The 93,141-nt window shown below is 36.5% G+C and carries 89 protein-coding genes, 2 pseudogenes, 1 riboswitch and 1 other annotated feature; of the genes and pseudogenes, 71 read left to right on the forward strand and 20 right to left on the reverse strand.

Annotated elements, in window-relative coordinates; translation table 11 throughout:
• The first annotated feature begins 550 nt into the window (after positions 1–550).
• The 9 genes and pseudogenes from ltrA (J5J03_RS12885) to J5J03_RS22015 all read left to right on the forward strand — a co-directional run bounded on the left by ltrA (J5J03_RS12885) (position 551) and on the right by J5J03_RS22015 (position 7,716).
• Positions 551–1,810, forward strand: coding sequence for a group II intron reverse transcriptase/maturase (ltrA, locus tag J5J03_RS12885; RefSeq protein ID WP_208585947.1), 1,260 nt, complete (start codon positions 551–553; stop codon positions 1,808–1,810).
• A 345-nt stretch (positions 1,811–2,155) separates the two neighbouring features.
• Positions 2,156–2,590: a YwqH-like family protein gene (locus J5J03_RS12890; RefSeq protein WP_331460490.1), complete on the forward strand. Its 435-nt coding sequence runs from the start codon at positions 2,156–2,158 to the stop codon at positions 2,588–2,590.
• Positions 2,590–2,883: a YwqI/YxiC family protein gene (locus tag J5J03_RS12895; RefSeq protein WP_208590067.1), complete on the forward strand. Its 294-nt coding sequence runs from the start codon at positions 2,590–2,592 to the stop codon at positions 2,881–2,883. Before J5J03_RS12890 ends, J5J03_RS12895 begins: the two co-directional genes overlap by 1 nt.
• Before the next feature lie 24 nt (positions 2,884–2,907).
• A complete protein-coding gene (locus J5J03_RS12900; RefSeq protein ID WP_208590070.1) occupies positions 2,908–4,848 on the forward strand; it encodes a DNA/RNA non-specific endonuclease in 1,941 nt (646 codons plus the stop codon).
• A 4-nt stretch (positions 4,849–4,852) separates the two neighbouring features.
• Positions 4,853–5,263 carry an immunity protein YezG family protein gene (locus J5J03_RS12905; protein WP_208590071.1) on the forward strand — a complete coding sequence of 137 codons (411 nt, stop codon included), beginning with the start codon at positions 4,853–4,855 and terminating at the stop codon, positions 5,261–5,263.
• Between the two features lie 140 nt (positions 5,264–5,403).
• The gene (locus J5J03_RS12910; protein ID WP_208590072.1) at positions 5,404–5,853 is read left to right on the forward strand and encodes a DUF600 domain-containing protein; all 450 of its coding nucleotides are present in this window, start codon (positions 5,404–5,406) and stop codon (positions 5,851–5,853) included.
• Between the two features lie 76 nt (positions 5,854–5,929).
• Positions 5,930–6,169, forward strand: a pseudogene (locus J5J03_RS12915) (DNA/RNA non-specific endonuclease); the annotation flags it as partial.
• A 5-nt stretch (positions 6,170–6,174) separates the two neighbouring features.
• On the forward strand, positions 6,175–6,663 hold the full coding sequence (locus tag J5J03_RS12920) for an immunity protein YezG family protein (RefSeq protein ID WP_208590073.1): 489 nt from the start codon (positions 6,175–6,177) through the stop codon (positions 6,661–6,663).
• 360 nt (positions 6,664–7,023) lie between these two features.
• Entirely contained in the window at positions 7,024–7,716 is a 693-nt protein-coding gene (locus tag J5J03_RS22015; protein ID WP_231710738.1) for a DNA/RNA non-specific endonuclease, read from the forward strand.
• 95 nt (positions 7,717–7,811) lie between these two features.
• Here the strand turns inward: J5J03_RS22015 and J5J03_RS12930 are convergent, their stop codons facing one another.
• Positions 7,812–8,252, reverse strand: coding sequence for a PH domain-containing protein (locus J5J03_RS12930; protein ID WP_208590074.1), 441 nt, complete (start codon positions 8,250–8,252; stop codon positions 7,812–7,814).
• Positions 8,253–8,496: 244 nt separating this feature from the next.
• On the opposite strand from J5J03_RS12930, the gene J5J03_RS12935 reads away from it, so the two are divergent.
• The 10 genes from J5J03_RS12935 (at position 8,497) to greA (ending at position 17,632) form a co-directional block, all read left to right on the forward strand.
• On the forward strand, positions 8,497–8,691 hold the full coding sequence (locus J5J03_RS12935) for a hypothetical protein (RefSeq protein ID WP_018931499.1): 195 nt from the start codon (positions 8,497–8,499) through the stop codon (positions 8,689–8,691).
• The gene (locus J5J03_RS12940) at positions 8,691–9,764 is read left to right on the forward strand and encodes an AI-2E family transporter (protein ID WP_208590075.1); all 1,074 of its coding nucleotides are present in this window, start codon (positions 8,691–8,693) and stop codon (positions 9,762–9,764) included. The genes J5J03_RS12935 and J5J03_RS12940 overlap by 1 nt, the downstream gene beginning before the upstream one ends.
• A gap of 39 nt (positions 9,765–9,803) precedes the next feature.
• Positions 9,804–10,012 (forward strand) — a binding site (T-box leader).
• Positions 10,013–10,074: 62 nt separating this feature from the next.
• Entirely contained in the window at positions 10,075–12,708 is a 2,634-nt protein-coding gene (gene alaS, locus J5J03_RS12945; RefSeq protein ID WP_208590077.1) for an alanine--tRNA ligase, read from the forward strand.
• Between the two features lie 77 nt (positions 12,709–12,785).
• Positions 12,786–13,052, forward strand: a complete 267-nt coding sequence (locus J5J03_RS12950; protein ID WP_018931502.1) for an IreB family regulatory phosphoprotein — start codon at positions 12,786–12,788, stop codon at positions 13,050–13,052.
• Complete coding sequence (gene ruvX / locus J5J03_RS12955) at positions 13,049–13,468, forward strand: Holliday junction resolvase RuvX (RefSeq protein WP_208590079.1); 420 nt, start codon at positions 13,049–13,051, stop codon at positions 13,466–13,468. The genes J5J03_RS12950 and ruvX overlap by 4 nt, the downstream gene beginning before the upstream one ends.
• 13 nt (positions 13,469–13,481) lie before the next feature.
• Positions 13,482–13,766, forward strand: a complete 285-nt coding sequence (locus J5J03_RS12960; RefSeq protein ID WP_018931504.1) for a DUF1292 domain-containing protein — start codon at positions 13,482–13,484, stop codon at positions 13,764–13,766.
• Between the two features lie 564 nt (positions 13,767–14,330).
• A complete protein-coding gene (gene mltG, locus J5J03_RS12965; protein ID WP_208590081.1) occupies positions 14,331–15,482 on the forward strand; it encodes an endolytic transglycosylase MltG in 1,152 nt (383 codons plus the stop codon).
• Positions 15,483–15,541: 59 nt separating this feature from the next.
• Positions 15,542–16,180, forward strand: a complete 639-nt coding sequence (locus J5J03_RS12970; RefSeq protein ID WP_208590083.1) for an O-methyltransferase — start codon at positions 15,542–15,544, stop codon at positions 16,178–16,180.
• Positions 16,181–16,197: 17 nt separating this feature from the next.
• Positions 16,198–16,827 carry a uridine kinase gene (gene udk, locus J5J03_RS12975; RefSeq protein WP_208590084.1) on the forward strand — a complete coding sequence of 210 codons (630 nt, stop codon included), beginning with the start codon at positions 16,198–16,200 and terminating at the stop codon, positions 16,825–16,827.
• Between the two features lie 328 nt (positions 16,828–17,155).
• Positions 17,156–17,632 (forward strand): transcription elongation factor GreA, encoded by a 477-nt coding sequence (greA, locus tag J5J03_RS12980; RefSeq protein ID WP_153791554.1) that lies wholly within the window; start codon positions 17,156–17,158, stop codon positions 17,630–17,632.
• A 100-nt stretch (positions 17,633–17,732) separates the two neighbouring features.
• On the opposite strand, the gene J5J03_RS12985 is transcribed toward greA, so the two are convergent.
• A complete protein-coding gene (locus J5J03_RS12985; RefSeq protein ID WP_208590085.1) occupies positions 17,733–17,960 on the reverse strand; it encodes a KTSC domain-containing protein in 228 nt (75 codons plus the stop codon).
• Between the two features lie 168 nt (positions 17,961–18,128).
• On the opposite strand from J5J03_RS12985, the gene J5J03_RS12990 reads away from it, so the two are divergent.
• A complete protein-coding gene (locus J5J03_RS12990) occupies positions 18,129–18,848 on the forward strand; it encodes a YrrS family protein (RefSeq protein ID WP_208590086.1) in 720 nt (239 codons plus the stop codon).
• 14 nt (positions 18,849–18,862) lie between these two features.
• Positions 18,863–19,561, forward strand: a complete 699-nt coding sequence (mtnN, locus tag J5J03_RS12995) for a 5'-methylthioadenosine/S-adenosylhomocysteine nucleosidase (RefSeq protein ID WP_208590087.1) — start codon at positions 18,863–18,865, stop codon at positions 19,559–19,561.
• 25 nt (positions 19,562–19,586) lie between these two features.
• On the opposite strand, the gene sigK is transcribed toward mtnN, so the two are convergent.
• The 8 genes from sigK to sda form a co-directional block, all read right to left on the reverse strand.
• Positions 19,587–20,285 carry an RNA polymerase sporulation sigma factor SigK gene (gene sigK / locus J5J03_RS13000; RefSeq protein WP_208590088.1) on the reverse strand — a complete coding sequence of 233 codons (699 nt, stop codon included), beginning with the start codon at positions 20,283–20,285 and terminating at the stop codon, positions 19,587–19,589.
• A gap of 185 nt (positions 20,286–20,470) precedes the next feature.
• Positions 20,471–20,839: a monovalent cation/H(+) antiporter subunit G gene (gene mnhG / locus J5J03_RS13005; RefSeq protein ID WP_208590090.1), complete on the reverse strand. Its 369-nt coding sequence runs from the start codon at positions 20,837–20,839 to the stop codon at positions 20,471–20,473.
• Positions 20,820–21,110, reverse strand: coding sequence for a Na(+)/H(+) antiporter subunit F1 (locus J5J03_RS13010; protein WP_208590091.1), 291 nt, complete (start codon positions 21,108–21,110; stop codon positions 20,820–20,822). Before J5J03_RS13010 ends, mnhG begins: the two co-directional genes overlap by 20 nt.
• A complete protein-coding gene (locus J5J03_RS13015) occupies positions 21,107–21,583 on the reverse strand; it encodes a Na+/H+ antiporter subunit E (RefSeq protein ID WP_208590092.1) in 477 nt (158 codons plus the stop codon). Before J5J03_RS13015 ends, J5J03_RS13010 begins: the two co-directional genes overlap by 4 nt.
• A 6-nt stretch (positions 21,584–21,589) precedes the next feature.
• The gene (locus J5J03_RS13020) at positions 21,590–23,071 is read right to left on the reverse strand and encodes a Na+/H+ antiporter subunit D (RefSeq protein ID WP_208590174.1); all 1,482 of its coding nucleotides are present in this window, start codon (positions 23,069–23,071) and stop codon (positions 21,590–21,592) included.
• Entirely contained in the window at positions 23,067–23,405 is a 339-nt protein-coding gene (locus J5J03_RS13025) for a Na(+)/H(+) antiporter subunit C (protein ID WP_208590093.1), read from the reverse strand. Before J5J03_RS13025 ends, J5J03_RS13020 begins: the two co-directional genes overlap by 5 nt.
• Positions 23,406–25,742 carry a Na+/H+ antiporter subunit A gene (locus J5J03_RS13030; RefSeq protein ID WP_208590094.1) on the reverse strand — a complete coding sequence of 779 codons (2,337 nt, stop codon included), beginning with the start codon at positions 25,740–25,742 and terminating at the stop codon, positions 23,406–23,408.
• Between the two features lie 391 nt (positions 25,743–26,133).
• Entirely contained in the window at positions 26,134–26,274 is a 141-nt protein-coding gene (gene sda, locus J5J03_RS13035; protein WP_208590095.1) for a sporulation histidine kinase inhibitor Sda, read from the reverse strand.
• A gap of 375 nt (positions 26,275–26,649) precedes the next feature.
• On the opposite strand from sda, the gene J5J03_RS13040 reads away from it, so the two are divergent.
• The 9 genes from J5J03_RS13040 to J5J03_RS13080 all read left to right on the forward strand — a co-directional run bounded on the left by J5J03_RS13040 (position 26,650) and on the right by J5J03_RS13080 (position 33,191).
• Entirely contained in the window at positions 26,650–27,168 is a 519-nt protein-coding gene (locus tag J5J03_RS13040) for a YqeG family HAD IIIA-type phosphatase (protein ID WP_208590096.1), read from the forward strand.
• On the forward strand, positions 27,168–28,268 hold the full coding sequence (gene yqeH / locus J5J03_RS13045) for a ribosome biogenesis GTPase YqeH (RefSeq protein WP_208590098.1): 1,101 nt from the start codon (positions 27,168–27,170) through the stop codon (positions 28,266–28,268). Before J5J03_RS13040 ends, yqeH begins: the two co-directional genes overlap by 1 nt.
• A 48-nt stretch (positions 28,269–28,316) precedes the next feature.
• Positions 28,317–29,156, forward strand: coding sequence for a shikimate dehydrogenase (aroE, locus tag J5J03_RS13050; RefSeq protein WP_208590100.1), 840 nt, complete (start codon positions 28,317–28,319; stop codon positions 29,154–29,156).
• Between the two features lies 1 nt (position 29,157).
• Complete coding sequence (gene yhbY / locus J5J03_RS13055; RefSeq protein WP_208590102.1) at positions 29,158–29,451, forward strand: ribosome assembly RNA-binding protein YhbY; 294 nt, start codon at positions 29,158–29,160, stop codon at positions 29,449–29,451.
• 15 nt (positions 29,452–29,466) lie between these two features.
• Positions 29,467–30,030: a nicotinate-nucleotide adenylyltransferase gene (locus J5J03_RS13060; RefSeq protein ID WP_208590103.1), complete on the forward strand. Its 564-nt coding sequence runs from the start codon at positions 29,467–29,469 to the stop codon at positions 30,028–30,030.
• A gap of 44 nt (positions 30,031–30,074) precedes the next feature.
• A complete protein-coding gene (gene yqeK / locus J5J03_RS13065; protein WP_208590104.1) occupies positions 30,075–30,647 on the forward strand; it encodes a bis(5'-nucleosyl)-tetraphosphatase (symmetrical) YqeK in 573 nt (190 codons plus the stop codon).
• Positions 30,637–30,981, forward strand: coding sequence for a ribosome silencing factor (rsfS, locus tag J5J03_RS13070; RefSeq protein ID WP_153835071.1), 345 nt, complete (start codon positions 30,637–30,639; stop codon positions 30,979–30,981). The genes yqeK and rsfS overlap by 11 nt, the downstream gene beginning before the upstream one ends.
• A gap of 1 nt (position 30,982) precedes the next feature.
• A complete protein-coding gene (locus J5J03_RS13075; RefSeq protein WP_208590105.1) occupies positions 30,983–31,708 on the forward strand; it encodes a class I SAM-dependent DNA methyltransferase in 726 nt (241 codons plus the stop codon).
• Positions 31,709–32,534: 826 nt separating this feature from the next.
• The gene (locus J5J03_RS13080; protein ID WP_208590106.1) at positions 32,535–33,191 is read left to right on the forward strand and encodes a type 1 glutamine amidotransferase domain-containing protein; all 657 of its coding nucleotides are present in this window, start codon (positions 32,535–32,537) and stop codon (positions 33,189–33,191) included.
• Positions 33,192–34,410: 1,219 nt separating this feature from the next.
• Here the strand turns inward: J5J03_RS13080 and J5J03_RS13090 are convergent.
• Positions 34,411–35,544 (reverse strand): zinc-dependent alcohol dehydrogenase, encoded by a 1,134-nt coding sequence (locus J5J03_RS13090; protein ID WP_208590109.1) that lies wholly within the window; start codon positions 35,542–35,544, stop codon positions 34,411–34,413.
• Positions 35,545–35,780: 236 nt separating this feature from the next.
• On the opposite strand from J5J03_RS13090, the gene J5J03_RS13095 reads away from it, so the two are divergent.
• From J5J03_RS13095 to J5J03_RS13105, 3 genes are all read left to right on the forward strand, one after another.
• Positions 35,781–36,731 (forward strand): helix-turn-helix transcriptional regulator, encoded by a 951-nt coding sequence (locus tag J5J03_RS13095; RefSeq protein ID WP_208590110.1) that lies wholly within the window; start codon positions 35,781–35,783, stop codon positions 36,729–36,731.
• Positions 36,732–37,017: 286 nt separating this feature from the next.
• Entirely contained in the window at positions 37,018–37,434 is a 417-nt protein-coding gene (locus J5J03_RS13100; RefSeq protein ID WP_208590111.1) for a DUF6438 domain-containing protein, read from the forward strand.
• A gap of 429 nt (positions 37,435–37,863) precedes the next feature.
• Positions 37,864–38,016, forward strand: a complete 153-nt coding sequence (locus J5J03_RS13105; RefSeq protein ID WP_208590112.1) for a hypothetical protein — start codon at positions 37,864–37,866, stop codon at positions 38,014–38,016.
• A gap of 296 nt (positions 38,017–38,312) precedes the next feature.
• Here the strand turns inward: J5J03_RS13105 and J5J03_RS13110 are convergent, their stop codons facing one another.
• Positions 38,313–38,990: a DUF421 domain-containing protein gene (locus J5J03_RS13110; RefSeq protein ID WP_208590114.1), complete on the reverse strand. Its 678-nt coding sequence runs from the start codon at positions 38,988–38,990 to the stop codon at positions 38,313–38,315.
• 191 nt (positions 38,991–39,181) lie between these two features.
• On the opposite strand from J5J03_RS13110, the gene J5J03_RS13115 reads away from it, so the two are divergent.
• Positions 39,182–39,550, forward strand: a complete 369-nt coding sequence (locus tag J5J03_RS13115) for a hypothetical protein (RefSeq protein ID WP_208590116.1) — start codon at positions 39,182–39,184, stop codon at positions 39,548–39,550.
• A 309-nt stretch (positions 39,551–39,859) separates the two neighbouring features.
• Here J5J03_RS13115 and J5J03_RS13120 read toward each other — a convergent pair whose 3' ends face one another.
• On the reverse strand, positions 39,860–41,017 hold the full coding sequence (locus J5J03_RS13120) for an MFS transporter (protein WP_208590118.1): 1,158 nt from the start codon (positions 41,015–41,017) through the stop codon (positions 39,860–39,862).
• 419 nt (positions 41,018–41,436) lie between these two features.
• On the opposite strand from J5J03_RS13120, the gene J5J03_RS13125 reads away from it, so the two are divergent.
• Complete coding sequence (locus tag J5J03_RS13125; RefSeq protein ID WP_208590120.1) at positions 41,437–42,291, forward strand: patatin-like phospholipase family protein; 855 nt, start codon at positions 41,437–41,439, stop codon at positions 42,289–42,291.
• 306 nt (positions 42,292–42,597) lie between these two features.
• Here the strand turns inward: J5J03_RS13125 and J5J03_RS13130 are convergent, their stop codons facing one another.
• Positions 42,598–43,008: a VOC family protein gene (locus J5J03_RS13130; RefSeq protein ID WP_231710740.1), complete on the reverse strand. Its 411-nt coding sequence runs from the start codon at positions 43,006–43,008 to the stop codon at positions 42,598–42,600.
• A gap of 269 nt (positions 43,009–43,277) precedes the next feature.
• Between J5J03_RS13130 and J5J03_RS13135 the strand changes: the two genes are divergently transcribed.
• Positions 43,278–43,367 (forward strand): putative holin-like toxin, encoded by a 90-nt coding sequence (locus tag J5J03_RS13135; protein WP_331460492.1) that lies wholly within the window; start codon positions 43,278–43,280, stop codon positions 43,365–43,367.
• Positions 43,368–43,851: 484 nt separating this feature from the next.
• Positions 43,852–45,180 (forward strand): CoA-disulfide reductase, encoded by a 1,329-nt coding sequence (locus J5J03_RS13140; protein ID WP_208590124.1) that lies wholly within the window; start codon positions 43,852–43,854, stop codon positions 45,178–45,180.
• A 406-nt stretch (positions 45,181–45,586) separates the two neighbouring features.
• On the opposite strand, the gene J5J03_RS13145 is transcribed toward J5J03_RS13140, so the two are convergent.
• Together J5J03_RS13145 and J5J03_RS13150 are read right to left on the reverse strand one after the other, a co-directional pair.
• On the reverse strand, positions 45,587–46,675 hold the full coding sequence (locus J5J03_RS13145) for a DUF2515 family protein (protein ID WP_208590177.1): 1,089 nt from the start codon (positions 46,673–46,675) through the stop codon (positions 45,587–45,589).
• Between the two features lie 246 nt (positions 46,676–46,921).
• Positions 46,922–47,125, reverse strand: a complete 204-nt coding sequence (locus J5J03_RS13150) for a zinc ribbon domain-containing protein (RefSeq protein ID WP_208590126.1) — start codon at positions 47,123–47,125, stop codon at positions 46,922–46,924.
• An 880-nt stretch (positions 47,126–48,005) separates the two neighbouring features.
• Here J5J03_RS13150 and J5J03_RS13155 point away from each other — a divergent pair.
• From J5J03_RS13155 to J5J03_RS13190, 8 genes are all read left to right on the forward strand, one after another.
• Positions 48,006–48,848 (forward strand): type II toxin-antitoxin system SpoIISA family toxin, encoded by an 843-nt coding sequence (locus J5J03_RS13155; RefSeq protein WP_231710742.1) that lies wholly within the window; start codon positions 48,006–48,008, stop codon positions 48,846–48,848.
• Between the two features lie 107 nt (positions 48,849–48,955).
• Positions 48,956–49,168, forward strand: coding sequence for a hypothetical protein (locus J5J03_RS13160; protein WP_208590131.1), 213 nt, complete (start codon positions 48,956–48,958; stop codon positions 49,166–49,168).
• A 102-nt stretch (positions 49,169–49,270) separates the two neighbouring features.
• Positions 49,271–49,429, forward strand: coding sequence for a hypothetical protein (locus tag J5J03_RS13165; RefSeq protein ID WP_208590133.1), 159 nt, complete (start codon positions 49,271–49,273; stop codon positions 49,427–49,429).
• A gap of 335 nt (positions 49,430–49,764) precedes the next feature.
• A complete protein-coding gene (locus J5J03_RS13170) occupies positions 49,765–55,644 on the forward strand; it encodes a lamin tail domain-containing protein (protein WP_208590135.1) in 5,880 nt (1,959 codons plus the stop codon).
• Between the two features lie 248 nt (positions 55,645–55,892).
• Positions 55,893–55,981, forward strand: a riboswitch (SAM riboswitch).
• A 101-nt stretch (positions 55,982–56,082) separates the two neighbouring features.
• Positions 56,083–57,189, forward strand: a complete 1,107-nt coding sequence (locus J5J03_RS13175) for a 5-methyltetrahydropteroyltriglutamate--homocysteine S-methyltransferase (protein WP_208590136.1) — start codon at positions 56,083–56,085, stop codon at positions 57,187–57,189.
• Between the two features lie 228 nt (positions 57,190–57,417).
• The gene (locus J5J03_RS13180) at positions 57,418–58,644 is read left to right on the forward strand and encodes a mechanosensitive ion channel (protein ID WP_208590137.1); all 1,227 of its coding nucleotides are present in this window, start codon (positions 57,418–57,420) and stop codon (positions 58,642–58,644) included.
• Between the two features lie 126 nt (positions 58,645–58,770).
• The gene (locus J5J03_RS13185; RefSeq protein WP_208590138.1) at positions 58,771–59,601 is read left to right on the forward strand and encodes a metallophosphoesterase; all 831 of its coding nucleotides are present in this window, start codon (positions 58,771–58,773) and stop codon (positions 59,599–59,601) included.
• Positions 59,598–60,257 carry a CPBP family intramembrane glutamic endopeptidase gene (locus J5J03_RS13190; protein ID WP_208590139.1) on the forward strand — a complete coding sequence of 220 codons (660 nt, stop codon included), beginning with the start codon at positions 59,598–59,600 and terminating at the stop codon, positions 60,255–60,257. Before J5J03_RS13185 ends, J5J03_RS13190 begins: the two co-directional genes overlap by 4 nt.
• A gap of 15 nt (positions 60,258–60,272) precedes the next feature.
• On the opposite strand, the gene ligD is transcribed toward J5J03_RS13190, so the two are convergent.
• A complete protein-coding gene (gene ligD / locus J5J03_RS13195) occupies positions 60,273–62,006 on the reverse strand; it encodes a DNA ligase D (protein WP_208590140.1) in 1,734 nt (577 codons plus the stop codon).
• Between the two features lie 107 nt (positions 62,007–62,113).
• On the opposite strand from ligD, the gene ku reads away from it, so the two are divergent.
• From ku to J5J03_RS13215, 4 genes are all read left to right on the forward strand, one after another.
• Complete coding sequence (ku, locus tag J5J03_RS13200; protein ID WP_208590142.1) at positions 62,114–62,962, forward strand: non-homologous end joining protein Ku; 849 nt, start codon at positions 62,114–62,116, stop codon at positions 62,960–62,962.
• A gap of 353 nt (positions 62,963–63,315) precedes the next feature.
• The gene (locus J5J03_RS13205; RefSeq protein WP_208590144.1) at positions 63,316–63,516 is read left to right on the forward strand and encodes a hypothetical protein; all 201 of its coding nucleotides are present in this window, start codon (positions 63,316–63,318) and stop codon (positions 63,514–63,516) included.
• 55 nt (positions 63,517–63,571) lie between these two features.
• On the forward strand, positions 63,572–63,751 hold the full coding sequence (locus tag J5J03_RS13210; RefSeq protein WP_208590145.1) for an H-type small acid-soluble spore protein: 180 nt from the start codon (positions 63,572–63,574) through the stop codon (positions 63,749–63,751).
• Positions 63,752–63,981: 230 nt separating this feature from the next.
• Positions 63,982–65,529 carry a sensor domain-containing diguanylate cyclase gene (locus tag J5J03_RS13215; protein WP_208590146.1) on the forward strand — a complete coding sequence of 516 codons (1,548 nt, stop codon included), beginning with the start codon at positions 63,982–63,984 and terminating at the stop codon, positions 65,527–65,529.
• Positions 65,530–65,829: 300 nt separating this feature from the next.
• Here the strand turns inward: J5J03_RS13215 and comER are convergent, their stop codons facing one another.
• Positions 65,830–66,648, reverse strand: a complete 819-nt coding sequence (comER, locus tag J5J03_RS13220) for a late competence protein ComER (protein WP_208590147.1) — start codon at positions 66,646–66,648, stop codon at positions 65,830–65,832.
• 77 nt (positions 66,649–66,725) lie between these two features.
• Here comER and J5J03_RS13225 point away from each other — a divergent pair, with 77 nt between their 5' ends.
• The 3 genes and pseudogenes from J5J03_RS13225 to J5J03_RS13235 all read left to right on the forward strand — a co-directional run bounded on the left by J5J03_RS13225 (position 66,726) and on the right by J5J03_RS13235 (position 70,145).
• Positions 66,726–67,319: a helix-hairpin-helix domain-containing protein gene (locus J5J03_RS13225; RefSeq protein ID WP_208590148.1), complete on the forward strand. Its 594-nt coding sequence runs from the start codon at positions 66,726–66,728 to the stop codon at positions 67,317–67,319.
• A gap of 68 nt (positions 67,320–67,387) precedes the next feature.
• Positions 67,388–67,834 (forward strand): annotated as a pseudogene (locus tag J5J03_RS13230) (ComE operon protein 2); the annotation flags it as partial.
• A gap of 40 nt (positions 67,835–67,874) precedes the next feature.
• Positions 67,875–70,145 (forward strand): DNA internalization-related competence protein ComEC/Rec2, encoded by a 2,271-nt coding sequence (locus J5J03_RS13235; RefSeq protein WP_208590149.1) that lies wholly within the window; start codon positions 67,875–67,877, stop codon positions 70,143–70,145.
• Between the two features lie 49 nt (positions 70,146–70,194).
• Here J5J03_RS13235 and J5J03_RS13240 read toward each other — a convergent pair whose 3' ends face one another.
• The gene (locus tag J5J03_RS13240) at positions 70,195–70,329 is read right to left on the reverse strand and encodes a YqzM family protein (protein WP_018931571.1); all 135 of its coding nucleotides are present in this window, start codon (positions 70,327–70,329) and stop codon (positions 70,195–70,197) included.
• A gap of 422 nt (positions 70,330–70,751) precedes the next feature.
• On the opposite strand from J5J03_RS13240, the gene holA reads away from it, so the two are divergent.
• Complete coding sequence (gene holA, locus J5J03_RS13245; RefSeq protein WP_208590151.1) at positions 70,752–71,789, forward strand: DNA polymerase III subunit delta; 1,038 nt, start codon at positions 70,752–70,754, stop codon at positions 71,787–71,789.
• A 269-nt stretch (positions 71,790–72,058) separates the two neighbouring features.
• Here holA and rpsT read toward each other — a convergent pair whose 3' ends face one another.
• Positions 72,059–72,325 carry a 30S ribosomal protein S20 gene (gene rpsT, locus J5J03_RS13250; protein ID WP_018931573.1) on the reverse strand — a complete coding sequence of 89 codons (267 nt, stop codon included), beginning with the start codon at positions 72,323–72,325 and terminating at the stop codon, positions 72,059–72,061.
• 171 nt (positions 72,326–72,496) lie between these two features.
• On the opposite strand from rpsT, the gene gpr reads away from it, so the two are divergent.
• The 18 genes from gpr (at position 72,497) to ltrA (J5J03_RS13340) (ending at position 93,063) form a co-directional block, all read left to right on the forward strand.
• The gene (gpr, locus tag J5J03_RS13255; RefSeq protein WP_208590153.1) at positions 72,497–73,588 is read left to right on the forward strand and encodes a GPR endopeptidase; all 1,092 of its coding nucleotides are present in this window, start codon (positions 72,497–72,499) and stop codon (positions 73,586–73,588) included.
• Positions 73,589–73,662: 74 nt separating this feature from the next.
• Positions 73,663–74,865, forward strand: a complete 1,203-nt coding sequence (spoIIP, locus tag J5J03_RS13260) for a stage II sporulation protein P (RefSeq protein ID WP_208590155.1) — start codon at positions 73,663–73,665, stop codon at positions 74,863–74,865.
• Position 74,866: 1 nt separating this feature from the next.
• Positions 74,867–75,184 carry a hypothetical protein gene (locus J5J03_RS13265; RefSeq protein WP_208590156.1) on the forward strand — a complete coding sequence of 106 codons (318 nt, stop codon included), beginning with the start codon at positions 74,867–74,869 and terminating at the stop codon, positions 75,182–75,184.
• A 209-nt stretch (positions 75,185–75,393) separates the two neighbouring features.
• Positions 75,394–77,214, forward strand: coding sequence for a translation elongation factor 4 (gene lepA / locus J5J03_RS13270; RefSeq protein WP_208590157.1), 1,821 nt, complete (start codon positions 75,394–75,396; stop codon positions 77,212–77,214).
• A 62-nt stretch (positions 77,215–77,276) separates the two neighbouring features.
• Positions 77,277–78,419: a radical SAM family heme chaperone HemW gene (hemW, locus tag J5J03_RS13275; protein WP_208590158.1), complete on the forward strand. Its 1,143-nt coding sequence runs from the start codon at positions 77,277–77,279 to the stop codon at positions 78,417–78,419.
• A gap of 111 nt (positions 78,420–78,530) precedes the next feature.
• A complete protein-coding gene (hrcA, locus tag J5J03_RS13280; protein ID WP_208590159.1) occupies positions 78,531–79,553 on the forward strand; it encodes a heat-inducible transcriptional repressor HrcA in 1,023 nt (340 codons plus the stop codon).
• 116 nt (positions 79,554–79,669) lie between these two features.
• Positions 79,670–80,242, forward strand: a complete 573-nt coding sequence (gene grpE / locus J5J03_RS13285) for a nucleotide exchange factor GrpE (protein WP_208590160.1) — start codon at positions 79,670–79,672, stop codon at positions 80,240–80,242.
• 30 nt (positions 80,243–80,272) lie between these two features.
• Positions 80,273–82,108: a molecular chaperone DnaK gene (gene dnaK / locus J5J03_RS13290; protein WP_208590161.1), complete on the forward strand. Its 1,836-nt coding sequence runs from the start codon at positions 80,273–80,275 to the stop codon at positions 82,106–82,108.
• Between the two features lie 218 nt (positions 82,109–82,326).
• Positions 82,327–83,454 (forward strand): molecular chaperone DnaJ, encoded by a 1,128-nt coding sequence (gene dnaJ / locus J5J03_RS13295; RefSeq protein ID WP_208590163.1) that lies wholly within the window; start codon positions 82,327–82,329, stop codon positions 83,452–83,454.
• A gap of 42 nt (positions 83,455–83,496) precedes the next feature.
• Complete coding sequence (gene prmA, locus J5J03_RS13300) at positions 83,497–84,447, forward strand: 50S ribosomal protein L11 methyltransferase (protein WP_208590165.1); 951 nt, start codon at positions 83,497–83,499, stop codon at positions 84,445–84,447.
• Positions 84,448–84,451: 4 nt separating this feature from the next.
• Positions 84,452–85,204, forward strand: coding sequence for a 16S rRNA (uracil(1498)-N(3))-methyltransferase (locus J5J03_RS13305; protein ID WP_208590167.1), 753 nt, complete (start codon positions 84,452–84,454; stop codon positions 85,202–85,204).
• A gap of 4 nt (positions 85,205–85,208) precedes the next feature.
• Positions 85,209–86,546: a tRNA (N(6)-L-threonylcarbamoyladenosine(37)-C(2))-methylthiotransferase MtaB gene (mtaB, locus tag J5J03_RS13310; RefSeq protein ID WP_208590168.1), complete on the forward strand. Its 1,338-nt coding sequence runs from the start codon at positions 85,209–85,211 to the stop codon at positions 86,544–86,546.
• A gap of 330 nt (positions 86,547–86,876) precedes the next feature.
• Entirely contained in the window at positions 86,877–87,053 is a 177-nt protein-coding gene (gene rpsU / locus J5J03_RS13315; protein ID WP_018931586.1) for a 30S ribosomal protein S21, read from the forward strand.
• An 18-nt stretch (positions 87,054–87,071) separates the two neighbouring features.
• A complete protein-coding gene (locus J5J03_RS13320; protein ID WP_208590169.1) occupies positions 87,072–87,518 on the forward strand; it encodes a GatB/YqeY domain-containing protein in 447 nt (148 codons plus the stop codon).
• Between the two features lie 759 nt (positions 87,519–88,277).
• A complete protein-coding gene (locus J5J03_RS13325; protein ID WP_208590170.1) occupies positions 88,278–89,618 on the forward strand; it encodes an NfeD family protein in 1,341 nt (446 codons plus the stop codon).
• A 19-nt stretch (positions 89,619–89,637) separates the two neighbouring features.
• A complete protein-coding gene (floA, locus tag J5J03_RS13330) occupies positions 89,638–90,636 on the forward strand; it encodes a flotillin-like protein FloA (RefSeq protein WP_208590171.1) in 999 nt (332 codons plus the stop codon).
• A gap of 79 nt (positions 90,637–90,715) precedes the next feature.
• A complete protein-coding gene (locus J5J03_RS13335; protein ID WP_208590172.1) occupies positions 90,716–91,216 on the forward strand; it encodes a hypothetical protein in 501 nt (166 codons plus the stop codon).
• 587 nt (positions 91,217–91,803) lie between these two features.
• On the forward strand, positions 91,804–93,063 hold the full coding sequence (ltrA, locus tag J5J03_RS13340; RefSeq protein WP_208585947.1) for a group II intron reverse transcriptase/maturase: 1,260 nt from the start codon (positions 91,804–91,806) through the stop codon (positions 93,061–93,063).
• The last annotated feature ends 78 nt before the right edge of the window (positions 93,064–93,141 follow it).

Raw genomic sequence — 93,141 nt, forward strand, 5'->3', positions numbered from 1 at the left:
TGGTGTGCCGGGCATGCATCTAAACTCTAGGGTTCAAGTCCCGAACTGGGAAGGCAGTAGTACCAGTTAGCCAAGGACAAGGGTGTCTAGGGCGACCTAGAATCTGAAGGAAGTCGGAGGCAAATTCCCGCCTTGAGGAACACGAACTTCATAGAAGGCTATTTATACTTGGATGAGACTGCCAAACACATCAAAGTCCATACTGCCGAAGGGTATAGGTAGTAAATGAAGCAAGGATATGGGGAGGAAGTGTAGATGCTTACCCCGGGAGGTCTGATAGCAAAGCGGTACACTTACCGTAACCGGATGTGTGAACATTCACTGAACTATCAGAAGTCAGCAGAAGCCATAGTACCTGTTTCTTCTAGAGGAACAGGGAAGGGCGGAATCAGGAAAGGAACATGATCACTTGGGATACGTATGGTTTGATGAAGCAGAAACACAAGTTCCTTCCTCATGGAGGAAACGGTGAATCCCGTGGGGGACATGAGAAGGGTGGAGAACACATACCACATAAAGAGAACGATCATGTACGTAGGAGAGAGAACGAATGTTAAAACAAATACTGTCACGAGAGAATCTACTACAAGCTATATGGCGTGTAGAAAAGAATAAAGGAAGCCACGGAATCGACCAAATGCCCGTACAAAACCTACGAGTGCATTTGAAAGAGAACTGGACAATCCTCAAGCAACAATTGGAAACAGGAACCTATCAACCTCAACCGGTCCGTCGAGTCGAAATCCCGAAACCAGACGGTGGAAAGAGGAAGCTAGGGATTCCAACCGTGACAGATCGCTTTCTACAACAAGCGATCGCACAAGTGTTGACCAAAGTATATGACCCGCAGTTTTCGGACCATAGTTATGGATTTCGTCCCCAAAGGCGAGGTCATGACGCGGTGAGGAAAGCAAGAGGGTATATACAAGAAGGCTGTCGTTGGGTAGTAGATATGGATCTAGAGAAATTCTTTGATAAAGTACATCATGATCGTTTAATGCGCACCCTGAGCAAACGGATTAACGATCCAAGAGTGCTGACATTAATCCGTCGCTATCTACAAGCAGGAGTCATGGAGCAAGGACTTGTTCAGTCGAACACAGAAGGAACACCACAAGGTGGCCCGTTAAGTCCTTTACTCTCTAATATTGTCTTAGATGAATGGGACAAAGAATTGGAGCGCAGAGGACTGCACTTCGTCCGTTATGCGGATGATTGTCAAATCTACGTTCGTTCCAAAAGAGCAGGACAGAGAGTCAGACAAAACATGACGGAATTCCTGGAAGGAAAACTAAAGCTGAAAGTGAATCAACAAAAGAGTGCGATTGATCGTCCATGGAGACGAAAATTTCTAGGATTCTCCTTCACCAGTCACAAGAAGAGACCAAAGGTTCGCATACCAAAAGAGAGTATTAAGAGGCTCAAAGATCGAATCCGTTCCTTAACATCAAGGAAAGAAAACATCAGTATGGAGACCAGAATCGAACGATTAAATCGGTACTTAATCGGTTGGATAGGATATTACCAATTGACCGAGGCACCAAGTGTTCTGAAACAGATAGATAGTTGGATCCAACGTAGACTCCGCATGATTCGATGGAAAGAATGGAAGTTGGTCAAGACAAGGTATCGAGAATTACAAAGGTTCGGTGTGAAGAAGGAGAAAGCGTGGGAATGGGCCAACACAAGGAAAGCCTATTGGCGGATTGCGAACAGCCCCATTTTACACAGAACCCTCGGCAACCGATATTGGGGAAGCCAAGGACTAGAAAGTTTGTTTATTCGTTATCAATTTTCACGTATGACTTGAATGAAATCGCCAAATACGGAACCGTATGTTTGGTGATGTGAGAGGGTCGGAGGTTAGTCACCTCCCCCTATCTCGATTGGAAACTGATTCGAAAGTAATGGAAAATAAAAGGATGATAATTAAATAGGAATATATATCTATTTTTCCAAAAAATACATATATTCCCTGGATTATTCTGCTACTTTTTATTTATAATGATTTATTAGATGAATAGTTTATTATGTGTTAATAGTGCGTAAAACTTCCACTTCAAAGTTCAAGTGAATCGAAGGAGTAAAGCGTGGCTAATCCCCTAATGATCAGTCAGCCACTGATCATAGTCTTACTCTATCATATGTTACGGAGGTGTACAGATTGTCAGATTCTGATTTTTTAAGTAATGCATTTTATATTATTTCTAATCGTTCAGCGGATGTAGAACAAAAGATAGAAAGGTTAAAAGAAGCTAAACGTGACATAGAAGCTGAACAGGATCAAGCATTCATCGAAATTAAACAAATTGAAAAACCTTCTTTAGATCTTTCATGGGAGGGTACAGAAGCCAATAAGTTTGACGAGGATCGCCGTGAAGCTTATCAAGTGATGAAAACGAAGATTAGTAATTATGATCACTACATCAACCGGATAGATTGGGAAATAAGTCAACTAAACCTTCAACAAAATACACTAGATATTGCCAGTTCGATTGCTTACCAGGCGGATCGATTATTGGATCAAGGTGAAGAAGCTGTGGAAGCATTGGGAAGAAAAATTAACGAATTAAAAGGATGGTTGTTCTAATGAACATAAGATTAAGTAGTACTGCTGGTGGTGGAACGGAAATCAAGCTCCATTTTCATTCTGTTATGGCGCAACTTGAAAATGCGAGAAAATGCTTATCCCAATTAGAATTACCAAAGCCTACTGACACTTATGGTAAAAATGAACTAAAATTCACGAATGAATGGTTGGAGCGGGAAGAAATGATTCATGAATTTTTATTACAATATATTGAAACGGTAGAAAAAAACCTAGCAGACACAAGAGAAAGTGTGAAAAAACTAAAAGAACAAGATGAAGCAATTGGAAGGTAGAAAGATGGAAAGGGAGAGGAAGCGATGAGTTCAACTGAAACGTTGGAAACTAAATCGCTAGTCGAGACAGTAGAAGCTAGGGCACAAGAATATAAGGGTTTAAGTGAACAACTAGAAACATTAAGAACTGCTTTTCAGCAAATTGTTGATTTAAATGATTTTACAGGGAAGAGTGCTAATGCAATTAAAGGATTTTATCGTGCGCAAATCGATGTCATTGAAGCTTGGCTTGATTTTATTGATATGCAAATAGCTTTTTTTCAAGGAATAGAAGGAATGGCAGAGGATTTCGAATTAGGTGGGAAAACATTGGTGGAAGTCCCATTTTTGGAAAGAGAACTTGCCAATAGTACTTCAAAGGCATTCAATCTGGTCGATGCCCAGCAATCCAATTTGCAATCGATCTTTTCACGCATCAATGACCTCGTTTCATTAGACGTTTTTTCCAAGAGTGACTTTGAAGAACGGATGGAAGATGCTGAGGACAAACGTAAACAAACCAAACAGAAAGTAAGGGAATTTGATCAGCTCTTATTGGAGCATTATCATCAATCATCTCTCCATGAACAAGTGATTGTCGGTTTAATACAAGAAATGCTTCATGCTTCATCACAGGGTGGAGAAATTTCCCCCGTTCATTTTAATGAAATCATCTATCAGCAAAGTGAAGTCCATCAAGCAAGGCAAGATGCACAGGAGCTTACCTCATCCTATATGCAGTACCAGGAGGAACTACAGGAAAATCGCGAATTACAAGCTAAAATAGAGGAAATGGAAAATCGCCCATGGTACGAAAAAGCGTGGGATACAGTCTGTACGTTTACAGGTGAAATAACCGGTTATTACGATGCCAAGCGTGCATCGACAGGAGTAGATCCGGTTACTGGAGAAAAATTAACGACTGCCGAACGTGTGACGGCAGGATCATTGGCAGCAGCCGGATTTATCCCTGTAGTAGGTTGGGCAGGAAGAGCACTGAAAGGTGGAAAAACAGCTTACACGATGTCGAAAGGTGTAAAAGCCACGGATCATGTATTGGATGCCTATCAAAATGCGAAGGCATTTGATATACTAAAAAAGACAGAGTATGGTATATATGGACTGGCATCCTATAATGGATTCAGCGAATATATTACCGGCAAAGATATGTTCGGCAACGAATTAAGTGAAGAAAAACGAAACCAAAGCTTAACCCAAAGCCTATTTATGTTAGGTGCCGGTGGAGCAAGTGTAGCCGTAGATCGCATCCAGGCTAAAAACAGCCTCTCCACGATCTTCCCAACACCAAAACCACCCGCAACAGTACCTAAAACTCCAAAACCATGGTCGGTAAATTACGCGATGAAATGGTTGAAGGAACAAATACCTGAAGTTCGGATCGTACAGGATTCGATGGGTGGTTCTTATCCGGTGCTTATGAAGAGGAGTGGTGGGGGCGAGAATGTAACTGGGTTAAGGAAATATGGTAATAGTTCGGTTAATAATTCTAAACAGGTGAATTATGGAGAACAATTCACAAAAATAGGTGGTAAAAAAACTTTAAAACCTAATATCGAGTATACAACCAAAGAAGGATATCACTATAAGACTGATAGTGATGGTAGAATTTCCAACGTAGAAGCAAAGCTAGAACTAGGTAAAGCAGATCGTAATCAATATGCGCAAAGAACTGTCGGTGGAAAAGATAGATTATCAAACGATGATGGTGGTCACTTAATTGCTAGCATTTTCAAGGGATCGGGTGATATCGACAATCTGGTTCCGATGAATGCAAACCTAAATAGAAGTGAATATAAGACTTTAGAGAATACTTGGAAGAAGGCTTTGGAAGAGGGGAAAGAAGTTAGGGTTAAATTAAAACCTATATATTTGGGCAATTCGATTAGACCAAGTGAATTTAAAATCAATTATACAATAGATGGGAGAAAGTATTCAGATAGACTAACAAATTATTTAGGAGGTTAGACAGATGGAAACTAAAAAGATGGAACAAACATACCAACAAATTGCTAATACTTTAGTTAATATAGTGCCAGAAGAATGGGAAAGAATCTTATTATATGCTGAATACAGAGAAGGATATAGAAAAATATTTTTTTATTATTATCCCCAAACAGGTATAAAACCAGTATATAGCCTTGATATAATCGATTTTTTTAATATTGAAGAAGAAGAATATGATCAATTGGAAGATGAACTATATGAGTGTTTTACAATGTTATGGGAGGAATTCAAGGAGCAAGGCCAAGAACAGTGGACGAATCTAACTTTCATTTTAGACAACACAGGTAAAATGAAAATTGATTATGGTTATGAGGATATTTCTGAGATTAGTCCAGTAGAGAAACAAGATAGATGGGAAGCTAAATACTTGAAGTAAGTTCATTTAATCTTTGATTTACTTTGTAAATGAGATCTGATGCTTTAAATTCTAAAGGGTAGTTAAACAAACCAAAAGCAAAAGTATTAGCAGTCAAAATCTCGGTTTTTGTTATTATAGTTGAATTAGGAGGTTTTATATTGGCAAAAGAATTTGAAGATTATTTGTCTGAACTACAAACTGACATGGTAGCAATTAGCCTAGAGTATGTAGAAGATAGAGCTGATGATATTTTTATTTATTGTTCATATGAACCAGAAGCTTATTATTTTAATGTTTTTTTTAGACTTCAAGGGAAGCTTGTTTTGAAACATCAGCTAAATGATGTACCTGATGATTTTACTTATGACACTTCAACTGAGAGACAACTAGCTTTACAACGTATTGGTGTTCAAAATTTAGAAGAAATTCATAAAAAATGCAAAGAATATGGAAGAGATATGCCAAGCGAAATAAAATTACATTATAATGTAAAACAAAACTCATTAAAAGCAAAGTATAATTATGATATAGTTTATTCAAATGATGATGAACTATTACCTAAAGATATTTTCATTAGATGGTTAGAAGAAGTAAAAAATAACTTATAAATTAGACCTTGATTGGGTATCGACCCCCGAAAGTTAGAGTGAAAGATCTAACTTTCGGGGGTGTTTTTATGGTCCTCCTGATATTGATAATCTTGTACCACAAAACAGTCAAATTAACAGGAGGGGTGGAGTTTGGTATGATATGGAGACAGAGTGGGCGAATGCATTAAAAGAGGTACCGCCTAAGAAAGTTTCTGTAAACATTGAACCCATGTATTTAAATAATTCTATGCGTCCGAATTCTTTTATGGTTGAGTATGAAATTGAAGGTCAATTTCCAGTGTTTCGTGAGATTGCAAATAAATCAGGAGGTTGATGTAAATGAGTATTGAAATAGAACTAAACAAATTATATAATGAAATTGCTCAACAGATTAATGATATGATCCCAACTGAATGGAATAATTTCTGTTTTAATGGAGAAGTAAAGGATGAAGAAGGAGGAGTATTTTTCTTTTTTAGGCCTAAAGATAAAGAGCAATACGTTTATTCCCATTATATTCCTAGACTATATAATATAGATAAGAGGTCATACTATAAAGAACTGCATACATTATTTGAATTAACCGTTCAACTTCAAAGACTTTTCATTGAAAATGATCAAGAGCCTTGGTTTTCAGTAACATTATTAGTTAATGAAGATGGTAAATTAACTGTACATTTTGATTATATTAATTGGCATGATAGTGAATTTGGTCCGGCTGATAGAATTGAATATTTTGAATATAAATATATAAGTAATGATAAAGGTGACCTAGATTTAATTAAGAGAATGGAAGAATTTGAAAAAAACAATACTACTGTTGAATAAAGTACTTGATGGCTTTCGCAACAGTTCGATTTGTTTAACAGTTTGATATTATGTACTTATACAAAAAATGATAAAAAGGTTTACCATAATCATCAACTAAAATGAGGCTACATAGAATTTGATGGTAAACTTACATTTGTTTATTCAAATAATGATGAATCGGTAACTGGTTCGAGGAAGTAAAAGATAATAATTTATTAAATAAACCTTGATTAGCTAAATGCCCTTCAAGGTTTATTTTTTTGAACATCTGACGTTATAGTATGATTAGTCATCCATGGAGAATACAGAGTATATATTACTGACAAAGATATATTTGGAAAGAAGTTAAGTAAAGAAAAACAAACCCAAAGCCTATTCATGTTAGGTGCCGGTGGAGCACGTGTAGCCGTAGATCGCATGCAGGCTAAAAACAGCCTCTCCACGATCTTCCCAACACCAAAGCCACCCGCAACAGTACCGAAAACACCAAAACCATGGTCGGTAAATTACGCGATGAAATGGTTGAAGGAACAAATACCTGAAGTTCGGATCGTACAGGATTCGATGGGTGGTACCCATATAATGTTTGCGAAAAGAAGTGGTGGAGGAAGCGGTAGAAGGGATACTGTTAATCATTCTAATAGTAAAGGTTTTGATGATAAAAAAAGAAATAGAGTTCATATGAATGAAGATGGAACGTTAAAGCCTAACGTTAAATATCAAACAGGTGAATATAATTACGATTATAAAACAGATGAATTAGGAAGGTTAACTGAATTCAATGCGGACGACTTAAAGTTAACAAAGCGTGATAATAGATTACCTCACAAAACTGATACACCTGGTAAGGAACCAGGAGATCATGCTGGCCATCTAGCAGGAGATCGATTTGGAGGTCCTCCAGAATTAGATAATCTAGTTTCACAATCTAGTAGTGTTAACTTAAGTAAATATAAAAAGTTAGAAAATAAATGGGCTAAAGCAATTGAAGAAGGTAAGCACGTTTCTATGAATGTGAAAATTAATTATGAAAATAATAGTTTAAGGTTGCAGGTGGAGCATGTTGTTTAGCTTTGTTAATGTCTAAACAGTTTCTTCATGATCCTTCCAAACACGAATTCACCCGCAACAATTGAAACCCATGGTTAAAAGGTATGAGTAAAGTTCTATATTTGAATTTGTGCATGAGGACATCGTTTTTTCAGCTCAGTAATGAATTCTTCTTTATCGTTGGGTGAAATTTTTACACTGCCTAACGCGGCTGTTGTATAAAAAATCTCTATTGCATCTCTTGACGACAATATTCTATAGCCTGTAAAAATATCTCTTGTAGGTGAAACTTTTGTAATATTTGTGTATCGAATCTTGCTTTTAAAGGGACCACCTTTTACTAATAAGTAATCTTGATAAAAAACATACTTGACTGAAAAGGTACACCATAAGATAAAGCCTGTCACGATAAAGAATGTTGAAGTCAGTATAAGAATTACAGGTAACTCAGTTGCACCTTCGATGAAAAGTGGAAAAAATGAAGCCAAGGCAATAATAAATATCGTTATCCATATAAAATGAACAAAGAATGCATCGACCCTTGAACGAAAAAACATGATAATCACACCTTCTTTCTATTCATTATACGAGTTTCTTATCATACCGGTTTCAATCTTTTTTATTGTAGAAGATATTTCTTCCATAACATAGATGTTCATGCCAGATTCACCACGCCAAACTCTCCATTGTTCAAACTCTCACTTCATATACAGAAAATATACTTCGAAAACAATGCCGTATTATATGTATAATTCCCTCCAAAAAGGAAAGGATGAAAAATAAAAATGGAAAAGTGAGGGAATGTTAGTGATTTGTCCGAATTGTCGCAGCAAGAATATCGGAATTATCGGTCCTGAGCAATATTATTGCTGGGATTGCTTCATTGAATTATCTGTCCAAAATGATATGCTGCATTTGCATGAAGTAGAAATGGATGGATCGTTAAGCTCATTAGATGATTTATTTTCTGATGAGGAAAGACGTGTAGAAAGGTAATGAAGTCCAATCAAGCCAAAATTCGTCTCGTTCTGCAACTGATTATTCTTTGCTTAGCAGTTCTGTTTCTCTATTTAATGTACATCCTGTTTCCTTTCTATAAGCACGTGCTTATTGTCATTTTACAGGTGTTGGCACCATTTTTAATCGCAGGATTAATCGCATATCTATTACATCCAGTTGTCGAAAAACTTCATCATTTTCGTATTCCAAGGCCATTGGCTATTATTTTCATATATATCCTTTTTTTCGCACTTACTGGGTATGGTATATATATATCCTTTCCAATGTGGATGAAGCAAATACAGGAAATGCAACAGAATATTCCACAATATGTAGATGCTTATCGCACATTTATCTATGATATTTATGATCAAACATCATTTTTGCCAGAGGGATTTCATGATCATTTAGATCAACTCTTTGAAAATATTGAAACAACTTTAGGGGAACAGTTTACCAACCTATTGAAAAATATCCCTTTGTTGTTTGATATTTTTGTTATGATAGCAGTGATCCCCATTTTAGCTTTTTACTTTCTAAAGGATTATCAGAAATTACAGAGAAGCATACTAAGAATGATCCCGCAAAAATATCAAGCTTTCACGAAAAAATTAGCTCATGAAATGGAAGAAAGTCTTGGTCAGTATATTCGCGGTCAAATATTAGTCTGTTTTCTTGTAGGCTTAGTGAGTTACTTTCTGTTAAGATGGGTTGGGATGAATTATGCAGTTGTGTTGGCAACGATTATCGGTTTTACAAATTTTATTCCTTATTTTGGACCGATCATAGGAGCTATCCCTGCTGTGTTAATTGCCTTTACCATGTCAACAAAAATGGTGTTATATGTACTATTGGTCGTGCTAGCAGTCCAAATAACAGAAGGTAATCTACTTTCACCATTTATCGTAGGAAAAAGTATTCACATACACCCTGTGTATTTAATTTTGGCATTATTTATTGCAGCCAAGACTGCAGGAGTGGTTGGGATGATTTTTGCAGTTCCATTCCTAGCTGTTGCTAGAGTAGCTGTGCCTTTAATGATTAGACAAGTGAAAGCAATTGACAGATAGCTTAAAGTTATCTATAATATGCTAGCGAAGTTAAATAAATCAAAAACGATGAAAAACCTGAGTACTGGATTATCGTTTCAAAGAGAGGAATTTCCGTGGCTGAAAGAAATTCTAAATGCTCTGATTCAGGAAGCTAGTTTGAAGTGCAGCGAAATACTGCCGGTTCCATCACCGTTACAGATGTTAAGGTGACAGTCACGTTGGCTGTAATTAGGGTGGTACCGCGGAATATAACTCTCGTCCCTGCTGAATAAGGCAGAGATGGGAGTTTTTTATTGAAAAATAAGCAAATAAATGGAGGCGATTAATCATGAAGCATTTAACATCTGCTCAAGTGCGACAAATGTTTTTAGACTTTTTTAAAGAAAAAGATCATGGTATTGAACCTAGTGCATCATTAGTACCAAAAGATGATCCGACATTATTGTGGATCAATAGTGGTGTGGCTACATTAAAAAAATATTTTGATGGTCGTGTAGTACCAGAGAATCCCCGTATAACCAACGCACAAAAATCAATTCGTACTAATGACATCTCCAATGTCGGTTATACTGCACGACACCATACATTCTTTGAAATGTTAGGAAATTTCTCGATTGGTGACTATTTCAAGGAAGAAGCAATTGACTTCGCCTGGGAATTTCTAACTGGTGACAAATGGATAGGATTTGATCCAGAGAAATTATCGGTTACCGTACACCCAGAAGATGAAGAGGCTTATGAGCTTTGGCGAGATAAAATTGGCTTACCAGAGGAACGTATTATTCGTATAGAAGAAAATTTCTGGGATATTGGGGAAGGACCAAGTGGACCAAATACCGAAATTTTCTATGATCGTGGCGAAGCTTATGGTAATGATCCAAGTGACCCAGAACTATACCCGGGCGGTGAAAATGAACGTTATTTAGAGATTTGGAACCTGGTGTTCTCACAGTTTAATCATAATCCGGATGACACGTATACACCATTACCGAAGAAAAATATTGATACCGGGATGGGACTCGAGCGTCTAGTTAGTGTAATCCAAGATACGAAAACAAATTTTGAAACAGACTTATTTTTACCTATTATTAAAGAAACAGAAAAGTTCGCTAATACTACTTATCAAGCAAAAGAAGAAACAGATGTGGCATTTAAAGTGATTGCTGATCATATTCGTACTGTAACGTTTGCGGTGAGTGATGGCGCATTACCTTCAAATGAAGGTCGTGGCTATGTATTGCGTCGTCTCCTGCGTCGTGCTGTACGCTATGCTAAACAAATTGGAATCGAGAAGCCGTTTATGTATCAGCTAGTTCCGACGGTTGGTATGATTATGGAAGCTTTCTATCCAGAAGTGAAGAATAAAACAGACTTTATTCAAAATGTGATAAAAACAGAAGAAGAACGATTCCATGAAACATTACAAGAAGGCTTACAAATCTTAAACACGATCATTGAACAAGAGAAGACAAAAGGAAATAAAGTATTCCCTGGTGAGGAAGTCTTCCGCCTTTATGACACGTATGGATTTCCAAAAGAGTTAACCGAAGAGTATGCAGGTGAAGCAGGATTTACGCTTGATGAAGCAGGGTTTGAAAAAGAAATGGCTAAGCAACGTGACAGAGCACGTAATGCTCGTCAAAAAGTCGATTCCATGCAAATTCAGGATGGCGTATTAAATGAAATCAACGCGGAAAGCACTTTTGTAGGTTATGAATATTTACAAGCGGAAACAACGGTACTGGAAATAGTCGCTGATAAAGATCGAGTAGAATCTGTTACAGCAGGATGTGAAGCATACGTTATCTTAGCTGAAACACCTTTTTATGCTGAAAGTGGTGGTCAGATTGCTGATAAAGGTACGATCTCCTTTGACGGTGGACATGCAGAAGTACAAGATGTACAGAAAGCTCCTAACGGACAAAACCTTCATCGTATTTTGATTCAGGAAGGTGCGCTAACAAAAGGACAGGCTGTAAAAGCACAGGTTGACAAAACCTCCCGTCAGTACATTATTAAAAATCACACGGCAACCCACCTCTTGCATCAAGCATTAAAGGATGTATTAGGGGAACACGTTAACCAAGCTGGTTCATTAGTAGCGAGTGAGCGTCTCCGTTTTGACTTCTCACATTTTGGTGCGGTAACAGAGCAAGAAATTACCAATATTGAACAGAAAGTCAACGAAAAAATCTGGGCTTCTATTCCGGTTTCGATTAGTAATAAAGGGATTCAGAAAGCGAAAGAAATGGGTGCTATGGCATTATTCGGTGAAAAATACGGCGATATTGTACGTGTAGTCCAAATTGGTGATTATAGTATGGAACTTTGTGGTGGTTGTCACGTTGAGAACTCTGCTGAAATTGGTTTATTTAAGATCGTTTCGGAATCAGGAATCGGCGCAGGTACACGAAGAATCGAAGCAGTCACTGCTAAAAGTGCTTATCAATACGTGAATGGTAAACATCAATTGTTACAAACAGCTGCCAATCAACTGAAAACAAAAGAAGACCAAGTACCTGAGCGTATCGAGCATCTATTTAATGACATGAAAGAACAAAATCGTCAAATCGAATCATTACGAGCCAAGCTTTCCCAATTAGAGGCTTCATCGATCTTAGATGATGTTCAAGAAGTAAATGGAGTAAACGTGTTAGCGAAAAAGGTAGATGTTTCCGACATGAATCAATTACGTCAAATGGTAGATGAAATGAAACAAAAATTAGAATCAGGTATTATTTTGCTTGCTGCGGTCAATAATGACAAGGTACAGTTAGCATCAGGAGTTACCAAAGATTTGGTAACGAAAGGGTATCATGCAGGGAATTTAATTAAAGAGACTGCCAAGATTTGTGGTGGTGGCGGTGGTGGCCGTCCAGATATGGCACAAGCTGGTGGTAAAGATGCGACTAAATTATCAGAAGCTCTTGCTTATGTAGAAAAATATGCGCAAGAGGTATAATAATTTTGGTAATTTTTATTAATAAAAGGTATAATAGATAGATACAAATCGTTGTAATATTATTTGGGGGTGCTTCCATGGATGGAATGGACAAGACAATGAAATTTGATTTTTCTGAAGAGCCCATTGAACAGAATGTGGAAGAAGTGTTGTTGTTAGTGCATAATGCGCTCGAAGAAAAAGGATATCATCCAATCAATCAAATTGTTGGATATTTATTATCAGGTGACCCGGCTTATATTCCACGACATAAGGATGCACGAAATTTAATAAGGAGAATTGAGCGCGATGAAATCATTGAAGAGTTAGTCAAGTATTACATTAGCGCCAATAACAAGAAATGACAAAAGTATTAGGACTGGATGTAGGATCAAAAACGATCGGTGTGGCGATCAGTGATGCATTAGGCTGGACTGCACAAGGTTTAACAACGATTCATTGGCAGGAACCGGATTATAAATCGGTAGAAGATACGTTTAAACAATTGATCGATGAACATACTATAGAAAAAGTCGTCATTGGCTTACCTAAAAATATGGATGGCTCTATCGGCTTTAGAGGTGAAGCATCGCAAGATTTTGCGAAGTTTATAGAAGATACCTTTTCGAAAGAGGTTATTCTTTGGGATGAACGACTCACAACGATGGCTGCTGAGAAGGTGTTGTTAGAAGCGGATATGAGCCGTTCGAAACGCAAGAAAGTAATTGATAAGATGGCAGCCGTCATGATTTTGCAAGGTTACTTGGATAGTCAACCATGAAGGAGGATTACAAATGGCACTAGAAGAAAAAGAACGTATCATCATTCCCGATGAGAACGGAGAAGAACATTTATTTGAAGTTCTGTTTACATTTGATGTTGATCAGACACAAGAATCTTACGTAGCAGTAGTACCCGCAGAACAAAAAGAAGACGAAGAAGTAGAAGTATTCGCCTTCCGTTACGAAGAGAAAGAAAACGACGATGATCTCGCACTATATCACATTGAATCTGACGATGAATGGGATATGGTCGAAGAAGTTCTAAACACAGTAGCTGAAAACGATCTAACAGAATAAGAGAAAAAAACTGACTGGGTTTGCCAGTCAGTTTTTCATTAGTTGAATTCAACTGGTTACAAAGGAATGCTATTTCGCAATAAACGAGAGTAATTTCGCAATAAAGAAGTAGGATTTCGCAATAAACAAGAGCAATTTCGTAATAAACAAGTCCATTTTCGCAATAAACAATTGCAATAATGATAAAAAGGTGAACTTTTTAAAAGAGGTAAGCTAATATATTTAGCATACCTCGAACTATGATAAACTAACTTCTTACGCGGAAAACTGTTCATTTGCATGGACAGATTTCCACGGAGAACTTACAGTTTTATATGGCTGTTTTTCTCGTTTGGAAAGAATATATAAAATTGGTGTATTAACCACACAACCTCCACGCCGGCTGCCCTCTTTCCTTTCCATGGATTATGCACTTCAGCTAACTTTTTTCGAGTTAAAACCATTCGACAAAGTGGACATTCAGGTCAAATCCAATGTAGTGATATTTATTACTCCCTTTATCCCTTATGTTTCCCTTTTGCAAAATTTGTAGTATAATATATCGGGTGAAAGGGGGAGACCTATATGAGTAAAGAACAAGAAGAGAAAAACAACAAGTCTAAAAAGAAACTTACATATAAAGAGATTTCTCAAGAACGGGCAAAAGAAGCTAGTGTTGCACGAAAAATCATTTTAATTGTGTTTATAGTATTAACAGCAATTATCATAATTGGTGGCTTTAGCGGTTATAAATACGTAAAAAAAGGTTTATCACCAGTTGATCCTGACAGTGATGAAACGGTCAATGTTACGATACCATTAGGGTCAACAAGCTCAGATATTGCTAATATACTCGAAGATGAAGGCATTATTGCCAATAGTTTGATATATCGTTTTTACGTTAAGTTTAATAATGCTTCCGATTTCCAAGCAGGGGATTACAGTTTGTCACCTTCTATGACATTAGCAGAGGTGACAGCAGAGCTGGGAACAGGTTCGCTTCAGCAGGAAGCACAATTACGTGTTACAGTACCGGAAGGTAGAAATATTGAAGAAATTGCATCCATCTATCAGGAAAATGCAGGTATCGACAGTGAAGAATTTTTAGAAAAAATGACAGATCAGTCGTATATCGAAGACTTGATCGATCAATATCCAAATATTTTAACGGAAGAGATTTTAGCTGAAGATATTATTTATCCATTAGAAGGATATTTATTCCCGGCAACATATGAATTTTATACGGATGAACCCACTATCGATGATATCATTACCCAAATGCTCAATAAGACCAATGACGTAATTGTTGCATACTATGACCAGATAGCTGCTTTGGACTTCTCTATCCATGAAGTGATTACATTCGCATCTTTAGTAGAGGAAGAAGCACCATCAGAAGAAGATAGAAAAGAAATCGCGGGTGTGTTTAATAATCGATTAGCTGAAGGTATGAAATTACAAACAGATCCAACTGTTAGCTATGCCCATGGTGAGCATATCTCAAGATTAACGTATGATCATTATGAAATAGATTCACCATATAATACGTATCAAGTACAAGGATTACCAGTTGGTCCAATTGCTAATTTTGGGGAAAGCTCTTTAGTTTCAGTCCTTACACCTGAGAAAAATAACTACTTATATTTCTTAGCAGATTCAGATGGGAACGTACATTATTCTACTACGTATGAAGAACATCAAAACTTAGAAGATGAGTATATTCATAATGAGGAATAGTGAAAGCAGGGGGGAGTAGCCCCTGCTTTTTACCCTGTTTTAGAAGGGAATGACAAAAAGTGAACCATACAGATGTTAGCAAATATCTGGATACAATAACTCCAAGCCAAGCTGATTGGATTCAACAATTAGAGCAAGAGGCGGAGCAAAATCATGTACCGATAATGGACAAACAAGGGATTGCTTTAATCCAACAATTAATTCGTCTCCATCAGCCAACCAAAATACTTGAAATTGGTACTGCAATCGGGTACTCTGCTTTAAGAATGTTAGAAGCAAAATCTGATGTCCGAATAGTCTCAATTGAAAGAAACCAGGAAATGTATGATCGGGCGATGAAAAATATACAGAAGCAAAACCAAGAGGAACATATTGATGTCATTTTTGGGGATGCTTTAGAGGTAGATGAAAAAGTCGCAGCAAAAGGGCCATTTCAAATGATTTTTATCGATGCAGCAAAAGGGCAATATCGCCATTTCTTCGAAAAATATGGACAAACAATAACCGATAAAGGCATGATTGTGACTGATAACGTCCTTTTTAAAGGGTGGGTAGTAAATCCGGAGGAAGCACCGAAAAGGTTACAAAAGCTCGCACATAAAATCGATCAGTATAATCAATGGTTATTGCAGCATCCGTCTTATCATACTACTATCTTACCGGTTGGTGACGGTGTGGCAATCAGTGTGAAAAAGTAAAAGTAGAGGTGCACAACATGAGTAAGAAAAAACCAGTTATAATTGGAGTTGCAGGTGGATCGGGATCAGGGAAAACCTCTGTAACAAAAGCTATTCAAAATCGATTTACAGATCAATCTGTGCTAGTAATTGAGCAAGATTATTATTATAAAGATCAGTCAGATATTCCTATGGAAGAAAGACTGCAAACAAATTATGACCATCCTTTAGCTTTTGATAATGACCTTTTGATTGAGCATATTAAGCAGTTATTACATCATCAATCAGTAGAAAAACCGGTATATGATTACACGATCCATACTAGGTCTGACGATGTGATTCCAATTGAACCAAAAGATGTTATTATTATTGAAGGGATTTTAATTCTTGATGATCCTCGGTTAATGGAATTAATGGATATTAAAGTTTTTGTTGATACAGATGCGGATTTACGCATTATTCGTCGCTTATTACGTGATATAAACGAACGAGGGAGATCGATTGATTCTGTGATTAATCAATATATCCAAACAGTACGTCCTGCACATTTACAATTTATTGAACCTACTAAACGATATGCAGACGTCATTATTCCTGAAGGAGGACAGAATGTAGTTGCAATTGATTTATTAGCAACAAAGATCGAAAAGATATTAGAGTTTGAATAGTATAAGCATGCAAGGAAATGAAAACAATTCGTGCATTTGTTAAACTTGAAGAAAATTTTTGGTAGTCGTAGTGGAATTTTGGATGGCTAAATATTAGAAAATAACTAAGGCTTTCTATATTGTTTTGGGATAAGTCGAGTTTTCTTAAATACTACAAATAAAACTATTGAAAAAAATGAAAAAATTTGAGATAGTAGTGGTTAGTAAATAAAGCATTTACATAATGATAAATGCTGTAAAAGAGTGTTCTTTTTTAAGCAGATATCATACAATGTAAAGGATATTTGCAGAACTGATTCAAAGCAGTAGATTGAAGGAGTGTAGGATCATGCCAGAAGAAAAAGAGTTTTACATGACAGAAGATGGTTTAAAAAAATTAGAAGAAGAATTGGAATATTTAAAGACTGAACGAAGACAAGAAGTTGTCGAACGCATCAAGATTGCCAGAGATTTCGGTGATTTATCCGAGAACTCAGAATATGATGCAGCAAAGGATGAACAAGCTTTCGTTGAATCTCGAATTGTACAAGTAGAGAATATGATTCGAAATGCAGTTATTATTAAGGACGAAGATGTAAACCCTGATGTCGTATCATTAGGTCGAACCATTACATTTCAAGAATTGCCTGATGGAGAGGAAGAAAGCTATACTATTGTTGGAAGTGCAGAAGCAGATCCCTTTGAAGGGAAAATTTCCAACGATTCTCCTATCGCCAAAAGTTTATTAGGTCACTCCATTGGAGAAGAAGTCGTGGTACCAACTCCTGCAGGTGATATGAACGTAAAAATAATTAGTGTACAGTAAGTAATAAAAATGGATGTCTGTTTGAAAATAGACATCCATTTTTCATTAATGAATAATATAGTGACATGAAGCTAGTTTCCTGCTCCTAGGTTGACACGCATTAAATTTTAGAAGATATTAATAATGGTTTAAGTTCTTTTTCAATGAAATATTCTTTGTTCTTAGCGAGTATAAATTGAAAGACAAGCTCTTCCGTAACAGAGCAGAATTGCAGCGTGGTGTCATCGAGAAAATGAATAAATAAGACCTGGTTTTCTTTATCATAGCTAATCGATTCAAAGGTAGTTAGTTGCCATAAATTGCGATCAAACGTAGTCGTTCTCAACATAGCACACGCTCCTTACTTTTTCTTTCATTTTATTATATTCCATATCTATGGACAAACTCCTGCAAGTATGACAAAAAAAGAAAAAAATCGATCGATTTTCCTAAAAATAGGGATGGTCATGGTGAAGGAAAATAATTTTTAGTATAATTAAGATTGGGAGGGCGGAAAATGGCGGATGAATTTGGAAGAATAACAAGAAAAGACAGGTTTGAGAAAAAAAGAACAAACACAAAAGCTATTACATGGTTAAGTATTGTCGGTGGAGTCTTAGTTGTTGTGATCATTTCACTTATTGTTTTTGGTGGAGATGATCAAGACGCGCCAGTAGCGAATGATGGTGAAGAAAATAATGATACAGAAGAGATTCAAGATGAGGATCCAGATGAACATACGTTAGCAGAAGACCAGGATGAATTGGAAGTAGAAGAGGAAGAATTGGAAGTAGAAGAGGTTGAAACAGAAGAAGATGAGAAGGAACAAAATAACGAAAGTGTTCAGCTTAATGAAGTAGAATCAGATGATGAAAATGTAAGTTATGCATATGAAGGAAACTGGGAGCCAATTGGAACCGAACAAGAAGAGCCTCATACGACAACATTTGAGGAAGAAACGGTTGACTGGCAGGAAATGATGAAAGCAGTGGAAGTAGCTACAAGTATTCCGACAGATGAACAGATTACCTGGTGGTTTGGCCGAGCTGGAGATCAGAGGGTAGAAGCAACTGTTTCACCTAGATCAAATCAGTCTGAAACTTACCGTGTGACAATGCAATGGGTGGAAGAACAAGGATGGCAACCACTTTTAGTGGAAGAACTAATCGAAAATAAACACAACGACAACTCGAATGATGAAGATGAAACAGATCAAGAAACATCAAGTACAGAGTAGGAGGAGGACGAAACATGATTGGTATCATTGGTGCAATGGATGAAGAAGTAGAACTACTTAAGGAGAAAATGGACATAACAGAGACGGAGAGAATTGCCAATAGTGACTTCTTTGTCGGTAATTTAGAAGGACAAGACGTAGTATTATTAAAATCCGGTATCGGTAAAGTTAATGCTGCGATTGCTACGACTATTTTATTTGAAAGATATCAGCCTGACTATGTGATTAACACTGGATCAGCAGGTGGTTTTCATCATGAATTAGAAGTAGGAGATATTGTCATATCGACTGAGGTAGTACATCATGATGTAGATGTAACTGCATTTGACTATAAGTATGGTCAGGTTCCGGGCTTACCTGCTTTATTTCAAGCAAATCCAATATTAATCGAAAAAGCTATGCTCGCCGCCAAACAATTAGATGGAATAGAAGCAATGAAAGGCTTAATCAGTACGGGAGATGCATTTATGCAAGACGAAAAGAAAGTTCAATTCGTTCGTGAAAAATTCCCAGAAATGATTGCAGCGGAAATGGAAGCAGCAGCGATTGCACAGGTATGTTATCAGTACTCCCGACCATTTGTTATTATTCGAGCACTATCAGATATAGCGGGGAAAAATTCTTCGGTATCATTTGATTCCTTCCTTGAAAAAGCAGCGGCAAATGCAGCGAAGATAATTATCGATGTTGTTAGAAATACGAATAAAGCATGAGAAATAGCTGTCGAAACTTCGACAGCTATTTCAGTTCATTACGGTAATACTCATGAAACACTTTCATCAAAGCTCTTTTTTCAATACGAGACACATAACTGCGCGAGATATTTAACTTTCTGGCAATTTCTCTTTGTGTTAATTCATCAGTCTTTCCTAATCCAAAACGGTCAATTATCACTTCTTTTTCCCGTTTATCTAACACCCGTAAGTATTTTTGAATCTTTTTTAATTCCATATGCAATTGAATTGCTTCCGTAATATCTTCGTTCTCCGCTTCTAAAATATCAATCAGACTGATTTCATTTCCTTCTTTGTCCTGACCAATCGGGTCTTGTAATGATACATCTTTTTTCGTCTTTTTCATTGCTCTTAAATGCATGAGAATTTCGTTTTCTATACATCTTGCGGCATATGTGGCTAATTTAGTCCCTTTACCACTGGAATAGCTCTCTATGCCTTTTATAAGGCCAATGGTGCCAATCGAAATTAAGTCTTCAGCATCTTCTCCGGTATTTTCAAATTTCTTCACAATATGTGCTACTAATCTTAAATTGTGTTCAATTAGTTTGTTGCGAGCATTTTCATCGCCTTCCTGCATTTTTTTAATCATTTCCGCCTCTTCATCTGCAGGTAGTGGTTGTGGAAAGGTATTGTTTTTCACATAGGCAACGAAAAATAAAGCTTCTTTAATAATCGCCAAAATCCCGAACAATATTGACAATATGACACCTCCTAGACAGACAATAGGTATTCGCCCATATTTCATCCTATGCCGAACGTTTGTCCATTGTGTCATATGGTCAAGTTATAATTTAGTTGTTTTTTTATAATGGAAGTTTTTTGGCCATCACAAAATCCACATAAAAAGCCTTGTGATCCACAACGGATTACAAGGCTAAAATATGATCATTCATCTTTGAAAGAATCTGCATAAGCGTCTCTTGTTTTGCCATCATGGGACCATGGCTTTACACCAGTTGTATGGGCTGCTCGACCGATCATATGAGCTGAAACAGGAGCTGTAAGTAAAATGAAAATAATACCTAAAATTAATTTACCACTTACAATCCCGTGCTCAACATATAGAAAGATAAACGCACCAATCATAATTCCGGAAATCCCCAAAGTTGCCGCTTTAGTGGAAGCGTGCAGGCGGGTGTATACATCCGGGAAGCGAATGACACCAATAGAGGCGGATAACACGAAGAATGTTCCGATCACAAGAAACAAGATGATAATGATTTGAATGATGAACTCAATCGTCGTCCCTGTCAATGATAACACCCTTTTCTAAGTATTTTGCTATCGCAATCGTCCCTATGAATAATAAGACGCCAATTAATAATATAACATCATTTAAACGTGTAGTGACAAGCATAATTGCAACTAGACCAGCCATCCCCATCAAGTTAATCCCTATTGCATCCAATGCGACAGCTCTGTCTGGGTTAGTAGGTCCCTTGACCACCCGGTATAATAGTAAGGAAATCGATATGGTGATGACAATCATACAAACGAGTGTAACCAGATAGATGATATCATTCATCTCGTCACCTCCATAATCGCGTTTTCAAATGTTGTTTTAATTGCTTCAATTGCTGTTTCATTATCATCAATATCCATTGCATGAATATAGATGGTATCATTATTTTCTGAAACAGCTACTGAAAGTGTACCTGGAGTAAGTGAAATTAATGATGTTAACATCGTGATTTCCCAGTTGCTTTTTAAATCAGTAGGTAAAGCGAAAATACCAGGCTTATAATCTTTATTTGGCTTGTATACCCATTTTACTATGTCAATATTAGATATCAATAGCTCTTTTATAAAAAGGAACACCAGTTTAATCATTTTCCAGACGCGTTCCAAGTAGAACGCATCTGGAATAAACCTTCTTAACATAAATAACAGTAATGCCCCAATTATATACCCAGTCAGGAATGATACAAATGTATATGTCTCGCCCAAAAACATCCACATGATCGCGATAACTAAATTTAAGATTATTTGAAGAGGCATAGTGATTTACTCCTTTAAAATAGATTCAATATAGTTTTCTGGATTCATCAAGTAGTCCCCAATCGATTCTATACTTGGGTAGAACCATTCTGCACCAACTCCGAGTAGTACCGAGAAAAAGAGCAGAAATGCTACAGGCATAATAAATCCTCTTGCTGCGTTTCTATTAGGGGTAATCGATTCGTCTTTCTCTCCCCAAAATCCACGAATAAAGATTCGTATCACAGATAGCAAAATCAGCAGGCTTGACCCTAGACCAATAATTGCAATGATGATTCTATCAGCTTCCATTGCACCTTGTAATAATACAAGTTTTCCTACAAATCCACTAAAAGGTGGGATTCCTGCTAGTACAAAGGCGGAAATAAAGAACATCCAACCAAGCAATGGGTAATGATGGATTAATCCCCGTATTTTTCTTAAATCACTGGTGCCAGCAAGGTATGCAACAGCCCCAACCAATAAAAATAAGGCTGCTTTAATGATCATATCATGGACTAAATAATATACGGTCCCACTAAATCCAGTACTGTTATATACTCCGATACCGATGAGCATAAACCCGACAGCAGGTATGATATTGTAGGCAACAACGAGCTTAATATTATTGGTAGATAATGCCCCAATCGAACCAAAAATTAAGGTGAGGGCAGCAATCCAAATAAAGAATTCGTGTGTTACGTCACGCTCATGGACAAATATTAATGAAAACACACGTAGAAGTGAATAAATCCCAACCTTAGTTAAAAGAGCACCAAAAAGGGCAGAGATTACTGGATTCGGTGCGATATAGGGTTTTGGTAACCAATAATAAAGCGGGAACAGAGCAGCCTTTGTACCAAATACAAAGAATAATAAGATACCAATCGTAGTCAGAATACCAGTCTGTTCTACTTCTCCAACACGCTCTGCTATTTGAGCCATATTAACTGTTCCGACAACGGAATATAAGAATGCTATCGTTGTAACAAACAGCATCGATGAAAAAAGATTGATCAACACATATTTCATTGATTCCCGTAACTGTACTTTTTCCCCACCTAATACAATCAAACCGTAGGAAGCCATTAATAACACTTCAAAGAACACGAATAGGTTAAATAAATCTCCTGTAATAAACGCACCAGATACACCGGAAATTAATAGGAAGTAAAACGTATAGAAATAAAATTCTTCCTGTTTTTGACTAAGTGATTTAGGTGCATAGAAGATACATGCAATTGCGACAATATTAGTAGTTAATACTAGTGTCATGGATAACATATCTGCGACTAAAACAATCCCAAATGGTGCCATCCAATCCCCAGATTCTAATACAACAGATCCGTTCTGATGAACATAAAATAAAATATACGCAACTACACCCGTATTGATTAATGTAAGTACTTGAGCATATACACGCACTAATTTTAACTTTTTATGAAAGAGTGCGGCAAGTACACCAACAATCAACGGTATGACAATTGGTAAAGCTGCTAAGTTACTAATCATTTTCGTTACCCCTCAATTTTTCCATATTGTCTGTTCCATTCTCTTTAGATGCCCGGTATGCAAGTACTAATAAAAGACTTGTTACACCAAAACTGATAACAATAGAAGTCAGGATCAGTGCTTGTGGCAATGGATCTGTGTAAAGCTCGATGTTATCTTCAAGAATAGGGGGAGCACCAGTCTTTAGTTCTCCCATCGTTAAGATAAATAAGTGTGCACCGTGTGAAATTAGTGCAGTCCCTATAATTATTCGAAGCATTTGTTTCTGTAGCAAGTTATAAACACCTGTTGTAAACAATACGCCTGCAAGAATCGACATGATAATTTCCATTTATTCTGCCTCCTTCTTGTTGCGCAATTTAATTAAACCGTAAATGGCAAAGGCAGCAATACCTAGTACGACAATTTCAAATAAGGTATCAATGCCACGCATATCGACTAAGATAACGTTGACGACGTTATCGCCACCTCCAAGTTTATAAGAGGTTTCTAAGAAATAATCTGAAATTTTATCAAATAACTTTGTACTATGAGCAGAGATTGCTACTACTGTCATCAATGTACCGAAAGCTACAGAGATAACAATATTGATCCATTTTTGTGAAGTTTTTTCTGTTCGTTCACGTAAATTCGGTAGATGATAGAAACATAACAGGAACAACGCTACAGTAATGGTTTCTACCACTAATTGTGTTAACGCCAGGTCTGGTGCCCGGTATATAACAAATAATAAGGCTAAACCGTATCCGACAACACCTAATATTAGAATCGCTGCAATTTTGTTTCTTGTAAAGATCGTACAAATGGCAGCAACAGCCATTGTTAAGGCGATTAATACTTCATGTACTGTGATTTCAGCAAGTCCAGATGTATCGAATGCAAATCCATCTGTAATCCATAGCACACTGAAGCTGCACACTAAAATAGCAATTAGAATTAGTGCCATATATAGACGCAGTGAACCGGTCATATACATATTGGTAATTTTAGCAGATGCCTTCTCAGACTGATCTACTAAAAAATCATAGACTTTGTTGAAGCTTAGTTTTCCTGGAAAGAAGCTGTAAATGCTATTCCAAGATTTTCTAGTGAAAGCAAGCACTACTCCAACACCTACTACAATTAATGACATGTAAAGTGGTGGAATCCAACCATGCCAGAACTGAATATGTTTTGCTTCCATTGGCTGACCATAAATCGCTTCTGCGGTATGAGCTAGAAAAGAGCTATTTACCGAGTTAGGGAAAAGACCAATAATAATAACGCCTAACACTAAGATAATTGGCGAGATAAGCATTCCAAAAGGTGCTTCGTGTGGTTTCTTTTTAAGCTGATCTAACTTCTGTTCACCTGTAAAAGTACCGAAAACAAGATACATCGAATAAACAAATGTAAAAATACTTCCGAATACAGCTAAGTATGGAATGGCTTGTGCCAAGATATTTGCAAAAGGTATTGATGATTCATGGATCTCTAATGTTGCTTCAAAAAACTTCTCTTTACTATAAAACCCGTTTAAGAATGGTAATGGGACACCTGCCATAGAAAAAGTACCAAAAAATGCAAGTGTGGCTGATATTGGCATTAAAGTAGCCAATCCACCTAAACGGCGGATATCACGAGTACCTGTTTCATGATCGACGATACCTGCAATCATAAATAAGCTACCTTTAAATGTAGCGTGGTTTAAAATATGGAATACAGCAGCAAATATTGCTACACTCGTGCCGAATCCAAGCATCGACATAATCATACCCAACTGACTGATCGTAGAAAAAGCAAGTATTCCCTTTAAATCTGTTTGACGAACAGCCATATATGAACCCCAGACAAGCGTCAGGATTCCGATTCCACTGACAAATATGAAAAACCAATCACTTCCTGAAAAGATTGGTGTAAACCGAGCAACAAGGAATATCCCTGCCTTAACCATTGTAGCAGAGTGTAAATACGCACTTACTGGAGTAGGTGCTTCCATTGCATCTGGTAACCAAATGTGAAAAGGGAACTGAGCTGACTTTGTAAAAGCCCCTAATAAAACAAGTGCTAAAATTAAGCCAAAATATTCACTGGATAGAATTACATCTGCTTGTTCCATCATTGCTTGAATACTTGTTGTTTCGGTTATAATAGATAACAGGATAAAACCACCAAGCATACTTAAACCACCAAAAACGGTAATAAGCATGGATTTCAAGGCACCATATCGAGATCCTTCTTTATAATTCCAATAACCGATTAACAGGAATGATGAAATCGAAGTAAGTTCCCAAAATGAGTAGAGAACAAATACGTTATCTGATAGGACAACCCCAAACATGGCTGTCATAAAAATAAGGAGATAAACGTAAAATTGATCCAATCTTTCTGATTTGTGCAAATAAAAAATGGAATAAAATGTGACTAATGTTCCAATCCCGCTAATCAATAAGACGAACAATAAACTTAACCCATCTAGATAAAAATCTAATCCAATATTGAGAGACGGGATCCAGTTGTACGATTGACTAATTGGTGAAAAATCATTCCCTACGTGTGGAATGAAATAAATAAATACTGATAATGGAGCTAAAAGGACAAAATAGCCAGTATGTATTTTTTCCTTCCATTTGCTAAAGAATGGGATAAAAATCGCCAGTAAAACTGGCAAGAATACTGCAAATAACATCTAATGATGATCCCCCTTATGTAAATTTATCACGGACCTAACTGTCCGTAATCCACCATTCAAGCAGGTATGTCTATGAAATTAAGTGGAGAATAACCGGTAGCTAACCTTTTTGAAAAGCTTTGCTAGCCATCAATGGAGGGCAAAATTCCGCTAATGGAAGCATCACTTTATCAATATATAAGTTAATTTTGATGGTATCCTATTATATTTTAATCTAAAAATATCAAAGAATACAAGAGAGGAGTTCTTCTCATCGGTGTTGATAAAGTATTTTTGACGAGAAATATCCTATTTATATTATACCGAAAAAATTTTTTTCTACTAAGGGGATTGAGAAATAAAAAAACACTTAGTCGGAAATACCGCCTAAGTGAGAATCCATTCTTATTTAATTCGGGAATTCGAGATAGTCCATTAAGGAACGACGTCTCATCTCTTCTTCCATTAACTGTATAAATTCATAACTGAGTCTTAGTTCTGTAGCTTTTTTATAGGATTCAATTAGCAATTCATCCGATAAGTTTTCCAAGGCTTGTCCCTCCAATAGATAGGATGTCTGCTACATGTTATAGTTAATGTAGCATGAAATAGGAAAACGGACAACTGTTAACTTATCTACATCAACCTGTTTATAAGTTGTGTATAAATAGTGAGGAAATCTTCTGGAACTTGATAGGATAAGTGTGGATGATGTGAACAAAGTTATCCACAAGAAAAACTTTTGTAAGAAAATGTCGAACGATTTTACGAATACAGTTCAATTTTCCTATAATTATAAGGCATTTTGTCATAATATATGATATACTTTCGACTTTGTAGGAGATATCTTTGAACATAATTAGAAAATTGTTTATGATAGGAAAAGATATGAATATTCTGAAGAAAATAGTAGAGGTGGACCTAATTGCTGAAAAAATTTTTACCAAATGAACATGTGCAACGTGTTTTAGATATAACCCCAGCGAAACTTCGTGATATGGGAATTAAAGGTGTGATCACAGATTTAGATAATACATTAGTTGCATGGAATGTGAAAGATGCAACACCTGAAGTAATTGAGTGGTTTAAAGAGATGAAGGAAAACGATATAAAAGTAACGATTATTTCTAACAATGATGAAGAGCGAGTCAGTGTATTCTCAGAGCCGTTAGAAGCACCATATGTATATAGTGCGAGAAAACCGCTCGTCCGTGCATTTAATCGGACGGCCAAGCAAATGGGATTACCTAAAGAAGAAATTGTCGTAATCGGAGATCAGCTTTTGACCGATGTTCTAGGAGGAAATTTTGCAGGTTATCACACGATATTAGTAGTACCGATTGTCGAGACGGACGGAAAGATAACTAGATTTAACCGAATGATTGAACGTCGAATATTAAACTGGATGCGTAGAAAAGGCATGATCACGTGGGAGGAAAAATGATGGAGAAGGTTTTTTGTGAAGGCTGTGGAGCCGAAATTCAAACGGAAGATAAATCGAAATCAGGCTATGTGCCAATGAGCGCGTTAGAAAATGAACAGATTATTTGTCAGCGTTGCTTCCGTTTGAAGCATTATAATGAAGTGCAAGATGTGGAATATACCGATGATGATTATTTAAGAATGATTAACCAAATAAGTGATACCAATAGTTTAGTTGTTAAAATTGTTGATATTTTCGATTTTAATGGCAGTTTTATTACAGGATTACAGCGTTTGACCGGAAATAATCCAATCATACTTATTGGAAACAAGGTAGACCTTTTGCCAAAATCGACAAATAAAAACAAATTGATTCAATGGATGAAAAAAACTGCCAGCGATTATGGCTTGAAAGTGCAGGATGTCTTTCTTGTGTCAGCGGCTAAAGGGCAAGGCTTTGATAAGGTAGAGGAAGAAATCGAAGCGAGAAGAAACGAAAAAGATGTCTATGTGGTTGGTTGTACGAATGTTGGTAAGTCTACTTTTATTAACCAATTGATTAACCGATCCAGTGGAATAAAAGATGCGATCACTACCTCCTATTTTCCAGGAACTACGTTAGGGTTTATTCAAATACCATTGGATAGAAAATCTTACATGTACGATACACCTGGTGTTGTCAATCGCACACAACTTGTCCACTATGTTACAGATAAAGATTTAAAAGTGATTACACCTAAGAAGGAAATTAAGCCAAAAATATATCAGTTACAAGACAAGCAAACGCTCTTTTTCGGTGGTTTTGCTCGCTTCGATTTTGAAAAGGGACTTAAACAATCCTTTGTTTGTTATTTCTCGAATCAACTGATGATTCACCGCACGAAACTCGAACATGCAGATGATTTTTATGAAAAGCATGTCGGGGATTTATTAGAACCACCTAGTCCAGAGACACTTGAACAGCTGCCACCTTTAGAGAAACAAAGCGTGAAAATTTCAAAAGATAAAACAGATATCGTCATACCAGGTCTTGGTTGGATTACTGTACCTGAAGGAGGTATAACCGTTTCGGTTCATGTACCGAAAGGGGTACAGATCTCATTACGTCCTGCTTTAATTTAAGAGTAAAACTTATCAGGTGTAAGCGATAAAAAGGGAAGGGGAGAAGTCATGTTATATAAACTTGGATTGATCGGCCATCCAATTAGTCATTCACTTTCACCATGGATTCACCAACAATTTTTGGATTTAGCTGAATTAGATGGGGAATATAAATTATATGAAGGAGAACATGAAGCACTGCCAGGGGTATTAAAGCACCTGAAAGAAATCGGAATCGATGGCTTTAATGTGACCGTTCCATATAAACAGATCATAGTAGATTATTTGGATGAAATTGATAAAGATGCAGAAATTCTTCGTGCCGTAAATACGGTCGTTAATATCGATGGAAAGTGGAAAGGCTATAGTACAGATGGAGAAGGATATGTTCGCTCGCTAAAGGAGCCGTATCCTAACCTTTTAAATCATGAGACAACTGTGTTATTATTAGGTGCTGGTGGAGCGACACGTGGTATTTATCGGGCGTTAATGGGGCAGGGTGTGGCCACCATTGATATTGCCAATCGTTCTCAAGATAAAGCGAAAGACCTATTGTCATTACGCCTTGGTGATGTGAATTCTAACGTGTTAAGCTATCAAGAAGCAGAGCAACAGCTTGCGAAATATGATTTAATTGTTCAGACCACCTCTGTTGGAATGAAACCGAATGTAGAAGATCAAGTCATTCAACTTGATCATATAAATAAAGATGCGGTGGTAAGTGATATCGTCTACCAACCGATCACAACACAATTGTTACATGATGCAAGTGAGCGCGGTGCCAATATCCATCATGGGCATGCGATGCTGTTATATCAAGGACAATTAGCATTTGAAAAATGGACAGGAAAAAATCTTGATGTTGCACATTTAGTTGATAAACTGGAAAATAAATTAAGAGGTGAATAATTTGAAACTAACTGGAAAACAGAAGCGCTTTTTACGCGCAGAAGCACACCATTTGAACCCAATCTTTCAGGTAGGAAAAGATGGTGTCAATGACAACATGATTAAACAAATCGGCGAAGCATTGGAAAAACGTGAATTAATTAAAGTCTCCGTTCTGCAAAATTGTATGGAAGATAAAGACGATGTAGCAGAAGCGATTGCAGAAGGTACTGAAGCTTATATTGTGCAAATCATTGGAAATACGATTGTGTTATATAAAGAATCAGAAGAAAATAAAAAGATAAAGTTACCGTAAAAGAAGGTGGGAAGCTTGAAACGAATAGGTTTGTTTGGAGGTACGTTTGATCCACCTCATTATGGACATTTATTAATGGCGGAACAGGTCTATCAGCAATTAGATCTTGATGAGGTCTGGTTCATTCCGTCTTATCAACCGCCACATAAAGAAATGGCCAAAACAACAGCAAAAGAACGTGTCGAAATGACAAAAGCTGCTATTCATGGTCACCCTGCTTTCCAAGTTCAAACGTTGGAAGTGGAAAGGGAAGGTAAATCATATACATTAAATACAATTCAAACATTGAAAGAACAATTTCCTACTTATCAATTTTATTTTATTATTGGTGGCGATATGATCGAATATTTACCAAAGTGGCACCAAATTGAAGAATTGATGGAGTTAGTTACTTTTGTAGGTGTGGATCGTCCAGGCGCAACGACGAATACGTCATATCCTGTAGAAAAGGTTGAAATGCCCTTAATCGACATTTCTTCAACGATGATTCGTAAGTGCATCAGGGAAGGACAGTCGATCCGATATTTAACGACACCAGAAGTGATCGCAATTATTAATAAATACGAGTTATATTCATAAAATGTATTAATCCTTTTTCTAACAAAAAGGGAGAGTGTAGAAAATTGGAAAGAAAAGAAGCACTAAAAATAGTAGAAAGACAACTAACGAAAAAAAGGTACGAGCACACTGTACGTGTAATGGAGATGGCATTGGAACTAGCTAATCATTATGATGTCGACTTAAAGAAGGTGGAGCTTGCAGCTATTTTTCATGATTATGCCAAATATCGTCATCCAGAGGAAATGAAACGATGGATTATTGAAGAGAAATTACCTCAAGATCTTTTGGATTACCACCAAGAATTGTGGCACGGTCCTGTCGGAGCCAAGATGATTGAACGGGAAGTTGGTATTCGTGATCCAGAAATACAAAGTGCGATTTATTGGCATACTACAGGTAAACGGTATATGTCGCGTATAGATCAAGTGATATTTATTGCCGATTATATTGAACCGGGACGTGATTTTCCAGGAGTCGCAGAAGTAAGGGAAATCGTATTCGATGATATTGGTCAGGCATGCTGGATGGCAGCGCGTAATACGATTAGCTTTTTAATGAGTAAAAACCAATCGATTTATCCAGATACATTTCAATTATATAATGAAAAATTAGGGAGGAACATGAATGGAAAGTAAACAATTAGTTGATTTAGTAGCAAAAGCGTGTGATGATAAGCGAGCAGAGGATATTGTTTTATTAGATATGCAGAATGTTTCTTTAATTGCTGATTATTTTCTAATCTGTGAGGGGACCAATGAACGCCAAGTCCAAGCAATCGCACGTGAAGTAAAAGATATTGCGGATGAACAAAACATTGATGTGAAGCGAATGGAAGGATTCGAGCAAGCAAGATGGGTGCTAGTCGACTTGGGAGACCTTGTTTGTCACGTATTTCACCGCGATGAACGCCAATATTATAATATAGAAAAACTTTGGGGAGATGCTCCTCAGCTAGAAGTGAAATTATAAAATGGCATATTCCAAATTAGCATATATTTATGATGTATTGATGGATGATGCCCCATATGATCAATGGCAATCATTTGTCGAACATTTTTGTAAGCAAGGCAAGATGCTTGACCTTGGCTGTGGGACCGGGAGACTAAGTCATCAATTTGCGGATTCAGGTTTTTCCGTTACAGGTGTTGACTATTCAGAAGATATGCTTGCTTTTGCCCAGGCCAATACATCTGGCGTCCAATATATTAAACAAGATATTCGTCTATTACAAGGATTAACTGAATTTGACATCGTCGTGAGCCTCTGCGATGTGGTTAACTATATTACTACTACAGCTGACTTGGGAAAAGTATTTACAAATGTTAGGGAAAGTCTCGTAAACGACGGATTATTTATATTTGATGTCCACAGTTTAAACCATTTTAATGAGAATATGGTCGGACATACATTTGCTGAGATTTATGATGATATTTCATATGTTTGGTTTTGTGAACAAGGCGGAGAAACTGGAAGTGTCGAACATGATCTTACCTTTTTTCTGTTGAATGAAGAGACTGGTCAATACGAACGCTTTGATGAACAACATTATCAACGAACTTTCACTATTGAAACATACAAAGAATTACTTGAAAAAGCGGGTTTTCACTCTGTCACGGTTCATGGAGATTTTTCAGTCGAACAAGCAGAAGATCCCGAAGAGAACCAACGCATCTTTTTTGTATGTAAGAAGAGATAAGCCACATTTGGTTTATCTTTTTTCTTAACGCTAAAGGAATCGAAACGGTCGGCCTTCGCTATAATTTTTTTCTACAACGCATAACAGAAAAAGCATATTGATTTTAATAACCCCTATTAGTGATTTCCTTTACCATACTTTGTACTTTCACAGGGATAATAACCTATGCCACCTAGTCTGGCAAATGTTGTAGCACATGCATATAGCGTAGGTCGCCCACTTCCACTCGAGGCTACCGAAAAACATATTATGGAAATTATATCTCCCACTTTGATGGCTATAAATGCATATTAAAAGGGGAGTATTCTCCACTTTTTTATGCTATTTCCGTTAAAATTTAGGATTACATTTTCAATGTTTAAAAATTAGTGGGGCTTTTCAGTAGGCTCCTTCCACTCCTGTGGGAATCGTTTGGTCTGAAGATCCACTGTTTCGAGCGATTTTTGCTCGAAACAGTTAGCTGAAGGGCAAACCTCATGGAAAGGGAAGTGGGCAGCCGGAGTGGTGGTCAGACAGCCTATATATTTCTTAATGGTCACTAGAGGAGTCAGATCTACTTAGCATATAGTGATAATAACTGAGCGGTTTTTTGCTCAGTTTATCTTATAAGCCAACGGTATCACAGCTTTTAGACAAGAAAGGTAGGAAAAGGTTGATGCAAAGCCGGTGGTCATACTGTCCATATATTTCACCAAAAGCATTCAATCCTCCACTAATTTTGTTGCATCATAGTTCAATCATTTGACGTTTATTACCAATATCCGTTATTTTTACTATGTGCATGAAAGTAAAACATGCCAATTACTTTCTAAAGGAGGAAAAAATAATGTCCAAACATATTTTAATAGTAGTTACAAATCACACAACCATTACAGATGATCATAAAACAGGATTATGGTTAGAAGAATTTGCTGTTCCATATTTAGTATTTAAAGAAAAAGGTTATGACATCACAGTAACCAGTATGGAAGGTGGAGAAGTTGCCTTAGACCCTAACAGTATCGAAGATAAGCCAGAATGGAAAGAAGCAGAGGAAGAATTAAAATCAACAACCAAATTAACTGAAGAACATGCCATTGGTTATGATGCAGTATTCTTGCCAGGTGGTCATGGTACGATGTTCGATTTTCCTGATAATGAAACACTACAATATGTATTACAACAATTCGCTGAAGATGATCGTGTTATCGGCTCTGTCTGCCACGGTCCAGCAGGAATTGTGAATGTTACTTATAAAGATGGTACACCACTAGTGAAAGGTAAGAAAGTTACGGCATTTACAAATAGTGAAGAAATGGAAATGCAATTAGAACAACATATGCCATTCTTATTAGAAAGTAAAATCCGTGAAAAAGGAGCCGAGTTTCAACAGGATGAAAACTGGTCTGACTTTTCTGTACGTGATGGTAACTTAGTTACGGGTCAAAACCCACAATCAAGTCGTAGTACTGCTGAAAAAGTAATTGAGGCACTGGAAGCATAAATTTTAAAAGGGGAGAGTTACTTAACTCTCCCTATTCCTTGTAATTATGTGTAAGTGCTAACGAAATGAATAAGGTGCTACATGAAGTCGATGTCATTAGGGAATCATCGCATTCGAGAAATATGTTACACCAAAAGGGATTGTATGGAAAACAGCAGATTCTGCATTTGAAAACATGGAGTTATTATATGCCTAAACCATTCTTGGACTGACAAACAGTAGATAACAAGAATGGGTACATACAGGTGTTCATGCATTATTTCTGCTTGCTATGGAAAAACTACTCATTTAATCAAGATATTAGGTGATTTTTCAACAGCTAGACGTGGCAGATTCACTTTCTTTCATATCCAGAATCTTTAAGTTTGGTAGATTGAGCATATTTGTCATATATCCCGTACCTTTCATAAATAGTTCATCAGTTTTCAAGAGATCAAACCGATTCAGTTTATTCCTTTTGTTGGGTCTTATCTATAAATAATAATACGTAGAAACCTTGTCCCGTAAGAATAATCAGCCATATGATAGTAATAAATATCCCCGTTTCTTCGTGATAAACCCATATTTTACCTTCCTGAATAGATTGTTTAATACCAGAAAAAAATTGTGGTGAAGATTCCATCCTTATCAACACATTAATAAGGATGTGAGCTATTATAAACAACGTTAAATGTTTAACAAAATCCTTGCGAGTACCCATTTCTTTAGCTAAACTCTAATCCATAAATAAGTCCGATACCTAACACGAAGTAAAAGCCTGCAACTGTTAAAAGATATATAAAAATCCGTAAAGGTGCAAAGTTGGTTTTAGAAAGCAATAAGTAAATGGTAATTACAATTGATGCGAAACTTAGGCTGTCTAAAAGAGCTAATCCAGTTATAACGATCCACATAGTTACTACTTCATGATTATGTCATATAGCTATTTATAACATTAACATTAACGTATAGGTCAAGTGAAAATAAATACAATATAAAAAAATTCATTAAAAAAGTAATACCATGCGACAATTTTGAAATGTTGTTTTAGGATAAGTTTTAAAGAAAGATTTCTTAGTGAGGCATTTGTGAAAGATTAAGTGAATTCCACACTATTATCCGATTTTCAATAAGATAAACTTTATCTATTTATTTGGAGGGGTCTACACGATAATCCGAATACCTGAAATTATAAACTAAATAATCCAGCTCTTTCCGTAAAGGCCAGAGCTGGATTTCATTATGGATTTAAGACAACCTTTATACAATTATCTTTCTTTTGATTAAAGATTTCGTATCCGTAAGCAGCTTCTTCTAACGCAAGCTCATGTGTTATCATGGTTGTTGGATCAATTTCACCATTAACAATTTGTTTGTAGATTGGTTCCATTAAAGATCTTGCATGAGCTTGTCCCATTTTGAGTTGAACATTTCTTGAAAAAAATGCGCCTAAAGGGAAGAGGTTGTAATTGCCTCCATACACCCCTGTAATTTGGTAGGTTCCACATTTCTTGACAGCCTTTGTCGCGATTTGAATAGGGCCAAGTGTACCACCTTGTAGCTTTAATTTTTGCTCGACAAACTCTAAAGGCGATTTTTTCCCATCCATACCGACACAATCAATTACAACATCGGCACCACCTTTTGTCACTTCTTTTAATGTCTCACCCATATCATCATATTCCGTAAAATTGAATACTTCTGTTTGATGATACTTTTTAGCATGCTCTAATCTGTAAGGAATATAATCAACTGCAATGACACGTTCTGCCCCTTTTTGCCAGGCAAATTGTTGTGTCATCAATCCTACTGGACCACACCCGAGAACAATTACGGTATCGCCAGCTTTTACTTCAGCATTTTCAACACTCCAGCGGGCAGTCGGTAATACGTCAGATAAGAATAAAAGAGAGGAGTCTTCTAATTCACAATCCTCTGGTACCAGAAAGGGAGTATAATTACCATAGGGTACACGTAAATATTCTGCTTGTCCTCCCGGATAATTACCAAACTTCTCAGAGTATCCTAAATATCCTCCAGAGTCATAGTGCGGATTTGCGTTGTCACATTGGCTTTCATGAAGGGATTCACAATAAGGGCATTTACCACAGGCAACGGTAAATGGTATAACTACACGGTCCCCTTTTTTAACTTTTGTTACGTCGGGACCTACCTCTTCAACAATCCCCATTGGTTCGTGTCCAATCTGATAACCGATAGGTAGGGGGAAATTCCCTTGATATAAGTGTAGATCCGAACCACATATAGCTGTCGAAGTAATTCTAACAATAACATCCTCTGGTTGTTGAATATCTGGAAAAGAGACGTCTTTTACTGCTATTGAATATTTCCCTTGGTATGTAACAGCCTTCATTAAACTTCACCGCCTTTGTTAATTATCTTTTAGGATTCCAACACAGATCCAAGTTATACATCAAACCAAAAGAATGACCCTTTACCAATGCATTAAAAATGGGATGTAAACTTAGTAAAACAAATCATGTTGTGTATTACATTATTAAATAATTTGAATTATGACAAAAATAGTGCCTATTATCATGGTAAAATAGTCTTATGAAATTTACATACCAATAAAAAAGGAAGTGCTTTATGGGCAAACTAAGTAATTGTCTCAGTATGATTCAAATTTTAATGGCAAGACCGAAAGTAAAAATTGACGATTTAGCAGCAGAACTTGAAGTGAAACCTCGTATGATTCGCGTCTATCGTGATGAACTCGAGAAAGCAGGTATTTATATCGAAAGTGTACGAGGGGTGAACGGCGGTTATTCACTAGACAGGCGGGCGATTCTACCAATACGGAACTTCAATTCGACAGAGGTACAAGAACTGCAAATCGCAATTAAATCCTATCTTTCCAAACAACCAGATCATGATAGTACGCTCGATAACGCATTAGAAAAAATCAAAGCAGCACAGCGTGATCAATCGTTAAGCAGCAAGCATTTCTATTTTGCCAATGACTATTTAATTAATGCTGAAGTGGGTAATGAATCACAACATTATAAAAGATTGTACCAAGCATTTAATCATCGAAAAAAAGCGATGATTACATATGAAGCGGCATCGACAAATAGTGTAACGAAAAGAATGATACATCCTTATGCCTTTGTCGTTTATGATGAAAATATTTATTGTGTTGCATATTGTGAACAGAAAGAAGCGCTACGTACTTTTAAAATTATTCGTATTCATGAGGTAGTATTAGTGGATCAAAGTTTCTACCTACCTGAGAATTTTGATATAAGAAAACAATTTCCGCACTTGGGATTTATTCATCAGCCGCAAGAAGTGGAATTAATCATTGATACACCTTTCTCTAACCAAGTGAAAGAATCCATTTACAGCACCGATCAAATGATTGAGGAATTACCTGATAATGCGATTCGATTTAAAGCGACTTTAAATGGTGAACAATCGATTAAGAAATGGATTTTAGGGATGGGGACAAAAGCAAGAGTAATAGCACCTGAGCATTTGAAGAAAGAAATTCAGTTAGAAGTTGAACAAATGTTACAGAATTATCAAAAAAATAGTTAGAGTTTAAAACGAATCTGAGACATAACTAAACAGGAAGAATGTGAATCGGAACAAATTTTATCTAGCTTAGGTAAAATACGCAGACTCTGTGCGATCACACATGCTAAAGCCGTATCCACGGTATAGAGGATACACTGTGAAAGCAAAGTGTTTTGTCCAAGCGGTATCTGTACTCAAATATAAATGTTCAAATTTTTCTTCCAACTGACATTCTTATTGCCTCTTTATTCTCTATAATCAAGTTTGTAATTAATCAATACGTTTCAATTAAAGGGGGCGAAGTACTTTGTTTGGGAAAATTATTTTCTCGCGCTCAGCATGTTATGAAAGTTGTCCTGAATTTGATGTGATTGTAAATAGTAATGGTGTGGCCAAATGGTTCGGGAGTATGCACGTATATCATGGTGGTGAGGAAGTGTTCTGTATTGATCAGGGACGCTTAAAGCAATTATTTGAAAAACTACAGTCAATAGATTTTCGTCATTTTATTTATCCATCTGCTACTATAATTGCAACGGATCAACCATACTGTACGATCTGGGTAAAGTATGAGGACGGATTCGTAAAAGAGGTGGAACATTATTTGGGAGATAGTGCAGAGAAAGGTTCGAAAGCAAAACAAGATTTGCACAAACTTGAAAAGTTAGAAAATGAAATCGAGTTGCTTCTTGGTTTGAAAAAGTTTATTGAATGTCCAAGTTAACTAGATTTTGGTGAAAGTTTAGAATCAAGTGGTCACCAATATGGTGGTCTCTTTTTTTGCAAGAATAAAGTATATGACGATAAGCTTATTCTTTCAGATCTCTGAATATCTTAAGACTATTCAGATAATTAGGAATTCATGCTAAAACCAGTTATCATAAAAATATAAACAACCTTGTCTAAGTGAAGGGAAGAAGTGATGTCGGTTTTCGCTATAGATGCATGGAGAGGAGTAATAGGACTTAACAAGTCTGTTTTTCAGTGAATAATAGAAGCTGAAAAAAGGAAATACACTTCCATGAAAAAAACATTTACTTCATGAAACATGGGGAATGAAAATACAATACTTGGTAGAGGGATTAGGTGCTGGTTCAACTGTTAATGATATCTTAAACGAAGATTCCACTTTGCTTCAAGGAGGGCATGCCTTGTGTACGAGGAAGTAGGACGTTGTGCAGAATGTGATGAAACGATTTATTGTAAAGATGGCTTTTTAGATGGTGTTCATCATAATGGTAAAGTTTATTGTTGGCAATGTGATCATATAAGTAATATGCAAAAGTTAGAGAATGAAGAGGAGTAAACCAATAACCATCCGTTCAAATATTTTACACATACTCTTAATATTTATTCGTAAGAAAAAGAGCATTCTCAAGGTGCGGGAATGTTCTCTTTTTGAGAGAAGCCCAATCGAGCATGTACAATTGAAACCTTTGGTAATACGAGTCGTTAGGTGTTATGAAATGAAACAATTTCCTAAAGAGATTCAATTCTGTGACACATGGAGAAGCTATCAAAAAAATGTAGTGGGAAAGGGGGAGCTGATGGTATTTCCTCCTTTCCTAAATGTATGATTTCAGGAGAGTTTTATATGAATCTTTAATATGTATCTTTTTGTTCCGTATAAACTTTTAGCTCATAATCTTTATCTCTGACCGTAGCAAACAGTATCTTCTCAATTTGATCATATCCTTGAGAAGTAAGTTCTTCTCGCAACCAGTCTTCATCTTTATCCATAATGGTTAAATTATTATGTTGTATTTCGCCTTCCATAACGACTATAATTGGTAAGCCTCGATCTTCTGTATTTATTCCTAGGTGATAAGGTGTTAAATATACCTTGTTTTTTTTGGGTAGGATACTAATCTTTCCATTTGGTTCAAGAATCGCGTAATCCACTTCACTAATATCAAAAAATCCAGCGTTACGAATAGTTGCTAGTAGTTCTAATATGGTAAAATGACTTTTTCGTAAACTATCAATATTTATTTTACCATCTCTGACTAAAAAAGTTGGTTCTCCAATAAGAAGTCTATCCAACTTATTCCAAAGACTCAATTTTGAAATAATTAAATATAGTACGATGATTGTAATGCCTCCAACTATACCTTGGGTGATACCATCAACCTTTAATGAACCAAAAAGTATATATGCCAAAAAAAATAATGCTCCAAAATCATGTGGTGTAAGCTGTGCTAATGCAATTTTTCCTAAAATTCGAATAGCGACAACATAAATAATAAATAGGATGATTATCTGACCAATAAATAAAAGCAAAATGAATGACACCCTTTATGTTAAAAATCTTAGATTATTACTTCAATAATAGTGTGTAATAAAATTGGAGACTCATACGTTATATTTCAACATGTAATTTCAAGTCTCACTTTATAATTTTGCCTGTTCTTTGTAACATTAGCAGATAAATTGAATATTTTAGTTATGAATAACATCATAGGAGTGATAGCATGTATCAAGAGAGACCACATCATTATAATAATCCATACCATCAACAACCTTATGGTCAAATGATGGAGCCCCAACAAATGGATTATCATCATTATCAAAAGCAGATGTATGAAATGTGTAAAAACTACCAGCTGTATTTTATGCAATTTCAAACAACAGAAGGGGAAACATTCGAGGGAATTATCGAAGAATTGGATGATGACGGTGTAATCATACTCATTCCAGTTGGAGATACGGAAAGAGGAGATGAAGCAGAACGGCAATACGGTTTTGGTTATGGATATTTTCCTAGAAGATTTCGTAGGTTTAGACGACGTAGACTTCCATTTTTCCTATTACGCAGTTTGTTTTTTCCATATTATTATTAGTTCTTTCTTTATTTTGAACCATTTACAAAAAAAGGATAAGAATGCCTCTGTCATTGTTGATAAGAGGCATTTTTATATTTTAAAACATAATTGAAATAGCAGTACAGCGGATTCGGTTAAAAGTAAAAATGGTACTTATGTTGATAATATATGCAGCTATATTTAATATGAATGGGTGAATGAAGATGGAATAAAGTCTATTTTTATCTGCTACAGACACTAACGTGAGAAATTTGTATGCAAATAAAGGAATACACCTTTATTTATGGTGTTGAGATGAATACTCTCTATGGAAAAGAGAATAGAAAGTTATCTCTGTTTCCATTTCTCCTTTCCCGCAATTATTGCAAAAATAATCAAGAATAGCGCGCTAATTAAATAGAAAAAGCTTACAGATGGTACAGATTGGATAAATAATCCACCGACTGATGGACCTATCAAGCTGCCAAAGCTGAAAAATACACCGCATAACAGGTTACCCGTTGGTAATAATTCTGTTGGTGTTAAGTCTGTCATATAAGTAATTCCTAAAGAAAACATTGATCCAACAAACATTCCAACTAAAAATAAACAAATAAATAAGCCATAGAAAGACTGCTCTAATAATCCCGCTGCGGAAAAACATATAAATCCTAACTGAAGCACTGCTGTTAATACTTTTCTTCGTCCAAATTTGTCACTCAACATCCCGAGGGGCAGTTGAAAGATGATAGCTCCGATTGCAAACGCGAATAACAATGCTGATACATTTTCTACTTCAATACCAATTCGAAGCGCATATACAGGAAAGTTTCCATTTAGTGATGTTTCTAAAAAACCATAAGCAAAAGGTGGCAAAAAAGCAACCCATGCATATTTCCAAGCTTGTGCAAAACGTTTGAACGTATTTTTGAAAGTGCTCATGCGCATATCCTGTTCCGGCAATTCATTTCTAAGTGCAAATAAGAACAACCAGCCAATAAGACTTAATCCAGATGCAAGTACGAATGGCAAGCTTTCGTTAATATTTACTAGGGGGACCATTAATGGTCCGACGGCAAATCCAATCCCGAAAAATAAACCATAGACGGCAATGTTTCTCCCCCGTTTCTGTTCCGGAGAAAATGCGGTGATCCATGTCTGTGCACCGAAATTAAGTGCATGGTCACCGATTCCGATCAATAAACGTAATAAAAACCAAAACCAAAAGGAGTGCCACAAAGGAAACAGTGCTAACGAAACCAGGACGAGCAGTCCACCAGCTATAATTAATGGCTTGTATCCGAATTTTCTTAACGGTTGTTCCATAAATGGGGAAGCTAACAGGATTCCGATATATAATCCCGTTGCATGTAACCCGTTTAAAAAGGAAGACACACCGCTACTTTCAAAAATTACTGCAATTAATGGCAAAAGCATACCTTGACTAAAACCAGAAACAGCGACAATGCAAACTAAAATCCAAAAACGAAATCGATTTTTCAACATAATAATCCAATCACCTTCTTTCTATACAGATAAATATCGTACACTAAATAAAAACATAATAGAAACAATTTGTTTGAAGTATGAACTCCCTACTAACTCTTAGCGAAAGTTATCAAGGTGATTTAGCTTCCGTGTATAAATGGAAGCTTGAAGAGGGGGCTTACAGCCGATTAGCACCGTTATAAATATAAAAAGACTCCCATTCATTTTATTTTTAATTATTACGAATAGTGATTTTCGAATGATTGGGAGATTTTATATGATAAATCCGTTATTTTTAACATCGATATTATATACATTTTGAAGAATGAAAAAAATAAATCTTTCTATAAATTATTCAATATTCAAAACTGGAATTGAATGAAAAGCTGTTGTATCATGTACATATTGTAAATTATAGGAAAGTAAGAGGCGATAGAATGAGAGACGTTGGACTGGTGTTAGAAGGTGGAGGAAGCAGAGGAGTTTATACAGGGGGAGTGCTACAATATTTAATGGAACAGGAGATTTACATACCTTATGTGATCGGCGTTTCAGCGGGAGCTTGTAATGGCTCATCCTATATTTCTCGTCAAAAAGAACGAAATAAAACAGTTAATATAGATTATGTCGGCCACCCTGAATATTTATCATTCCGAAATTGGGTAAAAAAACGGGAAGTATTCGGAATGGATTTTTTGTTTGATACGTTACCTAATGATTTGGTTCCATTTGATTATGAAACATTTAATAAAGCAACGGAAGAATTCGTGGTAGGTGTAACAGATTGTAAAACGGGAGATCCATTATTTTATCATAAATCAGGTTATGCGAATGATATGCTTACACTTCTTCGTGCATCAAGCTCTCTGCCGATGGTAGCACCTATTGTACATTATGATAACCTTGCTTTAATGGATGGTGGTATTTCAGCACCACTTCCTATTAAGCAATCTGAGAAAGATGGAAATAGAAAAAATGTAGTGATTTTAACGAGAAATAGAGGTTACTATAAAAAACCGCAATCATCATTCAGTTGGTACATAAAACGGAAGTACCGTGACTACCCAGGGTTATTGAAAGCCTTGGAAGAAAGACACATAGTATATAATGACACATTAAACTATTTGTATGAAGAAGAGAAAAAGGGAAATGTCTTTATCATTTCTCCGACAGAGAAATTAACTGTCGGCCGCGTTGAAAAGAACAAGAAGAAGTTAATGGATTTATATCAAAAAGGCTATGAAGATGTAAAAAAACTTGGAGAAGATTTAAAAAGATTTTTAGCAAGCTGAAGATTATTCGTTCATTCTCAATATAATACGGAAGAAGATCTTCTTCCTTTTGTGAAAAAAGCACACACATTTTGGCGAAGGATTTCTGCGTAATGCAGTGCAGTCAATAGAAGACTCAGAAGAAATGTAAGAAAAACCGGCAAACCTCGCCGGTCCATCATTAAATGAGAAGTAGATGTCGATTACTTTGTAAGTAACGATGAAATATTTAAACAGCTTGGCCACCACTCCGGCTGCCCTTTTCCCTTACTTATAAAAAAGAGCTGTCGACAAGTCATAAAAACTTGTTGGCAGCTCTTTTGCTAATTATTCTACGTAATCCTCATCCATATAAACAACTTCCCAAATATGACCATCTAAATCCTGAAAGCTCCAACCATACATAAAGCCATGATCTTGTTTTTCATTTGCGTGGCTTCCGCCAGCTTCTATAGCCTTATTCACCATTTCATTTACTTGCTCCGGGCTTTCAGCAGATAAAGCAATTAATACTTCTGTTGCTTTTGTTGCATCAACAATGTCCTTATTAGTAAACGTTTGAAAACGACTTTCTTCTAACAACATCACAAAGATATTATCACTAACAATCATGCATGTTGTTGTCTTATCTGTGAATTGTTGGTTAAACTCAAAACCTAACGTACTAAAGAATTCAACGGACTTTTTTAAATTCTTAATTGGTAAGTTTACGAAAATGTTGCTAGATCTAAAACTCAATTCCTTCACCTCTTTATCATTTGTTTCTTTCATATTACTTTAAATGATAAAAAGATATTTCTTATATTTTGCTGTATTTTGGGCTAAATTGGATTCAGTAAGTAGAAATGACAACTTGTTTCTTTGCCATCAAGATACATAAATCAAATTAGGTATGAAAGGATAAGCATGTATGTTCTTGCTAAGTGCTGTATGGTACAATAAAGTTGGATAATGTTCTTTTAGGGAAGGTCGGCTAATCTCCGGGGAAGGGGGTGATGCCTCTGGGTATGTATGAAAGTTTCATGGTGCTGTTTAGTTTTGGAACTTTCTTGATAGCATTACTCGCTTTGATCGTTTCTATGATCAAACGAAAATAGACCTCCCTATTTACCTTGACAGATGACTAGGTGAGGCCTATCTAACAGATAGCCGAACCCTTCTGGGGGAACCGCTTATCCAAAGCCCACAGTTACCGCTGTGGGCTTTTAGTATGAGTATATGCTTTACCTAATGCAATTATAGCAATATTTTGTTGATTTGTCACTAACTCTGGTAGGATAATAGGCAAATAGGCAGGAGAAAAAATTAGCATAAATAAAAGAGGGAGATGTCATGTCTGAAGATAAACAGAAATTTAACGGTTTTAAGAACTGGAGACATCTTGACGACATTTCTTATGGGTTTGTTTTGTATGGATTGGTCTATTGATTAGTCTTTGTTCTCCTCTTTTTCCTTAGATTATATTTGTCTAGCTTTTAACATAGCTACAAAATAACAGCTGATTAAATGATGGGCTAGGAATAGTGGGGTATAATACTAATAGGCTTCTGAAATTACTATTCAAGAACGGAGAGTTGCTGGATGAAATACGTTATAATCGGTGGAGTAGCGGCAGGGATGAGTGCAGCGATGGAAATTAAGCGAACAGATGATTCCGCTGAGATCACGGTGTTGGAGCGTGGTGAAGATTATTCATATGGGCAGTGTGGACTGCCATATGTAATTAATGGACTTGTACCGTCTACCAAAGATGTAATTGCGAGGACGATTGAAACGTTTAGAGAAAAATATAGTATTGATGCTAAAATACTTACGAAAGTGACAAAAGTAGATCCGGAAAAACAACAGATCATTGGTTTCCATCTAGATTCGAATCAATCTTTTACTTTAAAATATGATCGCTTGTTAATCGCTACAGGCTCTGATCCTATTTTGCCAGAATGGCCAGGAATTAATTTAGAAGGAATTCATACGTTAAAAACTTTACAAGATACAGATGGATTAATGACTGATTTAACAGAAAAAATCAAACATGTCACCATTGTTGGGGCAGGTTATATCGGATTTGAGATGGCAGAGAGTTTTCGATCAATCGGAAAAGAAGTAACGCTGATTCAAAGAGGCGATCAGTTAGCGAAAATTTTCGACGAAGATATGTCAAAGTTAATTGAAAAAGAAGCATTGCATCATCAGGTTGATATTAAGTTAGAGGAAGAAGTAACAGGTTTTTCTGGTAAAGAACGTGTGGAAGCAGTTATAACCAACAAGAGTAGATATTCAACGGATTTAGTTCTGCTAAGTGCAGGAGTAAAACCGAATACGGATTTTCTAAAAAGTAGTGGGATTCAGATGAACAAGGAAGGTGCGATTCGTGTAAATGCCTATATGGAAACCTCGATTCCAAACATATATGCTGCAGGTGATTGTGCCACACATTATCATATGGTCAAACAGTTGGATGACTATATTCCATTAGGTACTACTGCCAACAAGCAAGGTAGAATTGCTGGTGCAAACATGGCTGGAAATGCGATTACGTTTAAAGGGATAGTAGGTACATCCATTATAAAATTCTTTGACTTAGATCTAGGCAGAACCGGAATTACCGAAATAGAAGCAAAAAGGTTGAGCATACCATATCAGATTGAAAAAAGAGAAGACACAAGTCATGCAGGTTATTTTCCAGGAGCAGAAACACTATATATTAAGTTGATTTTTCATCAGAAAACGAGCCAATTGTTAGGTGGTCAGATTATCGGGAGAAAAGGTGTCGACAAACGGATCGACGTATTGGCCACAGCGCTATACAATAAAATGACCATTCAACAATTGCAAGACCTTGACCTTGCATATGCTCCGCCATTCAACAGTGTTTGGGATCCAATTCAAAAGATTTCCCGGAAAACGTAAGATTTATTGAGCGTATAAATAAGAAAAAAACGCCAAACCTCGCCGGTCCATTATTAAATGCTAATTAGATATCGATTACTTTGGTAGTAATGATGAAATATTTGAACAGCTTGACCTCCACTCCGGCTGCCACTTCCCTTCAATGAGTAAAAGACTTCCAATACCGTGGAAGTCTTTTACTTGTATGGAAAGAAAGTATAAAATCAGCGCAATGACCGTGCTATAAAAGCAAGTATAAAAATTAGGCCTTGTCTAGCTCCGAGCACCCAAAAACTAGGCGACTTCACGGATTTCCCTACGATAAGTCATCATCGATTGGAAAACTCACCGTGATTCCTTTATCTCAGTTAATCCTGAAGCCGATACGTTTCTAAACGGGCGCTCTGCGCTTTTCTTATGGTTACACTTATTTGCTTAATGGTTCTTTAGCCAGGATAGCAAGTTCCATCTTTTCCAATGATTCACAATATTCATTTTGAATATCTCCATTTACTTTCGAAGGATCTTTTCGCAAATCATGAATCACTCTCCAATTGGAATACCAGTCGCCTTTTTCTGCTGGTTTCTGTTCAACATTACTCCATGCATTCTCTAATGAAGGACTGTACAAACGGTGTGCTCCAGGTTTTAATTGGCAACCTTCTATACTTGGCTGAAAAGGTTCTTCAGGATTGGATTCGTTGATGTCATTAAACATGTTTGGCCAGTAGTCTTGCCTTGACCCTGTGTGTGGTTGTCGCAGTGCCATATCATAAATGTCTGAGAAGAAATTATCATCAAATAATAATTGATATAATCGTTTACCTAATAGAATCCGCTCTTTTAAAGAAGCAAATTGATGTACAGATTGCCCGACTAATTTAACTTGCTTTCCATCTTTGAAGGGAAACAGTATTTGATTCAGTTGCAATAACTCTTGCATTTTAAATTCTAACGACTCCAACAAGGTAGCATGATATTCTTTGTTCTGAATGACTCTGTCTTCGATATAGTTTTGTTCGTTAATAATAAGTGCGACAGTTATCAGGTAATTATCTTTCTTTTGATAATAATGATCCCACATCACCTTCATAAAATAAGATATACCGAATTGCGGAAGTAAATAGAATAAACTTTTGTTTGCTTTTATACTTTCCTCATATAAAAGTAATTGAGGATATGCATCATGAAAAATGAGCCAATTACTCCTTTCTAAAAATGCAAAAAAATAAGCTTGTTGTTCTTTAGTCATGATCCGTGTTAACAGGCTACCCTTCAAATCGGTCATGTTCCATCCAGCATTTCGGGATACCATATGTGCCAGAAATGCCCATTCGATTTCAGGGTTTCTTTTAAAAAATGCAAGATATGCTTTCGTCCTTATAACGTTATTCGTATTATTTTCCCTTGTCTGCCCTTTGATAAATTGTACCAGTTTTGCTTCATCGTCTGAAAGACCGTCGAAGTCAGTAAAGGAATCTTTCTTTTGCTGTAATGTTTTTTTAATTGACTTCAGCTCAGTGGGTAATCTTTTAAATCGGTTAAATATTCGTGATCCCTCCTTTATTATCTTTATGTTTAGGTTATGTAGCCATACTATTATGTTTACTATATGAAAAGGGATTTATACAATCAGTTGGTAGTGAATGGACTCTAAGCAATATATATTTTATTAACTAGAGTGCTTGTAGGAAATTATGTTTAATAAAAGATGGGGATTATATAAAAAATATAGGGATGAACGTACATCCCTAAAATAAGTTTAGCCAAAAAATAAGTCCAAAATGTTGGAGCCTGTAGTAGATTCTTTATTATAAAATTCGGAATAACCACAGTCCTCACAATACACAACAAGAAACCGATTGTTTTGCACATCAAACATTTTGGAGAGACCTGTTCCAGTCATTGCTACTTCTTTTTGTGCTGCTCTAGTGCTTCCGCATTTAATACAACCTTGATGTCCCACTATGTTCATACCTCCTAAATTGTTAACTGAATACATTTATGAAGTATTCTTTACTAATGTTTACGATTCAGACATCAATATGTTTCATTTTTTCCTGAACAAATCCATCTTCTCATTTTTCATTTACCTGTTAAAATAAGTTGTCGCTCGATCTGTAACATGGATATTTTTAGGTCTTGTCAATAAAGACGAGATTACCTTCACGTAAAAACTTTTGTATTACCTTTCATTGAATTCATTAACATACAAAATACCAATTTCACTACGACATGACAGTGCAAATGTATGAGAAGTCGGTGAATTAACTTTACGAGTGAACAATATAGCTCTTGCAAACTTGCCAGAAGATTTAATTGTGACAAAGAGGTCGCAGAAGAAATATGGGGGTAATAGTTTAATTACAAGCGGATAGGGAGGTTTTATCATCTTTATCCTTTTTGCATTTGATAACACAAAAGGATGTAATGGTATAAGGCGTTAATTTAATTGTCTTACCAGTTGGGGGAATGAAATAAATGTTTAGTATTTCTGTCAGAAGGTAAGCTGGAGCAGAAGATTAAAAAATGATTACTAGATTTAAAGAGTGGAATTAAGGAGTATTTTTTAGAGTAGGTATGGAATACGGTTATAAGACCTATAACGAGTTAGAAAGTGTATGTAGTTTCGTCACTTTTAAACTCGTTTTTTTTTGCTTGATAATCATTTACTCAAGAATGAATTGAATTTATCACGCATATACTATAATAAGCACTTTTGGAAAAATCAGGGCATCCAAGTGACGTGATTATGGAAAAAATCTATCTTCTTTACAGGAGAGAGGGTGTGAATAAAGGTGGAGAAAGAAACTGTTATTATTTCAATTTTGGTAGGGGTTCTCCTGTTGTTCATTTTATTCGTTTACATCCAAAGTTTGAGGAGTTTCCATGATAAAGAGGATAATCGATTTACTGAAAATCTATACCAGTATCGAAAAACATTGTATTTTCTGTTTGTCTTAGCGATTGGAGCTTTGTGGCTAGTTGAAATCGTTTCTATTGACGATTGGAAAAAATTAGTGATATTAGCTGGAATGGCAGTGTTTATCGATATATTTGTATTTTCTACCCCAACAATAAAAAAGATTTGGAAGACAGAATTTCAAAGCTATGATCCATTAAAAACATATATACAAGAGAATAGTTTAATAGAAGAAAAGCAACAAGATAAGTTAAATTATTTCTCCCAATTGCTACAAATCGCTCCATTTATCAAATCCGATATTGATAAGAAACAACTTGATTTTCCGGATTCACTTAATTTATTTCTCAGTTATTATGCCGATACTTTTGGGCTACGCGTTCATCTTTATGAGGTGAAACCGAAAGATTTCGAAACAGAGTACGAACCTATCGAGGTATTTATAAAAACGGTTCAAACCATTAAACAAACACACACGTTGGATTGGGAAAGTATGCCGGACAACTTGGTGGTAGACAACGAGGCTAATATTGAAAGGATTATTATGGAAACATTATGGAACGGAGATATTGTGGCATTGGATCGTGAAGAAAAACATGGAAAGGGTATGGCACACATATGTCCTGTTTTTGTAGGCGAAAATCATATGTTTATTATATTCATAGAGGAAATACATGAAAGAGTTTATGAGATTGATGCCTTATTTATCACCAATCTAGCTTGTCTTTTCTGTTTTCTTGAAGATGAAAATTTAGTGACAAATTAAATAAAAAAGTAATAAATCGGGAGTTATTCCCGTAAAATGATGAAGAGTATCTTAAAATCGAGGTATTTTAAGAACGGTAATGTAAGAAGTTGTGGAGGAGGAGTTTTGTGATTGAGTCAGTGATCGAAGCCAAGATAAAAAAAGATGAAAAGAAGGAACTTAAATCACATAATGCGAATACACTATATCAAGAAACCACTCCCTTAAGTGATATTCTAAGTCGTAAGAAATCGCCAATTACCCAAATAGCGGAGGCATCGAAAACCCGATATACGAAAGATTTGGAGAAATTACGGCAAACAGCATTAAAAAAGTTATGACGGAAAAGCGACCCTTTTCTTTCTAATTAATGTGAGAAGGGAGATGGGGTGTATTTTTTTTTTGTTAAAAAGTAAGAAGATTGATGAGGAGAGATGGAAGACATGACTAAAATCAAAAGGGAAGGCACCAATCTCATCAAACGAAAAAAGTTCCCTAAAGTTACGCAATGGAAAGGAAAGACTAGAGAAGAGAAACGTCATCAAGCTATGTTAAATCAAATAAAGAAATTAAAAAAAGATGATGATAGGACTTATTTATAATTTTACAATGTTGTGATGATTCGGTTTTAAGCGTAAAGGAGTGCTGTCGTGAGACAAGTAAATACCAGAGCGTATTAATGGCACTTGGATAAAATTTTTGATTTTTATCCAAGTGTTTTCTTTTTTTACAATAAGATAACAGTAATATAAGAATTAACCCTATAATTTATCACCCTGATATGATATATGGTCCATCTTACTTTCAGATGTTTTATGAGAAACAGCCCCTCAACATATTACGAACATTTTACATTAGTTTACTAGTAGTTTACCTTGAATTAACACTCAACTTGTATAGTGAAAGAGTATCTAATATGAGGAGGGGATGACGAATAATGAGAAAGAAATGGACAAGCAGATTGTCACTTCTTGTTATCTTTTTGTTAATTTTTACAAATGTATTGGCATATGGTCCAATTGCATATGCCAATACGGATGAAGTGATAGAACAAGAAGAGACTGCAACAGAGCAAAACGAGGAAACAAATTTATCAGAAGAAAGTTTAGCAGGTGAGAAAGTGGAAGGAGATTCATCCTCAACACAAGAAGAACAAATACATAATGAAGAAACAGAGACAGAAAGCCAACAAGATAATGAGAAAGAAGAGGCCGTTAATGAAGAAGAAGCTTCGGAAGAAAATTCTCAAGAAGAAGTAACAAATTCCGATGAAGAGGTTGAGTCTACCCAGGAAGAGGCTACTACTGAGGAGAATTCAGACAAGAAGTTGGAAGCGCAATCCACGATTGATTATCAAACACTCCCACCACTTTTACTAACAGAAATCATGCCTAATAATGATGGTTCAGACAACTTTGAATACTTTGAGGTATATAATAACAGTGACCAAGCTGTTTTATTAGACTATTATACCATCGCACTGCGTTATACGGATGGAAGTGCTACTGACAAAAATTTCGATTTCCCTGAAGTATCCATTCCAGCAGGAGAAACAATTGTTTTTTGGCACAATCCAGAGCAATTAACTGTTGCTGATTTTAATGCACACTACTCAACCGAATTAACAGAAGATCAAATAGTTTCCTATCAGGGAACGAACTTTTATAACAGTGGAAACCGTGGTGTAGTTATTAAAGATGACAATGAGGATATCGTAACTAACAGCTACCTTGAGGAAGATATTGCATCTGGAAAAGTTGTAACATATCAATATCCAACGGAATCAATCGAAATGGAACGATATCAAACAGTGACCGATCCAACTCCTGGAACGGTGGAAGAAGAGCAAATACCTGAAGAAAAAGTAATTGTTGAACAGCTTGATAAGCCTGTAATTGATCATACACCAGTGACAGAAGGAAAAGAGGGTAAAGCGATTACCATAACAGCAGAACTCTCGAGTGAAGGACATAAAGTAACAGGAACATTACACTACCTTTCAGAAGAAGGTTCATTTGAACAAATTGACATGACCTCAGTGGAGAATAATGTATATGAGGCAACCATCAACAGCGAAAATGTTCCATCTGGTGAACTTGAATACTATATTACAGCAACAAATCCGCAACAGCGTGTACGCTTACCTGAGGTAGACAGTGAAACATTCACAATTGATGTAACATCAATAGATGAATCTAAAGAAGATTTTCAGCAATATCCCCACTTACTTATTACAGAAATCTCACCAAACACAGAAGGTGGAGGTACAGATTACTTCGAATACTTTGAACTTTATAATAATACCAACCAGACTTTATCCTTTCATCAGTATGCACATATTTATTACTACACAGATTCTGGACGTGAAGTACAGTTTAAAGTTCCTCCGGTAGACATTGAATCACAGGAAACACTAGTTTTTTGGTATAACAACGGAAATCATTCATTAGAGGATTTTAACAATCATTTTTCTACTAATCTAACAAGTGAGCAAGTAATAGAAGTAACCGATACGACATTTCCTGTCTTTGCAAATGGAGGAAACCGTGCCTTAATTTTAAGGAATGCATCACAAGAAGAAGTTATTTATGCAGATTATGACGGAGCAGATAATGATAATAATGGTGGTGTCATCCAATATAAATACCCATATGAAGGAACACGAATGACTAAATTAGAAACATTGGCAGAACCTACACCAGGGATGATTTCCGATGAGCAAGTTCCTTCAGAAGTGGTAAAAATCGAAGAACCAGAAGAAGATACGACCGCTCCGGTCATAACACATGAATCAGTGACTGAGGCAGAAGCTTTTTCATCTGTCCCAATTGAAGCAGAAGTGACTGATGATTTAGCAATACCCGATGTAACCCTTTTTGTGAAAAATGGAGACTCTGAATATCGTAGCTTATCTATGTCGACAGATCCAGATGAGCCAGGTAAATATAAGGTTGAAATTCCAGGTATTTATGTGAAATCTGACTTGACCTATTATATCGAAGCAACAGATGGTGTTAATACAAAAAGAACAGAAGAATACACTGTTTCCGTTTTACAAGATGAAGTAGATACGCAAAGCTTACCTCCTTTATTAGTAACAGAGATTGTTCCCGATTCTACAAATGTAGGTACTGCTGATGGTTATGAATTTATTGAAATTTATAATAATACAGATCAAGACATCCCTTTTGAACATTACAAAATCCAGTACCGATATGGCAATGATCCTGCAAGTGATGTTGTTTGGCCCTCGATTCCGGATGATGTCGTGATTCCCGCAGGAGAAACATTGGTGTTCTGGATTATTAATGGACAGAATAATGATCAGACTGTAGCAGATTTTAATGCTAATTATGGATCTAATTTGATCGAAAATGAAAATATCGTGAGAATAGAGTCTGCTGGAATGGCAAATGGCAGTATGCGTGGATTAATTGTTGCTTCGAATATTGGCCGTGAATATTCGACTGCTTATTATAATGATTTAGATACAACAGATGATACTGCCCCTAATAAAGGTATTGTCTATAAATATCCATCTGACGATTCGAATATTATGGAGAAAGTAAGTGCTGCAACGATTGATGCAACACCGGGTGCTGTGGAAGACTATCAGGTGCCGACAGAACCTGTTCAGGGAGAAGAAGATCAAACGGCACCAGTTGTGGAAGATATCACGAGTGTTGACACTATTAACCAGACAGATGACTTAGATGTTACAGCGGAAGCAAGTGATCAAGAAGAATTAAAAACGGTTGCGATCTACTACCGTACAAATGCTAATGAAGATTATAAGAAAGCATTGATTGAAGAAGGAGAAGATGAAGGCGAATTTACTTATCGCATTTATGCTCCTGAAATGATTGGAAATACAGAAGTTGAATATTATTTTGTAGCTTCAGACGGTGAAAATACAACAACGACAAATCCAGAGATAGTAACGATTGAAAGTAATTTGGATCATAGTCCTTTACGCTTAAATGTCGAAAAAAGTCAAATATTAAATGGAACATTTGTGCTAAAAGGTACATCCAACTTAGATCAACCTGCAGATATGAATATGCTTATTGATGGAAATCAAGTACCCACAAAATATCAAGCAATAGAACATGAAGCATACTTCGCTTTTGAAGTGAGTGGAATTCATACCTATTTCCAAAATGGTGTAACAATTGGTGACGAGATCATTCATATATTTGATGATTGGATGGCCCAATGGGAGACGATCACAGTACCGATAGATCCTCACTATCTGGAAATCGGAGAAAACACGATAACAATACGTGCCGGAAACAAAGCTACACCATGGGAAGGTGATCCAGGGGAGAATCGTGATGACTACAACTTACGCAATGTACGTCTCGTATTGGCTGATGGTACGATTCTAACAGATCCTAATCATCCAGATCCTGAAAATGTATTAGACATGGGTGATGATGGAACAAACCGGATTGCGGAGGATTTTACGTTTACTATTTCAGAAGACCACGCACAGTCCATTGCTTATGAGTGGGATACAACAGAAGTAACAGATGGTGAGCACACAATAGAAGTAACCGATTCTAAAGAGACCATTCAAGAACAAGTACTTGTAGATAACACAGCTCCAAATATTGAAGCTACAGTTGCAAATGAAGAAACATACAAAGGTACCTTTATAATTGATGCAGAGATTGATGATAATGTTGCTGGCGTGGATAGTTATCAAGCAAAACTTGATGGAGAGGAGATAGATTTGCCTCTTGAAACTTCATCAGGTGAGCTTACAAATGGTGAGCATACATTAACCATTACAGCTACAGATCAAGTTGGAAACAAAGCTACAAAAGAAATTACTTTTTATACAGTTGAAGAGAATCCAGAGGCACCAGAGAATCTATCAAACATCCAAGACGGTGATCCAACTTTAAAGGTACTTGTTGATGACCCAATGGGAGACAAGATGGATGTTGGTTTCTATCAAGGATTCCAGTACAAACCTTCTGATACAGATGCCGTGGTATCTTATCAAGGTGCTTCAGCTGTGGAACCACCAAATACAAATGAAGTAGATGGCTCAACATTACTAGAAGAAGAGGATATATCACTGGTAGCCGAAAAAGATGGCGAATATTTGGTGAATGATGCAACAACAGAATTTCCATATCACCGCTTTGACGTAACACTTGATGATACAGTCAATGAAGATGATTTGGTTGAATTGGAATGGAGTGGTAATTCTCTAGAAGGTAGAAAAGTAACAATGTATGCATGGAATGTTGAGTCATCTAAGTGGGATATCGTGGATTATCAGATTGCCGGCGAAGAGGATTTTATACTGAAAGGCGATGTCGAAGTTGCTTCATATAGTAAAGATCATCAAATTCAGGTTATGATTCAAGATGAAATACCTGCTAATCGGGATGAATATGACTATACGTTTGTCTGGATGTCAGATACACAATATTATTCTGAGAGCTATCCCCACATTTTTGATCGCCAAACGGAATGGATTAAAGAACAGCAAGAAGAAATGAAGATTGAGTATGTTTTTCATAGTGGAGATTTAGTAGATGAAGCAGATCAACCCAATCAATGGGAATATGCTGACGAGTATATGAGAACATTAGATGATGCAGAAATTCCATATGGTGTTCTAGCTGGAAACCATGACGTATTACAAAAAACAGAAGACTATGCCGAATATTATAAATATTTCGGAGAAGATCGTTTTAACGATAAGCCTTATTATGGAGGTTCATATCTAAATAATCGAGGTCATTATGACTTAATTTCTGTTGATGGCAACGACTATATTATGCTTTATTTAGGATGGGGGATTGATGATGAAGGTATCGCTTGGATGAACGAAGTATTAAGACAACATCCAGACCGTACTGCAATCTTAACGTTCCACGAATATTTGCAGGCCACTGGTACACGCCATCCATTAGGTGAAAAGCTATACCAGGAAGTAGTGCTTCCAAATGAAAATGTAGTAGCTGTTTTATCCGGTCATTATCATGAAGCACAAACGTTAGTGGATGAAATCGATGATGATGGGGATGGTAATCCTGATCGTAAAGTTTATCAAATGTTAGCAGATTATCAAGCAGGCCCTGAAGGTGGTCAAGGCTATATGCGTCTGTTACATTTTGACACAGACAATAATCAAATATTTGTCAACACATATTCACCATATGTGGATGATTATAATTACTATAATAAGGATGAATACCCTAATAAGGATGAATTCACTATTGATCTGGATTTAACAGCAAAAGAAAAACGAGTTGCGACGGACAGTTTTGTAGTGAATGTTTATACAGATCATGAAATAGGTAAGGTAGAAAATGTCGCGAGCGGAGATACGGCAGAAGTAACATGGGAAGGTCTTACAGAGGGAGAACAGTATTTTTGGTATGCTACATTGACTGATAACTATACAGGTGAGAGTCGCTCACCTATCTGGTCTTTTGTCAAAGGTGAAGATGATACATCAGGAAATGACAAAGATAAGGACAAAGACAACGAAACCGATAAAAATAAACCAGAGAAGCATCCGGATTCTAATACTGACTTAGATTCTGGTTCTGGTTTAAATAAAGAAGACAACGATAATAATCAAAGTGCAAAAAGTGATGACGTACAAGAAACGGAAGACGCAAGTAGTAAACAAGAAGACGAGAATAGTGATAGACAATCACCAACAGCAAGTAATGATCATTTTAATCTGCCAAGTACAGCAACGAACACCTTTCAAAATATAGCGCTAAGTATCATATTGCTAATCATTGGAACGATATTGTATGTCAGATATAGAAAACAGTTAAATTAAATGATTTAGAAGGGATGCGATTATGTTGCATCTCTTTTTTTTGCATTAACTATAAATTTTATCACGCTTCTAAGCGTATGTAAGCCCCCTCTGATCATAGTCTCACTTTATGTCCAAAATGTAAGAAGTTAGGAAGCTTATTCGTTTAAATATGATTAACAATTGACCTAAACATTTCCAAAAAAATAATAGGGTTGTATTTTTGGATAGAATATTGTATGATGTATTTATGGTAAAAATTGCATATATTCTTATCCAGAGAGACGGAGGGATTTGGCCTTATGATGTCTCAGCAACCAGTCATATCTGACACGGTGCTAATTCCAATAGATAAGAAGATTGACTTTCGTTTATGGTAAAGGCCTTCTTCTTAGAAGGTCTTTTTTTACTGGGTAAGATATGCTGACCAAATTCATTTTTATGTTAAGGAGAGGTAATATGACAACAAAAACAGTAACAGCACCATTTCGAGCAGATCATGTCGGGAGCTTATTACGCCCGGAGAATTTACTGAAAGCGAGAAAGGATTTCGAGGAAGGTAATATTACGAGTGCACAGTTACGTAATGTGGAAAACAAAGAAATAGCTCATATCATTGATAAGCAGATTGAAGTAGGATTGAGTCTTGTTTCAGACGGAGAATTCCGCCGTCGTTTCTGGCATACAGACTTTTTAGAGCATTTAAATGGCATTGAAGGATATGTACCAGAAGTAGGATATATATTTCATGGGAATGAAGAAACAGAACGTTATAATATTCGGAATACAGGTAAAATTTCATTTAATCCTGATCATCCGTTTATCCAAGATTTTAAAGAATTTAATGCACTAGTAGATGGTCGAGCAGTTGCAAAACAAACCATTCCAAGTCCTAATCAGCTTTTCAACGAAGGAATTCGTGATGTTAGCATCTACCCGGATATTGAAGATTATGCCAACGATGTGATTCAAGCTTACCGTGATGCAGTAGCAGCATTTTATAATGCTGGTGTGCGTTATTTACAGTTTGATGACGTTTATATAGCAGGGTTGTCATCACCTGATATTCCATTTAATGATGGTGAGTTTTCACGAGAATTTTTAATTGATCTGGCATTAAGAGTAGTTAATGGTGTGTTAGAAGATAAACCAAGTGATCTTGTTGTCACTACCCATTTATGCCGAGGAAACTATCGCTCCAATTGGGCTTTTGAAGGAAGCTATGATTTAATTGCTCCAACCCTATTCGCTAAGGAAAAAGTAGACGGTTTTTTCCTTGAATATGATGATGAACGCTCAGGTGGATTCAAGCCATTGGAACATATCCCAAATGATGGAGCGCGTGTGGTGCTTGGATTAGTTACATCAAAGAACGGCGAGCTGGAAGACAAAGAACAAATTAAAGCACGAGTGGAAGAAGCAGCAAAATATGTACCACTTGAGCAATTATGTCTAAGTCCTCAATGTGGTTTTGCATCTACTCACCATGGAAACAAATTAACCGAACAAGACCAGTGGAACAAACTCCAACACATTGTACAAATTACAAAAGAAATCTGGGGTTAAGGAATTATCTTTTCTTATCGGTTGAATTCAATTGAATTATAAAGAACAGAACCTTTGTTGCATTAATGGCAATGAAGGTTCTTTTTTGTCTATAAGTCCCTTAACAAAAAATTAATGTCGCCATATACAGATAAACATAGAAAAATGTTGAAATTAGTAGTTTATTTTTTCTGTAACAGGTTATTAGATTTATGTAAAAAAAAAATAGATAGAAAGGAAGTTGCACAAATGTCAGATTTTATGAATCCATTTAACAACATGCTCAACGAATTGATCCATGCGGTCCCTAATGTTATTGGCGCACTTTTATTACTTGTATTAGCATGGGGTGTGGCAGCAATCGCAAAAGGAATTGTAGAAAAAGTTTTTGTGAAATTAAGGGTACACAAAGGGCTGATAAAAACAAAAGTCGTAAATGATGAAGAACATGGGAAAAGTATACTTGCGGGAGCTGGGAAAGTTATCTACTTATTAGTATTTATTCTCTTCCTACCAGCCATATTAGATGCTCTCGAAATGAACTCCGTTTCATCTCCGATTTCCAATATGATGAATAAATTATTAGGATTTATTCCGAATATCATAGCAGCAGCTATTATACTTATTATTGGTTACATTATTGCCAAATTAGTGAAGGACCTATTAGAGAAATTTTTGGTAAGTTTAAATATTGACAGATGGTTTCAAAAAGTAAAACCGGAGGGTAAGCAACCTGGTTCTGACTCCATCACAATATCTTCTGTTTTAGCTAATATTGTGTTTATTCTTATTGTAATACCAATTGTCACTATTGCATTAGATACATTGGAAATGCAAGCTATTGCTAATCCAATTACATCGGTGCTAAACCAAGTGCTAACCATTATTCCAAATCTGTTTGTAGCAATTATATTAATAATTGCAGGTTACTATCTTGCTAATTTACTTGGCAATTTATTAACTAATCTGTTGAAAGGGGCAGGAATTAATAATATCTATTCAATCTTAAACCTGAAAACAGATGACAAAGGTATATCTTTTGACTTATCCAAAGTGTTAGGTACAGCTGTAAAAGTATTGATTCTATTATTCTTTACTGTAGAGGCGTTAAATCTGTTACATCTAGATGTATTGAATAAGATTGGCACAGCAGTCATTACTTATATACCTTTTCTTGTTAGTGGCTTACTAATTTTAGGAGGAGGATTATTATTAGGTCACTTCTTAGCGAACGTGATCAAGAAGTATACTAATAGTGGTTTATCAGCTTCTATTGTAAAATATATTGTGATCGTGTTCGCAGTATTTATGACATTAGATCAATTACAGTTTGCGACATCCATCGTAAATTTAGCATTTGTCTTAATATTAGGTGGTTTAATGGTAGCATTTGCGATTTCATTCGGCATTGGCGGACGAGATTTTGCGCGCAATCAACTAGCAAAATTAAATGCTAAGATGAATAATGAAGATTAAGGTGAAAAGCCATTAGCCTAGTGCTGATGGCTTTTTGTTTGGATTAACTGAGGCGACTACACGATTACATTTCTATCCAGTTATGTTAGAATGAGAATACATTATCCATATAAAAGAGGTTGTAAGATGAGGCGTGGTCGTATGTTTTTATTTATATTTATGCTAGTTGTTGTTTTAAGTGGGGGTGCAAAAATATATCATGATACAAATTTATTTAAGGTTGAAAACTTGGAGATAACTACATCAAAGTTAGATAGGGATCAATCTTTTACTGTGTTGCAATTAACGGATTTACATAATAAACAGTTTGGTGATAATAATGCGAAATTATTGAATAAAATAGAACAGTTAGATGCTGATGTTATCGTTATTACAGGAGATTTAATTGATCGGAAAACAGATGATTTACAGTTTAGTTTGGAGTTTGCGGACAAATTAACCATGATTAATCCTGATATTTATTTCGTAACTGGTAACCATGAATGGGAGAATCCCTTGAAGGAATCATTTATTCAAGGACTTAATGACAAAGGGATTCGTATAATAGATAATCAAAACAGCGTGATTAAACTGGAGGAGATTTCTTTTCAATTGGTAGGTGTAGGTGATCCCTCAACCAATCATGATGATATGGAGCTTGCTATGTCAGGTTTAAATGAGGATGATATGACAATCCTATTATCACACGCACCTGATTTATCTCGTGCGAAGTATCCAGAGCCGGTTGATGTGATATTAAGTGGTCATACCCACGGAGGTCAAATACGTATTCCGTTGATTGGAGGAGTTGTTGCTCCAGATCAGGGGTTTTTTCCAAAATATGATCAAGGATTATTTAATATAAATGAACATCAACAATTATACATCGATAGTGGGCTTGGTACGAGTGTGATGGATGTGAGAATGTTTAATCAAAGTCAGATGACACTGATTAAAGTAAAGGGTGTCGGTATATGAAACGATTAATGTTGTTCGTTGTTCTTGCCTGTCTTGCGATGGCAGCAATTGAACTATATATTGCTCCTAACTATTTAGTCAAATCTATATGTAAGTTGTTGCTTTTCTTGTTCATTCCTTACTTATATATTCGATTTGTTGCCCATTTGTCGTTTAAAGATATATTTTCTTCTAAAATGAAATATATGAAATTACCAATTATTCTTGCAAGTGGTGCTTCCATCATTATATTATCGTTGTATTGGATCATTGGTAGTTTCTTCGATTTTTCGAATGTGACCGTTATGTTGGAAGATAACATGGCAATTGATAAAAGTAACTTTCTTTTTGTTGCGATCTATATTGTACTCGTTAATTCATTGTTAGAGGAATTTTTCTTTCGTGGCTTTGCCTTTTTAGCCTTATTAAAAATGACGACAAGATGGGTGGCATACCTTTTTAGCGCTGGAATGTTTGCTCTCTATCATATTGCGATGATGACGGATTGGTTTTCTATTTACTTGTTTGTCGTTATTCTGTTCAGTTTATTTGTTGCAGGTTACCTATTTAATAAATTAGATGAGAAAGCAGACAGTATACTGCCATCATGGCTTGTTCACATCAGTGCGAATATTTCCATCAATCTGATTGGAATGATGTTATTTGGAATCATTTAAGTGAATGGATCTAAGTCAAGTCACCAAGTTAAATGGACAGCCTTTTTCTTTAATTCTTGTTGGTATCGTGTGAATCGTAAACTTTCTTGGGTCTAATGTTTCTGTTACCTCATTCCAGAACAGGGGTGTCGCGACAGTTGCTTCATCAGTTGCCCTTGTGGAATAGGGAGCAATGATTGTCTTGCCTGGAGCGTGCTGGACATAATCGATATAAAGTCTATTGCCACGATTTTTCTTTAACCGTTCAATGGTAAAATGATCAGGTTCAGAGTCAACTAATACTTTTGCTGTAGCCTCCATCAATGTTCTCGTTTCATCGTAGGTCATATTGTGAATCGGTATGTGAACTTGTAACCCAGTTCTACCGGATGTTTTGACTAAGGGTGTGAAGCCCTGATGTTCCATCATTTCTTTAATCAGGTTGGCAGCACGTACAGCAATAAAAAACTGATCTAATGACGGCGGATCAAGGTCGAAGACTATTTCTTCGGGATCTATTTTATTTATTTTATTAAAAGGAACATGAAACTCCAATCCACCATGATTCCCAAACCAGATTAAACTTTGCAGATCTTGGCAAAGTATATCCATTTCCCCATCATTATTAGGAATAGTTTGAATGAAAGAAGGGGCATAATCTGGCAGATGCTTTTGATAAAAGGAATGTTCATGTATCCCATCAGGAAAACGAATTAATGTCAGTCTGCGATCCTTCAGACCAGGAAGCATAAAAGGTGCAATCCATCTTAAATAACACAAGTAGTTTAATTTCGTAACAGCGGGAAACAATTCTTTTTCTAATCGGGATAAGTTAACCGCTGATGGAAATTGTGCCAAACCTTGATCAATCGTAAGTTGATTACAATCGGTTGGTTTGATATCAAATCGGAACTGATGAAAAACCGGTTCACGGAGTTCTTGATCTTCAGCACTTAGACAATTTATATCCATGCAAACAGAAGGGGCTAGCTCCCATGTTGTCCCATTTACCTTCTGACCATAACGTTTGAAAAAAGTAGTTAACGTTTCTTTCTCTCCTTGTTCTAGGCCATTCTTACATTTTCCGAGAATGCAGAGTGTTTCGTTGTGATAATATTGTAACGTGAGATAATCATTTTCGGTATTCCAATTCGTAACGATCCCTGGAATGGTTCGGAAATTTTTGATTTTCAGCCATGTATTACTTCGCTTTCCTTCGGTATAAATAGCTTTCTTTTGTTTAGCAACCATTCCTTCTGCCTGATGGATGTCAACTACTTCAAGAATGCTATCCAGTTTTTCGAAAGTTGGTACCTTGCGAATTCTTCCTGTTATACCTTCCAAAATGGTGGATAATATTTGATCACGTTTAGAAAAGCTTTTCTTTCGTAAATCTTGAGCTTTTGATTCTAATAAGTCAAAGGCGACAAAAGTAGCAGGGCGATTTTGACTAAACTGGTTTACATTCTTTTTTGTTCTGGATCGCTTTTGTATTTGTTCAAAATCCGTTCGATAGGCAGTAATCGAAATGATCAATTCTCCATCAAGAAAAAGTGGTAAATAGGATTGGAATCTAGAAGTGTGTTGCTGGCACCACGAAATGATTTCAGGAAATGAACGGCTAAGGTTATGACCGTTTCGACTCCATAAGGTAACGTCCTGATCAGTCCATTGTAAACCACAACGAAATCCATCATATTTTACTTGATATATCCACTCATTTCCAGAAGGTGCTTCGTTTACAAGTGTAGGCAGCATCGGTTTCCACATAGTATAGACTCCCTTCTTTATTAGATACAGTTATGAGAAATATTTTTGACAAACTGTTGCATGATTATGTCATAAAAAGAAAAACTATTGTTAAAGAGGTGATTATGATGCATACGATGTGGAAAGGAACCATTAGTTTTGGTCTTGTTAATATTCCAGTCAAGCTCCATTCAGCAACGGAAAATAAGGATATAAAGCTCAGAAATTTGCATAAAGAATGCCAATCTCCTGTGAAGTACGAAAAAGTATGTCCTGTCTGTGAAAAAGAAGTGGAGCAAGACGATATTGTAAAAGGATTTGAGTATACCAAAAATAAATTTGTTATTCTAGAAGATGAAGATTTAGAAGCATTAAAGGAAGAAAAAGAGGATAAGGCAGTCGATATTGTGGATTTTGTAAAGTTAGAAGAAATTGATCCGATTTACTTTGACCGCAGTTATTACTTGTCTCCAAATGAAGGTGGGGCAAAGGCGTATGGCTTATTGCGCAAAGCTCTGAAGGAAACAGGGAAAATCGGGTTGGCAAAAATTACGATTCGCTCAAAAGAACATTTAGCAGTTGTTCGCATTTATCAAAATACGTTAGTGATGGAGACGATTTATTATCCTGATGAAGTTAGGGACTTCCAAGAGGTTCCAAATGTACCGGAGGAAGCAAATATTGTTGAGAAAGAGCTGGAAACAGCAAAATTGTTAATTGAACAATTATCGACAGAATTTGAACCGGGAAAATATCATGATGAGTATCGTACCGCATTACTGGAACTTATTGAACAGAAAAAAAATGGAGAAGAAGTTTCGACAGCAAAAGAGCCTGCAAAAAAGGACAATGTTACAGATTTGATGGAAGCTCTCGAAAAATCATTAAACAAAACCCAAAAAGGGAAAAAGAAAACAACAACAAAACGGAAGAAAACTACAAAGAAAACAGCCTCACAAAAAGCAAAGGCAAACTAAAAGAGAGACTGGACATATCATCAGATAAATGGAATATAGGGTACCTTTCTTTCTTAGGTCAGATCAGTTTCTACTCCTTGGCTATACGGTTTATCCAGGGAGTAGAAAACTAATTCTAGGAGTAGGAGGAGCTTTCTTGGAAACATCCCAGTGACAAAAACACGAATTTCAGAAAATATATTCGATTTTGTCACAAATCAACTACTTCTGTCTTGTTTCTGTAAACATATTTATCAATTTAGGAACAAAATCCATAAACTGCGAAAAACTCTGATTTTCGTTCTTCCATTCTTTTGGAAGGTATAACGTGATATCATAGTAATAAATATGTTCATTAAAAAGGAGATCATGTTATGAATATGAAACGATTCATTATAACGGAAATCATCTATTCGATCCTTATAGGCTGTGTTTTAGGACTTGTGTTTGATAACTTTTGGTTAGGTATGCTAATTGCAATTGGTATAGGAGCAATAGCGGTTGCGGTGTTCAGTGTGGCCATTAAAAAAATGAATAAACAACAAGAAAATAATTCCACAGAGAGCGGTACATAATTTACAGTTAGAAATAGTAAACTATTCTCAATAACTAGGTAAGGAGGATAGAATAATGGACGCACAACGCGCACAAGAAATTTTAGATTCACCTGATATGCGTAATGTAACATATAATGGCGATAGAGTATATATTGAGCATGTCGATCAAGGAACAGGTCATTGTACCGTTCACCCGATCGAAAATCCCGAACAAAAATATATGGTAACAGTGGAACAGTTGCAAGAGCAATAACAATTGAGCACCCCAATTAATGGTCTTATCCGATTGGGGTGCTGTTACGTAATAAGTCTTCTAAAATTTTTCAATATTTTATAAATATTTTGCAGGAAATAGCCGATTTGTATCGAATAGTATATAGTATAACGAGCAAAAATATACACTAGTGAAAATGAAAATTTATTCCTATATTTTGTTATGTTAGTTCGAATTCAAAAGGTTATTATCTACTCGGGGGATGCGTAATGCAATGGTTTGAACCTTATCCACTTTATATCTCAATTATGGCTTTTTTTATATTTTTTTTATCGATTGCACTTGTAAAAAAGCCAAGTAATCTTGTTCGTTTATTTTTATCTATATGTTTAATGCTTTCAAGCTTATTTATGATTTCTACTGCTTTAGAATTATACATCAATGATTTCAATGCAATGCAATGGTTAAGGAATATCCAGCAAATTGCATTATTTTTATGTCCTGTTTTTCTGTTTGGGTTTGCCAAGGAAATTGCTGAGCCCAATGTTACAAAGAATATTAAGTATATGATTTATTTAGGAATACCTGCTGTGACGGGTGTTATTTTGATATTTACTAATCCTATTCATAATTGGATGAGATCTAGTGTGACAACAGTCACCATTTGGGGATTATCCGAAATTAACATAACACCGACACCATTGGGGATTATTTTCATTGCCTATTTAATATTCTTAACCCTGTTGGCAGTTTTTACTTTTATCAGAAACATGCATGATCTACCATCACATCTTAGAAATAGTCATCTGTTATCCTCTATTGCTATTTTACTTCCATTAGTGTCTTTATGTGTCTTACCATTATTGTCTGCAAAAATTCCAGGTCAGGTTGCTTTGTCATTTTCCTTGATGAGTGTTTTGCTTATTTTTATTTTCAAACGCTATGATTTTAATTCCATTTGGCCTGTTTCTCGTCATAAAATTTTAGAATCGCTGGACGAGGGAATTATGTTATTTGGCCCTAATTATAACCTTTTGGAAATTAATCAAGCAGGTTATAAGCTGCTGAAAAGGTGGATGCCATATCTGCACGAGAATTTGATTATCGGACAGAAAGTGGATCAATTATTTCCTGATAAAGAGATTTTGGATGGGGTTTATCAGCATTTATCGACATCTTTTGAATGGAAGGTAGACTTAAACGGAGACTATATTTACCTGCAGGTCAACATTGTTCCGATTGGCTATTATGGTCGTGATATCATGCTTGTTGTCTTAACCGATATCACGGAAAAAAAATTAATAGAAAACCGTTTGTATACATTAGCTCACTATGATTCATTAACCAATATATGTAATAGGCATTCCTTTATCGAAAAATATAATGCCATGATGGAAAATAAAAAATTTCCTATTTCCTTTTTAATAATGGACATCGATCATTTTAAGCAATTTAATGATCAATATGGTCATATCGTTGGGGACCAGGTATTAAAGGAATTTGCTATTGCTTTAACTGAATTTTTTCTGCCTGGAAAATATTGCAGTGTTGTTGGAAGGATTGGAGGAGAGGAGTTTGGTGTTTTGTTACATAAGGATGCTGGGCAGGCTGGTGAACAAGCAAATCTCTTTCAGCAAAATCTGACGGAACATTCTATGAGAATAAATGGGGAAAAGCAAGAAAAAATTACTGTCAGTATTGGATTAACGACAACTAATGAATCCATTAGTTTTGAACAAATGTACAAAGAAGCGGATAAAGCATTGTACCAAGCAAAAAGAGCTGGGAGAGACCGTGTGGAAATGATTAATGCCTAAGGAAGGTTTTTAATAATGGCAGATATTAGTCTTTAAACGCTGAGATGGAATTATGGACCAGATCTGGCCATTTTAATTTAAATCTTTATAAAAAAGTTGATATCCGAAAGTTAGACAAGATCATTGCTGAACATATCTTATAGTCACAAAAATGACTTTTTATGACATAATAAAGTGAAGAAGAAGTCGTAATTTGCGGTTTCCCGGGTAATATTTACAGGCACCGAATAATATTTCCTCGGTGCCCCATCACTTATTTACCACAGTACTCATTGTTGTCAGTCTCGCGCTGATGACGTCTTACTTTATTTTATTTGCGATCATTTCTTTATCTTCTTTAAATTTATGGTGTGTCTGCTTAATCAATTCTTTAAATAGTCCATTCATATTTTCCTCGAGTGAAGCAATACCGACTCCGGTGATTCCACCTTTTACACATACTTTTTCTATTAACTCATTGAGAGTAAAATGGTTTTCTGCTAATAGTTTTCCAAAGCCAATAAACATTTTTTCCATTAGCTGTGTTGCCTGTTCTGTAGTAACTTCTGTTTGATTGGCAGCATCTTTGATATAGTTTTCTGCCAAAAAGGCAAAAAAGGCAGGACCACAAGAAACGATATCTGATGCTATTCTCATAATGTTTTCCTCTATTTCTACCGGCTCTGAAAATTGTCTGCATCTTTTAATAAATAATTCTTTTCTGAAGGAATCTAATCTACTACCAAACGTTAATAGTGTTACGCCTGCTAGTGCATAATTTGTAATACTAGGCACCATTCGAGCTACTTGACAATCAACTAACGACTCAATTTCCTCCACTGACATTGCACTTGTTATCGATACTAGCAGTTGTTTTTCATCGAGAACTGGTTGGATTTCTCTTAATACGGCTATCATGTCAATTGGTTTTACACATAAAAAAATCGTATCAACATTTTCAATTAACTCGAAGATATTTTCCTTTACGTGAATCTGTGGATACTTCCCTTGGATTGCATATGCTTTTTCGGCTGTACGATTAGAGACATAAAGACTTTCCTGATTAATGACGTTCGATTCAAGAAAGGCAGTTACTAAAACTGCGCCCATATTACCGGTTCCAATTATACCCCATTTCATTTCATCTCGCCTCCTGGATAATTTCTAACACTATCCTATGAACAACTTTACTATTCTATGATAAAGGAATGATAAACATGTCTTGGATATTTAAAAATTGGTATTTAGTTTTAGTGGTTGGAGCAATTTTACTGTGGTTATTAATTGATCCATCGATAGATGAGCAAGACGATGATTTAACGGATCAGTTGATGGAAGAACATAATGCTGAACTTCAGGAGGAAGAGGAGGATAGTGATGCAACAGAATATAAAATTGATCTCAAAGGTGAAATAGAACGTCCTGGAGTATACCAAGTTACTGAAAATGACCGTGTCGAAGATGCAATTCAATTGGCTGGTGGTTTTACTAACAATGCAGATAAGCAGGTGATCAACCTCGCAGAACGAGTATATGATGAAATGGTAATATATGTACCAGCCAAAGGTGAAAATGCTGACGAAACAGAACAGGTTTTAGATACTGGCAGTGACGATCAAAAGGTTAAAGTGAACATCGCTTCGGTTGAAGAAATGCAAACTATTCCAGGAATAGGTGAAGTAAAAGCAAATGCAATTGTTGAATACAGAGATACTTATGGGCGTTTTAAAAAAATAGAGGACTTAACTAAAGTTTCCGGAATTGGTGATAAAACAGTTGAAAGGCTGGAGGAATACGTCCGAATTCCATAATCTTATTGACGCTTTCTTATTGGACAAGTACACTTTTATTATGTGAGAAAAAAGAAAGGGTGGATTATATGGAAAGGATTTCCTGGCATCAATATTTTATGGCTCAAAGTCATTTATTAGCATTGCGAAGTACCTGTCAGCGATTAATGGTAGGTGCCACCATTGTAAGGGACAAGCGTATTATCGCCGGAGGATATAATGGCAGTGTTTCTGGCAGTGTACACTGTATAGATGAAGGATGTTATGTGATTGATGGACATTGTGTACGGACAATTCATGCAGAAATGAATGCTTTATTACAATGCGCTAAATTTGGTGCTTCTACCGAAAATGCAGAGATCTATGTAACACATTTCCCCTGTTTGAATTGTTGTAAAGCCATAATTCAAAGCGGGATAAAAACCGTTTATTATGCTGAAGATTATAAGAATCATCCATATGCAGTGGAATTATTTGAAGAAGCTGGTGTCCATGTCGAAAAAGTAGAATTAGATCAGCATTATATAACATTGAAACCATAATCGGTAGATAATGTAAGGGGGAGGTGATGATTACTTGTATCAAAAATTACATTGGTTTGTATTGTTATATGTCATGAGTTTTGTACTGAAAGATGTGAGTGCTAAATGGTTCATGATGATTTTAGCTGTTATCATTTTATTTTTAATATACAACCATCGATTTTCTAAACTCTTTATTACCTCTCTAACCGCTTTTGGCCTTTTTTCCTTTTATCAAATCCCATCCTTAAATCTAGATGATACCGAAGAACAAACCTCAAGTACTTATGTCCAAGGATATATTCAATCTTCAGTAGAACAAAACAGTCAATTTATTCGATTTACCTTCCAAACTTCTGATGATTCTATTATCCAAGTATATTATTTTGTAGAATCAGATATTTCAGGCAATTTATCCTCATTTCGCACTGGTGCTTCTTGTATGTTGTACGGTACCTTTCAGAATATTCCAGCTGCGCGTAACCCTGGGCAATTTAATTACAAAGAATACTTGGCTTCACAAGGAATTGAGAAACAATTTGTAATCGAATCAATAGACAAAAGTAGATGCGAAGGACAATCACCCTGGCAAAAGATATACGATTTTCGTCAACAAATATTAGGTCATATCGAGCATCATGTGAGTACATTTACATATGCATGGTTCGCTGCTCTCTTATTTGGAGAGCGTGAGCATTTAGAAGATGATGTTGTAAACTTATTTCAAAATTGGAATCTTAGTCATTTACTAGCGATCTCTGGTCTACATGTTGGTCTAATTCTAACGATCGTTTACTTTATATTGTTATTTGTATGTCGAATTACGATTGAAAAAGCACAAGTTTTAATAGCTTGTTTATTGTTTTTCTATCCCGCCATGGCAGGAGGAGCACCTTCTGTTTGGCGAGCCAGTCTGTTAGCGATTGTTATTATTGTACTTTCTAAGTTACCTATCCGTTTTGCTATAACAGACATGTTGAGTATTGTTTTTATCATGATGGTGCTTTTGGATAAATTTATGATCTATTCAATTGCTTTTCAATTTAGTTTTATAGTGACGTTTGGAATTATACTGTCAAGAAAATTATTGAATGGCGTAGAAGGAAATATGTGGATAGCGCTGCGAATTTCACTTATGAGTATGCTCACCATCTTACCTATTCAGCTGTATCATTTTTACCAATTCCAACCATTATCAGTCTTTGTAAATGTAATTATCATTCCTTATTTTACAGTAGCAGTGTTACCGATTTTATTTTTAATACTGCTTGCTTCATTTATGCCAGTCCTTTTAGCAATATTAGATAACATTTTTGTGCCTCTTCATAAAACGGCAATCACAGTCTTGACAGTAATGGATCATTGGATGCCAGCGCCTTGGTTGACGGGGGAATTTCCAATTTATTTATTTCTGCCTTTTTATCTAATATTATGGTTATTTTTATACTATTTCGAAAAGCAACAATTCCGAAAATCCCTTCGATTTGGTTCGTTATTAGTTATGTTACTAATTATTATAAGTCTCAAGCCACACTTAGATCAACATGGGTATATAACAATGTTGGACATCGGTCAAGGAGATGCTATTATTGTGGAATTACCATATAGAAAAGGAGTGTTTATATTGGATGCTGGTGGGAAGGTGTCAACAGATTTTTCCGATAACTCGTCTGAAACATTTGATCAGGTGATTGATCCATTTTTGAAGTCTAAGGGAATTGATAAAATTGATGCTATTATTTTGTCACATGCTGATCATGATCATATAGGAAGTGTACCATATATACTAGCTGATTATTCCGTTGATTATGTAATCACTAGTCCTTATTTTGATGAAAAGATAATCGAACAATATAAACTTATAGTAACAGAAACTCAATTTGTCACTGTGAAGGCTGGGGATATGTTCGATCTTAAAGATCAAGTATTTGAAGTTCATTATCCCGTACGTAATCAATCAGATAGAAATGAGAATTCACTCGTGATAAGTAGTTCATTTGGTAATGACAAATGGTTATTCACGGGTGATTTAGGAGAAGAGGGAGAAACAGCAATAGTAAATGCTTACCCAGAATTAAAAGCAGACGTATTAAAAGTTGCCCATCATGGCAGTAATACGTCAAGTTCTTTGTCTTTTTTAGAAGCTGTAGAAGCAGATTTAGCATTAATATCGGTTGGTAAAGATAATCGTTATGGTCATCCACATCAAGAGATATTAGATAACTTGGAAAGATACAATATAAAAGTCATGAGAACAGACCAATCCGGTGCCTTAATTTATAAATTCTCTGAAGAAAGAGGAACAGTTTTTCCTTATTTACCATAATATACAGTAGAATATAAAAAACGAGACTAAATGGTTAGCCTCGTTCCTTTTATGAACCAATTGCATCGAAAATAACTCCAATAAAGAAAATAATCATAAAGAATACAAATGAGAAAACAAATCCAAATCCAGCATCAAAAATGTCATGTCGTTTCGACTGAACATCCTTTTCAAATTCATTCATTGTTATTACCTCCTTTAAATATCAAGTTGAAGTGAATTGCCATACTCCTGTTTGCATGTAACATCAACGATTGTCTGTTAGCATTACTTAAATTTTTTCATCCATATCTCAGGATTCCCTTACTTAGCAAGAGTTAACACCTATATATTTTGGGGTATCAGGTCAATCTATATATAAGAAAATATCGCAGCTTGATTAGATACCTAGGGCTAATGAAGTTGCGTTGATATAGATTGCAGAGGGAAGGATGAAAATGCCTCCCTCTTTTTCATTATTATGTATGATATAGGTTTTTACATTCACACTTCTTTTCAACAGTTAAATCTTATTATACAATAAAACATATTCCGTTTTTTTTCAACTTTTTATCGTGTTTGACACAATTTTTTTAGAAAATAAGTTACATATTTGGAGATGAGTGAATGAGTTATTTGGCATGTATCGAAGAAATGAAGAAAGGGAAAATCGCTCCGATTTATTATTTTCATGGAACTGAAACCTATATGATTGAAGCGTTAAAACAGGCCTTAATTTCAAATGGTGTGGAACAGGAGGAACAGGACACGAATTTGTCCATTTATGACCTGGAAGAAATTTCAATCCAGGAAGTCGTCACAGATGCAGAAACATTTCCTTTCCTAGGGGAAAGGAAAGTTATAATTGCTACAAATGCAGATTTTTTAAAAGCAAAACCGGCTAAATCAGAAATCGAACATCAGCCTGAAGTATTAATTGATTACATACAAAATCCTGCACCATATTCTATTTTAGTAATAATAGCTCCTTATGAAAAAGTAGACGAGCGGAAAAAGGTGGTTAAACAACTTAAGAAAGCCGCCAAAACTGTGGCGTGCGAACCGTTAAAGGAATGGAATATCCAAGAAGTGATCGGCACCATTGCAAAGGAGCATGGAGTATCCATATCTGATGAAGTGATGACATATTTTATTAATGAAATTGGAACTAATTTGATGATTATTCATTCTGAAATGGAGAAGCTTGCCATATATGTAGGAGAAGGAAATGCAATCAGACTAGAAGATGCGGAATTATTACTTTCAAGTCAAGAGAACAGTTCGGCATTGAAATTAATGGATGCTATCATGGTAAACGATTTAGCGAAAGCTATTGATATCACTAAAGACTTAGAAAAGATGAATGAGGATCCGATTGCTTTGATTGCACTTGTGGCGTCACAATTCAGGACGTTGCTACATGTAAAATTGTTGAAGCAAAAAGGGTATACGCAACAGCAAATGGCCAGTCAGCTCAAAATTCATCCATATGTTGCGAAGTTATCGATTCAGCGCCAAAGTAAATTTCAGGTTAAAGAATTGAAAGAAGCGATTGATCTCCTAACCGAAACGGATGCCCAAATAAAATCCGGCCAGATGGATAAATCACTGGCCTTTGAACTGTTACTATACCGATTAATTTCCAAAAGGAAGATTGTGTCTTAGGGAAGTTGCTGATAACAACTTGTTGAGCGGACATCTAGTGCGTTATTTGACGAAAAATCCCCCGTTTTTCTGTGTTGGCGGACATTTAATCCTTTATTCGGTTACTTTTGGTGAAAATTAGCTTTATTTTCGAAGAATAACGGAATAGATGTCCGCAAAGGGCTTAAAAACAGCACCTTTGTCACAAATAACGGAACGAATGTCCGCGCTCGATCCACGTTCTTTTCTGATAATAAAAAAACCACAACAGTTTTGTTGTGGTTTTTTTATTATGCGCTTAGTCCGTTTACTTTCTGTGCTAAGCGAGATTTTTGACGGTTACCTTTGTTTTGGTGGATAAGTCCTTTTTGTACGGCTTTGTCAATTTTCTTCACTGCAGTTGCAAGTGCAGCCTTTGCATTTTCAACATCATTGCTTGCTACTAATGCTTCCACTTTCTTAATATGTGAACGCATATCTGCTTTAACGGTTTGGTTTTGTTGACGGTGATCATCATTCACACGAACACGTTTAATTGCTGATTTAATATTAGCCAATGTCTTCACCTCCATCTTGCTTCTTACCCTATCTTAAGTTAGGTCAAATGACATTTTACCAAAGCTTTAACAAGTTTTCAATAAAAATTGTTGTTACAAAGGAATATTCCACCGTGTATCATTTCGAACTTCTCGGTAAAACTATACAAAAATCCATGAGGAGGTTTGTCTGTGAAAGATCAATCATTTGAAGTAAGAACAGATCTAGCTGTGGAAGCAAAGGATATGTATGTTGAAAAAGAAGAAAAAAAAGAACAACAAATACCAGGAGTAACCATAAGTGAGAAGAAAATTGGAAATATAGAAGTAACAAACGTTGAAGTTGATGAGGAAGGTGCAAAAGCGATTGGGAAGAATCCAGGTTCCTACCACACAGTTTATTCTAATGCAATAAAACAACAGGATACAAAATCCCAAGAAGAAACTGCAAAAGTAGTAACGAAACAATTACTTGAATTAATGAACAAAAATCATGTTGCACAAGATGCTTCAGGATTAATCGTCGGTTTAGGAAATCGTAACGTAACACCAGATGCATTAGGTCCACTGGCAATTGACAAAGTGCTTGTCACCAATCATTTATTTATTCATGAACCACAGTATGTGCAAGATGGCTATCGCAAAGTAGCGACGATTAACCCTGGCGTAATGGGAGTTACCGGAATTGAAACGAGCGATATTATCAAAGGTGTCATAGAGAAATATAAACCAGGCTTTGTAATTGCTATCGATGCTCTTGCATCTCGTTCCATTGAAAGGGTGAATGCAACTATACAATTATCAGATTCAGGTATCCATCCAGGTTCAGGCGTTGGCAATAAACGAAAAGAATTAAGTAAAGAGACGTTGGGTGTTCCTGTTTTTGCTATCGGTGTGCCAACTGTAGTTGATGCGGTTACGATTACCAGCGATGCAATTGATTATGTCTTAAAACATATTGGCAAAGAGTGGCGAGAAAAAGACGAACCTTCTAAATCATTGACACCGGCAGGATTAAATTTTGGTGAACGCTCTCTATCGGATGAAGATTTACCACCTATTGAAAAAAGAGAAAAAATATTTGGCATGATTGGTGCATTAGATGAACAAGAGAAGCGTGCCTTAATGCAAGAAGTGCTGACTCCCCTAGGACATAATTTAATGGTAACACCTAAGGAAATAGACGGATATATAAAGGATATGGCTCATTTATTGGCAGAAGCATTGAATGCAGCAATGCATGAAAATGTTAATATTAAAAATTTTGCTAATTATACAAGGTAAAATAGGTTCTACTTTCTATCGAATCATCATAGTATCTACTAGATATGATAGAGGAGATAGAAAGGAGAACTATTATGCACCGCCCTAATCGATTACAAAAGAAACGTGTGTTTTTATTTTCAAAACATAAATTATTAATCATTATATCAGGATTTGTTACCACGTTTTTTGCAATGTTTATTTTAGTGGGTATGTTAACAAGTATGGATCCGAGTTATCGTGTTGCTTCTAATACTGTCAAGAAATGGACGAACAATGTAACGGAAGTCCATTTCTTATCTTTAATGATGATGGAAAATCGTGTTTTTAAAGAAGCCCTTCCAGAAGACCAAACACCGATTGATATGTGGAAAGTAGTTTTTGAATTAGGGACGAATGTCAGAATGCATGATGTCAGAAGTTTATTAGGAAGAGAACTTCCTGGATTTGAAATGTATGATCGAGAAATATTGATTGCAGGTGAGGGGACCGATTATACGAACTTAACGGTTGAATCAACACCACCACTCGATATCGTTTTAGAAGAAAGAGAAGCAACAACTCCTGAGGAAAAAGATGAAGAAAAAGATGAGGAAAAACCTGTTGAGGAACAAGAAAAAACAACAGGTGACAAGGATGTTGTTTATATATATAACACACATAACCGTGAATCATTTTTACCTTATTTGCCTGATGCAGATGAGCCAGATGATGCCTTCCATCATGAAGTAAATATCACCAAAGTCAGTGAACAGCTTTCAAAAGATTTAAAACGCCATGGAATAGGAGCGGAAGTGGATGATACCGATATTGGTGCAATCCTAAATGAAAAAGGATGGAATTATTCAGCGGATTCATATAGAGCTTCTAAAGATGTGGTCGAAGCAGCGCTGACGGACAACAAAGATGTGAATTTTGTGTTTGATTTACATCGTGATAGTATCCGTAAAGATTTAACAACCATTGAGATTGACGGGAAATCATATGCCAAGATTATGTTTGTAATAGGTGGAGACAATCCGAACTATGAAAAGAACTATGCCTTAGCAGAGAAACTACACGCTTTATTGGATGAAAAATATTATGGCTTAAGTCGAGGGGTAGAGATGTATGCTGGTGCAGGCAGAAATGGTGTTTATAACCAAGATGTCTCCGAAAATGCCTTGACAATTGAAGTTGGCGGGGTCGATAACACAATGGAAGAGCTGTATAACACCACAGAAGTTTTTGCAGAAATATTCAGTGAATATTATTGGGATGCAGAAAAAGTCTCAGGAACAAATGGGGAGGATGAATAGGGTGAAGTACTTCTTTTATCTATTGTTGTTAACACTAGTTTTTTCGTTAGGGATGTACATTGGTATTGATCGATCTGAAGGGCATGAAGCAGTCGATTCTCCTCAAGAAGTAGTGGTTAATGAACCAGTAGATGCGGATGAAGTTGAGGTAGTAGATAGGGACAAGATTATTGAAGAAGTGGAAAGAGACATCCAGGTGAATGAGAAGATCGAACCAACCTTTTTACACTCAGCAGCAGGTGAAGGGGAAAAAATTGTCAAAGTTATTTTCGATCAAATTGTCGATGTTACCTATACAGTAGTGGATGGCATTTTTTAATTGTAAAAATGGCTCTAAACAGTCATACTTTATTAAGGTGTTAGCGTCTCTGGTATCCCCTTTTAGCTTCCTTATGTAATCTAAAGGTTGTAGTGGGGTCTTACAGACGATTAGCACCGTGATAAAGTCTTGTCTGGATATTTCTGTTGAACATCCATGTTTTCACTGCTATAATCAATGCTAGTATTGTGGTCGAATATAGGAGTTGAATGACATTGACGAACATTAGAAATCAAAGCAAAGTACGTAATTTTTCTATAATTGCACATATTGATCACGGAAAATCAACGTTAGCAGACCGAATATTGGAAAAAACAAAAGCATTGACGTCTCGTGAGATGAAAGAGCAATTTTTAGATGCCATGGATTTAGAACGTGAACGCGGAATAACTATTAAACTAAATGCTGTTCAATTGAAATATGATCGCGGTGGTGGGGATGAATACCTTTTTCACTTAATTGATACACCAGGACATGTCGATTTTACATACGAAGTATCAAGAAGTCTTGCAGCTTGTGAAGGCGCGATATTAGTGGTGGATGCTGCACAAGGTATTGAAGCACAAACATTGGCTAATGTTTATTTAGCACTGGATAACGATCTTGAAATTATCCCGGTTATTAATAAAATTGATTTGCCAAGTGCAGATCCAGAACGTGTGAAACAAGAAATTACAGATGTGATTGGGATTGACGGAGATGAAGCTATTTTAGCTAGTGCGAAGTCAGGTATAGGTATCGATGAAATACTTGACCAAATTGTTGAAAAAATTCCTGCCCCAGAAGGTAATCCTGATGAGCCATTAAAAGCACTAATATTTGATTCTTTATATGATCCATATCGAGGAGTTATTGCATATATTTGTGTGAAAGAAGGATCTGTTAAAGTAGGAGATAAAATTAGAATGATGGCGACGGATAAAGAATTTGAGGTCAATGAAGTCGGAGTTTTTAATCCGAAGCCAGTCCAACAAGATGAACTAACAGTAGGAGATGTAGGGTACTTAACCGCATCGATTAAAAATGTAGGCGATTCTCGAGTAGGGGATACCATTACCTTGGCAAACAATCCGGCAGCTGAGCCATTACCAGGTTATCGTCGACTTAATCCAATGGTATTCTGTGGTCTTTACCCTGTTGATGCAGATAAATATAATGATTTACGGGAAGCCCTTGAACGTTTAGAGTTAAACGATTCTTCATTACAATATGAAGCAGAAACTTCACAAGCGTTAGGTTTTGGTTTTCGGTGTGGTTTCTTAGGACTACTGCATATGGAAATTATTCAGGAACGTATTGAGCGTGAGTTTGGTATTGATTTAATCACAACTGCGCCAAGTGTTATTTATAAGGTTGTGAAGACAGACGGGGAAGAATTTGATATTGATAATCCGTCATTTATGCCAGATAACCAATCGGTACAAGAAGTCCAGGAACCATATGTTCGAGCGACGATTATGGTGCCTAACGATTTTGTCGGACCAGTGATGGAAATCTGCCAGAAAAAACGTGGTGAATTTCAGGATATGCAATACTTGGATGATAATCGTGTCAATGTTGTCTATGAAATTCCATTATCCGAGATTGTCTATGACTTTTTTGATCAATTAAAGTCACAGACGAAAGGTTACGCATCATTTGATTATGAAATGGTAGGGTATAAGGTATCGAACTTGGTGAAAATGGATATTTTACTAAATGGTGATACTATCGATGCATTGTCCTTTATTGTACATCGTGATTTTGCTTTTGAACGTGGCAAGCAAATCGCTGATAAATTAAAGACGTTAATACCTAGGCAACAGTTCGAAGTGCCGATCCAGGCGGCAATTGGTAATAAGATAGTCGCAAGAACAAATATTAAGGCAATGCGTAAAAACGTGTTAAGTAAATGTTACGGTGGGGATATTTCCCGAAAACGGAAACTTCTAGAGAAACAAAAAGAAGGTAAGAAAAGAATGAAAATGGTTGGTTCTGTCGAAGTTCCACAAGAAGCCTTTATGGCTGTACTTAAAATGGATGATGATTAGACAAATGCTAAACCCTTGTCAATTGGCAAGGGTTTTTACCGTACGTCGAAGGGGGAGAAGCAATGGTATCGTCTGTATATATCCACATTCCTTTTTGCGAAAAGATTTGCCATTATTGTGATTTTACCAAGTTCTTTTATGAAGAAAAGATGGCTGATGGTTACTTAATTGCATTAGAGAATGAAATAAAAACGAATATACAAGAATCAAAAAAGAAAATGAAAACTATTTTTGTTGGTGGAGGAACTCCAACGGCATTAAATAACCGCCAATTAATGAAACTGGTGGAAATGATCGATCATTACTTTGATGTTGCCAGTGTAGAAGAATATTCATTTGAAGCAAACCCTGGTGATCTAACGGAAGATAAAATACGTATTTTAAAAGACCATGGTGTTAATCGGATTTCTATGGGTGTCCAAGTGTTTGATGACGAGATGTTAGAACAATTAGGAAGATTGCACCGTGTGAAAGATGTTTATCAGAATGTGAATGACTTGATAAAGGTAGGTATTGACAATGTTAGTATAGATTTAATGTATAGTCTGCCGAACCAGACGATAGAACATTTTGAGAAAACGTTGGATGAGGCACTACAATTTGATCTGCCTCATTATTCTGCTTATTCATTACAGATTGAGCCGAAAACTATCTTTTATCAGCGGTATAAGAAGGGAACGCTAACGAAACCACCAGAAGAAATTGAAGCGGATATGTATGAGTTACTGCGCAGGGAAATGAAAAATAAGGGGATCGAGCAATATGAAATCAGTAACTTTGCCAAACCTGGTTTTGAGAGCAAGCACAATTTAACTTATTGGAACAATGATTACTACTATGGATTTGGTGCTGGTTCACATGGGTATTTACCTGGGGAAAGGATTATTAATATCCGCCCATTCCCGACATATGTGGAAGCAGCCAATGAAACAGGAAAACCAGTGCTTCATATAGAAAAAATCGGGAAAAAGGAGCAAATCGAAGAGGAGATGTTCCTAGGTTTAAGGAAAAGTGAAGGAGTATCGATTCCAAAATTCGAGAAAAAATACCAAGTGAAAATAGAAGAAGTGTACGGTGATGAATTAGCTCACCTTGAGGCAAGAGGATGGATTAATCGTAATACTACGTTTATTAAATTAACCGAAGAAGGAAAGCCTTTCGGTAATGAAGTATTTCAATCCTTTTTACTGGAAAAAGAAATTTAATATAGGTCAAATTTAATATGAGTTTCCTGATTGACATTTTGAGTGGTATTTGATAATTTATTATTAGATTTAGCACTCGCGGTTTCAGAGTGCTAACAGAGGTGATCATCGATGCTTACAGAAAGACAGATACAAGTTTTGCAGGTTATTATTGATGAGTTCATCCATACGGCACAACCGATTGGATCGAGGGCTATCGCAAAGAAGGAAGACATTTCTTTTAGTCCTGCCACAATTCGAAATGAAATGGCAGACTTAGAGGAATTAGGTTTCATTGAGAAGACCCATACATCCTCTGGACGTGTACCTTCCGAGAAAGGATACCGTTTTTATGTAGATAACTTAATGTTACCATTTCGCTTATCAAATCAAGATATGGGTATGATACAACGGACATTTGAACGGGAAATGATTGAATTCGAAAAAGTAGTACAAAAATCGGCAAGGGTTTTATCAGATTTAACAAACTATACTTCCATCATTTTAGGACCGGAAGTTTTTGAAACAACATTAAAGCAAATCCAGATTATCAGTTTATCTGAACATACAGCAGTTGCGATACTAGTCACTAGTACAGGACATGTTGAACACCGTTATTTCAATGTGCCAACGACAATGCAAACTGCTGATTTAGAAAAACTAGTGAATATTTTAAATGATCGTTTGGTTGGTGTGCCAATCGTGCATTTACAACAGAAAATGTATGGCGAAGTAGCTGAAATGTTGCAACGTTATAGTTCCGATTTTGAAGCAACTTATGCCTATTTAAAAGAAGCTTTATTAGAGAAACAACCTGTAAAACTTTATATGGATGGAAAAACCAATATCATGTTACAGCCAGAATTTCATGACATTGACAAGATTCAATCTCTTTATTCCGTGATGGAAAAAGAAGATCAATTAGCGAATCTGCTTAGAACATCTGGTAAAGGGATCAAAGTGTCGATAGGACAGGAAAATGAATTGGCTGCGATGCAGGACTGTAGTTTGATTACCGCAACATACTCATTAGGAGATGAACAGCTCGGAACGATTGCATTACTTGGACCGACAAGAATGGAATATTCAAGAGTTGTATCCATATTGAATGTTTTATCAAACAGATTAAGTCATAAATTCAATTCATGGTACTAATACGAGAAGGGTATGGTGTAGTCCCGTACTCTTTTCTCGTGTGCAAGTATAAAATTTGATTATTTAGCAAAAATGTGTTTTGCTATACAATGGCTTTATTTTAGGAGGTGACAGGGATGGAAGAAAAAGACGTACAACAACAAGAAAAAGAAGATGTAAAAGAGGAAGTAGTTGAAGATGCTGAACAGGAGCTTGTCACAGAAGAAGAATCAGCAGAATCTGAAGAAATAACAGTAAGTAACGAAGAATTTGAAAAGCTACAACAAGAGAAAAATGAGTTGCAAGATCGACTTCTTCGTGTGCAAGCAGAATATGATAACTTTAGAAAACGTACGAAGAAAGAAAAAGAAGCAGACCTGAAGTATAAATCACAATCGGTAATAACAGAACTTTTACCGGTTTTAGATAATTTTGAGCGTGCTCTTCAAGTAGAAATTGAAGAGAAAGCAGCAAAAGGGGTTGTCGAAGGTCTAGAAATGGTCTATCGACAATTGAAGACAGTATTGGAAAACGAAGGTGTAACGGAGATTGAAACAGATGGTCAAACATTTGATCCGAATATACACCAAGCAGTGATGCAAGTACAAGAAGAAGGTTATGAATCAAACCAAATTGTTGAGACGATGCAAAAGGGGTACCAATTAAAGGACCGTGTAATCAGACCAGCAATGGTGAAAGTTAATCAGTAATTACATAAGTTGTGAAGGAGGATAATGAAAATGGGAAAAATAATTGGTATTGACTTAGGTACAACTAACTCATGTGTAGCAGTAATGGAAGGTGGCGAATCAAAGGTTATTCCAAACCCTGAAGGTAACCGTACAACCCCTTCTGTTGTTTCATTCAAAAACGGAGAACGTCAAATTGGGGAAGTAGCAAAGCGTCAAGCTATTACCAACCCAAACACGATTCAATCGATTAAACGTCATATGGGGACAGATTATAAAGTAGAGATTGAAGGGAAAGAATATACACCTCAAGAAATTTCTGCAATTATTTTACAACATTTAAAATCATATGCAGAAGATTATTTAGGTGACACAGTAGATAAAGCAGTTATCACTGTTCCGGCTTACTTTAACGATGCTGAACGTCAAGCAACAAAAGATGCAGGTAAAATTGCTGGGCTTGAAGTAGAGCGTATTATTAATGAGCCTACTGCAGCAGCACTAGCATATGGTATTGATAAAGCAGAAGAAGATCAAACCGTACTCGTATATGATCTTGGCGGTGGTACATTTGACGTGTCTATCCTTGACATCGGCGAAGGTACATTTGAAGTAGTGTCTACTGCTGGTGATAACCGTCTTGGTGGAGATGACTTTGACCAAGTATTAATTGACCACATGGTAGAAGAATTCAAGAAGGAAAATGGAATCGATCTTTCACAAGATAAAATGGCACTTCAGCGTTTAAAAGATGCTGCAGAAAAAGCGAAGAAAGATCTTTCTGGTGTAGCTCAAACACAAGTATCATTACCATTTATTACAGCTGGAGATGCTGGCCCGTTACACTTAGAAATGAACATTACTCGTGCGAAGTTTGATGAGCTGTCTGCAGGACTTGTGGAAAAAACGATGGGACCAACCCGTCAAGCATTAAAAGATGCTGACCTTTCTGCAAATGAGATTGATAAGGTATTACTTGTTGGTGGTTCAACACGTATTCCTGCAGTACAAGATGCAATCAAGAAAGAAATTGGCAAAGACCCATCTAAAGGTGTAAACCCTGATGAAGTTGTAGCGCTAGGTGCGGCAATCCAAGGTGGGGTATTACAGGGTGATGTAAAAGACGTTGTATTACTAGACGTTACTCCATTATCATTAGGTATCGAAACAATGGGTGGTGTAACAACAAAACTTATCGAACGTAATACTACGATCCCAACCAGCGCACAACAAGTTTTCTCAACTGCTGCTGATAATCAAACAGCTGTTGATATTCACGTACTACAAGGTGAACGCGAAATGGCACAAGATAACAAAACACTTGGTCGTTTCCAACTAACAGATATTCCACCTGCACCACGTGGAGTACCTCAAATCGAAGTATCATTCGACATTGATGCCAATGGTATCGTAAATGTTCGTGCCAAAGATTTAGGTACGAATAAAGAGCAGTCCATTACGATTAAATCTTCTTCTGGACTTTCTGATGAAGAAGTTGAAAAAATGGTACAGGAAGCAGAAGAAAATGCCGAAGAAGATAAAAAACGTCGTGAAGAAATAGAACTTCGCAATGAAGCAGATCAATTGGTTTTCCAAACGGATAAAACTTTAAAAGATCTTGGCGACAACGTTTCTGACGAAGAAAAACAAAAAGCAGAAGCAGCAAAAGATGAATTGAAAAAGGCATTAGAGAACAATGACCAGGAACAAATTAAAGCGAAAAAAGAAGCTCTGGAACAAGAAGTTCAAGCTCTTTCCATGAAGCTTTATGAACAAGCACAGCAACAAGCGCAAGCTAATGGTGATGCAGCAGGAGCAGAAGGACAACAAGCAGACGATGTAGTAGATGCAGACTATGAAGAAATGGACGATGATGATAAAAAATAAAAATAGATTTTAAATCTAAGTTTGGAAAGTCAAAGTCAGTAACACATGGCTTTGGCTTTTTCCATGAAATAGTTCAATTTATTAATATTTATTCAAAGAAGTTTACAACGGACGCTGTTTCATGGTACTCAGCGTCTAGCAAGTAATGTTTGCTTATCTTTATCAATCAATGTTATGATAGTGTTTATGCAATAAACGAGCGGGAGTGTGATCAGTCAGTGAGTAAACGAGATTATTATGAAGTACTTGGTGTATCCAAAGATGCTTCAAAAGAAGAAATAAAAAAAGCGTACCGTAAACTTGCAAGAAAATATCACCCAGACGTTAATCAAGAAGAAGGCACAGACCAGAAATTCAAGGAAGTAAAAGAAGCTTATGAAGTGTTAGGCAATGAACAAAAAAGAGCTCAATATGACCAATTTGGTCATGCCGGACCACAAAGTCAGGGAGGCTTTGGCGGTTTCGGAGGTGCAGAAGACTTCGGTGGATTCGGAGATATTTTTGACATGTTTTTTGGTGGCGGTGGTCGCAGAAGGGATCCGAATGCTCCACGTCAAGGAAACGACCTACAATATTCGATGACATTAGACTTTGAAGATGCCATTTTTGGAAAAGAGACAGATATTCACATCCCTAAAGAGGAAGAGTGTACAACATGTAATGGATCAGGGGCAAAGCCTGGCACTACCCCAGAAACCTGTAGCCATTGTAATGGTAGCGGTCAGTTAAATGTTGAACAAAACACACCTTTTGGTAGAGTGGTTAATAGACGTGTATGTCATCATTGTCAAGGTAGCGGTAAAATGATTAAAGATAAATGTACTACTTGTGGTGGCCAAGGGAAGGTGAAGACCCGTAAGAAAATTCATCTTAGTATTCCAGCAGGTATTGATGATGGTCAGCAAATTCGTGTTGCAGGTCAAGGTGAACCTGGTGCAAACGGTGGGCCGGCTGGAGATTTATATGTTATTATTCAAGTAAAAGAACATGAATTCTATCAACGTGAAGGCGACCATATTTTCTGTGAAATGCCTATTACCTTTGCACAAGCAGCACTTGGAGATGAAATCGAGGTTCCAACATTACATGGTAAAGTGAAACTTAAAGTTCCAGCTGGTACGCAAACCGGGAAAACATTCCGCTTAAAGGGCAAAGGTGCTCCGAATGTTAGAGGATATGGTCATGGTGACCAACATATAAAAATTCGTGTAATTACACCGACCAACTTAAATGAGCGTCAGAAGGAATTATTAAGAGAATTCAATGAAATTAGTGGTAACCAACCAACCGATGAACATGAAAATTCGTTTTTTCAACGCGTAAAGCGTGCTTTTAAGGGAGAATAAGCAATCCTTAGCTGAAAATTTTTATAAAGTGAGTTGATCTGCGTGAAGTGGACAGAGCTGTGTATCTATACGACTAATGAAGCGATTGAACCTATCTCCAACATTATACATGAAGCAGGTGCCAGTGGTGTTGTAATTGAAGATCGTCAGGATTTAGAGAAGGAGCGTGAAAGCATTTATGGTGAAATCTATGATCTAAATCCTGATGATTACCCTGAAGAGGGAGTTCGTTTAAAAGCATATCTTCCTGTGAATAGTTTCCTAGGTGAAACAGTATCTGAAATTAAGCAGGCAATTAATAATTTGCTCCTATATGATATTGATATTGGCTTAAATAAAATAACACTCAGTGAAGTAAATGAAGAAGAATGGGCGACTGCTTGGAAAAAATATTATAAACCGGCGAAAATTTCTCAACGAGTAACGATAACACCAACATGGGAAGATTATCAGCCTGTCTCCACAGATGAACTCATCATAGAACTAGATCCAGGTATGGCATTTGGTACAGGTACCCATCCGACAACCGTACTAAGCATTCAAGCACTTGAGAGATTCATTGAGAAGGGAGCCACTGTCCTTGATGTAGGATGTGGTTCAGGTGTGTTAAGTGTTGCTTCTGTATTGTTAGGTGCAGAGCAGGTTTTTGCTTTCGATTTAGATGAAGTAGCAATCCAAAGTACCAAGTTAAATGTCAAAGTAAATAAAGTAGATAACAAGGTTAAAGTTAAGCAAAATAATTTACTAGAAAATGTAAAAGACGCAGCGGATATCATTGTAGCAAATATCTTGGCTGAAATCATTTTACGTTTTGAAAATGATGCCTTTGAACGATTGAAGCCAGGTGGAGTATTTATTACCTCTGGCATCATTCAAAAGAAAAAGCAGGATGTTAAGGAAGGCTTAGAAAAGGCAGGATTTAACATTTTAGAGATCAATCAGATGGAAGATTGGATTTCAATTATCGCCCAAAAGCCTGAAGGAAGTAGGTAAAGGGATGCAACGTTATTTTATAGAAAAAGATAACTGGCATGAAAACAAAGTACAAATTGTGGCTGACGATTATCATCATATGGTTCATGTCATGCGGATGGAAGCAGGAGATACATTCATTGCCAATCGTTATGACGGACAATCAGCCATATGTCGTATCAACGTAATTCAAGAAACAGTGTTGGAAGCTACTGTGGAAGAGTGGCTTCAGGAAGAATCGGAGTCACCAATTAACATTACGGTTGTACAAGGTTTGCCAAAAGGTGATAAGTGGGAACTAACTCTACAGAAAGGGACTGAACTTGGAGCTGCACGTTTTATCCCTTTTCAAGCAGACCGTTCTGTCGTAAAATGGGATCACCAAAAACTGAAGAAAAAACTACCCAGATGGCAAAAAATTGTGAAAGAAGCAAGTGAACAAGCACACCGCACAAAAACTCCTAAAGTTGAATCTGTTGTAACATTCGAAGAATTAATGAACGAAAGTGCGTCATATGATTGGAAGTTCTTTGCTTATGAAGAGGCGACTCGTAATTACAAATCATTCAAATTACATAACTATTTTTCACAAATAGAAGAAGGTCAATCCATCATGATATGCATTGGTCCAGAGGGTGGATTTAGCGAAAATGAAGCAAATAGTTTAAAGGATGCGGGCTTTCAGGCAATTCGTCTTGGACCACGAATTTTACGAACGGAAACAGCACCATTATATGTACTTGCAAATTTGTCTTATTACTTTGAAGAAATGAGGTGATGGAATGCCTACAGTGGCTTTTCATACATTAGGTTGTAAAGTAAACCATTATGAAACAGAAGGTATTTGGCAGAAATTCAAAAATGAAGGTTATGAGCGAGTAGATTTCGATCATCATGCCGACGTTTATGTTATCAATACTTGTACGGTTACCAATACAGGCGATAAAAAAAGCCGACAAGTCATTCGCCGTGCCATTCGTAGCAATCCAGAAGCAGTGGTTTGTGTAACAGGTTGCTATGCCCAAACATCTCCAGGAGAGATTATGGAGATTCCGGGTGTCGATATTGTTGTAGGTACACAGGATCGAGGTAAGATGATTCAATATATTGAAGAACACCAAGAGCACCGTCAACCAATCAATGGTGTATCCAATATTATGAAAAATCGAGTTTTTGAAGAGATGGATGTGCCTCAATTCTCAGATCGTACACGTGCATCATTAAAAATCCAAGAAGGTTGTAATAATTTCTGTACATTCTGTATTATTCCATGGTCTCGCGGACTGCTGCGCTCTAGGGAACCTGAGAATGTAATGAAGCAAGCACGTCAACTGGTGGATGCAGGTTACAAAGAAATTGTTCTAACAGGAATTCATACAGCTGGATATGGAGAAGACATGAAAGATTATAACTTCGCACAATTATTACGTGATCTAGAATCAAAAGTAGACGGATTAAAACGAATTCGTATTTCGTCAATAGAAGCGAGTCAAATTACAGATGAAGTAATCGAGGTATTGGATGCTTCAAAGAAAGTAGTACCACACCTTCATATTCCGTTACAATCTGGTTCAGATACTGTTTTGGAAAGAATGCGGCGTAAATATACAACAGACTTCTATAAGAAGCGAGTAGCTAGAATTCAAAAGGCCTTACCGCATTTAGCGATAACATCTGATGTAATTGTTGGTTTCCCTGGTGAAACAGAGGAAGAATTCCAGGAAACAATGGATTTTGTCAAAGAAATTGGTTACTCCGAATTACACGTGTTCCCTTTCTCTAGAAGGACTGGTACACCTGCAGCACGGATGGATAACCAAGTAGATGATGAAGTGAAAAACCGTCGCGTTCAAGCATTAATTGACCAATCAAATGAACAAGCATTAGCATATGCGAAAAATTATGAAAATGAAGTTGTCGAGGTTATTCCGGAGGAAACATTTGATGCTGATCAACCGAATATGTTGGTAGGTTATTCGGATAACTATTTAAAAGTCAAATTCGAAGGATCGAAAGATATGATCGGTGAGATTGTTCGGGTGAAAGTAACAAAAGCAGGTTATCCGTATAACGAAGGTCAATTTGTCCGCGTAATGGATGACGCCGCATTATCTGTTTAAACCAAGACCATAGCAGGTATTCTGTTATGGTTTTCTAGTCAGTCAAGAAAGTATAAAATCAGCGCAATGACCGTGTTAAACGAAGTAGTTATTTGACATGTTTTGGGCGGCCGGAGTGGTGGTCAACCAGTCGATATATTTCATAATGGCAACTAGAGAAATCGCAGGTCTAGTTAGCATTTAGTGATAAGGACTGGGCAGGGGTTGCCGGTTTTTCTTATTAAAACGGTTGACCTATTTTAACTGGTATATTATAATTGCAAAGAGACATATGTATCTATACATATGTTTGATTAATTTTGTTGATGCTTCGGAGGGAGGGAAATTAGCATGTCTAACACAACTCGCGTTCGTAAAAACGAGTCACTTGAAGATGCTCTTCGTCGCTTTAAACGTAGTGTATCAAAATCTGGTACATTATCTGAATATCGTAAGCGTGAATTTTATGAAAAACCTAGTGTTCGCCGTAAGAAAAAATCGGAGGCAGCTAGAAAGCGTAAATTTTAAAGAGGGTGTAATAAAATAATGGCAATCGTTGAACTTTTGAACCAGGATATGAAGCAGGCGATGAAGGACAAAAATAAAGATAAATTAGGTGTAATTCGAATGGTCAAAGCATCGATGCAAAATGAAGCCATTAAATTACAGAAAGATGCATTGTCTGAAGAAGAAGAATTAACCGTTTTAGCGAGAGAGCTAAAGCAACGAAAAGATTCCCTCCATGAATTTAAAGAAGCTGGACGCGAAGATCTTGTAAGCAAGTTAGAAGATGAAATTAACATAATACAAGCTTATATGCCTGAACAACTTTCTGATGAAGAGTTAGAGAAAATAGTTGTTCAGACGATCGAGGAAGTTCAAGCTCAATCAAAAAAAGATATGGGAAAAGTAATGAGTGCGCTTATGCCTAAAGTAAAAGGTAAAGCAGAAGGCTCTAGAGTGAATCAATTGGTTCAAAAGAACTTATCATAAACGAACAAAATGAATTCATTCATCTATAAGACCCTTGACTTATCGACTAAGTTAAGGGTCTTTTTAATAAGACTAGAAAGTATATCAGCAGTGCAATCACCGTGTTAAGCGAAGTAGTTATTTTGACATGTTTGATGTCTATTTGCAACGTTCCGACTACTTACTTCGCTTTCACCCAAAGGGCATAAGGCAATATCTGTTAAAAGCTTACTTTCGCAGTGTATCCTACACCACGGGTAACAACCTCAACTCCCTTGGCAAAGTGGATTATCGGTTCGCCTTGTTCCCGCAGGAGTCTAAGTAATTGGTCTCCGCTATGAGAAGATGCAACAATTTCTTGTCATAAGTAAAATGTTGACTTTTTATAATGGACAAAGTGAAAAACCGCTATTTGTTTGTGAGTATAAAAGCAGCCGTGTTACTTCAGGCTAGCGTTGTAGACCATGATCATAGCGTAGGTAATGCAGTTTATATATTTCACATGGCCAGTAAAACAATCGGAGCTCCACTTAGAACTGGTTGGGTTTTGCCCAGTTTTTCTTACAAGGATAGGTTGTATAAAAACAGGTTCCTTTTTCTTACAAATGTGATGGTTGGGTAGGTATATACATATATAATAGTGAAAAATTTTTCTCGTTGATATAATTATGATAAACTGAATGCGTTGACATAAGTTTTTTGTCCATTAATGAAACTTTTCTTACATAATATCCGTATGAATACTTATATGTCAAAGCACTAGTGAAGGGAGGTTGGGATTTGAAAAAGTACGTATCTGCTTTGTTGGTCTCGATATCGATCATTGCAGCTGTATTTTCCTTCACCTGTAGTTTTCAAACGGAAGTGCACGCTGAAGATAACGGAGAAGGTGAACTTGTTTATGTTATACCGATAGAAAATGAAGTAGAACGCGGTTTAGAGGCGTTTATTAGGAGGACAACAACGGAGGCAACTGAAAATAATGCAGATCATATTATTTTCGAAATTAATACACCTGGTGGTCGAGTAGATGCTGCAGAATACATTGGAGAAATATTGCAGGATTTAGAGATTGAAACAACATCCTTTATTACTGTCAAAGCACTTTCCGCGGGCTCTTATATTGCTTTAAATACAGATAATATCTATATGAAACCACAAACAAGTATGGGAGCAAGTGGAGTCATTAATTCAGATGGTACTGCAGCTGATAAAAAAGCACAATCAGCATGGGTTGCAAGCATGAGAGGGGCAGCCAGTTCTAAAGACAGAGATCCATTATATGCGGAAGCTATGGCAAATGCTGAAATTGATCTACCTGAATATGGTGCTCCTGAAGGTGATTTCCTTACTTTAGATGCTAATAATGCAGTAGAAGTAGAATATGCTCAAGGTATTGTCAGTCACAGAACGGAGCTGTTAAGTACTTTATCCTTATCAGATGCAGAAATAATAAAAACTGAACCAACTCCAGCAGAAGATCTAGCTCGTTTTTTGACAAATCCAATAGTTGTACCGATCCTACTTTCGTTAGCAAGTATTGGATTAATTGTGGAATTGTATTCGCCAGGTTTCGGGATTCCAGGATCGATTGGAATTGCTTCATTAATATTATATTTTTATGGACATATCGTAGCTGGCCTAGCTGGATATGAAGCAATTGTTTTACTTATATTAGGAATTGTGTTAATAGTTATAGAAATATTTGCACCGGGCGGTATTCTCGGTTTCATTGGTATTGGTGCGATAGTAGCTTCCTTATTTATGTCGACTGATAACCCTGGACATATGGCGATGAGTATAGCTATCGCACTTATTGCAAGTATTATTGTAGCTGTTATTTTATTCAAAACGATTGGTTTGGAGAAAGGGGTCTTCAGACATGTTATTCTAAAAGACTCAACAACTACAGAGCAAGGATATGTCTCTTCTGTAAATCGGTTAGAATTAATTGGACAGGAAGGCATTTCGGTTACACCACTAAGGCCATCAGGTACTGCAGAGTTTGCTGATGAAAGACTGGATGTGGTGTCCGAAGGAGCGTTTATTGATGTGGATACCCCGATAAAAATTATTAAAGTCGAAGGTTCCCGTCTTGTAGTAAGAAAAATCACAAGGTAAATTATGAGGAGGATGTAGTATGGAAGGTTTTGAACAGATTTTTCCAATCATTATTATTGGGTTGATTGTAATTGCGGTTGCTATTCTATTTACTTTTATTCCAGTAATGCTATGGATTAGTGCACTTGCAGCTGGTGTAAGAGTAAGTATCTTTACACTAGTGGGGATGCGCTTGAGAAGGGTTGTTCCATCCCGAGTTATTAATCCATTAATTAAAGCGCACAAAGCGGGATTAGATGTAACGACAAACCAATTAGAAAGTCACTTCTTAGCTGGTGGTAATGTTGACCGTGTTGTTAATGCGTTAATTGCTGCACAACGAGCAAACATTGAGTTGAGCTTTGAACGCTGTGCTGCGATTGATTTAGCTGGTCGTGACGTATTAGAAGCTGTACAAATGAGTGTTAATCCGAAAGTAATTGAAACACCTTTTATTGCTGGTATTTCAATGGATGGAATTGAAGTAAAAGCGAAAGCACGAATCACTGTTCGAGCAAATATTGACCGACTAGTCGGTGGTGCTGGTGAAGATACGGTTATTGCCCGTGTTGGGGAAGGTGTTGTAAGTACTATTGGTAGCTCAGAAGCACATACGAAAGTATTAGAAAATCCTGACTCTATTTCTCATAACGTTTTAAACCGTGGGTTAGATGCTGGTACTGCTTTTGAAATCTTATCAATCGATATTGCCGATGTTGATATCGGTAAAAACATCGGTGCGATTTTACAAACAGACCAAGCCGAAGCGGATAAAAACATCGCCCAAGCAAAAGCAGAAGAACGTCGTGCAATGGCGGTTGCCCAGGAACAAGAAATGGTTGCAAAAGTTCAAGAAATGCGTGCCAAAGTGGTCGAAGCAGAAGCAGATGTACCAAAGGCACTTGCAGAAGCCTTGCGTTCTGGCAATATGGGTGTCATGGATTATATGAATTATAAGAATATTGATGCTGATACAGATATGCGTGATTCTATTGGTAAATTAACAGAAACAGACAACGAAGAAGACGACAACAAGTAAGAATCCTCATAGGGGCTATCTTAGTTAGAAGGCGTAAATTGCTAATAACTGTTAAATAGCCCCTGAAAGGAAGATGTAAATGGATGAATTGTTAAGTTTTATTGTTCCGATAATGGCAATAGTGTTTTGGCTTTTCGGCTTGATAAAATCAAAAAATGAGGAGCAAAAACAAAAGATACCACCAAGACCAGTCCAGCAGGAAACAAACAATACTCAAAAGCCTAGAATAGAAACTCCAGGGCAATCTGTACCTGATTTTGAAACAATTGATACGAATACTGATCTAGGACAAGAGACATTTGCTCAACAAAAGGAAAAGCAAATGGAAAAATTAAAGGAAAAAATCCAACGCGCAGAGAATATTCGGGATGAATCGAAAGACCAGCAGCTAGGTAAGCATGATGCCATTAAGGATGGCCCGCCGCCAAGAGCGTATCGAAAAGATAGTAAAGAAGAGATTTCTTTATCAGTTGAAAAAAACTTAACATCAAAAGGAATAGCTCAAGGTATTATTATGTCAGAAGTATTGGGACCGCCACGCGCCTATCAAAAAAGAAATTATTATCGGAACTATCGTTAAAAAAGTCGAATGGGAAACCATTCGACTTTTTTTTTTATGGTGTGCCGGGCATGCATCTAAACTCTAGGGTTCAAGTCCCGAACTGGGAAGGCAGTAGTACCAGTTAGCCAAGGACAAGGGTGTCTAGGGCGACCTAGAATCTGAAGGAAGTCGGAGGCAAATTCCCGCCTTGAGGAACACGAACTTCATAGAAGGCTATTTATACTTGGATGAGACTGCCAAACACATCAAAGTCCATACTGCCGAAGGGTATAGGTAGTAAATGAAGCAAGGATATGGGGAGGAAGTGTAGATGCTTACCCCGGGAGGTCTGATAGCAAAGCGGTACACTTACCGTAACCGGATGTGTGAACATTCACTGAACTATCAGAAGTCAGCAGAAGCCATAGTACCTGTTTCTTCTAGAGGAACAGGGAAGGGCGGAATCAGGAAAGGAACATGATCACTTGGGATACGTATGGTTTGATGAAGCAGAAACACAAGTTCCTTCCTCATGGAGGAAACGGTGAATCCCGTGGGGGACATGAGAAGGGTGGAGAACACATACCACATAAAGAGAACGATCATGTACGTAGGAGAGAGAACGAATGTTAAAACAAATACTGTCACGAGAGAATCTACTACAAGCTATATGGCGTGTAGAAAAGAATAAAGGAAGCCACGGAATCGACCAAATGCCCGTACAAAACCTACGAGTGCATTTGAAAGAGAACTGGACAATCCTCAAGCAACAATTGGAAACAGGAACCTATCAACCTCAACCGGTCCGTCGAGTCGAAATCCCGAAACCAGACGGTGGAAAGAGGAAGCTAGGGATTCCAACCGTGACAGATCGCTTTCTACAACAAGCGATCGCACAAGTGTTGACCAAAGTATATGACCCGCAGTTTTCGGACCATAGTTATGGATTTCGTCCCCAAAGGCGAGGTCATGACGCGGTGAGGAAAGCAAGAGGGTATATACAAGAAGGCTGTCGTTGGGTAGTAGATATGGATCTAGAGAAATTCTTTGATAAAGTACATCATGATCGTTTAATGCGCACCCTGAGCAAACGGATTAACGATCCAAGAGTGCTGACATTAATCCGTCGCTATCTACAAGCAGGAGTCATGGAGCAAGGACTTGTTCAGTCGAACACAGAAGGAACACCACAAGGTGGCCCGTTAAGTCCTTTACTCTCTAATATTGTCTTAGATGAATGGGACAAAGAATTGGAGCGCAGAGGACTGCACTTCGTCCGTTATGCGGATGATTGTCAAATCTACGTTCGTTCCAAAAGAGCAGGACAGAGAGTCAGACAAAACATGACGGAATTCCTGGAAGGAAAACTAAAGCTGAAAGTGAATCAACAAAAGAGTGCGATTGATCGTCCATGGAGACGAAAATTTCTAGGATTCTCCTTCACCAGTCACAAGAAGAGACCAAAGGTTCGCATACCAAAAGAGAGTATTAAGAGGCTCAAAGATCGAATCCGTTCCTTAACATCAAGGAAAGAAAACATCAGTATGGAGACCAGAATCGAACGATTAAATCGGTACTTAATCGGTTGGATAGGATATTACCAATTGACCGAGGCACCAAGTGTTCTGAAACAGATAGATAGTTGGATCCAACGTAGACTCCGCATGATTCGATGGAAAGAATGGAAGTTGGTCAAGACAAGGTATCGAGAATTACAAAGGTTCGGTGTGAAGAAGGAGAAAGCGTGGGAATGGGCCAACACAAGGAAAGCCTATTGGCGGATTGCGAACAGCCCCATTTTACACAGAACCCTCGGCAACCGATATTGGGGAAGCCAAGGACTAGAAAGTTTGTTTATTCGTTATCAATTTTCACGTATGACTTGAATGAAATCGCCAAATACGGAACCGTATGTTTGGTGATGTGAGAGGGTCGGAGGTTAGTCACCTCCCCCTATCTCGATT

This window comes from Gracilibacillus suaedae (genome assembly GCF_017599345.1).
In the GTDB taxonomy this organism is placed as follows: Bacteria; Bacillota; Bacilli; order Bacillales; family Amphibacillaceae; genus Gracilibacillus; species Gracilibacillus suaedae.

Excerpts from the sequence above, each read along its gene's own strand:
- ltrA (WP_208585947.1), top strand. The coding sequence starts at position 551 with ATGTTAAAACAAATACTGTCACGAGAGAATCTACTACAAGCTATATGG.
- J5J03_RS12895 (WP_208590067.1), top strand. The coding sequence starts at position 2,590 with ATGAACATAAGATTAAGTAGTACTGCTGGTGGTGGAACGGAAATCAAG.
- J5J03_RS12900 (WP_208590070.1), top strand. The coding sequence starts at position 2,908 with ATGAGTTCAACTGAAACGTTGGAAACTAAATCGCTAGTCGAGACAGTA.
- J5J03_RS12905 (WP_208590071.1), top strand. The coding sequence starts at position 4,853 with ATGGAAACTAAAAAGATGGAACAAACATACCAACAAATTGCTAATACT.
- J5J03_RS12920 (WP_208590073.1), top strand. The coding sequence starts at position 6,175 with ATGAGTATTGAAATAGAACTAAACAAATTATATAATGAAATTGCTCAA.
- J5J03_RS22015 (WP_231710738.1), top strand. The coding sequence starts at position 7,024 with ATGTTAGGTGCCGGTGGAGCACGTGTAGCCGTAGATCGCATGCAGGCT.
- J5J03_RS12930 (WP_208590074.1), bottom strand. The coding sequence starts at position 8,252 with ATGTTTTTTCGTTCAAGGGTCGATGCATTCTTTGTTCATTTTATATGG.
- J5J03_RS12935 (WP_018931499.1), top strand. The coding sequence starts at position 8,497 with ATGTTAGTGATTTGTCCGAATTGTCGCAGCAAGAATATCGGAATTATC.
- J5J03_RS12940 (WP_208590075.1), top strand. The coding sequence starts at position 8,691 with ATGAAGTCCAATCAAGCCAAAATTCGTCTCGTTCTGCAACTGATTATT.
- alaS (WP_208590077.1), top strand. The coding sequence starts at position 10,075 with ATGAAGCATTTAACATCTGCTCAAGTGCGACAAATGTTTTTAGACTTT.
- J5J03_RS12950 (WP_018931502.1), top strand. The coding sequence starts at position 12,786 with ATGGATGGAATGGACAAGACAATGAAATTTGATTTTTCTGAAGAGCCC.
- ruvX (WP_208590079.1), top strand. The coding sequence starts at position 13,049 with ATGACAAAAGTATTAGGACTGGATGTAGGATCAAAAACGATCGGTGTG.
- J5J03_RS12960 (WP_018931504.1), top strand. The coding sequence starts at position 13,482 with ATGGCACTAGAAGAAAAAGAACGTATCATCATTCCCGATGAGAACGGA.
- mltG (WP_208590081.1), top strand. The coding sequence starts at position 14,331 with ATGAGTAAAGAACAAGAAGAGAAAAACAACAAGTCTAAAAAGAAACTT.
- udk (WP_208590084.1), top strand. The coding sequence starts at position 16,198 with ATGAGTAAGAAAAAACCAGTTATAATTGGAGTTGCAGGTGGATCGGGA.
- greA (WP_153791554.1), top strand. The coding sequence starts at position 17,156 with ATGCCAGAAGAAAAAGAGTTTTACATGACAGAAGATGGTTTAAAAAAA.
- J5J03_RS12985 (WP_208590085.1), bottom strand. The coding sequence starts at position 17,960 with ATGTTGAGAACGACTACGTTTGATCGCAATTTATGGCAACTAACTACC.
- J5J03_RS12990 (WP_208590086.1), top strand. The coding sequence starts at position 18,129 with ATGGCGGATGAATTTGGAAGAATAACAAGAAAAGACAGGTTTGAGAAA.
- mtnN (WP_208590087.1), top strand. The coding sequence starts at position 18,863 with ATGATTGGTATCATTGGTGCAATGGATGAAGAAGTAGAACTACTTAAG.
- J5J03_RS13010 (WP_208590091.1), bottom strand. The coding sequence starts at position 21,110 with ATGAATGATATCATCTATCTGGTTACACTCGTTTGTATGATTGTCATC.
- J5J03_RS13015 (WP_208590092.1), bottom strand. The coding sequence starts at position 21,583 with ATGCCTCTTCAAATAATCTTAAATTTAGTTATCGCGATCATGTGGATG.
- J5J03_RS13025 (WP_208590093.1), bottom strand. The coding sequence starts at position 23,405 with ATGGAAATTATCATGTCGATTCTTGCAGGCGTATTGTTTACAACAGGT.
- J5J03_RS13030 (WP_208590094.1), bottom strand. The coding sequence starts at position 25,742 with ATGTTATTTGCAGTATTCTTGCCAGTTTTACTGGCGATTTTTATCCCA.
- yqeH (WP_208590098.1), top strand. The coding sequence starts at position 27,168 with ATGGAGAAGGTTTTTTGTGAAGGCTGTGGAGCCGAAATTCAAACGGAA.
- aroE (WP_208590100.1), top strand. The coding sequence starts at position 28,317 with ATGTTATATAAACTTGGATTGATCGGCCATCCAATTAGTCATTCACTT.
- rsfS (WP_153835071.1), top strand. The coding sequence starts at position 30,637 with ATGGAAAGTAAACAATTAGTTGATTTAGTAGCAAAAGCGTGTGATGAT.
- J5J03_RS13075 (WP_208590105.1), top strand. The coding sequence starts at position 30,983 with ATGGCATATTCCAAATTAGCATATATTTATGATGTATTGATGGATGAT.
- J5J03_RS13080 (WP_208590106.1), top strand. The coding sequence starts at position 32,535 with ATGTCCAAACATATTTTAATAGTAGTTACAAATCACACAACCATTACA.
- J5J03_RS13090 (WP_208590109.1), bottom strand. The coding sequence starts at position 35,544 with ATGAAGGCTGTTACATACCAAGGGAAATATTCAATAGCAGTAAAAGAC.
- J5J03_RS13095 (WP_208590110.1), top strand. The coding sequence starts at position 35,781 with ATGGGCAAACTAAGTAATTGTCTCAGTATGATTCAAATTTTAATGGCA.
- J5J03_RS13115 (WP_208590116.1), top strand. The coding sequence starts at position 39,182 with ATGTATCAAGAGAGACCACATCATTATAATAATCCATACCATCAACAA.
- J5J03_RS13120 (WP_208590118.1), bottom strand. The coding sequence starts at position 41,017 with ATGTTGAAAAATCGATTTCGTTTTTGGATTTTAGTTTGCATTGTCGCT.
- J5J03_RS13125 (WP_208590120.1), top strand. The coding sequence starts at position 41,437 with ATGAGAGACGTTGGACTGGTGTTAGAAGGTGGAGGAAGCAGAGGAGTT.
- J5J03_RS13135 (WP_331460492.1), top strand. The coding sequence starts at position 43,278 with ATGTATGAAAGTTTCATGGTGCTGTTTAGTTTTGGAACTTTCTTGATA.
- J5J03_RS13140 (WP_208590124.1), top strand. The coding sequence starts at position 43,852 with ATGAAATACGTTATAATCGGTGGAGTAGCGGCAGGGATGAGTGCAGCG.
- J5J03_RS13165 (WP_208590133.1), top strand. The coding sequence starts at position 49,271 with ATGACTAAAATCAAAAGGGAAGGCACCAATCTCATCAAACGAAAAAAG.
- J5J03_RS13170 (WP_208590135.1), top strand. The coding sequence starts at position 49,765 with ATGAGAAAGAAATGGACAAGCAGATTGTCACTTCTTGTTATCTTTTTG.
- J5J03_RS13175 (WP_208590136.1), top strand. The coding sequence starts at position 56,083 with ATGACAACAAAAACAGTAACAGCACCATTTCGAGCAGATCATGTCGGG.
- J5J03_RS13180 (WP_208590137.1), top strand. The coding sequence starts at position 57,418 with ATGTCAGATTTTATGAATCCATTTAACAACATGCTCAACGAATTGATC.
- J5J03_RS13185 (WP_208590138.1), top strand. The coding sequence starts at position 58,771 with ATGAGGCGTGGTCGTATGTTTTTATTTATATTTATGCTAGTTGTTGTT.
- J5J03_RS13190 (WP_208590139.1), top strand. The coding sequence starts at position 59,598 with ATGAAACGATTAATGTTGTTCGTTGTTCTTGCCTGTCTTGCGATGGCA.
- ligD (WP_208590140.1), bottom strand. The coding sequence starts at position 62,006 with ATGTGGAAACCGATGCTGCCTACACTTGTAAACGAAGCACCTTCTGGA.
- ku (WP_208590142.1), top strand. The coding sequence starts at position 62,114 with ATGCATACGATGTGGAAAGGAACCATTAGTTTTGGTCTTGTTAATATT.
- J5J03_RS13205 (WP_208590144.1), top strand. The coding sequence starts at position 63,316 with ATGAATATGAAACGATTCATTATAACGGAAATCATCTATTCGATCCTT.
- J5J03_RS13210 (WP_208590145.1), top strand. The coding sequence starts at position 63,572 with ATGGACGCACAACGCGCACAAGAAATTTTAGATTCACCTGATATGCGT.
- J5J03_RS13215 (WP_208590146.1), top strand. The coding sequence starts at position 63,982 with ATGCAATGGTTTGAACCTTATCCACTTTATATCTCAATTATGGCTTTT.
- comER (WP_208590147.1), bottom strand. The coding sequence starts at position 66,648 with ATGAAATGGGGTATAATTGGAACCGGTAATATGGGCGCAGTTTTAGTA.
- J5J03_RS13225 (WP_208590148.1), top strand. The coding sequence starts at position 66,726 with ATGTCTTGGATATTTAAAAATTGGTATTTAGTTTTAGTGGTTGGAGCA.
- J5J03_RS13240 (WP_018931571.1), bottom strand. The coding sequence starts at position 70,329 with ATGAATGAATTTGAAAAGGATGTTCAGTCGAAACGACATGACATTTTT.
- holA (WP_208590151.1), top strand. The coding sequence starts at position 70,752 with ATGAGTTATTTGGCATGTATCGAAGAAATGAAGAAAGGGAAAATCGCT.
- spoIIP (WP_208590155.1), top strand. The coding sequence starts at position 73,663 with ATGCACCGCCCTAATCGATTACAAAAGAAACGTGTGTTTTTATTTTCA.
- lepA (WP_208590157.1), top strand. The coding sequence starts at position 75,394 with ATGACATTGACGAACATTAGAAATCAAAGCAAAGTACGTAATTTTTCT.
- hemW (WP_208590158.1), top strand. The coding sequence starts at position 77,277 with ATGGTATCGTCTGTATATATCCACATTCCTTTTTGCGAAAAGATTTGC.
- hrcA (WP_208590159.1), top strand. The coding sequence starts at position 78,531 with ATGCTTACAGAAAGACAGATACAAGTTTTGCAGGTTATTATTGATGAG.
- grpE (WP_208590160.1), top strand. The coding sequence starts at position 79,670 with ATGGAAGAAAAAGACGTACAACAACAAGAAAAAGAAGATGTAAAAGAG.
- dnaK (WP_208590161.1), top strand. The coding sequence starts at position 80,273 with ATGGGAAAAATAATTGGTATTGACTTAGGTACAACTAACTCATGTGTA.
- J5J03_RS13305 (WP_208590167.1), top strand. The coding sequence starts at position 84,452 with ATGCAACGTTATTTTATAGAAAAAGATAACTGGCATGAAAACAAAGTA.
- mtaB (WP_208590168.1), top strand. The coding sequence starts at position 85,209 with ATGCCTACAGTGGCTTTTCATACATTAGGTTGTAAAGTAAACCATTAT.
- rpsU (WP_018931586.1), top strand. The coding sequence starts at position 86,877 with ATGTCTAACACAACTCGCGTTCGTAAAAACGAGTCACTTGAAGATGCT.
- J5J03_RS13320 (WP_208590169.1), top strand. The coding sequence starts at position 87,072 with ATGGCAATCGTTGAACTTTTGAACCAGGATATGAAGCAGGCGATGAAG.
- floA (WP_208590171.1), top strand. The coding sequence starts at position 89,638 with ATGGAAGGTTTTGAACAGATTTTTCCAATCATTATTATTGGGTTGATT.
- J5J03_RS13335 (WP_208590172.1), top strand. The coding sequence starts at position 90,716 with ATGGATGAATTGTTAAGTTTTATTGTTCCGATAATGGCAATAGTGTTT.
- ltrA (WP_208585947.1), top strand. The coding sequence starts at position 91,804 with ATGTTAAAACAAATACTGTCACGAGAGAATCTACTACAAGCTATATGG.